General features: G+C 65.1%; 103 protein-coding genes, 1 other RNA gene and 3 pseudogenes (2 of these 107 cut by a window edge). 44 read left to right on the plus strand and 63 right to left on the minus strand.

The window, feature by feature from the left end; translation table 11 throughout:
* Positions 1-724: the final stretch of a penicillin acylase family protein gene (locus NJH59_RS01265; RefSeq protein ID WP_253086250.1), read on the plus strand. The gene continues 1,649 nt to the left of window position 1, outside the view; the window shows 724 of its 2,373 coding nt (coding positions 1,650-2,373); its start codon lies off the left edge, out of view; the stop codon is at positions 722-724.
* A 102-nt stretch (positions 725-826) separates the two neighbouring features.
* On the opposite strand, the gene NJH59_RS01270 is transcribed toward NJH59_RS01265, so the two are convergent.
* The 7 genes from NJH59_RS01270 to NJH59_RS01300 form a co-directional block, all read right to left on the minus strand.
* Complete coding sequence (locus tag NJH59_RS01270; protein ID WP_043863430.1) at positions 827-1,720, minus strand: ABC transporter permease subunit; 894 nt, start codon at positions 1,718-1,720, stop codon at positions 827-829.
* A complete protein-coding gene (locus NJH59_RS01275; protein WP_173925095.1) occupies positions 1,717-2,598 on the minus strand; it encodes an ABC transporter permease subunit in 882 nt (293 codons plus the stop codon). Before NJH59_RS01275 ends, NJH59_RS01270 begins: the two co-directional genes overlap by 4 nt.
* A gap of 35 nt (positions 2,599-2,633) precedes the next feature.
* Positions 2,634-3,776 carry a polyamine ABC transporter ATP-binding protein gene (locus NJH59_RS01280; RefSeq protein ID WP_043863428.1) on the minus strand — a complete coding sequence of 381 codons (1,143 nt, stop codon included), beginning with the start codon at positions 3,774-3,776 and terminating at the stop codon, positions 2,634-2,636.
* Positions 3,777-3,834: 58 nt separating this feature from the next.
* Complete coding sequence (locus NJH59_RS01285) at positions 3,835-4,929, minus strand: polyamine ABC transporter substrate-binding protein (protein WP_054915512.1); 1,095 nt, start codon at positions 4,927-4,929, stop codon at positions 3,835-3,837.
* A 164-nt stretch (positions 4,930-5,093) separates the two neighbouring features.
* On the minus strand, positions 5,094-6,191 hold the full coding sequence (locus NJH59_RS01290; RefSeq protein WP_043863426.1) for a polyamine ABC transporter substrate-binding protein: 1,098 nt from the start codon (positions 6,189-6,191) through the stop codon (positions 5,094-5,096).
* A gap of 169 nt (positions 6,192-6,360) precedes the next feature.
* Positions 6,361-7,719, minus strand: a complete 1,359-nt coding sequence (locus NJH59_RS01295) for an aspartate aminotransferase family protein (protein ID WP_253086251.1) — start codon at positions 7,717-7,719, stop codon at positions 6,361-6,363.
* Between the two features lie 48 nt (positions 7,720-7,767).
* Positions 7,768-9,126: a glutamine synthetase family protein gene (locus tag NJH59_RS01300; protein ID WP_043863424.1), complete on the minus strand. Its 1,359-nt coding sequence runs from the start codon at positions 9,124-9,126 to the stop codon at positions 7,768-7,770.
* Between the two features lie 603 nt (positions 9,127-9,729).
* On the opposite strand from NJH59_RS01300, the gene NJH59_RS01305 reads away from it, so the two are divergent.
* On the plus strand, positions 9,730-11,106 hold the full coding sequence (locus NJH59_RS01305) for a glutamine synthetase family protein (RefSeq protein WP_043863423.1): 1,377 nt from the start codon (positions 9,730-9,732) through the stop codon (positions 11,104-11,106).
* Between the two features lie 75 nt (positions 11,107-11,181).
* Here the strand turns inward: NJH59_RS01305 and argA are convergent, their stop codons facing one another.
* Together argA and argE are read right to left on the minus strand one after the other, a co-directional pair.
* A complete protein-coding gene (gene argA, locus NJH59_RS01310; protein ID WP_043863422.1) occupies positions 11,182-12,480 on the minus strand; it encodes an amino-acid N-acetyltransferase in 1,299 nt (432 codons plus the stop codon).
* Between the two features lie 123 nt (positions 12,481-12,603).
* Positions 12,604-13,761 carry an acetylornithine deacetylase gene (argE, locus tag NJH59_RS01315; RefSeq protein WP_253086252.1) on the minus strand — a complete coding sequence of 386 codons (1,158 nt, stop codon included), beginning with the start codon at positions 13,759-13,761 and terminating at the stop codon, positions 12,604-12,606.
* A gap of 120 nt (positions 13,762-13,881) precedes the next feature.
* On the opposite strand from argE, the gene NJH59_RS01320 reads away from it, so the two are divergent.
* On the plus strand, positions 13,882-15,249 hold the full coding sequence (locus tag NJH59_RS01320; RefSeq protein WP_054915510.1) for a CYTH domain-containing protein: 1,368 nt from the start codon (positions 13,882-13,884) through the stop codon (positions 15,247-15,249).
* Between the two features lie 3 nt (positions 15,250-15,252).
* On the opposite strand, the gene NJH59_RS01325 is transcribed toward NJH59_RS01320, so the two are convergent.
* Positions 15,253-15,717 (minus strand): Lrp/AsnC family transcriptional regulator, encoded by a 465-nt coding sequence (locus NJH59_RS01325; RefSeq protein WP_043863419.1) that lies wholly within the window; start codon positions 15,715-15,717, stop codon positions 15,253-15,255.
* Between the two features lie 126 nt (positions 15,718-15,843).
* Between NJH59_RS01325 and NJH59_RS01330 the strand changes: the two genes are divergently transcribed.
* From NJH59_RS01330 to NJH59_RS01350, 5 genes are all read left to right on the plus strand, one after another.
* Positions 15,844-16,185, plus strand: a complete 342-nt coding sequence (locus NJH59_RS01330; protein ID WP_100634259.1) for a hypothetical protein — start codon at positions 15,844-15,846, stop codon at positions 16,183-16,185.
* Between the two features lie 89 nt (positions 16,186-16,274).
* On the plus strand, positions 16,275-18,017 hold the full coding sequence (locus NJH59_RS01335; protein WP_253086253.1) for a GspE/PulE family protein: 1,743 nt from the start codon (positions 16,275-16,277) through the stop codon (positions 18,015-18,017).
* 83 nt (positions 18,018-18,100) lie between these two features.
* Positions 18,101-19,021 carry an SPFH domain-containing protein gene (locus NJH59_RS01340; RefSeq protein WP_043863416.1) on the plus strand — a complete coding sequence of 307 codons (921 nt, stop codon included), beginning with the start codon at positions 18,101-18,103 and terminating at the stop codon, positions 19,019-19,021.
* A gap of 2 nt (positions 19,022-19,023) precedes the next feature.
* Positions 19,024-19,473 (plus strand): NfeD family protein, encoded by a 450-nt coding sequence (locus tag NJH59_RS01345; RefSeq protein WP_054915507.1) that lies wholly within the window; start codon positions 19,024-19,026, stop codon positions 19,471-19,473.
* Positions 19,474-19,544: 71 nt separating this feature from the next.
* Positions 19,545-19,859, plus strand: coding sequence for a DUF2388 domain-containing protein (locus NJH59_RS01350; RefSeq protein WP_043863414.1), 315 nt, complete (start codon positions 19,545-19,547; stop codon positions 19,857-19,859).
* A 62-nt stretch (positions 19,860-19,921) separates the two neighbouring features.
* On the opposite strand, the gene gcvP is transcribed toward NJH59_RS01350, so the two are convergent.
* The 9 genes from gcvP to NJH59_RS01395 all read right to left on the minus strand — a co-directional run bounded on the left by gcvP (position 19,922) and on the right by NJH59_RS01395 (position 31,731).
* On the minus strand, positions 19,922-22,795 hold the full coding sequence (gene gcvP, locus NJH59_RS01355) for an aminomethyl-transferring glycine dehydrogenase (protein ID WP_253086254.1): 2,874 nt from the start codon (positions 22,793-22,795) through the stop codon (positions 19,922-19,924).
* Positions 22,796-22,878: 83 nt separating this feature from the next.
* A complete protein-coding gene (gcvH, locus tag NJH59_RS01360) occupies positions 22,879-23,262 on the minus strand; it encodes a glycine cleavage system protein GcvH (protein ID WP_058541755.1) in 384 nt (127 codons plus the stop codon).
* A 45-nt stretch (positions 23,263-23,307) separates the two neighbouring features.
* The gene (gene gcvT / locus NJH59_RS01365) at positions 23,308-24,390 is read right to left on the minus strand and encodes a glycine cleavage system aminomethyltransferase GcvT (protein ID WP_058541754.1); all 1,083 of its coding nucleotides are present in this window, start codon (positions 24,388-24,390) and stop codon (positions 23,308-23,310) included.
* Positions 24,391-24,508: 118 nt separating this feature from the next.
* Complete coding sequence (locus NJH59_RS01370) at positions 24,509-26,131, minus strand: iron ABC transporter permease (RefSeq protein ID WP_253086255.1); 1,623 nt, start codon at positions 26,129-26,131, stop codon at positions 24,509-24,511.
* A 130-nt stretch (positions 26,132-26,261) separates the two neighbouring features.
* Positions 26,262-27,263 carry an extracellular solute-binding protein gene (locus NJH59_RS01375; protein WP_253086256.1) on the minus strand — a complete coding sequence of 334 codons (1,002 nt, stop codon included), beginning with the start codon at positions 27,261-27,263 and terminating at the stop codon, positions 26,262-26,264.
* A 105-nt stretch (positions 27,264-27,368) separates the two neighbouring features.
* A complete protein-coding gene (locus NJH59_RS01380) occupies positions 27,369-28,586 on the minus strand; it encodes a 2-octaprenyl-3-methyl-6-methoxy-1,4-benzoquinol hydroxylase (RefSeq protein WP_173925094.1) in 1,218 nt (405 codons plus the stop codon).
* 36 nt (positions 28,587-28,622) lie between these two features.
* Positions 28,623-29,819: a 2-octaprenyl-6-methoxyphenyl hydroxylase gene (gene ubiH, locus NJH59_RS01385; protein ID WP_116052403.1), complete on the minus strand. Its 1,197-nt coding sequence runs from the start codon at positions 29,817-29,819 to the stop codon at positions 28,623-28,625.
* Positions 29,816-31,150: a Xaa-Pro aminopeptidase gene (pepP, locus tag NJH59_RS01390; protein WP_253086272.1), complete on the minus strand. Its 1,335-nt coding sequence runs from the start codon at positions 31,148-31,150 to the stop codon at positions 29,816-29,818. The genes ubiH and pepP overlap by 4 nt, the downstream gene beginning before the upstream one ends.
* 26 nt (positions 31,151-31,176) lie before the next feature.
* Complete coding sequence (locus tag NJH59_RS01395) at positions 31,177-31,731, minus strand: YecA family protein (RefSeq protein WP_043863406.1); 555 nt, start codon at positions 31,729-31,731, stop codon at positions 31,177-31,179.
* Positions 31,732-31,884: 153 nt separating this feature from the next.
* Between NJH59_RS01395 and NJH59_RS01400 the strand changes: the two genes are divergently transcribed.
* The 4 genes from NJH59_RS01400 (at position 31,885) to NJH59_RS01415 (ending at position 33,297) form a co-directional block, all read left to right on the plus strand.
* A complete protein-coding gene (locus NJH59_RS01400; protein WP_043863405.1) occupies positions 31,885-32,094 on the plus strand; it encodes a TIGR02449 family protein in 210 nt (69 codons plus the stop codon).
* Positions 32,091-32,408, plus strand: coding sequence for a cell division protein ZapA (locus NJH59_RS01405; RefSeq protein ID WP_043863404.1), 318 nt, complete (start codon positions 32,091-32,093; stop codon positions 32,406-32,408). Before NJH59_RS01400 ends, NJH59_RS01405 begins: the two co-directional genes overlap by 4 nt.
* Before the next feature lie 19 nt (positions 32,409-32,427).
* Positions 32,428-32,605: non-coding RNA, 6S RNA (gene ssrS, locus NJH59_RS01410), on the plus strand.
* A gap of 86 nt (positions 32,606-32,691) precedes the next feature.
* Positions 32,692-33,297 carry a 5-formyltetrahydrofolate cyclo-ligase gene (locus NJH59_RS01415; protein ID WP_043863403.1) on the plus strand — a complete coding sequence of 202 codons (606 nt, stop codon included), beginning with the start codon at positions 32,692-32,694 and terminating at the stop codon, positions 33,295-33,297.
* Between the two features lie 16 nt (positions 33,298-33,313).
* Here the strand turns inward: NJH59_RS01415 and NJH59_RS25475 are convergent, their stop codons facing one another.
* Complete coding sequence (locus tag NJH59_RS25475; RefSeq protein WP_255001640.1) at positions 33,314-33,436, minus strand: hypothetical protein; 123 nt, start codon at positions 33,434-33,436, stop codon at positions 33,314-33,316.
* 210 nt (positions 33,437-33,646) lie between these two features.
* Here NJH59_RS25475 and NJH59_RS01420 point away from each other — a divergent pair, with 210 nt between their 5' ends.
* From NJH59_RS01420 to NJH59_RS01435, 4 genes are all read left to right on the plus strand, one after another.
* On the plus strand, positions 33,647-34,096 hold the full coding sequence (locus NJH59_RS01420; RefSeq protein WP_104572813.1) for an EVE domain-containing protein: 450 nt from the start codon (positions 33,647-33,649) through the stop codon (positions 34,094-34,096).
* Between the two features lie 101 nt (positions 34,097-34,197).
* A complete protein-coding gene (locus NJH59_RS01425) occupies positions 34,198-35,157 on the plus strand; it encodes an HlyD family efflux transporter periplasmic adaptor subunit (protein WP_080922916.1) in 960 nt (319 codons plus the stop codon).
* Entirely contained in the window at positions 35,154-37,889 is a 2,736-nt protein-coding gene (rbbA, locus tag NJH59_RS01430) for a ribosome-associated ATPase/putative transporter RbbA (RefSeq protein ID WP_253086257.1), read from the plus strand. Before NJH59_RS01425 ends, rbbA begins: the two co-directional genes overlap by 4 nt.
* Complete coding sequence (locus NJH59_RS01435; protein ID WP_043863399.1) at positions 37,889-38,998, plus strand: ABC transporter permease; 1,110 nt, start codon at positions 37,889-37,891, stop codon at positions 38,996-38,998. Before rbbA ends, NJH59_RS01435 begins: the two co-directional genes overlap by 1 nt.
* On the opposite strand, the gene NJH59_RS01440 is transcribed toward NJH59_RS01435, so the two are convergent.
* Positions 38,999-39,409: a flagellar basal body-associated protein FliL gene (locus NJH59_RS01440; RefSeq protein ID WP_054915500.1), complete on the minus strand. Its 411-nt coding sequence runs from the start codon at positions 39,407-39,409 to the stop codon at positions 38,999-39,001.
* 156 nt (positions 39,410-39,565) lie between these two features.
* Here NJH59_RS01440 and NJH59_RS01445 point away from each other — a divergent pair, with 156 nt between their 5' ends.
* Positions 39,566-40,543 (plus strand): NADPH:quinone oxidoreductase family protein, encoded by a 978-nt coding sequence (locus NJH59_RS01445; RefSeq protein ID WP_196932026.1) that lies wholly within the window; start codon positions 39,566-39,568, stop codon positions 40,541-40,543.
* A gap of 61 nt (positions 40,544-40,604) precedes the next feature.
* Here the strand turns inward: NJH59_RS01445 and NJH59_RS01450 are convergent, their stop codons facing one another.
* From NJH59_RS01450 to trxA, 7 genes are all read right to left on the minus strand, one after another.
* On the minus strand, positions 40,605-41,135 hold the full coding sequence (locus tag NJH59_RS01450; protein ID WP_054915498.1) for a CbrC family protein: 531 nt from the start codon (positions 41,133-41,135) through the stop codon (positions 40,605-40,607).
* Positions 41,136-41,146: 11 nt separating this feature from the next.
* On the minus strand, positions 41,147-41,788 hold the full coding sequence (locus NJH59_RS01455) for an energy transducer TonB (protein ID WP_116052406.1): 642 nt from the start codon (positions 41,786-41,788) through the stop codon (positions 41,147-41,149).
* A 51-nt stretch (positions 41,789-41,839) separates the two neighbouring features.
* The gene (locus NJH59_RS01460; protein ID WP_043863394.1) at positions 41,840-42,490 is read right to left on the minus strand and encodes a gamma-glutamylcyclotransferase; all 651 of its coding nucleotides are present in this window, start codon (positions 42,488-42,490) and stop codon (positions 41,840-41,842) included.
* A 276-nt stretch (positions 42,491-42,766) separates the two neighbouring features.
* The gene (locus tag NJH59_RS01465; RefSeq protein WP_043863393.1) at positions 42,767-43,735 is read right to left on the minus strand and encodes a CDP-6-deoxy-delta-3,4-glucoseen reductase; all 969 of its coding nucleotides are present in this window, start codon (positions 43,733-43,735) and stop codon (positions 42,767-42,769) included.
* Positions 43,735-45,201, minus strand: coding sequence for a 4-hydroxy-3-polyprenylbenzoate decarboxylase (gene ubiD / locus NJH59_RS01470; protein WP_054915496.1), 1,467 nt, complete (start codon positions 45,199-45,201; stop codon positions 43,735-43,737). The genes NJH59_RS01465 and ubiD overlap by 1 nt, the downstream gene beginning before the upstream one ends.
* A 125-nt stretch (positions 45,202-45,326) precedes the next feature.
* Positions 45,327-46,586: a transcription termination factor Rho gene (gene rho, locus NJH59_RS01475; RefSeq protein ID WP_043863391.1), complete on the minus strand. Its 1,260-nt coding sequence runs from the start codon at positions 46,584-46,586 to the stop codon at positions 45,327-45,329.
* 230 nt (positions 46,587-46,816) lie between these two features.
* Complete coding sequence (gene trxA / locus NJH59_RS01480) at positions 46,817-47,146, minus strand: thioredoxin TrxA (RefSeq protein WP_043863390.1); 330 nt, start codon at positions 47,144-47,146, stop codon at positions 46,817-46,819.
* A gap of 240 nt (positions 47,147-47,386) precedes the next feature.
* Between trxA and ppx the strand changes: the two genes are divergently transcribed.
* Positions 47,387-48,889, plus strand: a complete 1,503-nt coding sequence (ppx, locus tag NJH59_RS01485; protein ID WP_043863389.1) for an exopolyphosphatase — start codon at positions 47,387-47,389, stop codon at positions 48,887-48,889.
* Here the strand turns inward: ppx and ppk1 are convergent.
* Positions 48,876-51,110, minus strand: coding sequence for a polyphosphate kinase 1 (gene ppk1 / locus NJH59_RS01490; RefSeq protein ID WP_043863388.1), 2,235 nt, complete (start codon positions 51,108-51,110; stop codon positions 48,876-48,878). The genes ppx and ppk1 overlap by 14 nt on opposite strands.
* A gap of 19 nt (positions 51,111-51,129) precedes the next feature.
* Positions 51,130-52,140, minus strand: a complete 1,011-nt coding sequence (gene hemB / locus NJH59_RS01495) for a porphobilinogen synthase (protein ID WP_043863387.1) — start codon at positions 52,138-52,140, stop codon at positions 51,130-51,132.
* Between the two features lie 207 nt (positions 52,141-52,347).
* On the opposite strand from hemB, the gene NJH59_RS01500 reads away from it, so the two are divergent.
* Positions 52,348-52,989: a DedA family protein gene (locus NJH59_RS01500; protein ID WP_043863386.1), complete on the plus strand. Its 642-nt coding sequence runs from the start codon at positions 52,348-52,350 to the stop codon at positions 52,987-52,989.
* 116 nt (positions 52,990-53,105) lie between these two features.
* Positions 53,106-53,774, plus strand: a complete 669-nt coding sequence (gene elbB, locus NJH59_RS01505) for an isoprenoid biosynthesis glyoxalase ElbB (protein WP_043863385.1) — start codon at positions 53,106-53,108, stop codon at positions 53,772-53,774.
* A gap of 4 nt (positions 53,775-53,778) precedes the next feature.
* On the opposite strand, the gene NJH59_RS01510 is transcribed toward elbB, so the two are convergent.
* Both NJH59_RS01510 and NJH59_RS01515 read right to left on the minus strand, forming a co-directional pair.
* On the minus strand, positions 53,779-54,240 hold the full coding sequence (locus tag NJH59_RS01510) for a YaiI/YqxD family protein (protein WP_043863384.1): 462 nt from the start codon (positions 54,238-54,240) through the stop codon (positions 53,779-53,781).
* A 98-nt stretch (positions 54,241-54,338) separates the two neighbouring features.
* Positions 54,339-55,862: pseudogene (locus NJH59_RS01515) on the minus strand (FTR1 family protein); the annotation flags it as partial.
* Positions 55,863-56,291: 429 nt separating this feature from the next.
* Here NJH59_RS01515 and NJH59_RS01520 point away from each other — a divergent pair.
* Genes NJH59_RS01520 through NJH59_RS01535 form a run of 4 tightly spaced genes read left to right on the plus strand, consistent with a single transcriptional unit; the run spans position 56,292 to position 59,433 of the window.
* On the plus strand, positions 56,292-57,683 hold the full coding sequence (locus NJH59_RS01520) for a COG3014 family protein (RefSeq protein WP_054915494.1): 1,392 nt from the start codon (positions 56,292-56,294) through the stop codon (positions 57,681-57,683).
* A gap of 14 nt (positions 57,684-57,697) precedes the next feature.
* Positions 57,698-58,072 carry a YcfL family protein gene (locus NJH59_RS01525; RefSeq protein WP_043863382.1) on the plus strand — a complete coding sequence of 125 codons (375 nt, stop codon included), beginning with the start codon at positions 57,698-57,700 and terminating at the stop codon, positions 58,070-58,072.
* 29 nt (positions 58,073-58,101) lie between these two features.
* Positions 58,102-58,689: a penicillin-binding protein activator LpoB gene (gene lpoB, locus NJH59_RS01530; RefSeq protein WP_043863467.1), complete on the plus strand. Its 588-nt coding sequence runs from the start codon at positions 58,102-58,104 to the stop codon at positions 58,687-58,689.
* Between the two features lie 3 nt (positions 58,690-58,692).
* Positions 58,693-59,433 carry a hypothetical protein gene (locus NJH59_RS01535; protein ID WP_043863381.1) on the plus strand — a complete coding sequence of 247 codons (741 nt, stop codon included), beginning with the start codon at positions 58,693-58,695 and terminating at the stop codon, positions 59,431-59,433.
* 123 nt (positions 59,434-59,556) lie between these two features.
* Here the strand turns inward: NJH59_RS01535 and NJH59_RS01540 are convergent, their stop codons facing one another.
* The 3 genes from NJH59_RS01540 to NJH59_RS01550 form a co-directional block, all read right to left on the minus strand.
* Entirely contained in the window at positions 59,557-60,189 is a 633-nt protein-coding gene (locus NJH59_RS01540; protein WP_043863380.1) for a LysE family transporter, read from the minus strand.
* Between the two features lie 85 nt (positions 60,190-60,274).
* Entirely contained in the window at positions 60,275-60,862 is a 588-nt protein-coding gene (locus NJH59_RS01545) for a mechanosensitive ion channel family protein (RefSeq protein WP_043863379.1), read from the minus strand.
* Positions 60,862-62,772, minus strand: coding sequence for an ATP-binding cassette domain-containing protein (locus NJH59_RS01550; RefSeq protein ID WP_058541744.1), 1,911 nt, complete (start codon positions 62,770-62,772; stop codon positions 60,862-60,864). Before NJH59_RS01550 ends, NJH59_RS01545 begins: the two co-directional genes overlap by 1 nt.
* Positions 62,773-62,822: 50 nt before the next feature.
* On the opposite strand from NJH59_RS01550, the gene NJH59_RS01555 reads away from it, so the two are divergent.
* The gene (locus NJH59_RS01555) at positions 62,823-63,299 is read left to right on the plus strand and encodes a TIGR02444 family protein (protein ID WP_058541743.1); all 477 of its coding nucleotides are present in this window, start codon (positions 62,823-62,825) and stop codon (positions 63,297-63,299) included.
* Here the strand turns inward: NJH59_RS01555 and NJH59_RS01560 are convergent.
* On the minus strand, positions 63,275-64,273 hold the full coding sequence (locus NJH59_RS01560; protein WP_078480670.1) for an AlgP family protein: 999 nt from the start codon (positions 64,271-64,273) through the stop codon (positions 63,275-63,277). The two genes, NJH59_RS01555 and NJH59_RS01560, sit on opposite strands and share 25 nt — an antisense overlap.
* A gap of 227 nt (positions 64,274-64,500) precedes the next feature.
* Between NJH59_RS01560 and NJH59_RS01565 the strand changes: the two genes are divergently transcribed.
* Positions 64,501-65,166, plus strand: a complete 666-nt coding sequence (locus NJH59_RS01565) for an FKBP-type peptidyl-prolyl cis-trans isomerase (RefSeq protein WP_253086258.1) — start codon at positions 64,501-64,503, stop codon at positions 65,164-65,166.
* A 25-nt stretch (positions 65,167-65,191) separates the two neighbouring features.
* Here the strand turns inward: NJH59_RS01565 and NJH59_RS01570 are convergent, their stop codons facing one another.
* The 8 genes and pseudogenes from NJH59_RS01570 to NJH59_RS01605 all read right to left on the minus strand — a co-directional run.
* Complete coding sequence (locus tag NJH59_RS01570; protein ID WP_043863375.1) at positions 65,192-65,662, minus strand: Rsd/AlgQ family anti-sigma factor; 471 nt, start codon at positions 65,660-65,662, stop codon at positions 65,192-65,194.
* Positions 65,663-65,894: 232 nt separating this feature from the next.
* Positions 65,895-66,416, minus strand: a complete 522-nt coding sequence (locus NJH59_RS01575) for a disulfide bond formation protein B (protein ID WP_043863374.1) — start codon at positions 66,414-66,416, stop codon at positions 65,895-65,897.
* A gap of 210 nt (positions 66,417-66,626) precedes the next feature.
* Complete coding sequence (locus NJH59_RS01580) at positions 66,627-67,865, minus strand: heme biosynthesis HemY N-terminal domain-containing protein (protein WP_058541740.1); 1,239 nt, start codon at positions 67,863-67,865, stop codon at positions 66,627-66,629.
* Positions 67,862-68,995, minus strand: coding sequence for a uroporphyrinogen-III C-methyltransferase (locus tag NJH59_RS01585; RefSeq protein ID WP_043863372.1), 1,134 nt, complete (start codon positions 68,993-68,995; stop codon positions 67,862-67,864). The genes NJH59_RS01580 and NJH59_RS01585 overlap by 4 nt, the downstream gene beginning before the upstream one ends.
* Positions 68,996-69,041: 46 nt before the next feature.
* Positions 69,042-69,809, minus strand: a complete 768-nt coding sequence (locus NJH59_RS01590) for a uroporphyrinogen-III synthase (protein WP_253086259.1) — start codon at positions 69,807-69,809, stop codon at positions 69,042-69,044.
* Entirely contained in the window at positions 69,806-70,747 is a 942-nt protein-coding gene (gene hemC, locus NJH59_RS01595; RefSeq protein WP_043863370.1) for a hydroxymethylbilane synthase, read from the minus strand. Before hemC ends, NJH59_RS01590 begins: the two co-directional genes overlap by 4 nt.
* 117 nt (positions 70,748-70,864) lie before the next feature.
* Positions 70,865-71,611, minus strand: coding sequence for a LytTR family DNA-binding domain-containing protein (locus NJH59_RS01600; RefSeq protein ID WP_043863369.1), 747 nt, complete (start codon positions 71,609-71,611; stop codon positions 70,865-70,867).
* A pseudogene (locus NJH59_RS01605) lies at positions 71,608-71,715 on the minus strand (sensor histidine kinase); the annotation flags it as partial. The pseudogene NJH59_RS01605 and the gene NJH59_RS01600, both read right to left, overlap by 4 nt.
* A gap of 218 nt (positions 71,716-71,933) precedes the next feature.
* Between NJH59_RS01605 and argH the strand changes: the two are divergent.
* Positions 71,934-73,328: an argininosuccinate lyase gene (gene argH / locus NJH59_RS01610; protein ID WP_253086260.1), complete on the plus strand. Its 1,395-nt coding sequence runs from the start codon at positions 71,934-71,936 to the stop codon at positions 73,326-73,328.
* A gap of 42 nt (positions 73,329-73,370) precedes the next feature.
* Here the strand turns inward: argH and NJH59_RS01615 are convergent, their stop codons facing one another.
* On the minus strand, positions 73,371-74,033 hold the full coding sequence (locus NJH59_RS01615) for a glutathione S-transferase (RefSeq protein WP_253086261.1): 663 nt from the start codon (positions 74,031-74,033) through the stop codon (positions 73,371-73,373).
* Positions 74,034-74,178: 145 nt separating this feature from the next.
* On the opposite strand from NJH59_RS01615, the gene NJH59_RS01620 reads away from it, so the two are divergent.
* The 3 genes from NJH59_RS01620 to NJH59_RS01630 all read left to right on the plus strand — a co-directional run bounded on the left by NJH59_RS01620 (position 74,179) and on the right by NJH59_RS01630 (position 77,847).
* On the plus strand, positions 74,179-74,463 hold the full coding sequence (locus tag NJH59_RS01620; protein ID WP_253086262.1) for a hypothetical protein: 285 nt from the start codon (positions 74,179-74,181) through the stop codon (positions 74,461-74,463).
* Positions 74,464-74,551: 88 nt separating this feature from the next.
* Complete coding sequence (locus tag NJH59_RS01625; protein WP_253086263.1) at positions 74,552-74,800, plus strand: TIGR02647 family protein; 249 nt, start codon at positions 74,552-74,554, stop codon at positions 74,798-74,800.
* A gap of 197 nt (positions 74,801-74,997) precedes the next feature.
* The gene (locus NJH59_RS01630; RefSeq protein WP_100634246.1) at positions 74,998-77,847 is read left to right on the plus strand and encodes a class I adenylate cyclase; all 2,850 of its coding nucleotides are present in this window, start codon (positions 74,998-75,000) and stop codon (positions 77,845-77,847) included.
* Here NJH59_RS01630 and rnk read toward each other — a convergent pair whose 3' ends face one another.
* The 3 genes from rnk to cyaY all read right to left on the minus strand — a co-directional run bounded on the left by rnk (position 77,848) and on the right by cyaY (position 78,988).
* Positions 77,848-78,267, minus strand: a complete 420-nt coding sequence (gene rnk, locus NJH59_RS01635; protein WP_043863363.1) for a nucleoside diphosphate kinase regulator — start codon at positions 78,265-78,267, stop codon at positions 77,848-77,850.
* Positions 78,268-78,420: 153 nt separating this feature from the next.
* Positions 78,421-78,654: a DUF1289 domain-containing protein gene (locus NJH59_RS01640; protein ID WP_253086264.1), complete on the minus strand. Its 234-nt coding sequence runs from the start codon at positions 78,652-78,654 to the stop codon at positions 78,421-78,423.
* Position 78,655: 1 nt separating this feature from the next.
* Entirely contained in the window at positions 78,656-78,988 is a 333-nt protein-coding gene (gene cyaY / locus NJH59_RS01645; RefSeq protein ID WP_043863361.1) for an iron donor protein CyaY, read from the minus strand.
* 195 nt (positions 78,989-79,183) lie between these two features.
* On the opposite strand from cyaY, the pseudogene NJH59_RS01650 reads away from it, so the two are divergent.
* The 6 genes and pseudogenes from NJH59_RS01650 to NJH59_RS01675 form a co-directional block, all read left to right on the plus strand.
* Positions 79,184-79,315: pseudogene (locus tag NJH59_RS01650) on the plus strand (lipoprotein); the annotation flags it as partial.
* 16 nt (positions 79,316-79,331) lie between these two features.
* Positions 79,332-80,579 carry a diaminopimelate decarboxylase gene (gene lysA, locus NJH59_RS01655; RefSeq protein ID WP_043863359.1) on the plus strand — a complete coding sequence of 416 codons (1,248 nt, stop codon included), beginning with the start codon at positions 79,332-79,334 and terminating at the stop codon, positions 80,577-80,579.
* Positions 80,580-80,583: 4 nt separating this feature from the next.
* The gene (gene dapF, locus NJH59_RS01660) at positions 80,584-81,414 is read left to right on the plus strand and encodes a diaminopimelate epimerase (protein WP_058541735.1); all 831 of its coding nucleotides are present in this window, start codon (positions 80,584-80,586) and stop codon (positions 81,412-81,414) included.
* Between the two features lie 13 nt (positions 81,415-81,427).
* Positions 81,428-82,165, plus strand: coding sequence for a DUF484 family protein (locus NJH59_RS01665; protein WP_088514612.1), 738 nt, complete (start codon positions 81,428-81,430; stop codon positions 82,163-82,165).
* Entirely contained in the window at positions 82,165-83,064 is a 900-nt protein-coding gene (gene xerC / locus NJH59_RS01670; RefSeq protein WP_043863356.1) for a tyrosine recombinase XerC, read from the plus strand. Before NJH59_RS01665 ends, xerC begins: the two co-directional genes overlap by 1 nt.
* Positions 83,061-83,756, plus strand: a complete 696-nt coding sequence (locus NJH59_RS01675; protein WP_043863355.1) for an HAD family hydrolase — start codon at positions 83,061-83,063, stop codon at positions 83,754-83,756. The genes xerC and NJH59_RS01675 overlap by 4 nt, the downstream gene beginning before the upstream one ends.
* Positions 83,757-83,916: 160 nt before the next feature.
* Here the strand turns inward: NJH59_RS01675 and sutA are convergent, their stop codons facing one another.
* The 3 genes from sutA to glnK form a co-directional block, all read right to left on the minus strand.
* Complete coding sequence (sutA, locus tag NJH59_RS01680) at positions 83,917-84,240, minus strand: transcriptional regulator SutA (protein WP_043863351.1); 324 nt, start codon at positions 84,238-84,240, stop codon at positions 83,917-83,919.
* Positions 84,241-84,705: 465 nt separating this feature from the next.
* Positions 84,706-86,031, minus strand: a complete 1,326-nt coding sequence (locus tag NJH59_RS01685; protein ID WP_043863350.1) for an ammonium transporter — start codon at positions 86,029-86,031, stop codon at positions 84,706-84,708.
* 41 nt (positions 86,032-86,072) lie between these two features.
* Complete coding sequence (gene glnK, locus NJH59_RS01690; RefSeq protein ID WP_002555808.1) at positions 86,073-86,411, minus strand: P-II family nitrogen regulator; 339 nt, start codon at positions 86,409-86,411, stop codon at positions 86,073-86,075.
* A 341-nt stretch (positions 86,412-86,752) separates the two neighbouring features.
* Here glnK and NJH59_RS01695 point away from each other — a divergent pair, with 341 nt between their 5' ends.
* The 3 genes from NJH59_RS01695 (at position 86,753) to NJH59_RS01705 (ending at position 90,705) form a co-directional block, all read left to right on the plus strand.
* Complete coding sequence (locus tag NJH59_RS01695) at positions 86,753-87,016, plus strand: accessory factor UbiK family protein (RefSeq protein ID WP_043863349.1); 264 nt, start codon at positions 86,753-86,755, stop codon at positions 87,014-87,016.
* Positions 87,017-87,329: 313 nt separating this feature from the next.
* Positions 87,330-88,820, plus strand: a complete 1,491-nt coding sequence (locus NJH59_RS01700; RefSeq protein WP_253086265.1) for a YifB family Mg chelatase-like AAA ATPase — start codon at positions 87,330-87,332, stop codon at positions 88,818-88,820.
* Between the two features lie 100 nt (positions 88,821-88,920).
* Positions 88,921-90,705: a monovalent cation:proton antiporter-2 (CPA2) family protein gene (locus tag NJH59_RS01705; protein ID WP_043863347.1), complete on the plus strand. Its 1,785-nt coding sequence runs from the start codon at positions 88,921-88,923 to the stop codon at positions 90,703-90,705.
* A 3-nt stretch (positions 90,706-90,708) separates the two neighbouring features.
* Here the strand turns inward: NJH59_RS01705 and NJH59_RS01710 are convergent, their stop codons facing one another.
* From NJH59_RS01710 to NJH59_RS01725, 4 genes are all read right to left on the minus strand, one after another.
* The gene (locus NJH59_RS01710) at positions 90,709-92,523 is read right to left on the minus strand and encodes a M48 family metalloprotease (RefSeq protein WP_253086266.1); all 1,815 of its coding nucleotides are present in this window, start codon (positions 92,521-92,523) and stop codon (positions 90,709-90,711) included.
* Positions 92,524-92,528: 5 nt separating this feature from the next.
* Positions 92,529-94,529, minus strand: coding sequence for a DUF4034 domain-containing protein (locus tag NJH59_RS01715; protein WP_253086267.1), 2,001 nt, complete (start codon positions 94,527-94,529; stop codon positions 92,529-92,531).
* A gap of 245 nt (positions 94,530-94,774) precedes the next feature.
* The gene (locus tag NJH59_RS01720) at positions 94,775-96,061 is read right to left on the minus strand and encodes an FAD-binding oxidoreductase (protein ID WP_043863344.1); all 1,287 of its coding nucleotides are present in this window, start codon (positions 96,059-96,061) and stop codon (positions 94,775-94,777) included.
* Between the two features lie 112 nt (positions 96,062-96,173).
* Positions 96,174-97,664 carry an aldehyde dehydrogenase family protein gene (locus NJH59_RS01725; RefSeq protein WP_043863343.1) on the minus strand — a complete coding sequence of 497 codons (1,491 nt, stop codon included), beginning with the start codon at positions 97,662-97,664 and terminating at the stop codon, positions 96,174-96,176.
* A gap of 139 nt (positions 97,665-97,803) precedes the next feature.
* Here NJH59_RS01725 and NJH59_RS01730 point away from each other — a divergent pair, with 139 nt between their 5' ends.
* On the plus strand, positions 97,804-98,703 hold the full coding sequence (locus NJH59_RS01730) for a LysR family transcriptional regulator (RefSeq protein WP_043863342.1): 900 nt from the start codon (positions 97,804-97,806) through the stop codon (positions 98,701-98,703).
* 95 nt (positions 98,704-98,798) lie between these two features.
* Positions 98,799-100,199, plus strand: coding sequence for a VOC family protein (locus NJH59_RS01735; RefSeq protein WP_088514606.1), 1,401 nt, complete (start codon positions 98,799-98,801; stop codon positions 100,197-100,199).
* 61 nt (positions 100,200-100,260) lie between these two features.
* Here NJH59_RS01735 and NJH59_RS01740 read toward each other — a convergent pair whose 3' ends face one another.
* Together NJH59_RS01740 and NJH59_RS01745 are read right to left on the minus strand one after the other, a co-directional pair.
* A complete protein-coding gene (locus tag NJH59_RS01740; protein ID WP_253086268.1) occupies positions 100,261-102,246 on the minus strand; it encodes a methyl-accepting chemotaxis protein in 1,986 nt (661 codons plus the stop codon).
* Between the two features lie 153 nt (positions 102,247-102,399).
* Positions 102,400-103,344, minus strand: coding sequence for a LysR substrate-binding domain-containing protein (locus NJH59_RS01745; RefSeq protein ID WP_043863339.1), 945 nt, complete (start codon positions 103,342-103,344; stop codon positions 102,400-102,402).
* A 150-nt stretch (positions 103,345-103,494) separates the two neighbouring features.
* Between NJH59_RS01745 and NJH59_RS01750 the strand changes: the two genes are divergently transcribed.
* Complete coding sequence (locus tag NJH59_RS01750; RefSeq protein WP_100634197.1) at positions 103,495-104,880, plus strand: NorM family multidrug efflux MATE transporter; 1,386 nt, start codon at positions 103,495-103,497, stop codon at positions 104,878-104,880.
* A 59-nt stretch (positions 104,881-104,939) separates the two neighbouring features.
* On the opposite strand, the gene NJH59_RS01755 is transcribed toward NJH59_RS01750, so the two are convergent.
* Positions 104,940-106,604, minus strand: a complete 1,665-nt coding sequence (locus NJH59_RS01755; protein WP_058541722.1) for a bifunctional diguanylate cyclase/phosphodiesterase — start codon at positions 106,602-106,604, stop codon at positions 104,940-104,942.
* Between the two features lie 265 nt (positions 106,605-106,869).
* Here NJH59_RS01755 and rep point away from each other — a divergent pair, with 265 nt between their 5' ends.
* Positions 106,870-108,879, plus strand: a complete 2,010-nt coding sequence (rep, locus tag NJH59_RS01760; protein ID WP_253086269.1) for a DNA helicase Rep — start codon at positions 106,870-106,872, stop codon at positions 108,877-108,879.
* A 62-nt stretch (positions 108,880-108,941) separates the two neighbouring features.
* A complete protein-coding gene (locus NJH59_RS01765; protein ID WP_043863335.1) occupies positions 108,942-109,514 on the plus strand; it encodes a xanthine phosphoribosyltransferase in 573 nt (190 codons plus the stop codon).
* An 84-nt stretch (positions 109,515-109,598) separates the two neighbouring features.
* Here NJH59_RS01765 and NJH59_RS01770 read toward each other — a convergent pair whose 3' ends face one another.
* The 5 genes from NJH59_RS01770 to NJH59_RS01790 form a co-directional block, all read right to left on the minus strand.
* Positions 109,599-111,458, minus strand: a complete 1,860-nt coding sequence (locus tag NJH59_RS01770) for an acetyl-CoA hydrolase/transferase C-terminal domain-containing protein (RefSeq protein WP_253086270.1) — start codon at positions 111,456-111,458, stop codon at positions 109,599-109,601.
* Positions 111,459-111,581: 123 nt separating this feature from the next.
* Entirely contained in the window at positions 111,582-111,989 is a 408-nt protein-coding gene (locus tag NJH59_RS01775) for a c-type cytochrome (RefSeq protein ID WP_043863333.1), read from the minus strand.
* Positions 111,990-112,157: 168 nt separating this feature from the next.
* Positions 112,158-112,706, minus strand: coding sequence for a cupin domain-containing protein (locus NJH59_RS01780; protein ID WP_043863332.1), 549 nt, complete (start codon positions 112,704-112,706; stop codon positions 112,158-112,160).
* A gap of 108 nt (positions 112,707-112,814) precedes the next feature.
* The gene (alr, locus tag NJH59_RS01785) at positions 112,815-113,888 is read right to left on the minus strand and encodes an alanine racemase (protein WP_088514602.1); all 1,074 of its coding nucleotides are present in this window, start codon (positions 113,886-113,888) and stop codon (positions 112,815-112,817) included.
* A gap of 40 nt (positions 113,889-113,928) precedes the next feature.
* On the minus strand, positions 113,929-114,004 hold the 3' end of the coding sequence (locus NJH59_RS01790; protein ID WP_043863330.1) for a RidA family protein. 278 nt of this gene lie beyond the right edge of the window; the window shows 76 of its 354 coding nt (coding positions 279-354); its start codon lies off the right edge, out of view; the stop codon is at positions 113,929-113,931.

The following is a 114,004-nucleotide window of genomic DNA, read 5'->3' on the forward strand; positions in this document are numbered from 1 at the left end:
ACCGCTGCTGTCGGTACTGCGCCAGGTGGTCACCGACGTACACGAGCGCGAGCTGGTCGAGCAACTGGCCGCGTGGCGCGGCGACTACCCGGTGGAATCGACCAGCGCCACGCTGTTCAACCAGCTGCTGTACGAATTCGCCCGCGCCGCCACCCATGACGAGCTCGGTGACGAATGGTTCGAGACGCTGCTGTCGACGCGCATGGTGGATACCTTGCTGCCGCGCCTGGCCGCAGACGTGGATTCGCAGTGGTGGGCGCGCAAGGGCAGCAACGCGCACAGTGACCGCGAAACGGTGGTCAAGCTGGCCTGGGACAACACCCTGGCGCACCTGCGCACCACCCTGGGCAAGGACCCGGCGAACTGGCAGTGGGGCAAGGCGCACACGTTGACCCACGGGCACCCGCTAGGTGCGCAGAAGCCGCTGAACCTGCTGTTCAACGTGGGGCCATTCGCGGCGCCGGGCGCGCATGAGGTACCGAACAACCTGTCATCCAGAATCAGCCCGGCACCGTGGCCGGTGACCTACGGGCCATCGACGCGGCGCGTGATCGATTTCGCCGATGCAGGGACGGCGCTGAGCATCAACCCGCTCGGGCAGAGCGGCGTGGTGTTCGACAGGCACTATGCCGATCAGGCGCAGGACTATATCGACGGCAGGTATCAGCGGGCGCTGATGGGGTTGGCGGGGGAGACCGAGGGGACGTTGCGGCTGGTGCCCTAGGGCTGCTGTGCAGCCCATCGCGGGTCACGCCCGCTCCCACAGGGGTCTGCGGTGTTCGCAAAACCTGTGGGAGCGGGCGTGACCCGCGATGGCTTTTTCAGATCAGGCCGAGACCTGCGCAGCAGTGGCGCGGCGCACGTCCGGCTGCTTCCACGAGTCCGCGGCGCTTTCTTCGATGGCTTGCTGGATCGCGCGCTTGCGGCGCTCTTCGGCACGGCGGCTGAAGTACCAAACCATGAAGGTCACCAGCGACACGCTGAGCAGGATCAGGCTGGCCACCGCGTTGATCTCCGGCTTCACGCCCAGGCGCACCGCCGAGAACACTTCCATCGGCAAGGTGGTCGAACCCGGCCCGGACACGAAGCTGGCCAGCACCAGGTCGTCCAGCGACAGTGCGAACGACATCATGCCGCCCGCCGCCAGCGACGGCGCGATCATCGGGATGGTGATCAGGAAGAACACCTTCCACGGCCGCGCGCCCAGGTCCATGGCCGCCTCTTCGATGGACAGGTCCAGCTCGCGCAGGCGGGCCGACACCACCACCGCCACATAGGCGGCGCAGAACGTGGTGTGAGCGATCCAGATGGTGACGATGCCGCGCTCCTGCGGCCAGCCGATCATCTGCGCCATGGCCACGAACAGCAGCAACAGCGACAGACCGGTGATCACCTCAGGCATTACCAGCGGTGCGGTGACCAGGCCACCGAACAGCGTGCGCCCCTTGAAGCGGGTCACACGGGTCAGTACGAACGCCGCCAGGGTACCCAGCGCCACCGCGGCCACCGCGGTGTAGCAGGCGATCTCCAGCGAGCGCATCACCGAGCCCATCAGCTGGGTGTTGTCGAGCAGGCCCACGTACCACTTCACCGACCAGCCCCCCCACACCGTCACCAGCTTGGAGGCGTTGAACGAGTAGATCACCAGGATCAGCATGGGCAGGTAGATGAACAGCAGGCCTACCACCAACATCAGTTTGGAGAAACTGAAACGCTTCATGCCCTGCCCTCCATCTCTTTGGCCTGGCTGCGGTTGAACAGCAGGATGGGCACGATCAGGATTGCCAGCATCACCACCGCCAGGGCGGATGCCACCGGCCAGTCACGGTTGTTGAAGAATTCCTGCCACAGCACCTTGCCGATCATCAGGGTTTCCGGGCCGCCCAGCAGCTCGGGGATCACGAACTCGCCCACCACCGGGATGAACACCAGCATGCAGCCGGCCACGATGCCGTTCTTGGACAGCGGCACGGTGATTTTCCAGAAGCTGTTGAAGGTGCTCGAACCCAGGTCGGACGCCGCTTCCAGCAGGCTCTGGTCGTGTTTGACCAGGTTGGCGTAGAGCGGCAGGATCATGAACGGCAGGTACGAATAGACCACGCCGATATACACCGCCAGGTTGGTGTTGAGGATCTGCAGCGGCTGATCGATCAGCCCCAGCCACATCAGGAAGGCATTGAGCAGCCCGTTGTTGCTGAGGATGCCCATCCACGCATACACGCGGATCAGGATCGCCGTCCAGGTCGGCATCATGATCAGCAGCAGCAACACGGTCTGCATTTCCTTGCGCGCGTTGGCGATGGCGTAGGCCATCGGGTAGCCGATCGCCAGGCACAGGATCGTGCTGATCAGGGCCATCTTCAACGAGCCCAGGTAGGCCGCGATGTACAGCTCGTCCTCGGTCAACAGGCCATAGTTGGCCAGGTTGAGTACCAGCTGCACCTTGTCTTCGAGGTAGGTGAAGATCTCGGTGTACGGCGGGATCGCCACGTCGGCTTCGGCAAAGCTGATCTTCAGCACGATGAAGAACGGCAGCATGAAGAACAGGAACAGCCACAGGAACGGCACCCCGATCACCAGGTGACGCCCTTCGGGTATCAATCGCTGAAACGCTCGCTTGAGCTTGCGCGCTGTCATGACCGCAGGACCACGCCGCTGTCGTCTTCCCACCACACGTAGACCTGGTCATCCCAGGTCGGCCGGGTGCCCTGGCGCTCGGCGTTGGCGACGAACGACTGCACGATCTTGCCGCCTGGCAGCTCCACGTAGAACACCGAATGGCCACCCAGGTAGGCGATGTCGTGCACCTTGCCGTGGGACCAGTTGAACTCGAAGCTCGGCTGCTCGGTGGTCACCAGCAGTTTTTCCGGCCGCAGCGCATAGGTGATGCGCTTGTCTTCGACCGAGGTGGTCACACCGTGGCCCACGTAGATCTTGCGCTCGAGCTCGGGGCTGGCGATCAGCGCGTGGCCCTCGGCGTCCTCGACCACTTCGCCTTCGAACAGGTTGACGTTGCCGATGAACTCGCACACCAGGCGGCTGGTGGGGGTTTCGTAGATATCGATGGGGCTGCCGATCTGGGCAATCCAGCCCAGGTGCATGATCGCGATGCGCTGGGCCATGGTCATGGCCTCTTCCTGGTCGTGGGTCACCATCACGCAGGTCACGCCCACGCGCTCGATGATCTCCACCAGTTCCAGCTGCATCTGCGAACGCAGTTTCTTGTCCAGCGCGCCCATCGGCTCATCGAGCAGCAGCAGCTTGGGCCGCTTGGCCAGCGAACGGGCCAGGGCCACACGCTGACGCTGGCCACCGGAGAGCTGGTGCGGCTTGCGCTTGGCGTACTGGGTCATGTGCACCAGCTTGAGCATCTCGGCCACCCGCGCCTCGATCTCGTCCTTGCTCATGCGGTCCTGCTTGAGGCCGAAGGCGATGTTGTCGGCCACGCTCATGTGCGGGAACAGCGCGTAGGACTGGAACATCATGTTGATCGGCCGCTCGTAGGGCGGCATATCGGTGATGTCCACGCCATCGAGGAAGATCCGCCCTTCGGTCGGACGCTCGAACCCTGCCAGCATGCGCAGCAAGGTGGACTTGCCCGAGCCGGAGCCACCGAGCAGCGCGAAGATCTCGCCCTTCTTGATCTCCAGGGACACATCGTCCACCGCTACGGTTTCGTCGAACTTCTTTGTAACCCGGTCGATCTTGACCAGCACCTGTTTAGGTTGCTGATCGCCTTCTAGGGCTTTCTTATAGGCACCGGAGGCAACTGCCATGTGTGAAACTCCCAACAAGATTTTGGTGCCCGCCCCTGCCGTGACGGGCCCTGGATAGTTACTTGCCCGACTTGATCTTGGTCCAGCTTCGGGTCATCAAACGTTGCACTTTGGGGGGTAACTCTGAGTTGACGTACAACTTGTCCAGCACCTCTTGCGGTGGGTAAACCGCTGCGTCGGTTCGCACGCTCTGGTCCATGAGTTCGCCAGCCTTGGGGTTCGGGTTGGCGTAACCGACGTAATCGCTGACCTGGGCGATGACCTCAGGCTTGAGCAGATAGTTGATGAAGGCGTGGGCCTCTTTGACGTTCTTGGCGTCCTTGGGAATCGCCAGCATGTCGAACCAGAGGTTGCCGCCTTCCTTGGGGATCGCGTAGGCGATTTCCACGCCCTTGCCCGCCTCTTCGGCGCGGGACTTGGCCTGGAACACGTCGCCGGAGAAGCCGGCGGCCACGCAGATGTCGCCGTTGGCCAGGTCCGAGATGTACTTGGACGAGTGGAAGTAGGTCACGTAGGGCCGTATGGCCAGCAGCTTCTTCTCGGCGTCGGCGTAGTCCTTGGGGTTGGTGCTGTTGGGGTCGCGGCCCATGTAGTTGAGCACCGCCGGCAGCATCTCGTCGGCCGAGTCGAGGAACGCCACGCCGCACTTGGAGAGCTTCTTGATGTTTTCCGGCTCGAACAGCACGGCCCATGAATCGATGGTGTCGATTCCCAGCGCGGCCTTGACCTTCTCGACGTTGTAGCCGATGCCATTGGTGCCCCACAGGTAGGGGACCGCGTACTGGTTGCCCGGGTCGTTCTTCTCCAGGCGCTTCATCAGGGCCGGGTCGAGATTGGAATAGTTGGGCAGCAGCGTCTTGTCGAGCTTCTGGAACGCGCCCGCCTTGATCTGCTTGCCGAGGAAATGGTTGGACGGCACCACCACGTCATAGCCGGTGCGACCGGCCAGCAGCTTGCCTTCCAGGGTTTCGTTGGAATCGAAGACGTCCTGCACCGGCTTGATGCCGGTCTCCTTTTCGAAGTCCGCAAGGGTGGTCTGGCCGATGTAGTCCGACCAGTTGTAGATATGCACCGTGGGCGCCGCCTGGACACTGATCGCCAGCGTCAGGCTCGCTGTGGCCAGGACGGCCTTGCGAAAATGTGAAGTAGACAAGTGGGAGGTCCTCTACAAAAGTGCCCGAGTCGTTTGGCAGATACGCCTGCGGTACCGGCAAACCGGCGCGCAACTTACCTTCGATACACCCATCGAGCAAAAAGAATTTGCCCTCGAGCCCCGTTCAGGCACTGTTTTTCAGTGCCTGACGGGAAAAACCGGATTTATTTGCCCGATTTGATCTTGGTCCAGCTGCGGGTGATCAGGCGCAGGGTGCCTGCATCCAGGTCGCTGATCGCGTACAGGTGCTTCTTCACTTCATCCGACGGGTAGATGCTCGGGTCGCCGGAGATGTCCTTGTCCACCAGAGCGGTGGCTGCCTTGTTGCCGTTCGGGAAGCGCACGGCGTTGGTGATCTCGGCCATGACTTCCGGCTGCATCAGGAAGTCCATGAACTTGTAGGCTGCTTCGACATTGGTGGCGTCCTTGGGAATCGCGACCATGTCATAGAAGGTGCCGGCGCCTTCTTTCGGAATGCTGTAGGCCAGCTTGACCTTGTCGCCCGCTTCGTGGGCACGGGCCTTGGACTGCTCCAGGTCACCCGAGTAACCCACGGCCACGCAGATGTTGCCGTTGGCCAGGTCCGAGATGTACTTGGAGGAATGGAAGTACGCCACCGATGGGCGAATGCTCAGGAACAGGTCTTCGGCGGCCTTCAGGTCTGCCTTGTCCTTGCTGTTGGTCGGCTTGCCCAGGTAATGCAGGGCCGCCGGGATCATTTCGGTCGGTGCGTCGAGGAAACTCACGCCGCAGCTCTTGAGCTTGGCGATGTTTTCCGGCTTGAACACCACGTCCCACGAGTCGATCTTGTCGACGCCCAGCGCGGCCTTGACCTTCTCGGGGTTGTAGCCGATGCCGATGCTGCCCCACATGTACGGGAAGGCATGCTTGTTGCCCTGGTCACTGGCATCGCCCACGGCCTTGAGCAGGTCTTCGTCGAGGTTCTTCCAGTTCGGCAGCTTGGACTTGTCCAGCTCCTGGTACACACCGGCCTTGATCTGCTTGGCCAGGAAGTTGTTGGACGGTACCACCACGTCGTAGCCCGACTTGCCGGCCAGCAACTTGGCTTCCAGGGTTTCGTTGCTGTCGAACACGTCGTAGACCACCTTGATGCCCGACTGTTTCTCGAACTTGGCGATGGTGTCCGGCGCAATGTAGTCGGACCAGTTGTAGACGTGCAGCACCTTGTCGTCCGCCTGAACAGCACCGGCCATCAACCCCGCGAGGGTAGCGGCCAACAGCGTCTTGCCCATTTTCTTCATGCGTAATGCTCCAGAATTTTTTATAGAAACCATCTGTTCAGCGACCGACTCGTTCGGCGCAAGCGCTGGGCGACTGAAACAGTCGCTAGTCTGGCAAGATCCACGGCGCGGTTTCAACCAGAGTGCGCCGCAGATCGCCATTCAACCCAAGGCTGAGCCTAGCACCTGCTCACTTCAACGCTTCGAGCGTCAGGTCCAGGCATTTGCGTGCCTTTTCCACCAGCTCGTCGATCTCCTCGCAGGTGATGACCAGCGGCGGCGCGATGATCATGGTGTCGCCCACGGCGCGCATGATCAGCCCGTTGTCGAAGCAGAACTGGCGGCAGATCATGCCCACGCCCTTGCCCTCGTAACGGGTGCGGGTCGCCTTGTCCTTGACCAGCTCGATCGCGCCGAGCATGCCCAGGCCACGGACCTCGCCCACCAGCGGATGATCGTTCAGCTCACGCAGACGTTTCTGCAAATACGGTGCCGTTTCTGCCTGAACGCGCTCGATGATTTTCTCGTCGCGCAGGATCCGCAGGTTTTCCAGGGCCACCGCTGCCGCCACCGGGTGGCCGCTGTAGGTGAAGCCATGGTTGAAGTCGCCGCCCTCGCTGAGCACGGCCGCCACTTCGTCACGCACGATCACGCCGCCCATGGGGATGTAGCCCGAAGTCAGGCCCTTGGCGATGGTCATCAGGTCGGGCTTGAGGCCGTAGTAGTCGGTACCGAACCACTGGCCGGTACGACCGAAACCGCAGATCACCTCATCGGCAATGAACAGGATTTCGTACTTGGCGAGGATTTCCTTGATCTTCGGCCAGTAGGTTTCTGGTGGGATGATCACCCCGCCAGCACCCTGGATCGGCTCGGCGATAAAGGCGGCCACGTTGTCTTCGCCGACTTCGAGGATCTTCTTCTCCAGTTGCTCGGCGGCCCATACGCCGAACGCGTCCGGGGTCATGTCGCCGCCTTCGCCGAACCAGTACGGCTGCGCAATATGCACGATGCCCGGCAGCGTACCGCCCTGCTCGTGCATGCCGCTCATGCCGCCCAGGGCAGCGCCGGCCACGGTGGAGCCGTGATAGCCGTTGACCCGACCGATGATCACCTGCTTCTGCGGCTTGCCCTTGAGCGTCCAGTAATGGCGGACCATGCGCAGGTTGGTGTCGTTGCCTTCGGAGCCGGAGCCGGTGAAGAACACATGGCTCATGCCCGCAGGGGCCACCTCGGTGATCGCCCGGGCCAGCTCCAGCGCCGGCGGGTGGGCGGTCTGGAAGAACAGGTTGTAGTACGGCAGCTCGCGCATCTGGCTGGCTGCCGCCTCGGCCAGTTCTTCACGGCCGTAGCCGACGGCCACGCACCACAGCCCGGCCATGCCGTCGAGGATCTTGTTGCCCTCGCTGTCCCACAGGTGCACGCCCTTGGCCTTGGTGATGATCCGCGGGCCTTTTTCCTTCAGCTGCTTGTAGTCGCTGAACGGCGCCAGGTGATGATCACGACTCAGGTCTTGCCACTCGCGGGTTTGCGGGTTCTTGACGCTCATGTGCTTCTCCGATGACTGACGGCCGCGCTCCTGCGGCCCCGGGGTTTATCAGACCGCGAACAGCAGGAACTCGCGTTCCCAGGAGCTGATCACGCGTTTGAAATTTTCATGCTCGGCGCGTTTGGTGGCGACGTAGCCTGCGATGAATTTCTTGCCCAGGTACGGCTCCAGCGCGCTGCAGTTCTCCATGCGTTCAAGGGCGTCCTCGATGGTCAGCGGCAGGCGCAGGTTGCGCCGCTCGTAACCGCGGCCCTTGACCGGCGCGCTGGGGTTGATGCCTTCGACCATGCCGATGTAGCCGCACAACAGGCTGGCGGCAATCGCCAGGTAAGGGTTGGCGTCGGCGCCGGGCAGGCGGTTTTCCACACGACGGTTCTGCGGGCCGGCATCCGGCACGCGCAGGCCCACGGTGCGGTTCTCCTCGCCCCACTCCACGTTCACCGGCGCCGAGGTGTCGGGCAGGAAGCGGCGGAACGAGTTGACGTTGGGGGCAAACAGCGGCAGCACCGACGGGATGAACTTCTGCAGGCCACCAACGTGGTGCAGGAACAGCTGGCTCATGCTGCCGTCTTCGTTGGAGAAGATGTTCTTGCCGGTGTTCACGTCGATGATGCTCTGGTGCAGGTGCATCGCACTGCCCGGCTCGCCGGTCATGGGCTTGGCCATGAAGGTGGCGGCGACGTTGTGCTTGAGCGCGGCCTCGCGCATGGTGCGCTTGAACACCAGGATCTGGTCGGCCAGCGACAGCGCGTTGCCGTGACGGAAGTTGATTTCCATCTGCGCGGTGCCGTCCTCGTGGATCAGCGTGTCCAGGTCCAGGTGCTGCAGTTCGCACCAGTCGTAGACGTCCTCGAACAGCGGGTCGAATTCGTTGGCGGCCTCGATGGAGAACGACTGGCGACCGGTTTCGGGGCGACCGGAGCGACCGATGGGCGGCTGCAGCGGGAAGTCCGGGTCCTCGCAGCGCTTGGTCAGGTAGAACTCCATCTCCGGCGCCACGATCGGCTGCCAGCCTTTGTCGGCGTAGAGCTTCAAGACCTTCTTGAGCACGTTGCGCGGCGACAGCTCGACCGGGTTGCCCTGCTTGTCGTAGGTGTCGTGGATCACCTGCGCGGTGGGCTCGATGGCCCATGGCACCAGGAATACCGCGTTCTCGTCGGGGCGGCAGATCATGTCGATGTCGGCCGGATCGAGCAGCTCGTAATAGATGTCATCGTCGACGTAGTCGCCGGTCACCGTCTGCAACAGCACACTTTCGGGCAGGCGCATGCCCTTTTCGGCAATGAACTTGTTGGTGGGGGAGATCTTGCCGCGCGTGATACCGGTGAGGTCGCTGATCAGACACTCGACTTCGGTGATCTTGTGCTCTTTCAACCAATCGGTGAGCTGGTCGAGGTTGTTACTCATAAATACCTCAGGAGGTAAATGTCTGGACTGACGTCAGGACGCCCAGGCTGGGCCGTCCTGCTCATTCTGGATGCCGCACGACGCTAAAGCAAAGCACCTGCCACGGGGCGAACGCGCAGGGCAATACCCGCTGGGCCGCCTGGCCGGCTATAGTGGTGGCAGTCGATTACAGAAGAGGGTGCGATACCGGGCATGCAGCCCAGGCCGTCAATTATTGCGGCCAGGTGGCGGTGCACGGCCACGCGGTATCTGCCGTGGGTGCGGCGGGCGTGCAGACCGATCCGCGCGGTGCGGCCGGTGACGCCGATTGTCGGCTGGCGAGACATGTAACCCCCGGTATTATTGCTGTTATGGGTTGCAACCGAGCTTAGCCTTGTTCATTTTTTTACACAACACCCCTGTAAAAAATAGAATACGGCCCGCTCAAAGTCGCTGTCTCGCTACCAAAGCAGGCCTTGTCGACGCCCTCATTTGCAGCAAAAATGCCGCTTCAGCGCCGTTTTAGGGCATGATGGGGCTGGCTTGACTTCAGCAGGGCTTTCGCGTTGACTGAACCTGCAAGCCCCCATTGATTGATATTTTTAACAACAAAGGTGTTGCATCATGTCGGTACCCCCGCGTGCCGTTCAGCTTAACGAAGCGAACGCGTTCCTTAAGGAACATCCTGAGGTTCTCTACGTTGACCTTCTGATTGCAGATATGAATGGTGTGGTGCGTGGCAAGCGCATCGAACGCACGAGCCTGCACAAGGTTTACGAGAAAGGCATCAACCTGCCGGCCTCCCTCTTCGCCCTGGACATCAACGGTTCCACCGTCGAAAGCACCGGCCTGGGCCTGGACATCGGCGATGCCGACCGTATCTGCTATCCCATCCCCGGTACCCTCTCCAACGAGCCCTGGCAGAAGCGCCCCACCGCGCAGTTGCTGATGACCATGCACGAGCTCGAGGGCGAGCCGTTCTTCGCCGACCCGCGTGAAGTGCTGCGCCAGGTGGTGAGCAAGTTCGACGACCTGGGCCTGACCATCTGCGCCGCGTTCGAGCTGGAGTTCTACCTGATCGACCAGGAGAACGTGAACGGCCGTCCACAGCCGCCGCGCTCGCCGATCTCGGGCAAGCGTCCGATCTCCACCCAGGTGTACCTGATCGACGACCTCGACGAGTACGTCGACTGCCTGCAGGACATTCTGGAAGGTGCCAAGGAACAAGGCATCCCGGCTGACGCCATCGTCAAGGAAAGTGCCCCGGCGCAGTTCGAAGTGAACCTGCACCACGTGGCCGACCCGATCAAGGCCTGCGACTACGCGGTATTGCTCAAGCGTCTGATCAAGAACATCGCCTACGACCATGAGATGGACACCACCTTCATGGCCAAGCCGTACCCTGGCCAGGCGGGCAATGGTCTGCACGTGCATATCTCGGTGCTGGACAAGGATGGCAAGAACATCTTTACCAGCGAGGATCCCGAGCAGAACGCCGCATTGCGTCACGCGATCGGCGGTGTGCTCGAGACCCTGCCGGCGTCGATGGCGTTCCTGTGCCCGAACGTCAACTCGTACCGCCGTTTTGGTGCCCAGTTCTACGTGCCCAACTCCCCGACCTGGGGCCTGGACAACCGTACCGTGGCCTTGCGCGTACCGACCGGCACGCCGGACGCCGTGCGCCTGGAGCACCGTGTGGCCGGTGCCGACGCCAACCCGTACCTGCTGATGGCAGCCGTACTGGCGGGCGTGCACCACGGTCTGACCAACAAGGTCGAACCGGGCCCGGCGATGGTGGGCAACTCCTACGAGCAGAACGAGCAGAGCCTGCCGAACAACCTGCGTGATGCACTGCGCGAGCTGGACGACAGCGAGATCATGGCCAAGTACATCGATCCGAAGTACATCGATATCTTCGTGGCCTGCAAGGAAAGCGAGCTGGAGGAGTTCGAACACTCCATCTCCGACCTTGAGTACAACTGGTACCTGCACACCGTGTAAGGTCCATTCGCCGGCAAGGCCGGCTCCTACAGGGTCGATGTGACCGTGTAGGAGCCGGCCTTGCCGGCGAAGCCCTTAAAGCGCCTTCTCGAAGATCTTCGAATTGCGCTGGTAGTTGTACAGCGAAGCCCGCGCCGCAGGCAGCCGCTCCACCTCGCTGGGCACGAAGCCGCGTTCGCGGAACCAGTGCGCCGTGCGCGTCGTCAGCACGAACAAGGTCTTCAAGCCCATCTCCCGCGCCCGTGTCTCGATGCGCTCCAGCAACTCGTCGCCACGCCCGCCATGCCGGTATTCCGGGTTCACCGCCAGGCACGCCAACTCGCCCGCCTCCGAATCGGCGATCGGGTACAGCGCCGCGCAGGCAATGATCATCCCCTCGCGCTCCACCACACTGAACTGCTCGATCTCGCGCTCCAGCACCTCGCGCGAACGCCGCACCAGGATGCCCTGCTCTTCCAGCGGGCTGATCAGGTCCAGCAGGCCGCCGACATCCTCGATGGCCGCCTCGCGCACCTTCTCGAACTGTTCCTGAGCCACCAGCGTGCCGCCACCGTCACGGGTGAACAGCTCGGTGAGCAGCGCACCGTCCTCGGCATAGCTGACGATGTGGCTGCGCGCCACACCGCCACGGCAGGCTTCGGCGGCCGCGTCCAGCAGCTCGCCCTGATAGTCCGAGCCCAGGCGCTGCAGATGCGCCGGCACCTGCTGCGGGCGCAGCTCACGCACCAGCCTGCCGCTCTCATCCATCAGTCCGCGCTCGGCGCCGAACAGCAGCAGCTTGTCGGCCCCCAGCTCGATGGCCGCACGGGTGGCGACGTCTTCGCAGGCCAGGTTGAAGATCTCGCCGGTGGGCGAATAGCCCAGCGGCGACAGCAGCACGATGGAGCGTTCGTCGAGCAGGCGATTGATGCCCTTGCGATCGACCCGGCGCACCTCGCCGGTGTGGTGATAATCGACGCCTTCGAGCACGCCGATGGGGCGCGCCGTGACCAGGTTGCCGGCGGCCACGCGCAGGCGCGAACCCTGCATCGGCGACGCGGCCATGTCCATCGACAGGCGCGCCTCGATGGCGATGCGCAGGTGGCCGACCGCGTCGATCACGCATTCCAGGGTGGCCGCATCGGTGATGCGCAGGCCGTGATGATAGTGCGCGCTCAGGCCGCGGGCGGCCAGGCGGCTTTCGATCTGCGGGCGCGAACCGTGCACCAGCACCAGGCGCACGCCCAGGCTGTGCAGCAGCACCAGGTCGTGGACGATATTGCCGAAGTTGGGGTGCTCGACCCCGTCACCGGGCAGCATGACCACAAAGGTGCAGTCGCGGTGGGCATTGATGTAAGGCGAAGCATGACGCAGCCAATTGACGTATTCGGGCATAACCAGAGCCTGTAGAAACCTGTGGAAAAAGGACAAGAACGGAAAAGCACACAGCGCTCGAAGGGTTATCGTCGCAACAGGTCTGGCGTCACGCGCATTCTCCTTGGGTAAAAACGGTTGAAATCAGCGGGCAATTACCGGGTTGAGGCAATAATGCCCGATCAACTCACGCAATAGACGCACGGTAGGCTCCAGGCGTGACATTTCGAGGTACTCGCCCGGCTGGTGGGCACAGCTGATGTCGCCGGGGCCCAGCACCAGGGTTTCACAGCCCAGACGTTGAAGATAAGGCGCCTCGGTACCAAAGGCCACCGCCTCGGCCGTATGCCCGGTAAGACGCTCGGCCACGCGCACCAGTTCGGCGTCGGCGGCCTGCTCGAACGGCGGCACCTCGGGAAACAGCGGCGCGTAGTCGATCTGCACCTGGTGCTGTTCGGCCAGCGGCGCCAGCTTGCTGCGGATCGCAGCACGCAGCACTTCCGGGTCCATCCCCGGCAGTGGGCGCAGGTCGAATTCCAGGGCGCACTGCCCGCAGATACGGTTGGGGTTGTCGCCGCCGTGGATGCAGCCGAAGTTCATGGTCGGCTGCGGCACGCTGAACTGGGCGTTGCTGTACTGCTGCTGCCATTGCCGGCGCAGGCCCATCAGCTCGCCCATCACCGCATGCATCGCCTCCGAGGCGCTGTGGCCCAGGCTCGGGTCGGACGAATGACCGCTGCGCCCGAGGATATCGATGCGCTCCATCATCACCCCCTTGTGCAGGCGGATCGGGCGCAGCCCGGTCGGCTCGCCGATCACCGCTGCACGGCCCAGCGGGCGGCCGGCGTCGGCCAGTGCGCGGGCGCCAGACATCGAACTTTCCTCGTCGCAGGTGGCCAGGATCAGCAGCGGCTGCCTGAACGGCTGCTCGAGCAGCGGGCGTACCGCCTCGATCACCAGGGCGAAGAAGCCCTTCATGTCGCAACTGCCAAGGCCCACCCAGCGCCCGTCCACCTCGGTCAGCTTGAGCGGATCGGTCTGCCACAGCTGCGGGTCATAGGGCACCGTGTCGCTGTGCCCGGCCAGCACCAGGCCACCGGGGCCGCTGCCGTAGCTGGCCAGCAGGTTGAACTTGCCCGGCGTCACCTCCTGCAGCTCGCAGGCAAAACCCAGGTCACCCAGCCAGGTGGCCAGCAGGTCGATCACCGCGCGGTTGGACTGGTCCAGGCTCGGCTGGGTGCAACTGACCGACGGCGTGGCGATCAGGGCGGCGAACTGGTCTTTGAGCGGCGGCAAAGGCATGCGCATTCTCCTCGGTACGAGGCCCATCATAGGGCTATCGGGCACCTGGAATAAACCGTCAGCGGCCGACTCCTGTACACTGCACGGCCAAGACGCACCCAGTCATCGAGCCTGCCAGCAATGAACAAAGAAACCGAACTCAAACTGCGGGTCAGCCGCGAGACCCTCGCTGCCCTGCGCGAACACCCGTTGCTGAAGAAGCGCAACAAGTCCGGCTGGCAGCAGCGCGAGCTGCTCAATCAATATTTCGATACCCCAGAACGCGACCTGGCCGCGGCCAAGGTGGCCCTGCGCCTGCGCCGTGACGGCGACGTGGTGATCCAGACCCTCAAGGCCCGTGGCCACAGCACCGCCGGGCTGTCGGTACGCAACGAGCACGAATGGCAGCTGCCCAAGGCCAAGCTCGACCTCAAGAAGCTCGACGAGCAGGTATGGCCGGCCGAGCTGGCCGACCTGGACAAGAAAACCATCAAGCCGCTGTTCAGCACCGACTTCACCCGCGAGTACGCCGAAATCGCCTGGGGCCGTGGCAAGGCCAAGGTGGTCATCGAGGCTGCGCTGGACCTGGGCCATGTAGTGGCCGGCAAGCAGAAGGAAGCCATCTGCGAGCTGGAGCTGGAACTGCGTGAAGGCGACCCGGCCGCACTGCTGGAACTGGCCGCCGAGCTGGCCGCCAGCCTGCCGCTGATGCCGTGCGACATCAGCAAGGCCGAACGCGGCTACCGCCTGCTCGACCCCTCGAGCTTCGCCGTGAGCCTGCCGCCTGCTGAACTGAACGCCGAGATGCCGCTGGACGATGCCTTCGCGGCACTGGCCTGGCACCTGCTGGGCAGCAGCCAGCGCCTGGCCGAGCAGTACCTGTTCAACGGACACTGGCGCCTGCTGCAGGACTGGGTCCAGAGCCTGGCCGAACTGCGCGCCCTGCTCGGCAGCCTGGGCCAGGCCGCGCCACGCCCGACCACCAGCGCCCTGCGTGCCAGCCTCGACGCCCTGCTCGAGGACTGGCGCCCGCTGGTGCTGGCCGGCAACGACGACGAAGACGTGCGCCGCGCGGCGCCCGAGCAGTTCGCCGAAGAACTGCTCGACACCCGCTGGGGCCAGTTCTCGCTGGACACCTCGCGCTGGCTGCTGGCCCGTGGCTGGACCGTCGAGCGCAACAAACGTGGCGACCGCCAGGGCGCTGCGCAACTGGGCAACTGGCTCAAGGTGCTGCTGTCGGACGAAGCCAACGCGCTGCAACTGCCGCTGTACCACCGCCAGCCTGAAGACCTGGCCGAACAGCTGCCGCGCATCGAGCGCCTGCTGGCCTGGCTGCACCATGCCCGCCAGGTGCTGGAAAGCCCCGACCTGGACCGCCTGTTCGGCGAGCTGAACAAGCTGCACGAACTGGCCAGCCTGCCAATCAGCGACGACGTGCTCGAAGCCCGTGTGCATCAGGCCATGGCGGTGTTCCAGAGCCGCGGCTGGAAGCACCTGCTGCGCAAGTGACGGCTACACCGGCAAGCTGGTCGTGGACTTGATTTCGGACAAGGCCACGATCGAGTTGACCTCCTGGATCCCCGGCACCATCGACAGCTTTTCGAAGAAGAACCGTTCGTAGGCTTCGATGTCCGGGGTGACGATGCGCAGCAGGAAGTCCACTGCGCCCATCAGCACATAGCATTCCAGCACCTCGGGAAACTCGCGGATCGCCTCGGTGAATTCGGCGAAGTTGGTCCGCCCGTGGGCGTTGAGTTTGACCTCGGCGAAAATCTGCGTGTTCAGGCCGATCTTCTTGCGATCGAGCAGGGTCACCTGCCCGCGAATCACCCCCTCCTCCTTGAGCCGCTGGATCCGCCGCCAGCACGGCGACTGCGACAGGCCGACCCGTTCGGCAATCTGTGCGCTGGACAGCGACGCATCCTCCTGCAGCAGAGCCAGGATACGTCGGTCGTAGGCGTCCAGTTGGCTTTGCATGTTTTATCCCCTCAAGGCGCCATTAATGAATCGAACAATGCGCAGATTACGCAGATCGCTCGATCATAGAGAAAAAATACCCGGTTGAAGATGTAAAAATTCCTCCATCGAAACCGGAGATTTCCCATGAACGCCCACGAACGGCTGGACAGCCCCGTCACCCCGCTGCGCAGCGATGTCTGGGCCGCCAATGCTGTGCACAGCAGCGTGCGCTACAGCCTGCAGGTGGAAGCCGAGCCGGACAGCCTGTGCCGCGTGCTCAACCTGTTTGCCCTGCAGTTCCTCACCCCGCACCAGGTACAGATGCAGCAGCAGGACGACCTGTTGAACCTGGAGATCGGCGTAGCCGGGCTGAGCTGGCACCGCGCCGAACTGATTGCACAGAAAATGCGCAACCTGATCTGTGTCGCCCAGGTCAGCGTCGAACCCCTGGCGGCCTCGCGCATGCCGTTGCAGCACGTACGCTGAACAGAAAAATCCGGCAACCCTTGCGACAGGCCCTGTGGTCCGCTGGCAGCTAGCCTTGGCTGGCCGTCCGACCTTCGCAAGGAAGCCCCATGCCTGCCACGCCGCCCGATCGCTGGCTCGACCTCGACACCCTGCTCGCCGAACTGCTCGCCCAGCAACGCATCAGCCCCGCCTGTGCGCGCCCCTGGCCGCAGGCCGCCAATGAACCCACACATCCGCTGGAGCGCATCGCCCGACGCGGCCTGAACGACCTGCAACGCCCCGGCCATACCCTGGACCTCGATGCCCTGGGCGAATGGCTGGGCCGCCAGGCCGGCCAGCGCCATGTGCGCATCGACCCCCTGGCACTGCAGGCAGCCAGCCTCGGCGGGCTGATGTCGGCCGCATTCGCGCGGCGTCACCAGATTCTGGCCATCGCGGTGGATGCCCACACGGTGACCGTCGCCAGCGCCCAGCCCTACGTACGCAGCTGGGAGCGCGACCTTGGGCAGGTGCTGCAACGCAGGGTGCAGCGGGTGCTGGCCAGCCCGGTGCAGATCCGTGAGCTGAGCCAGGCGGTGTTTCGCCTGGCCCACTCGGTCAGTGGTGCCAGCCAGCAGGCCGTTCCCGGGCCCGACGGCGCCAGCCTCGAGGCACTGCTTGACCTGGGCAACAGCGCAGGCGACGTCGATGCCAACGAGACGCACATCGTCGGCATCGTCGACTGGCTGTTGCAGTACGCCTTCGAGCAGCGCGCCAGCGATATCCACATCGAGCCGCGCCGCGACCAGGGCCACCTGCGCCTGCGCATCGACGGCCTGCTGCACCCGGCCTACCAGTTCCCGCCGGCAGTGACCCTGGCGGTGGTCAGCCGGCTCAAGAGCCTGGGGCGCATGAACGTCGCGGAAAAGCGCCGCCCGCAGGATGGCCGCATCAAGGCCCGCTCGGCCGCCGGCGCCGAGGTCGAGCTGCGCCTGGCCACCCTGCCCACCGCGTTCGGCGAGAAACTGGTACTGCGTATCTTCGACCCGCACCTGCTGCACCAGGGCTTCACCCAGCTGGGCCTGGACGGCGAGGCGCTGCAGCACTGGCAGGCGATGCTGCGCCAGCCCCACGGCATCATCCTGGTGACCGGGCCGACCGGCTCGGGCAAGACCAGCACCCTGTACGCCACCCTCAAGCAACTGGCCACGCCACAGGTCAACCTGTGCACCCTCGAAGACCCGATCGAACAGCTCGAGCCGGCCTTCAACCAGATGCAGGTGCAGCCCGGCATCGACCTGGGCTTTGCCAACGGTGTGCGTGCGCTGCTGCGCCAGGACCCGGACATCATCATGATCGGCGAGATCCGCGATGCCGACACCGCGCAGGTGGCGATCCAGGCCGCGCTCACCGGCCACCTGGTGCTCTCGACCCTGCACACCAACGATGCCTGCGGCGCCGTCGGGCGCCTGCTGGAACTGGGCATCGCGCCGTACCTGATCCGTGCCACGCTGGTCGGCGTGCTGGCCCAGCGTCTGGTGCGCACGCTGTGCCCGGCGTGCAAGGTGGCGCAGCCGCTCGACATGGCGCACTGGCGCGAACTCGACCCGCAGGCGCCGCTGCCCACCGCTACCTGCCAGGCTGAAGGCTGCCGCGATTGCCGGTACACCGGCTACCGGGGCCGCACCGGCCTGTTCGAGCTGCTGCCTGTGAGCCCACGCCTGCGCGAGCAGCTGTCGGGCGACGTCGACCTGGCAAACCTGCGCCGCCAGGCCCGGGCCGAGGGGCTGGGCAGCCTGCGCACCAGCGGCGCGCAAAAAGTCGCCGCAGGGCTGACTACACTGACAGAAGTGATTCGCGTTACTGCATGAAATGAAATGATCCGGCGCTGGCCTGCACAGCTGACCACATGCCAAGCTTGCGCACTTTCAGTCCTGCTGACCAAGGAAACGTCATGCAAATCGGAATGGTAATGCTGTTGTTCGTGGGCCTGGCCCTGGCGCTGGTGTTCATGGGGTTCAAGGTGGTGCCGCAGGGTTTCCAGTGGACCGTGGAACGCTTTGGCCGCTACACCACCACCCTCAAGCCGGGCCTCAACATCATCGTGCCGGTGATGGACCGCATCGGGCGCAAGATCAACATGATGGAAAGCGTGCTGGACATCCCGCCGCAGGAAGTCATCACCGCCGACAACGCCACCGTGCAGATCGATGCGGTGTGCTTCTTCCAGGTGGTCAACACGGCGCAGGCCGCCTACGAGGTCAACAACCTCGAGCACGCCACCCGCAACCTGCTGCAGACCAACATCCGTACCGTGCTCGGCTCCATGGAACTGGACGCCATGCTCAGCCAGCGCGACGCCATCAACGAGCGCCTGCTGCGCACCGTGGATGAAGCCACCGCACCGTGGGGCATCAAGATCACCCGTATCGAGATCAAGGACATCAGCCCGCCGGCCGACCTGATGGCCGCCATGTCCGGGCAGATGAAAGCCGAGCGGGTCAAGCGTGCGCAGATCCTCGAAGCCGAGGGCCTGCGGGCGGCTGCCATCCTCACCGCCGAAGGCAAGAAACAGGCGCAGATCCTCGAGGCCGAGGGTGAGCGTCAGGCGGCCTTCCTGGAATCGGAGGCCCGCGAGCGCCAGGCCGAAGCCGAAGCCCGCGCCACCCAGGTGGTGTCCGAGGCCATCGCCAACGGCAATGTGCAGGCCATCAACTACTTCGTGGCGCAGAAATACGTCGACGCGCTGGGCAAGCTGGCCTCGGCCAACAACAGCAAGGTGGTGCTGATGCCGCTGGAAGCCAGCCAGGTGATCGGCGCCGTCGGCGGCATCGGCGAGATCGTGCGGGCCACCTTCGACGGCAAGAAGGGCTGAGCATGTGGGACTACCTGCAACACCTGTCGTTCTGGGACTGGCTGGCGCTCGGTACGCTGCTGCTGATCCTGGAGGTGTTCGGCGCCGGCGGCTACCTGCTGTGGATCGGGGTGGCGGCGGCGGGCGTGGGCGTGATTACCTTCGTCGTCCCGCAGCTGCCGTGGACCTTGCAGTTCCTGCTGTTCGGCCTGCTGTCGGTATTCACCGCAGTGTTCTGGTGGCACCGTCAGCGCAGCAATGCCAGCCCCAGCGATGCGCCGGGGCTGAACATGCGCGGCCAGGAACTGATCGGCCGGACCTTCGTGGTGCAGGAGGCCATCGTGGGCGGTCGCGGCAAGATCAAGGTCGGCGACGGGGTGTGGATGGTCCGCGGGCCGGACCTGCCGGTGGGCACCCCGGTGCAAGTGCTGTCGCAGGACGGCGCGATACTGCAGGTTGGCCCCGCACCGTAGGCCCTGGGGAACTTGCCTGGGGAAATCACGATCCAACGCACCATAATAGCCCCCACACTGGAGTAAGCCCCATGCGCGTCAAACTTGCGGTTGCCACCCTTGCCTTGTTGTCGCTGCCGGTTGGCTCGGCGATGGCTGATGGCTTCTGGCGTGATGTGATTTCGTCCGGTGCCACCACCGGCTCCACCTACCTGACCTTCAAGGACCACAAGCTGGTGGTGGCGGCGCAGGAAGATGCCAGCAGCTATGTGGCCAGCAACGGCCAGATCAGCGGGCCGTATCTTGAGGCTGCCATGCAGCGTGTGCGTGCCGAGCAGCCAGGGCTGCAGGTCAGCGACATGGAGCTGGCCAATGCGATCCTGGCGCAGAATGCCGTGACCGAGTAATCACCTCGCCGGCAATGCCGGCTCCTACAGGAGCCAGCCTTGTCGGCCACGAGGCCCTGGCCTCAGCGATAATCCTCCACCGGCACACACGCACAGAACAGGTTGCGGTCCCCGTACACGTTGTCCACCCGGTTCACCGCCGGCCAGTACTTGTGCAGCCGCGCATGGTGGCTCGGAGCAACACCCTGTTCGATTGAGTAAGGTCGTTCCCACACCCCCAGCACATCCGCCAAGGTATGCGGCGCCCGCTTGAGCGGGTTGTCCTCGGCTGGCCAGTTGCCGTTCTGCACCTCTGCAATCTCGGCCCGAATCTTCAGCATCGCCTCCACGAAGCGGTCCAGCTCGGCCTTGGACTCGCTCTCGGTCGGCTCCACCATCAAGGTGCCCGGCACCGGGAACGACATGGTCGGCGCATGGAACCCGTAGTCCATCAGGCGCTTGGCCACATCCTCTTCGGTGATGGCGGTCAGCGTCTTCAAGGGCCGCAGGTCGAGGATGCACTCATGCGCCACCCGCCCATTGCGCCCGCGGTACAGCACCGGGAACGCCCCGCCCAACTGCTGGGCCAGATAATTGGCCGACAGGATCGCCACCTCGCTGGCATCGGCCAGTTGCGGCCCCATCATGGCGATGTACATCCAGCTGATCGGCAGGATGCTCGCACTGCCCCAGGGCGCCGCACTGACCGCAGTGTTCTGCGGGTCGGGGCCGGGCACCGGCACCACCGGATGGCTGGCCACGAACGGTGCCAGGTGTGCACGCACGCCGATCGGGCCCATGCCCGGCCCGCCACCGCCATGGGGAATGCAGAAGGTCTTGTGCAGGTTCATGTGCGATACATCGGCACCGATGTCCGCCGGCCGCGCCAACCCGACCTGGGCATTGAGGTTGGCGCCATCCATGTACACCTGGCCACCGTGGCTGTGGATAACTTCGCAGATCTCACTGATGCCTTCCTCGTACACGCCGTGGGTCGACGGGTAGGTGGCCATCAGGCAGGCCAGGCGCTCACCTGCCGCCTGGGCCTTGGCCTTGAGGTCGGCCAGGTCGACGTTGCCCGCCACATCGCATTCCACGATCACCACCTGCATCCCGGCCATCTGCGCAGACGCCGGGTTGGTGCCGTGCGCCGAGGCCGGGATCAGGCAGATATCGCGCTGACCCTGCTGGCGGCTGCGGTGGTACTTGCTGATCGCCAGCAGCCCCGCGTATTCACCCTGGGCACCGGAGTTGGGTTGCATGCAGATGGCATCGAAACCGGTGATCGCGCACAGCCAGCGCTCCAGCTCGTCGATCATCGCGGTATAGCCTTGGGCCTGGGTGAGCGGCGCGAACGGGTGCAGGTTGGCGAAGGCCGGCCAGGTGATGGGGATCATCTCGCTGCTGGCGTTGAGCTTCATGGTGCACGAGCCCAGCGGGATCATCGACTGGTTGAGGGCCAGGTCCTTGTTCTCCAGCTGCTTGAGGTAACGCAGCATCTCGGTTTCGCTGCGGTGCAGGTTGAACACCGGGTGCGTCAGAAACGCCGACTGGCGCTGCAAGGCGTCGGGGATGCCGCTGTGCTGCGCCTGGGCATCCAGCTCGGCCACGCACAACCCATGGTCGGCGCCCAGGAAGATGCCGAACAGGCGCAGCACCGTGGCCTCGTCGCAGGTTTCATCCAGGCTTACGCCCAGGTGCCCGCGGCCCAGGATGCGCAGGTTGATCTGCGCGGCCTCGGCGCTATGGATGATCGCGGTCTGGCTGCCGCCGACGTCCAGGGTCAGGGTGTCGAAGAAGTGCTCGTTCAAGCGCTTGAGCCCCTTGGCTTGCAGGCCGGCAGCCAGGATCACCGTGAGCCGGTGCACCCGCTGGGCGATGCGCCTGAGCCCTTCGGGCCCGTGGTACACGGCATAGAACCCGGCGATGTTGGCCAGCAGCACCTGCGCGGTGCAGATGTTGGAGTTGGCCTTCTCGCGGCGGATGTGCTGTTCGCGGGTCTGCAGGGCCATGCGCAGCGCCAGGTTGCCGCGCGCGTCCTTGGAAACGCCGATGATGCGCCCAGGCATGGCGCGCTTGAAGTCGTCGCGGCAGGCAAAGTAGGCCGCGTGCGGGCCGCCGTAGCCCATGGGCACGCCAAAGCGCTGGGTCGAGCCGAGCACCACGTCGGCGCCCTGCTCGCCCGGCGGGGTCAACAGCACCAGGCTCAGCAGATCGGCGGCGACGCAGGCCAGCGCCTGCTGGGCATGCAGCTGCTCGATGGCCGGGCGCAGGTCGTGCACCCCGCCGTGGGTGTTGGGGTATTGCAGCAGCGCGCCGAACACCCGGTGCTTGTCCAGGTTGTCCAGCCCATCGACGATCAGCTCGAAGCCGAAGCCCTCGGCGCGGGTCTGCAGTACGGACAGGGTCTGCGGGTGGCAATGTTCATCGACGAAGAACGCATTGCTGCGCGACTTGGCCATGCGCCGTGCCAGAGCCATGGCTTCGGCAGCGGCCGTCGCTTCGTCGAGCAGCGAGGCATTGGCCAGGTCCAGCCCGGTCAGGTCGATGACCATCTGCTGGTAATTGAGCAGCGCCTCCAGGCGACCCTGGGCGATCTCCGGCTGATACGGCGTATAGGCGGTGTACCAGCCGGGGTTCTCCAGCACGTTGCGCAGGATCACCGTGGGCGTCAGGGTAGCGTGGTACCCCATGCCGATCAGGCTGGTCCACACCTGGTTCTGCTCGGCGTAACCGCGCAGTTTTGCCAGGGCGGCCTGTTCATCAAGCGCCGGGGGCAGTTCCAGCGGGCGGTTCAGGCGAATGCCCGGCGGGACGGTCTGCTCAATCAGTTCACTGCGACTGCTCAGGCCCAGGGCCTGCAACATTGCCTGCTGCTCGGCCGCATCCGGGCCAAGATGACGACGCAGGAACGGGTTGGGATCGTGCAGTTGGCTCAGGGACGGCGACTGGGACATAGCGGCTCTCTCTTCCAAGACCAAGCCTCGAGGGGTCGAGGCTTATTGAGTCTAGGAAGGGATTGCCGTTCGTGCGGGAAAAACTACTCGCCGATGGCGGCCTTGTAGCCGGCAGCGTCCAGCAACTGCTCCAGCTCTGCCGGGTTGGACGGCTTGAGCTTGAAGATCCAGCTGGCGTAAGGATCGTTGTTCAGGCTCTCAGGGCTGTCGCTGAGGTCTTCGTTGACCGCGATCACTTCGCCGCTGACCGGCGCGTAGATATCCGAAGCGGCTTTCACCGACTCCACCACCCCGGCGGCGTCCTTGGCCGCGAACACCTTGCCGACCTCGGCCAGTTCGACGAATACCACGTCGCCCAGGGCTTCCTGGGCGTGGTCGCTGATGCCCACGGTGACGGTACCGTCGGCTTCCAGCCTGGCCCACTCGTGGCTCTCGGCAAAACGCAGGTCGGCGGGGATATTGCTCATAGTGTCTTTCCTCAACAGGTCAGCGGTCGGCCCGCCGGAATGAATTCAGATCAGGATCTTGCCCTGGCGCACGAAGGTCGGCTTGACCACCCGTACCGGGTACCACTTGCCGCGAATTTCCACCTCGGCGCGGTCGGCGGTAGCCACCGGCACGCGGGCCAGGGCAATCGCCTTGCTCAGCGTAGGAGAGAAACTACCACTGGTGATCTCCCCTTCGCCAATCTGTGCGATTCGCACCACCTGATGCGCACGCAGTACACCGCGTTCCTCGAGCACCAGGCCGACCAGTTTCAGCTGCACGCCTGCGGCCTGTTCGGCCTCCAGCGCACGGCGTCCGATGAAGTCGCGGTCGGCCGGTTCCAGGGCGATGTTGTGGGCCAGGTTGGAGGTCAGTGGCGAGTGTGCCTCGTCGATGTCCTGTCCGTACAGCGTCATGCCCGCTTCCAGGCGCAAGGTATCGCGCGCGCCCAGCCCGCTGGGGGCAATACCGGCGCCGACCAGGTCGTTGAAGAACGCCGGGGCCTGCTCTGCCGGCAGGGTGATCTCCAGGCCGTCTTCGCCGGTGTAGCCGGTACGCGAGATGAACCAGTCGCGACTGCTGCGGCCTTCGAAGGGGGCCAGTTCACGAATCAGCGCCGCACGGTCACTGCTCACCAGTTCGGCCAACTTGTCCCGCGCATGCGGGCCCTGCACAGCGAAGATCGACAGTTCGGGACGCTCGCGCACCTGCACGTCGTAGTCGCCGATATGGGCCTGCAGCCAGGCCAGGTCCTTGTCGCGGGTGGCGGCGTTGGCCACCAGTCGGTAGCCGTCGTCGGTGCGGTAGACCAGCAGGTCGTCGATCACCCCGCCCTGTTCGTTGAGCAGGGTGCTGTACAGGGCCTTGCCGTGGGCATTCGGGCTGGCCACATCGTTGGCCAGCAACCAGCGCAGCCAGGGCGTGGCCTGGGCGCCGTGCACATCGATCACGGTGAGGTGCGAGACATCGAAGACCCCGCAGTCGCGGCGCACCTGGTGGTGCTCCTCGACTTGCGAGCCGTAATGCAGGGGCATGTCCCAACCGCCAAAATCGACCATCTTGGCGCCAAGCGCCAGGTGCAGGTCATAAAGAGGCGTACGCTGTCCCATGGGTTTCTCCTTCCGGGCGTGGCGAGGCTGCGGCTGAGGGCAGCGTTTCAGCTACCCGGTGCTGATCGGCCGCAGCGAATGCCGCGCATTGTAGCCGCAAGGGCGCAGCCTTACACCCTCAGTGACTCTGACCCGGGTGACGCGCCGAACGCCTTATCAAACCGATGACCGGCAGCAGCCCCACCAGCACCAGCGTCAACGCCGGCAGCGAGGCACGCGACCACTCGCCCTCGCTGGTCATCTCGAATACCCGCACCGCCAGGGTGTCCCAACCGAACGGGCGCATCAGCAGGGTGGCGGGCATCTCCTTGAGCACATCGACGAACACCAGCAGCGCCGCGCTCAGCGCACCCGGCACCAGCAGCGGGAGATACACCTTGAAAAACAATCGCGGGCCGCTGACCCCGAGGCTGCGCGAGGCCTCCGGCAGCGAGGGCCGGATGCGCCCCAGGCTGTTTTCCAAGGGGCCGTAGGCCACGGCGATGAAGCGCACCAGATAGGCCAGCAGTAGTGCCGCCAGGCTGCCCATCAGCAGCGGCCGGCCGGCACCGCCAAGCCAGCTCGAAAGCGGCACCACCAGCTGGTTGTCGAGGTAACTGAAGGCCAGCATGATCGACACCGCCAATACCGAGCCGGGCAAGGCGTAGCCCAGGTTGGCCAGGCTGACCCCGGCGCGCACCACACGGGTGGGGGCCTGACGTCGGGCAAACGCCAGCAGCAGTGCCACCGCCACGGTGATCAGCGCAGCCATGGCGCCCAGGTACAGGGTATGCAGGATGAGCGCGCCATAGCGCTCGTCGAGGTCGAAACGCCCGCGCTGCCAGAACCACACCAGCAACTGCAGCACCGGGATAACGAACGCGCAGGCGAACACCAGCAGGCACCAGCTGCTGGCAGCCAGCGCCTTGACCCCGTGCAGGTGGTACAGCGCCGCCACCCGGGGCCGCTCGTTGCTGCTGCGTACCGCACCGCGGGCCCGGCGCTCGCCGTACAGCACCAGCATGACGGCCAGCAGCAACAGGCTGGCGAGCTGGGCGGCGCTGGAGAGGCTGAAGAAGCCGTACCAGGTCTTGTAGATGGCGGTGGTGAAGGTGTCGAAGTTGAACACGGCCACCGCGCCGAAGTCGGCCAGGGTTTCCATCAGCGCCAGCGCCACGCCCGCGCCGATCGCCGGCCGCGCCATGGGCAGGGCCACGCGCCAGAAGGCTTGCAGCGGCGATTGCCCGAGCACCCGCGCCGCTTCCATCAGGCCCTTGCCCTGGGCCAGGAAGGCGGTACGTGCCAGCAGGTAGACATAGGGGTAGAACACCAGCACCAGCACGATGATCACCCCGCCGGTGGAGCGCACGCGCGGCAGGCGCATGGGGCCGAACCATTCGCGCAGCAGGGTTTGCACCGGGCCGGAGAAGTCCAGCAAACCGACGAAGACGAACGCCAGCACATAGGCGGGGATGGCGAAGGGCAGCATCAATGCCCAGTCGAGCCAGCGTCGGCCGGGGAATTCGCACAAGCTGGTGAGCCAGGCCAGGCTCACGCCCAGCACGGTGACGCCGACGCCCACGCCGAGGATCAAGGTCAGGGTGTTGCCCAACAGGCGGCTCATCTGGGTGTCGAGCAGGTGCGACCAGATCTGCAGGTCGATGCTCTGCCACGACAGCACCAGCACGCTCAGCGGCAGCAGCACCAGCGCGCAGACGGTGAAGACCAGGGGGTACCAGCGGCGTTGGGCGGGGTGGGCCAAGGGGGAGATCTCTAGCGAATGTGAGATTCGCCGGCAACGCCGGCTCCTACAGGGGTCGCGCATTACCTGTAGGAGCCGGCATTGCCGGCGAAGGGGCCCTGGAGGGCCCCGCAAGGATAAGGTCTTGCGCTCAGTTCCAGCCAGCCCGATCCATCAGGCGAATCGCTTCAGCCTGACGCTTGCCCGCCACTTCCACCGGCAGGCTGTCGGCCTTGAACTTGCCCCACGCCGCCACTTCTGCCGAAGGTTCCACCTTGGGGTTGGCCGGGAACTCCTGGTTCACATCGGCGAAGATCTTCTGCGCCTGCGGCCCGGTCATCCACTCCACCAGCTTGATCGCGGCCTCCTTGTGCGGCGCGTGCCGGGTCAAGCCGATGCCCGACAGGTTGACGTGCACACCACGGTCGGCCTGGTTGGGCCAGAACAGCTTGATCGGCAGCTGCGGCTGCTCCTTGTGCAGGCGGCCATAGTAGTAGGTATTGACGATGCCCACGTCGCACTGCCCGGCCTCGATGGCCTTGAGCACTGCCACGTCATCCGAGAACACGTCGGTGGACAGGTTGTTCACCCAGCCCTTGAGGATCTCTTCGGTCTTCTCGGCGCCGTGGGTTTCGATCAGGGTCGCGGTCAGCGACTGGTTGTAGACCTTCTTGGCGGTACGCAGGCACAAGCGCCCTTCCCATTCCTTGCCGGCCAGCGCCTCGTAGGTGCTCAGCTCCTCGGGCTTGACCCGGTCGGTGGCGTAGGCAATGGTCCGTGCGCGCAGGCTCAGGCCGGTCCAGTCATGGGACGAAGCGCGATACTGCGGGGGAATGTTGGCGTCGATCACGGCCGACTTGATCGGCTGCAGGATACCCATCTGCTCGGCCTGCCAGAGGTTGCCGGCATCCACGGTCAGCAGCAGGTCGGCGGTGGCGTTGCTGCCCTCGGCCTTGATGCGCTGCATCAACGGCGCTTCCTTGTCGGTGATGAACTTGACCTTGACCCCGGTTTCCTTGGTGTAGGCATCGAATACCGGCTTGATCAGCTCGTCGATGCGCGAGGAATACACCACCACCTCGTCCGCCGCCTGTACGGTACCGCCCAGCAGGGTGAGCGCCAGGGCGGCGAGTAGATGCTTGCGTGGCAACATGAAGGCGGTCCTCGGAATGCGGGAGAGGCGCAAATGGTAGTGAATGCCATTTGCCTTCTCAACCGAACTGCCAAGGGAGGAGTTACCAGATGTTGCGGTGCCGCCTCAGGCCCGTGCCAGCTCCGGCAGGTCGCCGCTCAGCCCCAGCGCCTGGCGCACGAACAGCGCCTTGGCCTCCGGCAGTTGCTCCACCCACTTCAGGCCACTGTTGCGCAGCCAGCGCAGCGGCAGCGGGTCGGCCTGGAACAGGCGCTCGAAGCCCTCCATTGCGGCCATCAAGGCCAGGTTGTGCGGCATGCGCCGTCGTTCGTAGCGGCTCAGCACGCGCACGTCGGCCAGGCGCTCGCCGCGCTCATGGGCATGCTGCAGCACTTCGGCCAGCACCGCCGCATCCAGAAAGCCAAGGTTCACGCCCTGCCCGGCCAGCGGGTGAATGGTGTGGGCCGCATCGCCGATCAACGCCAGGCCCTCGGCCACGTAGCGCTTGGCATGGCGCTGGCGCAGCGGTACGCACAGCCGTGGGTCAACCGCCAGCACCGTGCCCAGGCGGCCCTCGAAGGCCCGCTCCAGCTCGGCGCAGAAGGCTTCGTCCGGCAGGGCCATGAGGCGCTCGGCCTGCGCAGGCGTGGTCGACCACACGATGGAGCACCAGTGCTGCTGGCCGTCGCGCAGCAGTGGCAGAAACGCCAGCGGGCCGTCATCGGTGAAGCGCTGCCAGGCCGTGGCCTGGTGCGGCTCGGCACAGCGTACGCTGGTCACGATGGCGTGGTGCAGGTAGTCCCACTCACGGGTTTGGCAGCCGGTCAGGCGGCGCACCGCCGAGTTGGCGCCGTCAGCCGCAATCACCAGCGGCGCGCGCAGGGTGCGGCCATCGGCCAGGGTCAGCAGCCAGTCGTCGCCACTGCGGCGCATCTGCTCCAGGCGGGCGTTGGCCAGCAGGCCGATCTCGCTGTCGTGCAGGCGCTGCAGCAGACCGTCCTGCACCACGCGGTTCTCGACGATGTGGCCGAGCACCTCGGCGTGCACGCTGGCGGCCGAAAAGTGGATCTGCCCGGTGCCGCTGCCGTCCCACACGTGCATGTCCGAATACGGGCTCAGGCGCCGCTCGCGGATGTGCTGCCAGGCGCCCACGCGCTCGAGGATGCGCTGGCTGGCCATCGACAGCGCGCTGACTCGCGGCTCGAAGGGCGCCTGTGCATCGAACGGCTTGACCGTCAGGGGGCTGCCGTCGAGCAGCAGGATGTCCAGGCCACTGTGCTGCAAGGCCAGGGCCAGGGCGCTACCGACCATTCCGGCACCGACAATCAACAGATCTGCGCGCATTTCCATGCTTTCAAGCCCGATAAAGAGAAGAAGGGGTCATTGGCCAGGCTGGTCCGGGCGTGTACCCAGGCCCATGGCCTGGCGGGCGAACCAGCGCTTGGCCGGGGGCAGCAGGTCCAGGCCCAGCAGGCCCAGGTTGCGCCCGGTGGCGAGCAACGGCTGGCCGCTGCCGAACAGCCGCGTGACCTTGTCGGAGAAGCCCACGGTCAGGTCCTGGTCCAGGCGCTGGCGCTCGCGGTAGGCCTGCAGGGTCGCCAGGTCGCCTGGTACTTCGGGCCCGGCCAGCAGACCGTCGGCCAGCGACTGCACGTCGCGCAGCGACAGGTTGAAACCCTGCCCGGCAATCGGATGCAGGCTGTGCGCGGCGTTGCCCAGCACCACCAGGTGCGAGCGCACCTGCTCCTGGGCCTCTACCAGCGACAGCGGGTAGAGGTGACGCGCGCCCACCTGGCGCAAGGTGCCCAGACGGTAGCCGAACACGCCTTGCAGCTCGGCCAGGAAGGCTCGCTCGTCTATCTCGGCCAGCCGTCTGGCATCCATTCCGGCACGGGTCCAGACCAGCGCGCAGCGGTTTTCCGGCAGCGGCAGCAAGGCCATCGGGCCGTCATCGGTGAAGCGTTCGAACGCCTGCCCGCAATGGGCCTCGCTCGGGGTGATGTTGGCGATCAGCGCACTCTGGTTGTACGGACGCTGGCTGACGTGGATGCCCAACTGCTCGCGCAGCCCGGAACGCCCGCCGTCGGCCAGTACCGCCAGGTCGCAGTCCACCGTGGTGTCGTCATCCAGTGTCAGGCGGTAGCCGTCGGCCAGCGGCTGCATCGCGCTGACCTGCGCCGGGCAGCGCCAAGTCACCACCTCGGCATCCAGCCCCTGCCACAGGCACTGGCCGAGCCAGGCGTTCTCGACCACGTAGCCGAGTGCCGGCACGCCTTCTTCCAGGGCGTCCAGGCGGGTGGCGCCAAAGCGGCCACGGTCGGACACCTGGATCTGGCGGATCGGTTCGGCGCGGCGGCTGATCGGCTGCCACAGGCCCAGACGCTCGTAGATCTGCCGGGTGCCGTAGGAAAGCGCCGAGGACCGTGCGTCGTAACTGGGCTGGAAGCTGTCGCCGGGGGCGAACGGCTCGATCAGCAGGATCTTCCAGCCACGCGCCCTGGCCCCGGCCTGCAGGGCCAGCGCCAGGCTGGCACCGACCAGGCCGCCACCGATGATGGCAAGGTTGACCCGGCTCATGCGGCGTGGCTGCGTGCAGCCGCCATCAATGCTTCGATTTCGGCCACCGTGCGCGGTACGCCGGAGGTCAGGATTTCACAGCCCTGCTTGGTCACCACTACGTCGTCCTCGATTCGTACGCCGATACCGCGCCACTTCTTCGCGACGCTCTGGTTGTCGGCAGCAATGTAGATGCCCGGCTCCACCGTCAGGGCCATGCCCGGCTCCAGCACGCGCCACTGGTCGGCGACCTTGTACTCGCCGACGTCGTGCACATCCAGCCCCAGCCAGTGACCGGCGCGGTGCATGTAGAAGGCGCGATGGGCCTCGGCCTCGATCAGCGCCGGCACGTCGCCCTTGAGCAGCCCCAGCTCCACCAGCCCTTCGGTGATCACCTGCACGGTGGCCTCGTGGGCATGGTTCCAGTGCTTGCCCGGTGCAATCGCGGCAAAGGCTGCAGCCTGGGCCTTGAGCACCAGCTCGTAGATCGCTTTCTGCTCCGGCGAGAAGCGCCCGCCGACCGGGAAGGTGCGGGTGATGTCGCTGGCGTAGCAGTCGATCTCGCACCCGGCGTCGATCAGGACCAGGTCGCCGTCCTTGAGCAGGGCGTCGTTCTGCTGGTAATGCAGGATGCAGGCGTTGCGACCCGATGCCACGATCGAGCCGTAGGCCGGCATCTTCGCCCCGCCCTTGCGGAACTCGTAGTCCAGCTCGGCCTCCAGGCTGTATTCGTGCAACCCGGCGCGGCAGGCCTGCATGGCCCGCACGTGAGCGCGTGCCGAAATCGCCGCGGCCTCGCGCATCACCTTCACTTCCGTGGCCGATTTATACAGGCGCATGTCGTGCAGCAGATGATCCAGCGCAACGAACTCGTTCGGTGGCTGGGCGCCGAGGTTGGCCTTGGAGCGGATCACGTTGATCCACTCCATCAGGTGGCGGTCGAATTCGGGGTGGCTGCCCATGGCCGAGTACACCCGGTCGCGGCCTTCGATCAGGCCCGGCAGGATGTCGTCGATGTCGGTGATGGGGAACGCATCGTCCGCGCCGTATTCGCGTATCGCGCCTTCCTGGCCAGCGCGCAGGCCGTCCCACAGCTCGCGCTCGGGGTTGCGCTCGCGGCAGAACAGCACGTACTCACCGTGCTCGCGGCCGGGGATCAGCGCAATCACCGCCTCGGGCTCCGGGAAGCCGCTGAGGTACTGGAAGTCGCTGTCCTGGCGGTACACATGCTCCACGTCGCGGTTGCGAATGGCCACCGCGGCCGCGGGCAGGATGGCGATGCTGTTGGGTTCCATCTGCGCCATCAGCGCCTTGCGACGACGGGCATACTCCGCTTTGGGGATATGGGCTATTGGCACGAGGAACCCCTGTTCGGCATTTAGTGCAAGGAAGGCTTGGGCGCAGGCGCCTGTGGCTTGGCCAGCTCGGAGAACAGCAGCATCGGTGCGACGCGCAGGTACTCCATCACTTCCATATAGTCGCTTTCGCCGTCTTCGGATTCTTCCAGTGCATCCTGGACCTGGGAAATGGCGTCCAGGTCACCCAGCACTTCCTTGGCTTCGGCACTCAGGCTCAGGCCTGCCGAGTTGAGGCCGAAGCCGTACAGGAAGCCTTTGCACCACTCGCCCAGGGCGATGGCACGCTCGGTCAGCGGGGCATCGTCGGTGGGCAGCAACAGCACGACGGTGACTTCTTCACCGGTGAGTTCGCCCTTGACCATCTCCTGCAGGCCGATCAAAGCGTTACGAACATTGTCTACAGGATCGACTTCCAGCAGGTGGGCCGCATCGGCCAACCAGCCGTCGGCATCGAAGCCGGCGCCGGCGCAGCTGCGCCCGAGCAACAAGCCGTGAAGCTCGGCAGGCGAAACAGGGTGACCGTTGCTGGTGAGCAAGGTGGCAAAAGCGGTGTATGGCGAATTCGTAATGGGCATGGGCAGCTAGGCGCCAGACGGCGCAATGACTAGAATGAAGGCCTTGTATCCTAGCACCGGCAGGCGCGCCAAGACCATCGACGCCGCCAATTCGGGGCATGCCGGAACTTAATGAGCGGGTAAGACCCGTCTGACAAAAGCGAGTGGCACGTCATGCCAGAGAACGACCTGCAAGCGCTGATGGGCCGATTCGAGCTGTTGATCGAACGTGTCGAGCAACTAAAGCGGCAAAATGCACTCCTATTAGCTCAGGAAAAATCCTGGCGCGAGGAGCGCGCCCACCTCATCGAAAAAAACGAGATCGCCCGGCGTAAGGTCGAATCGATGATTTCGCGGCTCAAGGCCCTGGAGCAAGACTCATGAGTTCAAGCAATAGCGTCACCGTTCAGATCCTCGACAAGGAGTATTCGATCATCTGCCCGCCGGAAGAGCGCAGCAACCTGGTCAGCGCAGCGCGCTACCTGGACAGCAAGATGCGCGAGATCCGCAGCAGCGGCAAGGTGATCGGCGCCGACCGTATCGCGGTGATGGCGGCGCTGAACATCACCCACGACCTGCTGCACAATCAGGAGCGCCCGCAGGCGCCCACCGGCGGTGCCACCCGTGAACAGGTGCGCGACCTGCTCGAACGTGTCGATCAGGCATTGGCCGACGACGCGGGTTCAAAACCGGCCTGAGTTTCGGGTATACTCCGACCACTCCCTGGAGTGCTTGCCAGTCGGTCATGTCCCTGAGCCGATACGCACAACCACGGGGGTTGCACGTGGGGCCGGTGTGCATGTCCGCTTGACGGAAAGCCTTAACGCCTCCTGTAATCTCCACCTTGAACTTTCGGGTTCAAGGGCTACACCGACAGCGGTTCGTCGGGGAGCCTGAATTCTCCAGCCTGCGCCCACCCAGCGGCGCACGCACATGCACTGCCACCCCTGCGTGGCAGTCGCCCCAGGGACCGCCCGTGCCATGACCGACACCGCGCCGCTTACCCGCCCCCAACTTCGTCGCCTGCTCCGTGATGCCCGCCGCGCCCTCAGCCCGGCCGAACAGCGCCGTGCCGCGCGCGGCCTGTACCGGCAACTGGCGCAGCACCCGCTGTTTCGTCGTGCCCGGCACATTGCCCTGTACCTGCCCAACGACAGCGAGATCGACCCGCGCCTGCTGCTGCGCGAAGCTCAACGTCGAGGCAAGCATACCTACCTGCCGGTGCTGCACGCCTGGCCCAGAACCCGCATGGCCTTCCAGCGCTTCGAGCACGGTGAAAAACTGCGCCCCAACCGCTTCCGCATCCCCGAACCACGCATCAATCTCACACGCCAGCGACCCACCTGGGCACTGGACCTGATCCTGCTGCCGCTGGTGGGTTTCGACGAGACGGGTGGGCGACTGGGCATGGGCGGCGGGTTCTATGACCGCAGCCTGGCGTATCAGGGGCGGCGCAAGGCCTGGAAGAAACCCCTGCTGCTGGGGCTGGCGCACGAATGCCAGAAAGTGCAACGACTGGCCCAGGCCAGTTGGGACGTGCCGCTGCAGGGCACGGTATCGGACAGGGGGTGGTACCTGGCACCCTGAACGGGCGCCGCAAGGCTCAACGCTTGACGGGGGTCGGGGCGGCCGGCATCTCGTAGGCGGCTGTTTCGAGTTTCTGTTCCCACAGGCTTTGTGCATAGCCGGTGGTGACCACACCCAGGCCAAACAGAAAAACGAGCACCCAGAGCAAATCCGGTTTGCGATTCATCGATTGCCCCCCTCAGGCAAACTCATCACGATGACAGCAACGGTTTTTATTATGCCGTGCAGCAGCGTCAAGCTTAAAATGCGCGCATTCTCCGACAACCTGGTGCCACACGCAAACGTTGACGCCAACCGGCTGTCGGTTTCATGCAACAGGTTATTTCAAACTTTGTCTGGAGCGTCAACGATGGCCTACTGGCTGATGAAATCCGAGCCCGACGAGCTCTCGATCGAAGACCTCGCCCGCCTCGGCCAGGCGCGCTGGGACGGGGTGCGCAACTACCAGGCGCGCAACTTCATGCGCGCCATGGCGGTGGGCGATCTGTTCTTCTTCTACCACTCCAGCTGCCCCGAGCCCGGCATCGCCGGTATTGCCCGCATCACCACCGCCGCCTACCCCGACCCCACCGCACTGGACCCCGAGAGCCACTACTTCGACGCCAAGGCCAGCGCCGAGAAGAACCCGTGGAGCGCAGTGGACGTGGAGCATGTGGAAACCTTGCGCAAGGTGCTGGGCCTTGGCTACCTCAAGCAACAGGCGGCACTGGCCGAACTGCCACTGGTACAGAAGGGCAGCCGCCTGTCGGTGATGCCGGTGACGGACAAACAATGGGCCGCGGTGCTCGCACTACGTTAATTTCGCGTAAGATGCCCACTCGTTTGATACGTATCAACCCGCCACGGTAGGCAAAACGTCAGACTCTGACGTCAAACGCAGCAGGATGCAGGTGCATGTCGATGAGCCAACACACCCCCAAACTCTTTGCCGGCGCGCTGATTGCGCTGCTGGTGGCAGCCGGCGGCCTGGGCTACTGGAAGTCCATGCACGACCGTCTGCCCGAAGGCCTGAGCATGGGCAACGGTCGCCTTGAGGCCACCGAGGTGCAGATCGCCACCAAAGTGCCGGGGCGCCTGGCCGAAGTGCTGGCCGACGAGGGCGACGTGGTGCACAAGGGCCAACTGCTGGCGCGCATCGACACCCGCACCATGGAGGCCCAGCGCAACCAGGCCGAAGCCGAAGTGCTGCGTGCCCGCGAGAACTACGCGGCCGCCCAGGCCACCGTGCAGCTGCGCCAGAGCGAACAGCTGCTGGCCAGCCAGGAACTCAAGCGCGTGCGCGAACTGTTCCAGCGCAAGTACTCCAGCCAGCAATTGCTCGACCAGCAGCAGGCCCGCTACGACACCAGCAATTCAGCCGTGGTGGCAGCGCGAGCGCAACTCGCGGCAATCAAGGCCGCCATCGGTGCCGCCGAGGCCCAGGTGGCCCAGCTCACCAGCGAAATCGACGACAGCAGCCTGCGCGCGCCCATCGATGGCGTGATCCAGCTGCGCCTGGCCGAACCGGGCGAAGTGCTCGGGGCCGGCGGGCGCGTACTGCTGCTGATCGATCCCAGCGACCAGTACATGAACCTCTATCTGCCCGCCTCCACCACCGGCAAACTGACCGTGGGCGACCAGGCGCGCATCGTGCTCGATGCCCTGCCCGACCGCGCGCTGCCGGCCAAGATCAGCTTCGTGGCAGCCAAGGCGCAGTTCACCCCCAAGCAGGTGGAAACCCGTGACGAGCGCCAGAAGCTGGTGTTTCGCGTCAAGCTGCGCCTGACCGAGCCCAGCGCGGTGCCCCAGGCCAAGCCGGGCATGCCCGGCGCCGGCTATGTGCGTAGCGCCCCCGTGGACTGGCCGGCCAACCTGCAATGACGGCCCTGGCGCTGCAGGCGCGTGGCATCAGCCACCGCTACGGCTCCCTCGAGGCCCTGCAGGACATCTGCTTTGAACTGCCGGCAGGCACCCGCTGCGGCCTGATCGGCCCGGACGGTGCGGGCAAGTCGAGCCTGCTGGGGCTGATTGCCGGGGTCAAGAAGCTGCAACAGGGCGAGTTGCAGGTGCTGGACGGCTCGATCCGCCAGCGCCGCCACCGCAACAGCCTGTACCCGCGCATCGCCTTCATGCCCCAGGGCCTGGGCGGCAACCTGTACCCCGAGCTGTCGATCAGCGAGAACATCCGCTTCTTCGCCACGCTGTTCGGCCTGAGCCGTTCCGAGTGCGACACGCGCATGCACGCGCTGCTGCTGGCCACCGACCTGGAACGCTTTGCCGAACGCCCGGCAGGCAAGCTCTCCGGGGGCATGAAGCAGAAACTCGGGCTGTGCTGCGCACTGATCCACGAGCCCGACCTGCTGATTCTCGACGAGCCCACCACCGGCGTCGACCCGCTGTCGCGCCGGCGCTTCTGGGAGCTGGTGGAGCAGGTGCGCGGCGAGCGTCCGCAACTGACCCTGCTGGTGGCCACCGCCTACATGGAAGAGGCCGAACAGTTCGAGCACTGTCTGATGCTCGACCGTGGTCGCCTGATCGCCCAGGGGCTGAGCCGCGAGCTGGCCGGCGCCACCGCCAGCGGCAAGCTGGACGACGCCTTCACCTGCTACCAGAGCCAGCAGCAGGATGACCGCAGCCGCACCCAGGCGCCGCTGGTGATCCCTCCACGCCCGGCCGACGACGGCGACATCGCCATCGAGGCCCATGAACTGACCCTGCGCTTCGGCGACTTCACCGCAGTGAACAAGGTCAGCTTCGCCATCGGCCGTGGCGAGATCTTCGGTTTCCTGGGCTCCAACGGCTGTGGCAAGACCACCACCATGAAGGTGCTCACCGGCCTGATGCCGGCCAGCGAAGGCAGCGCCACCCTGCTCGGCCGCCCGGTCGACGCCAAGGACCTGGCCACGCGCAAGCGCGTCGGCTTCATGTCGCAGAGCTTTTCGCTGTATGGCGAACTGAGCGTGCGTCAGAACCTCGAGCTGCACGCGCGCCTGTTCGACCTGAACAAGGCCGACAGCACCCCGCGCATCGCCGAACTGATCGAGCGCTTCGACCTGGGCGACATTGCCGACCAGCAGTCCGGCGCCCTGCCGCTGGGCCTGCGCCAGCGCCTGTCGCTGGCCGTGGCGGTGCTGCACCGGCCTGAAGTGCTGATCCTCGACGAACCCACCTCCGGCGTCGACCCGGCCGCACGCGACGACTTCTGGCGCCTGCTGATCGAGCTGTCCCGCGAGCAGGGCGTGACCATTTTCCTGTCCACCCACTTCATGAACGAGGCGCTGCGCTGCGATCGCATCTCGCTGATGCACGCCGGCCGTGTGCTGGCCTGCGATACCCCAGCCGCGCTGCAACAGCAGTTCGGTGGCCAGACCCTGGAAGACGCCTTCGTCACCTGCCTGGAACAGGCGCAGAACAGCAGCCCGGCGCCGACCGAGGCCCAACCGGTGAGCACCACCGCCGAGGCCGCCAGCCCGCCACCCCGCAGCGGCTTCAGCTTCGTGCGGCTGTTCGCGGTAGCCACCCGCGAAGGCAAGGAGCTGCTGCGCGACAAGGTGCGCCTGGCCTTCGCCCTGCTCGGTGCGCTGTTCATGATGGTGATCTTCGGCTATGGCATTTCGCTGGACGTGGAGAACCTGGCATTCGCGGTCTACGACCAGGACCAGAGCCCGCAAAGCCGTCTGTACCTGGAAGCGTTTCGCGGCTCGCGCTACTTCGCCGAGCAGGCGCCGATCCGCGACGCCGCGCAACTGCACAAGCGCCTGCAACGCTCGGAAATCAAGCTGGCGCTGGAGATCCCCCCCGGCTTTGGCCGCGACCTGAATGCCGGGCGCCAGCCGGTGGTGGCGGCCTGGCTCGATGGCGGCATGCCGTTTCGCGCCGAAACCAGCCGCAACTATGTGGAGGCCGTGCACCAGGCCAACCTCGAACAGCTCGCCGCGCTGAGCAGCCGCGCACAGCCAGGCCTGGCAGCGGTAAAGCTTGAAACCCGCTTTCGCTACAACCAGGACGTGATCAGCGTGAACGCCATCGGCCCCGGGGTGATGGCGCTGATCCTGGCATTCATTCCCGCGATGCTCACGGCACTGGGCATCGTGCGTGAAAAAGAGCTGGGCTCGATCACCAACTTCTACGCCACGCCGCTCACGCGCCTGGAGTTCCTGCTCGGCAAGCAGGCCCCGTACCTGCTGGTGAGCCTGGTCAACCTGGCGTTGCTGGTGGCGATGAACCGCTGGCTGTTCGGCGTGCCCTTCAAGGGCAGCGCACTGGCCCTGGCCTGCGGCGGGGTGCTGTACCTGCTGGCCACCACCAGCCTGGGGCTGCTGATCTCGGCATTCACCCGCACCCAGATCGCGGCGATCCTGGGCACCATGATCATCACCAGCCTGCCGACCATCCAGTTCTCCGGGCTGATCGTGCCACGCTCTTCTCTCGATGGCGCGGCAGCACTGATGGGTCAGCTGTTCCCGGCCGGCTACTTCCTCGACATTGCCGTCGGCACCTTCACCAAGGCCCTGGACCTGCGCGAACTCTGGCCGCAGTGCCTGGCCCTGTTCGGGTTCTTCGCCGGCTTCACCGGGCTGAGCCTGATCATGCTGAAAAAGCAGGAGGTCTGATGCAGCGCCTGGCCCATATCTACCGCCTCGGTCTCAAGGAGCTGACCAGCCTGCGCCACGACAGCGTGCTGCTGCTGTTTCTGCTGTATGCCTTCAGCGTGGCCATCTACATGCCCGCCGCCGGCTCGGTGATCGGCGTGCACAACGCCAGCGTGGCCATCGTCGACGAAGACCACAGCCTGGTCTCGCGCAAGCTGGGCGAGGCGCTGCAACCGCCGGAGTTCCAGCCGGCGGTGACGCTGCCCTACGACCAGCTCGACCAGGCCATGGACAGCGGCCAGTACACCTTCGTGATCAATATCCCGGTGAACTTCCAGAGCGACCTGCTGGCCGGGCGCACCCCGGAACTGCAGGTGAACGTCGACGCCACCGCCATGAGCCAGGCGTTCATGGGCGCCGGCTACATCGGGCGGATCTTCGAACGCGAGCTGCTCGACTACGCCAAGCAGGCCGTGCAGAGCCCGGCGCTGCTGAGCCCACGGGCGCTGTTCAACCCCAACCTGGAGGGCGGCTGGTTTCTGGCGGTGATTCAGATCGTCAACAACATCACCATCCTGGCCATCGTGCTGACCGGCACTGCGCTGCTGCGCGAACGCGAGCATGGCACCCTCGACCACCTGCTGGTACTGCCACTGACGGCACTGGAAATCATGCTGGCCAAGATCGGCAGCAACGCGCTGGTGGTGGTGCTGTGCACCTGGGTGTCGCTGGAGGTGGTGGTCAAGGGGGCATTGGGAGTGCCGCTGGCCGGCTCCATGGGGTTGTTCCTGGGCGTGACCGCGCTGTACCTGTTCGCCAGCACCGCGCTGGGGATCTTCCTCGCCACACTGGCGCGCTCGACCCCGCAGTTCGGCTTGCTGGCGATCCCGGTGATCATCCCGATGCTGTTGCTGTCGGGCGGCAGCACGCCGCTGGACAGCATGCCGCAATGGCTGCAGTGGGTGATGCAACTGTCACCCTCCACCCACTTCGTCAGCCTGGGTGCCGCGATCCTGTTCCGCGACGCCGACGCATCGGTGGTGTGGCCGGACCTGCTGGCGCTGGCGGCGATCGGCCTGGCGTTCTTTGCGATCGCCCTGGCACGCTTTCGCCGCAGCCTGGCTTCGTGACTACTGCACGATCAGGTTGTTGAACAGCAGGTCGGCCACCACCGGCCGGCCTTCTTCGCCGTTGAGCACCTGCTGCACCTGCTTGAGGGCTTCCTGGCGAAGGTGTTCCTTGGCCTCGACGTTGCTCATGCCGTCCAGGCTCTGCTGGGTGAACAGGGCCACCAGCTGGTTGCGGATCAGCGGTTCGTGGTGCTTGACCGCGGCCGCATCCACATCGTTGTCCACGCGCAACGCCACATCGGCCTTGTACACGCGCAGCTTGGGGCCGCCATCAAGGGCATAGTTGCCCACCAGTGGCGGGGTCAGGGAGATGTACGACACCTTCGGCGCGCCCTCTCCGTCCTTGGCTTCTTCGGCCATGGCCGCCGCTGGCAGCATCAGAGCCAGTACCATCAAGATCCACGCTTTCACCAATTCGCTCCTCAAACAGTTGGCGCCAGCATACCCAGCGCCTTCGCCAAACCCAAGCCCGGGCTTATGCCGGCTTATCAGGCCGGGGCATGCTCGTTGACCCGACACCCTGCCCACCTACACTTATCGGCCACCACCCGCAAAGGAATAGCCCTGATGAAAGCCGTGTTGTGCAAAGCCCATGGTCCGGCCAGCGACCTGGTCCTCGAAGAGGTCGCCAGCCCCGTGCCCAAACGCAATGAAGTGCTGGTGCAGGTGCATGCGGCGGGGGTCAACTTCCCCGACACCCTGATCATCCAGGGCAAGTACCAGTTCCAGCCGCCACTGCCGTTCTCGCCGGGTGGCGAAGCAGCAGGGGTAGTGCTGGAGGTGGGCGAAAAGGCCGGGCCGTTGCAGGTGGGCGACCGGGTGATGGCGCTGACCGGCTGGGGCAGCTTTGCCGAGCAGATCGCGGTGCCAGGCTACAACGTGATGCCGATCCCGGCGCACATGGACTTCGCCACGGCTGCCGCATTCGGCATGACCTACGGCACCTCGATGTACGCGCTCACCCAGCGCGGGCAGCTGCAAGCAGGGGAAACCCTGCTGGTGCTGGGCGCGTCGGGCGGGGTCGGGCTGGCGGCGGTGGAGATCGGCAAGGCCCTGGGCGCGCGGGTGATCGCAGCGGCCAGCAGCGCCGACAAGCTGGCCGTGGCCAAGGCTGCCGGTGCCGACGAGCTGATCAACTACAGCGAAAGCGGCCTCAAGGACGAGATCAAGCGCCTGACCGGTGGCCAGGGCGTGGACGTGGTTTTCGACCCGGTGGGCGGCGAGCTGTTCGAGCAGGCGGTGCGCGGGCTGGCGTGGAACGGACGGATGCTGGTGGTGGGGTTCGCCAGCGGGCAGATCCCGCAGTTGGCGGTGAACCTGACGCTGCTCAAGGGCGCGGCGGTACTGGGGGTATTCTGGGGTGCGTTCGCGCAGCGCCAGCCGGCGGATAACGCCGCGAACTTCAAGCAGCTGTTTGCGTGGCATGCCGAGGGCAAGCTGAAACCGCTGGTGTCGCAGACCTACCCACTGGCCGATGCCGGGGCTGCAATCGAGCAGTTGGCGGGGCGCAAGGCGGTGGGCAAGCTGGTGGTGTCTGTGCGATAGCCAAACCCGCTCCCGCACTGCCCTGTGGGAGCGGACTTGACCCGCGATAGAGGCGTGAACGTCAGCTCATGTCCCAGGCCAGCAGCACCTGCTTGCACCCACGGCACACGAACTTGTAGAACCCGGTATCCCCGCCCGGCGCATACCCCACCGCGGCCCACGACCAGTCCTCCACGGTCATGCCGTTGTACTCGGCCCAGTGCTCCCGGGTCGCCGGCGTGGCCTCACTGATGTCCTCGGCGCTGGCGTCCCCGTGGAACTCGCAGGCGTCACCGCAATGGTGCATCCACTGGCTGTCCTGCCATGTGGGATAGCCCGGCGTGCGATAGGCGATCTCGTCGAGCACCTCAGGCTTTATGCCCGCCTCCCCCATCGCATACACATCATGGAAACTGCCGTCGTAGCGCCTGGCCGCCGAACCATCGGCAATGCACCACGGGCAGATATCGCCCTCGAGTGTCTGCGCGGTGTACAGCGTGCCGTCATACAGGTAACCACGCGCCTGCCCGCAGCACACGCAAGCCTCGCTGCTGGCCACGATGTAATGAACCTTGCCGGGGTAATAGGTAAAGACCGGAAGTGGTGTTGTCATGGCATTCCTTCTCACAGCTGCTTGAGCGCAAGGTCACGCAGTTGCTGCGGCCAGGCGTCGATGAACATCAGGTCGGGCTGCCCGGCGCAGCGCCGCTCGATAGACGGCAGCGCTGCCTCGAACGCCTGCTGCGCCTGCTTGAACTGCAGCAGGGTGGGCGATGCGGGTGACGTCCTGGCCAGCAAGCCGATGGACGTGGCCACGCTGTCCATCTGCCACAGCGGCTGATGCGAGCGGATCTGACGGTAGGTGGCCAGGTAGTAACTGAACAGCTTGCACTGCAGCTGCGGCAACGCGGCCTGGGCATCCAGGGTCATCGCCATGGACTGCTCATCCATGCGAAAGAGCAGGCTCTGCACCACATCGGTTTTCACCGGCTCGCCCGCGGCCACCGTCCAGGGTTCGAACCGCACCTTTGCGATGGCCGCTTCTGCAGACGCACTGAACAACGCATGATCACTGTGCTTGACGGTTACATGGCTGACCGAGCCATCGCGCGAATCGACCTGGTAGCCGATGCGCACAGCGCCCTCCAGGCCCACCAGCCTCATGGCCCTCGGGTAAACCGGGGCCGGGGGCTGTGCGAACGTGGGCACATGCTCGGCCTGCACGGCGCAGCACCAGCACAACAGTATTCCAAGCCAGCGTTTCATCCCTGATTCCCAACACGTCCATTGATAAGGGGCGCGATGGTACCGCAGGCTTCACGCCTTGTCCGCCGAATGACAACGCTTGAAGCGTGCCTCCAGGTTGCGGTCGGGCATGGCATGGGTGCGCAGCGCCGAAAGGGTCTGCTCGACATAGTCGCGGGTGGTGCCGTAGCGGCCCTTGGCGCTGGCCAGGATATGGCTGAGCAAGGTGTCGGGCAGGTTGCCGGCATAGCACGGCAGGTGCCGCTCCAGCACGAAGCCCAGTGCCTGCACCTTGCTGCCGTCCTCGAGGCGGCAGTTGAGCCAGTGCGGACGGTACGCCGGGTACGGCATCTCGCGCTGCCACAGCGCCAGCAATGAATCCTCCAGGCGCTCTTCGGGCAGCCGATAGGCAAAGCCGCTGCACGAGCCACCACGGTCCAGACCGAACACCAGCCCCGGGCACTCCGGAGTGCCGCGGTGCTCGTGGGACCACAGGTACAGGCCGCGATGATAGCCATGCACGCGTGCGCGCCGGCGCTCGGCCGCGCTGCATTCCGGTCGCCAGATCAGCGAGCCATAGGCAAACAGCCAGACCGGGCCGCCCTGATGGCGGGACATGGTGTGATCAACCGATTGTCGAAGTTGCTCGTGGGTCAGTTGCTGACCGAAGTCGAGCACCGGAGGGTACGCCAAACTCGAGGGTGCAGTTTCAATTGCCGACATGATCGCCGCCAGAATTCCTCGTGAACTACTGAAGTGGCCCACTGTAAAGTCATTGCAATAACAATACATCGACCGTACGGCAGATGGCCGCTCGAATACAAGCCCCCGTTGCAAACAAAGCCCCCAGCACCGGGGCTTTCAGGCCTGCTGTTTCAAGTGTAGTAATAGTTTTTGGCGGTGCTTGCAATAATTAACGCGACCAGCACTTATAACCAACGAGGCACAATCGGGTTATTTGAATCGGCGCGTTATTGCAACGCGCCGTTATTACCTAAGTTAGCCGCGCGGGGCATAAGCGAATACATCGGCGCGCATCTGGTGTGCGTCCATGCCAGCGTCCACCAGGGCATCGAGGGTGGCGTAGATCATGGTGGGCGAGCCACTGGCATACACGTGCACGCCCGCAAGGTCGGCAATGTCTTCGCACACGGCCTCGTGCAGCAGTCCGCAGCGCCCCTCCCAGCCGCACAAGTCGCTCACTACCTTGTGCAGGAACAGGTTGGGCAGCGTTGCCCACTCGTCCCAGTGCTCGATCTGATAGAAGTCTTCCGGGCGGCGCACTCCCCAGTACAGGTGCACCGGGTGCTTGAAGCCGCTGGCCCGGCAATGTTCGATCAGGCTGTGCATCTGCGCCATGCCGGTACCGGCAGCAATCAGTACCAGCGGCCCGTCCGGCAGTTCGGCCAGGTGCGTGTCGCCAAACGGCAGCTCCACCCGCGCCATGCGGTTGCGCTGCAACTGTGCGATCAGTTCCAGTGCACTGCTCTCGCGGGCCAGCACGTGCAGCTCCAGGTCACGCCCGCTGTGTGGCGCCGAGGCCAGCGAGAACGCGGCCTTGTCGCCAGCTTCGCGCTCGATCATCAGGTACTGCCCGGCGTGGTAGCGCGGCGGCTTGCCGGCCGGCGCGCGCAGACGCACGCGCCACACGTCGCCGCCCACCTCGACACATTCGCTCAACTGGCAGGCCAGCTTGCGCACCGGCAGCTCGCCCAGGGCCAACACGCCATCCCACAGCAACACGCAATCCTCCAGCGGCTCGGCGATGCAGGTGTACAGCTCGCCATGGTCCTTCACCTCGCCATCCTGGCGCACACGGCCTTCCACCAGCAGTGCCGCGCACACATGGCAATTGCCATTGCGGCAGCTCTGCGGGCAGTCATAGCCCAGACGACGGGCCCCATCCAGTATGCGCTCACCAGGGTTCAGTGCCAGCACCGCCCCGGAGGGCTGCAAGGTAACCTGCATCAGTCTATTCCCAACTGTGTCCACAGCTCATCGATGCGTCGGGTGACGGCCTCGTCCTTGACGATGACACGCCCCCACTCGCGGGTGGTTTCGCCCGGCCACTTGTGGGTGGCATCCAGGCCCATCTTCGAGCCCAGGCCGGAAACCGGCGAGGCGAAGTCCAGGTAGTCGATCGGTGTGTTGTCGATCATCACGGTATCGCGCTTGGGGTCCATGCGCGTGGTGATGGCCCAGATCACGTCGTTCCAGTCCCGCGCGTTGATGTCGTCGTCGGTGACGATCACGAACTTGGTGTACATGAACTGGCGCAGGAACGACCACACCCCCAGCATCACGCGCTTGGCGTGCCCTGGGTACTGTTTTTTCATGGTGACCACCGCCATGCGGTACGAGCAGCCTTCAGGCGGCAGGTAGAAGTCGGTGATCTCGGGGAACTGCTTCTGCAGGATCGGCACGAACACTTCGTTCAGCGCCACGCCCAGAATCGCCGGCTCGTCAGGCGGACGCCCGGTGTAGGTGCTGTGATAGATCGGCTTGGTGCGGTGGGTGATGCGCTCCACGGTGAACACCGGAAAGCTGTCGACCTCGTTGTAGTAGCCGGTGTGATCGCCATACGGGCCTTCGGGCGCCATCTCGCCGGGGTGGATCACGCCTTCGAGGATGATCTCGGCGGTGGCGGGCACCTGCAGGTCATTGCCGCGGCACTTGACCAGCTCGGTACGGTTGCCGCGCAGCAGGCCGGCGAAGGCGTACTCGGACAGGCTGTCGGGCACCGGGGTCACCGCGCCGAGGATGGTCGCCGGGTCGGCGCCCAGTGCCACGGCCACCGGGAACGGCTGGCCAGGGTGCTTCTCGCACCACTCGCGATAGTCCAGCGCGCCGCCACGGTGGCTCAGCCAGCGCATGATGACCTTGTTGCGGGCGATGACCTGCTGGCGATAGATACCCAGGTTCTGGCGGTCCTTGTTCGGACCTCGGGTCACGGTCAGGCCCCAGGTGATCAGCGGCGCCACGTCGCCCGGCCAGCAGTGCTGGATCGGCAGCGCGCCAAGATCGACGTCGTCCCCCTCGATCACCACGTCGTGGCAGGGCGCATCCTTGACCACCTTGGGCGCCATCGAGATGACCTTCTTGAAGATCGGCAGCTTCGACCAGGCGTCCTTCAGCCCCTTGGGCGGCTCGGGCTCCTTGAGGAAGGCCAGCAGCTTGCCGATCTCGCGCAGTTCGCTGACCGACTCGGCGCCCATGCCCATGGCCACGCGCTCCGGGGTGCCGAACAGGTTGCCCAGCACCGGAATGTCGTAACCGGTAGGGTTCTCGAACAGCAACGCCGGGCCCTTGGCACGCAGGGTGCGGTCGCAGACCTCGGTCATTTCCAGGATCGGGGAGATGGGGACCTGAATGCGCTTGAGTTCGCCGCGCTGTTCCAGGCCGCGGATAAAGTCGCGCAAATCGCGATACTGCATGCGGGAGCCTCGTGTTCGCCGTAGCGGTCGGGGTGCAAAGTGTAGCGCCGAACCCCGCCCGCCAGAATAGACAATGTACAGATAGCAAAAAGCCGGGTTTCCCCGGCTCTTGCGTACCGCCCGTGTTACTTGCGCTTCATCGACAGGAAGAACTCGTCGTTGGTCTTGGTCTGCTTGAGCTTGTCGACCAGGAACTCGATGGCAGCGATCTCGTCCATCGGGTGCAGCAGCTTGCGCAGGATCCACATGCGCTGCAGCTCGTCGTCGGCGGTCAGCAGCTCTTCGCGACGGGTACCCGAACGGTTGATGTTGATGGCCGGGAACACGCGCTTCTCGGCAATGCGACGGTCCAGGGGCAGTTCCATGTTGCCGGTACCCTTGAACTCTTCGTAGATCACTTCGTCCATCTTCGAGCCGGTCTCGACCAGCGCGGTGGCGATGATGGTCAGCGAACCGCCTTCCTCGATGTTACGTGCAGCACCGAAGAAACGCTTCGGCTTCTCCAGGGCGTGGGCGTCGACACCACCGGTCAGCACCTTGCCGGAGCTCGGGATCACGGTGTTGTAGGCACGGGCCAGACGAGTGATCGAGTCGAGCAGGATGACCACGTCCTTCTTGTGCTCGACCAGGCGCTTGGCCTTCTCGATGACCATCTCGGCCACTTGCACGTGACGGGTTGGCGGCTCGTCGAAGGTGGAGGCGACCACTTCGCCGCGCACGGTGCGCTGCATCTCGGTCACTTCTTCCGGGCGCTCGTCGATCAGCAGCACGATCAGGTGGCACTCGGGGTTGTTGCGGGTGATGTTGGCCGCGATGTTCTGCAGCATGATGGTCTTGCCCGCTTTCGGCGGGGCGACGATCAGGCCGCGCTGGCCCTTGCCGATCGGCGCGCACAGGTCGATGACGCGACCGGTGAGGTCTTCGGTGGAACCGTTGCCGGCTTCCATCTTCAGGCGCTTGTTCGGGAACAACGGCGTCAGGTTTTCGAAGAGGATCTTGTTCTTCGCGTTTTCCGGACGGTCGTAGTTGATGGTGTCGACCTTGAGCAGCGCGAAGTAGCGCTCGCCTTCTTTGGGCGGGCGGATCTTGCCGACGATGGTGTCACCGGTACGCAGGTTGAAGCGACGAATCTGGCTGGGCGAGACATAGATGTCATCCGGGCCGGCCAGGTACGAAGCGTCAGCCGAACGCAGGAAGCCGAAACCGTCCTGGAGAATCTCCAGCACGCCGTCACCGGAGATTTCCTCGCCGCTTTTCGCGTGCTTTTTCAACAGGGAGAAAATCACGTCCTGCTTGCGCGAACGGGCCATATTTTCTATGCCCATCTGTTCGGCCAATTCGAGCAGATCGGTAATCGGCTTTTGCTTGAGTTCAGTCAGATTCATAAGGGGAATGACGTAATCATGTAAGAAGGGGGAATTAAGCTTCTGGCTTAATGAAGCCGCGCCGCAGAGAAGGCGACAGGATCGCGTACTAATTCGAATTGAGGTGCGTCGGCGACGGCGTGCAGGGGGCACTGAAAGAAACAGTGCGAGGCCGAATGTATCACTTGCATTTTCTGGCGTCTAGTCACCAGACAGAGAAAAGCCCCGACGAATGCGGGGCTTTTTTCGACTCAGATATTGGCGTCGAGGAACGCCTGCAGCTGAGACTTGGACAATGCGCCGACCTTGGTCGCCTCGACATTGCCGTTCTTGAACAGCATCAGCGTCGGGATGCCACGCACGCCGTGCTTGGCTGGGGTTTCCTGGTTTTCGTCGATGTTGAGCTTGGCGACGGTCAGTTTGCCCTCGTAGGTAGCGGCGATGTCGTCCAGAACCGGAGCGATCATTTTGCATGGGCCGCACCATTCAGCCCAGTAGTCGACCAGCACCGGACCTTCAGCCTTGAGCACGTCGGCTTCGAAGGTGGCGTCGGTGACGTGTTTGATAAGATCGCTGCTCATGGAAGTCTCCAAGGTCGTAAGCAAAAAAACGTGGCCCATCATAGCCGCCATCGCCGTAGACAGGAAGCCACGCGCGATTGACTGTAACTATAGTTGTGCGAGACGTTGCATATCGACTGTCACACAAAAGTCATAAAAAAGACTCGCAACTGCGTCAGGTCAAGCCTTGCCACACTGCGCGTTGGCGTCGGCGGCGGATCGTGGCACGATTGCCGGGTTATCGACCGAGAACCCATCACCATGCCGCAAAACCCAGCCAAGAATCTGTCCCTGATAGCCGCCATCGACCTGGGCTCCAACAGTTTCCACATGGTCGTGGCCAAGGCCCACCACAACGACATTCGCATCCTGGAGCGGTTGGGGGAAAAGGTTCAGCTGGCCGCCGGCATCGACGAAGAGCGCCAGCTCAGCGAAGAGTCCATGCAACGCGGGCTCGACTGCCTCAAGCGCTTCGCCCAGCTGATCAACGGCATGCCTGACGGCGCGGTGCGCATCGTCGGCACCAACGCCTTGCGCGAAGCGCGCAACCGCGGCGAATTCATCCGCCGCGCCGAAGCCATTCTCGGACACCCGGTGGAGGTGATTTCCGGCCGTGAAGAAGCACGCCTGATCTACCTGGGCGTCTCCCATACCCTGGCCGACACCCCCGGCAAGCGCCTGGTGGCCGACATCGGCGGCGGCAGTACCGAATTCATCATCGGCCAGCGCTTCGAGCCCCTGCTACGCGAAAGCCTGCAGATGGGCTGCGTGAGCTTCACCCAGCGTTACTTTCGCGACGGCAAGATCACCCCGGCGCGCTATGCCCAGGCCTACACCGCCGCGCGCCTGGAGCTGATGAGCATCGAGAATGCCCTGCACCGCCTGACCTGGGATGAAGCCATCGGCTCCTCGGGCACCATCCGCGCCATCGGCCTGGCCCTGAAGGCCGGCGGCATGGGCAACGGCGAGGTCAACGCCGAAGGTCTGGCCTGGCTCAAACGCAAACTGTTCAAGCTGGGCGATACCGACAAGATCGACTTCGAAGGGGTCAAGCCCGACCGGCGCACCATCTTCCCGGCGGGCCTGGCGATCCTGGAGGCGATCTTCGACGCGCTGGAACTGCAACGCATGGACCACTGCGAAGGTGCCCTGCGCGAAGGCGTGCTGTACGACCTGCTGGGCCGCCACCACCACGAAGACGTGCGCGAGCGCACCCTGACCTCGCTGATGGAGCGCTACCACGTCGACCAGGGCCAGGCGGCACGGGTCGAGCGCAAGGCGCTGCATGCCTTCGACCAGGTGGCCAAGGCGTGGGATCTTGAAGACGGGATCTGGCGCGAACTGCTGGGCTGGGCGGCCAAGGTGCACGAAGTGGGGCTGGACATCGCCCACTATCATTACCACAAGCACGGCGCCTACCTGATCGAGCACTCCGACCTGGCCGGCTTCTCCCGTGAAGACCAGCAGATGCTGGCACTGCTGGTGCGCGGGCACCGGCGCAACATCCCCAAGGACAAGTTCGCCGAATTCGGCGACGACGGCGTGAAGCTGATTCGTCTGTGCGTGCTGCTGCGCTTCGCGATCCTGTTCCACCACATCCGCGGCACCCAGCAGATGCCGACGGTCAAGCTGCATGCCGCCGGCCAGAGCCTGGATGTGGAGTTCCCGGCCGGCTGGCTGGAACAGAACCAGCTGACCCAGGCCGATTTCGGCCTGGAAGCCGAATGGCTGGCCCGGGTCGGCTTTACCCTCAGCGTACGATAAGCACCGGGTTGCTCAGGCGCTCGAGCAGAGTGGCCTGGGCACTGCGCGGGTTCTGGTTGCCGGTCGGCGTGCTGCGCACATAGCGGCCGTCCGACTGCAGCAGCCACGCGTGGGTATTGTCGGTCAGGTACCCCTCCAGCTCCTTCTTCACCCGCAGGATCAGCTTCTTGCCCTCCACCGGGAAGCAGGTCTCGACACGCTTGTCGAGGTTGCGCTCCATCCAGTCGGCACTGGAAAGGAACATCTGCTCTTCCCCGCCATTGAGGAAGTAGAACGCCCGGGTGTGTTCCAGGAAGCGCCCGATGATCGAGCGCACGTGGATGTTGTGCGAAACGCCCGGAATGCCCGGACGCAGGCAGCACATGCCACGCACCACCAGGTCGATGCGCACGCCCGACTGGCTGGCCTTGTACAACGCCTTGATGATCTTGGGGTCGGTCAGCGAGTTGAACTTGGCGATGATGTGCGCCGGCTTGCCTTCCAGGGCGAACTGGGTCTCGCGCGCGATCATGTCGAGCATGCCCTTCTTGAGGGTGAACGGCGCGTGCAGCAGCTTCTTCATGCGCAGGGTCTTGCCCATGCCGATCAACTGGCTGAACAGCTTGCCGACGTCCTCGCACAAGGCGTCGTCGGAGGTCAGCAGGCTGTAGTCGGTGTACAGGCGGGCGTTGCCGGCGTGGTAGTTGCCGGTACCCAGGTGCGCATAACGCACGATCTCGCCGGCCTCGCGCCGCAGAATCAGCATCATCTTGGCGTGGGTCTTGAACCCGACCACGCCATAGATCACCACCGCACCCGCCGCTTGCAGGCGGCTGGCCATCTGCAGGTTGGACTCTTCGTCGAAACGCGCGCGCAATTCGATCACCGCGGTGACTTCCTTGCCGTTACGCGCCGCGTCCACCAGCGCGTCGACGATCTCGGAGTTGGCGCCGCTGCGGTACAGGGTCTGGCGCACGGCCAGCACGTGCGGGTCTTTCGCCGCCTGACGCAGCAGGTCGACCACCGGGGTGAACGACTCGAAGGGGTGCATCAGCAGGATGTCCTGCTTGCTGATGACACTGAAAATGTTCTCGCTGTTCTGCAACAGCTTGGGAATCGCCGGAGTGAACGGCGTGTACTGCAGCTCCGGGTGGCTGTCCAGGCTGGTGATGCTGAACAGGCGCGTGAGGTTGACCGGGCCATTGACCTGATACACCTCGTGCTCGCTCAGGCTGAACTGCTTGAGCAGGTAATCGGACAGGTGCTTGGGACAGGTATCGGCCACTTCCAGGCGCACCGCATCGCCATAGCGACGCGAGAACAGCTCGCCACGCAGGGCACGGGCCAGGTCTTCGACGTCCTCGGAGTCCAGCGCCAGGTCGGCGTTGCGGGTCAGACGGAACTGGTAGCAGCCCTTGACCTTCATGCCCTGGAACAGGTCGTCGGCGTGCGCATGGATCATCGACGACAGGAACACGTAGTTGTCGCCGGGGCCACCGACGTCTTCCGGCACCTTGATCACCCGCGGCAGCAGACGCGGCGCCGGAATGATCGCCAGGCCCGAATCACGGCCGAACGCATCGATGCCTTCGAGCTCGACGATGAAGTTCAGGCTCTTGTTCACCAGCAGCGGGAACGGGTGGGTCGGGTCCAGGCCGATCGGGGTAATGATCGGTGCGATCTCGTCGCGGAAGTAGCGGCGCACCCAGGTCTTGAGCTTGGTGGTCCAGTGACGCCGGCGGATGAAGCGAATCTGGTGCTTTTCCAGCTCCGGCAGCAGCACGTCGTTGAGGATCGCGTACTGGCGGTCCACTTCGCTGTGCACCAGCTCGCTGATGCGCGCCAGCGCCTGGTGCGGCTGCAGGCCGTCGGCGCCGGCCTGCTCGCGAGCGAAGGTGATCTGCTTCTTCAGGCCCGCCACACGAATTTCGAAGAACTCATCCAGGTTGCTGGAAAAGATCAGCAGGAACTTCAGTCGCTCCAGCAGCGGGTAGGACTCGTCCAGCGCCTGCTCCAGCACGCGGATGTTGAACTGCAGCTGGGACAATTCGCGATGGATGTACAGGCTGCTGTCGTCCAGGCCCGGCACGGCAATCGCCGGCACCGCCGGGGCCGGAGCCACCACGGGCGCCTCGGCTTCGACCACCGGCGCGGGCTCGAGGTCCGGCGGGGTTTCGACCAGTTGCTCGGGCACCGGCTGGGCATCCTTCACTTCGACTTCGGTAAGTGCTTCGTTATTCATCTAGCGTTCCTGAAGGGCGTTACTGCCCTCTCATCAATTGTGCGGCGCGAACAGCGAAATAGGTCAGGATGCCGTCGGCGCCCGCCCGTTTGAAAGCGGTGAGGGATTCGAGGATAACCCCTTCCGAGAGCCAGCCGTTCTGGATCGCGGCCATGTGCATCGCGTACTCGCCACTGACCTGGTAGACGAAGGTCGGCACCTTGAACTCGTCCTTGACCCGCGCAAGGATATCCAGATACGGCATGCCTGGCTTGACCATTACCATGTCGGCGCCTTCGGACAGGTCGGCGGCCACTTCATGCAGGGCCTCGTTGGTGTTGGCCGGGTCCATCTGGTACGAGGCCTTGTTGGCCTTGCCCAGGTTCAGCGCCGAGCCGACCGCGTCGCGGAACGGGCCGTAGTAGGCGCTGGCATACTTGGCCGAGTAGGCCATGATGCGCACGTTGACATGACCGGCCAGCTCCAGGGCTTCACGGATCGCCTGGATCCGCCCGTCCATCATGTCCGACGGGGCCACCACCTGGGCGCCGGCCTCGGCATGCGACAGCGCCTGGCGCACCAGGGCGTCGACGGTGATGTCGTTCTGGACGTAGCCTTCCTCGTCGAGGATACCGTCCTGGCCGTGGGTGGTGAACGGGTCCAGTGCCACGTCGGTGATCACCCCCAGCTCCGGGAAGCGGTCGCGCAGGGCGCGGGTGGCGCGCTGGGCAATACCGTCCGGGTTGTAGGCTTCGGCGCCATCCAGCGACTTCCTGTCCAGCGGGGTCACCGGGAACAGGGCCAGGGCCGGAATACCCAGCTTCACCCACTCCTCGGCGGCCTGCAGCAGCAGGTCGATGCTCAGGCGCTCCACGCCGGGCATCGAGGCGACTTCCTCGCGACGGTTTTCGCCGTCCAGCACGAACACCGGCAGGATCAGGTCGTCAACAGTCAGTGTGGTTTCGCGCACCAGGCGACGGGAAAAGTCGTCACGGCGGTTGCGACGCAGGCGAGTGGCAGGAAACAAACGGTTAGCGGGGGTAAAGCTCACGGCAGACTCCTGAGCCCGCGCAGGCGGGCGAGCGCGACAGTTATAAGCAGCCATTATGACGCCCGTATGACGACCTGAGGCAACCCTGCGACTTATGGACGCATTCATTCTCCTTGTAGGAAATGTTCACGTCGAGACACATTTGGACACTTTCCCTAAAGCCTCCCAGGGGGTAGGCTGCGCGTTCATTTCGCCAGCACCCAGAAAATGCTTGAACAATTCCTGCAGGATTTCGGCTATTTTGCCCTTTTTCTAGGCACCTTTTTTGAAGGTGAGACCATACTGGTTCTCGCCGGATTTCTTGCGTTCCGTGGCTACATGGATATCAACATGGTGGTGCTGGTTGCCTTCTTCGGCAGCTATGCCGGCGACCAGCTGTGGTACTTCATGGGGCGTCGTCACGGGCGCAAGCTGCTGGCGCGCAAGCCGCGCTGGCAGATGATGGGGGACCGTGCGCTGGAGCACATCCGCCGCCACCCCGACATCTGGGTGCTGAGTTTCCGTTTCGTCTACGGCCTGCGCACGGTGATGCCCGTGGCCATCGGCCTGTCCGGCTACCCGCCGCGCCGCTACCTGCTGCTCAACGGCATCGGTGCCGCAGTATGGGCACTGGCCCTGGGCGCGGCCGCCTACCACTTCGGCGCCATCCTCGAAGGGCTGCTGGGCAACGTGAAGAAGTACGAGCTGTGGGTACTCGGTGCCCTGGTGGTACTGGGCGCCCTGCTGTGGCTGCGCCGGCGCTTCAAGGCCGCGCGCATTGCCCGCCAGGAAGCCGCCGAGGCCCAGGCCGAACAGGCGCGGGCCCAGGCCCGGGAGCAGCACACTGGCGAAGGTGGCGACCGGCCATAGGCCTGGCTGCTCGCTCTCACGACTGAACACTCCCCCTGCATTGCGATCTATGTAGAGAGCCTGGCGAGAATGGCCAAATCAGGGGACATTTAGCGCCTTGAACGGGAGTAGTGAGCATGACCAAGAAAAAAGTTGCGGTGATCCTTTCCGGTTGCGGTGTGTACGACGGTGCCGAAATTCACGAGAGCGTCATCACCCTGCTGCGCCTTGACCAGCGTGGCGCCCAGGTGCAGTGCTTTGCACCGAACATCGCGCAGATGCATGTGATCAACCACCTTACCGGCGAAGAGATGCCCGAAACGCGCAACGTGCTGGTGGAGTCGGCGCGCATTGCCCGCGGCGAGGTCAAGGACCTGCGTGAAGCGAATGCGGACGACTTCGACGCACTGATCGTGCCCGGTGGCTTCGGCGCTGCGAAAAACCTCTCCAACTTCGCCGTGGAAGGCGACAAATGCTCGGTCAACCCCGATGTGCTCGCACTGGCCGAAGCCTTCGCCGAAGCGGGCAAGCCGGTGGGCCTGATCTGCATTTCGCCGGCCCTGGCGGCCAAGATCTACGGGCCAGGCGTGGTCTGCACCATCGGCAACGATGCCGACACCAGCGCGGCCGTGGTCAAGATGGGCGGCACCCATGAAGAATGCGATGTGCACGACATCGTCGAAGACACTCAGCGCAAGCTGGTCAGCACCCCCGCCTACATGCTGGCGCAGAGCATCGGCGAGGCGGCGGGCGGGATCTACAAGCTGGTCGACCGGGTGCTGGAACTGACCCACGAGGCCGACTGAGGCATCACTGCGGGTAGGCGCGTGCCAACCGCGTGAGAATGCGGTCCAGCGCATTGGCGAAGGCCTGTTTCTCACGCTCGCCGTAGGGCGCCTGCCCACCACCGACCTGGCCCTGCTCGCGCAGGTCGGTGAACAGGTTGCGCACCGCCAGCCGCTCGCCCATGTTGCGCTCGTCGAATTCGCGGCCACGCGGATCGAGCGCGGCCACCCCCTTCTTGACCAGCCGATCGGCCAGCGGCACATCGCTGCAGATCACCAACTCGCCGGGCACGGCGTGTTCCACCAGGTAGTCGTCGGCAGCATCCGGCCCACTGGGCACCACGATGAGCCTGACGCAGGCAAAGGCCGGCTTGATCTGGCCCTGACCGGCGACCAGCACCACCTCGAACTGGCGCTTGAGGGCAAATTTGACCAGTTGGTCCTTGGCCGCCTTGGGGCAGGCATCGGCGTCGATCCAGACACGCATGGTTGGGTTATCCACCGCAAAGAGAACAAGGGGCACAGTATCCCTGCATTGGCGCGGCGTTGCAGCATTCGCCGACAAGCCAGCGCAGGGGCCCTCGATCAGTGCACCGAAACCCGCCGCCCTGCCAGCCAGCTGCGCCCGTACAACACTGCAATGGCCACCAGCGCCAACGCCTGCGCAGCCAGCGAATACGCATCGGCATGAATCCCCAGCCAGTCGAAGTCGAAGAACGGCACTGGCCGCGTACCGAACACCCCCGCCTCCTGCAACGCCTTCACCCCATGCCCGGCGAACACCACCGACAACGCGCACAGCAGCGCCGCGTTGATGCTGAAGAACAACGACAGCGGCAATTTCGCCGACCCGCGCAGAATCACCCACGCCAGCCCCACCAGCAGCACCAGCGCCGTCGCCCCGCCGGCCAGCACCGCATCGTGCGCCGCAGGCCCGGCCTGCAGCCACAGGGTTTCGTAGAAAAGGATCACCTCGAACAGTTCGCGGTAAACCGAAAAGAACGCCAGCACGGCAAAGCCGAAGCGGCCGCCGCCCCCCACCAGGCTGCTTTTGATGTAGTCCTGCCAGGCCGCCGCATGGCGCCGGTCGTGCATCCACACCCCCAGCCACAGCACCATCACGCAGGCGAACAGGGCGGTGCAGCCCTCCAGCAGTTCACGCTGTGCGCCCCCCACGTCGATCACGTAGGCAGCCAGTGCCCAGGTGGCAAAGCCCGCCACCAACGCCAGCGCCCACCCCACGTTGACGCTGCGCACCGCCGACTGCTGCCCGGTATTGCGCAGGAAGGCCAGAATCGCCGCCAGCACCAGGATTGCCTCCAGCCCCTCGCGCAGCAGAATCAGCAGGCCGGAGATGAAGCTCAGCGACCAACTCAGGCCATCGCCACCCAGCAGCTTGGCCGATGCTTCGAGCTTGGCCTTGGCCGCCGCCAGGCGTTGCGTCACCTGCTCCACCGGCAAGCCGTCCTGCAACCCCTGGCGGTAGGCCATCAGGGCCTTTTCGGTGTTCTTGCGCAGGTTGGCATCGACGTTGTCCAAAGCGCTTTCCACCAGCTCGAAGCCCTCCAGGTACGCCGCCACCGACAGGTCGTAGGCCTGCTCGTGGTCGCCGGCACGATAGGCGGCCAGGCTCTGTTCGAGGGTGGTGGCGGTGTAGTCGATCAGTTGGCCAGGGCCGCGTTGCGCAGCTGGCGGCTTGGCGCGCTGGGCGCGAAAGGCGGCCGCCGCCTCGCCACCCTGGGTGTCACGCACCTGCGCCGGGGTGAGCTGCGCCAGCTCGGCCAGGCTGAAGCGCCGGTCGGCCTGCACAGCACCAGGCTCGGCGCTGAAGCCGGCAATGTAGCTGGCCACATCCCAGCGCTGGCGCTCGTCGAGCTGGTCGGCGAACGCCGGCATGTCGCTGCCCTCGATGCCCTGCTCCATCACCCGGTACAGCTCGGCCAGGCTCAGGGTGTCGAGCCGCGCCGCCTGGCGCAGATCGCCCGGCGGTGGTTCCAGCCCCAACCCCGCCGGCCCATCGCCGGCGCCGCCGTCACCGTGGCACACCGAACAGTGCTGGGCGTACAGCGGTGCACCGCGGGCCGGGTCCGGGGTAATCAGCGGCGCTTGCGGCGCGGCACTGCCCAAGGCACTGCCCAGAGCCAGCAGCGGCCCTAGCAGCCAGGCGAACACACGGGGGCGGGGCATCATGGGAGCCAATCTCGAACAGGAATGAGGAGGATTGCATTGTTCACTTCCACTTGCGCCGGCTCAAGCATCACCCGGAAGTTTCATGAAAAATTTTGAAACAAGTTTATCTCCTACCCCGGGAATCGACTTATTCCTACACCACACGGGAAATGTGACTACTGGCACATCCAAGAAAAAATGAAGCACAAGGCCATTAATTAGCCAGTCATTGCGTCTATAATGCCGCGCCTTTCGTTATAGCGAATGGAAATACAGGCTCCTCTGCTAAGAGGATTTGGAACTAGCGTCCAAAGGGATCACCGCCACTCGCCGGCGCCTAACGTCACTTTTTCAGGGAAGAGATTCAAGATGGCCTCCCGTGTCCTCACCGTCGCCACGCTGTGCGCGATCGTCCAACTGACGGGCTGCGCAGCGTTTCGCAGCTACGACAGCGAACTCCAGGAAACCAACCAGCAGCTGGCCAGCGGCAACGTCGACGCGGCCCTGGCCCTGCTGGAAAAGAACAACAAGGGTGAGGACAAGGACCTTCTCTACTACTTCGAGAAAGGCGAACTGCTGCGCTCCAAGGGCGACCTGAGCGGCAGCCAGGATGCCTGGCGCGAAGCCGATAGCGTGGTGTTCAAGTGGGAAGAGTCGGTGAAGCTGGACACCGCCAAGTACCTGAGCCAGTTCGGCAGCTACCTGGTCAACGACAAGGTGCGCCGCTACGAAGGCTACGACTACGAAAAAGTCATGCTGACCACCCAGATGGCCCTGAACCTGCTGGCGCAGAATGATTTCGACGGTGCCCGCACCGAAATCAAGAAAACCCACGAACGTGAGGCCGTGATCGCCGAGCTGCGCGACAAGGAATACCTCAAGCGCGAAGAAGAGGCCGAGAAGGAAGGCGTCAAGACCGAGTACAAGGACCTGCAGGGCTACCCGGTGGCCGCCCTGGACGCGCCTGAAGTGGTCGGTCTGAAGAACAGCTACCAGAGTGCGTTCAGCCACTACCTGTCCGGCTACGTATACGAAGCACTGGGCGAAAAAGGCCTGGCTGCACCGGGCTACCGCAAGGCGGCCGAACTGCGCCCGAACACCGCGCTGCTCGAGCGTGCGCTGCTCGACCTCGACAAGCCTGCCGCCAAGGGCGCCGACAGCGACGTGCTGATCGTGGTGCAGAGCGGCCTGGCGCCGGCCCGCGACTCGGTGCGCATCCCCCTGCCCCTGCCAATCAGCGGCAATCTGGTGATCACCCCGCTGTCGTTCCCGATCATCAAGGAAGACACCTCCACCGCGCACTTCAGCGAGATCTACCTGAACGACAAGACGCTCTCGCTGACCGCGCTCAACAGCACCACCGCCATGTCGCGCCGCGCGCTGCGTGACGACATGCCAGGCATCATCCTGCGCACCAGCGTGCGCGCCATCACCCGTGGCGTGGCGCAAAAGCAGCTCAACGACGTCAACCCGCTGGCTGGTCTGGCCGTGGGCATCGCCTCGGCCGTCACCGAAGGCGCCGATACCCGCACCTGGCGCACCCTGCCGGACGACACCCTGGTTGCCCGCGTGCGCCTGGCCCAGGGCGAGCACCAACTGAGCCTGCCGTCGAACCTGGGCGGCAGCAAGATCGCCGTGAAGATCGATCGCCCCTATCAGGTCGTGGCCCTGCGCGTCGTGGGCAACCGCGTCTACGCCGGTGGCCCGGCCCTGCAAGTCACCCAGCCTGCGCCGGCCGCCGCCGTCGCCAGCCTCAAGTAAGCCAAGGAATCGCCATGCGCCTCAAGCTTCTCGCCGCGCTCGCCACCGCCACCCTGCTGGCCGGCTGCGCCACCCCACCACCGCCCGCACCGGGCAGCGCCGCCAGCAAGGTGGTCGTGATGGGCAAACTGAGCAACATCGATATCGGCCCGATGCGGGTTGCCCGCGAAAACGGCTTCATGACCGTCAAGGTCTCGCTGACCAACACCAGCCGCAGCAACAAGACGATGTTCTATCGCTTTGCCTGGCTGGGCAACGACGGCTTCCCGGTCGCCAGCGAAGAAAGCTGGAAGACCCTGAGCCTGTACGGCTCGCAGTCCACCGTACTGCCAGCGATTGCCCCGGTCCCCCAGGCCACTGACTTCCGCATTGAAGTCCAGGCCCAGTAATTTTCAATTTTCAGGAGATGCTCAACATGATGTTCGCTCGTTTTTCCCTGCTGGCCGTAGTGGTCGCGCTGGCCAGCGGCTGCGCCAACAACTCCCCTGTACTGGGCGGCAAGAACATTGGCTACGGCGACAGCAAGGCCGTTGAACTGGTCACCAACGAGTTCGGTTCCACCGACCTGCAGATGATCGCCGAAAGCATGACCCGCTCGCTGGCCCAGTCCGGCATCCTGCAGGGCCGTCCGGTGGTTCAGGTCTACGACGTGAAGAACAAGACCAGCGAGTACATCGATACCCGCGAGATCACCACCTCGATCAAGACCCAGCTGATGAAGACCGGCACCGCCCGCTTCGCCAGCGACAACAACCAGATGCAGAGCCAGGTCGACCAGCTCAAGCTGCAGAACCAGAGCGGCCTGTACAAGAAGAACACCGTGGCCAAGACCGGCAACATGATCGCTGCCAAATACCGCCTGGAAGGGTCGATCAGCTCGATCGTCAAGCGCAGCAGCGACTACAAGGACGTGTTCTACAAGTTCAGCCTGCAGCTGATCGACGTGGAAAGCGGCCTGGCCGAGTGGATGGACGAAAAAGAAATCCGCAAGACCACGGAGCGCTAAGCAATGCGTGCATGGATGGGCATCATCGGCCTGGCTTGCGCGTTCGGCGTGCAAGCGGCCCCCAAGGTAGCGGTCACCGACCTGGCTTATCAGGAGCGCGTGGAGCAGTACATCCACATGGTCTCGGCGAGCAGCAACTCGAATGCGAGCATGTACCACGCCAACGCGTCGTCCAGCTACAGCGAGTTCGAAAGCAGCCAGAGCTACATCGAGCAGACCGAGCTGCGCAAGTTCAGCGGTGACATCAAGGGCGAGATCCTCAAGTCCGGCATGTTCCAGTTGGTGCAGGGCACGCCGTACACGGCCAAGGCCAAGCAGGACGTGTATGACGTGATCGCGCGGATCAAGGCGGGCAACTACAAGGGCGCCGACTACGTACTGTTCGGCACCCTGTCGGATATCGACTTCCAGCGCGATATCACCTCGATCGACAACACCAACAGCTACTCGGCGATCCTGGGCCTGACCCTGGTGGCCGATTTCAGCCTGATCAACACCCGTACCTATGAGATCACCTCGGCGTTCACCGCCATGGGTGAAGGCCAGGACACCAAGCTGGTGAACAGCCAGGACGTGCGGGTCAGCCTGAACCGTCCGCGGGTGGTGCGTGAAGTGTCCAAGGAACTGGGCATGGATGTGGCCAGACAGCTCAAGGAGCAGCTGGTGGGTGTGATGCCGGATCAGGAACGTGCGCCGATGCGCAACAACCTGCCGCCGGATGAGCCGGCGCAGATCTTGCGCTGAGCATGCAAAAGGCGACCTTCGGGTCGCCTTTTTTATTGGGTGTCTGTGCTGGCCTCTTCGTCGGCAACGCCGGCTCCCACAAGAACAGTGGTGACCCGCGATGGAAGGCGCAGCCTTCCGGTCTTAGACCGGCGCCCGGCGAATGGTCGCCAGCAATGTCGCCGCACCCAGGAACAACCCGGCAAACGTGCGGTTCATGCGCCGCTGCTGCCGGGGTGTGCGCAACAGGCGCAGCACCCGCGCCGCCAACCCGGTATAACCCGCCATCACCAGCAGGTCCACCGCCACCATGGTGCCGGCGATCGTCAGGTACTGCGGCAGCAGCTCGGCATGCGGATTGATGAACTGCGGCAGCACCGCAAGCATGAAGATCAGCGCCTTGGGGTTGCTGACGTTGACCAGAAAACCACGGAACACCAGGCTCAGCGGCTTGCCGATGGGGCGTACCGTCGAGTCGTCGGCCAGGTCTGCCGGCAGCGCTCGCCACTGTTTCACGGCCAGGTAGATCAGGTAGGCAACGCCAAACCATTTGATGACCTGGAACGCAGTAGCCGAGGCAGCGAGTACCGCGCCCACGCCGGCGGCAATGATCGCGATCTGCATCACCAGCCCCAACTGCAGGCCCAGCGCGTTCCAGTAGCCGCGCCAGAAGCCGTACTGCAGACCGCAGGACATGGACGCAATGGCCCCCGCCCCCGGCGAAAGACTGATTACCCAACAGGCAGCAAAAAAAGCCAACCACGTTTCCAGCGACATCACACACCTCGGCCCGGACCCTTGTTCAAGGGTTCCACGCTAATGCGCCGCTGAAAAAATCACCACATTTTTTTGCAGCCGGTGTTCAGGCCCCGGGTTTCGGGCTTTCGCTTACCACGGCCAGGCCGTCCGAACCGCGCCAGCGGCGCACGCTCTTCTGGAAGAACTGGCTGTTGGGCACCTGCACCAGTGCGCCGCCCGCCTCGGGCAGTTCGACCAGGGTGGTGAACAGCAGGTTGATCGCGGTCACGCGGCCCTTGACCCCCGGCTTGTCGAGGGTCTCGACCAGCTCGACCACGTCGCCGATGCGAAACGGCCCCACGGTGAAGATCAGCACCGCGCAGAGCAGGTTGGACAGTACGCTCCACATCGCGAAGAAGGCCACCGCCGCCACCGCGACAAAGCCCGACAGGGCCGTCCACAGCACCGTGGCCGAAACACCCAGGCGCTCCAGCACGAAGATCAGCGCGCTGCCCATGATCAGCCAGCGCAAGCCGCCGCGCAGCGGCACCATCAGCTCCGGCGGCAACGGGTAACGCTCGCTCAGGCGAGTCAGGCAGCGCGCCACCAGGCGTTGCAGCAGGTACGCCGCGACCAGGATCAGCAGTATCTGCAGGCCCATCCAGAAGGGGCCGATCCACTCGACCGGCAGCAATCCCTGCATCGACTCCATCAGGACAACGCCTCCAGCTCGGCCTGCATGCTTTCAAGCACTTCGAGCGCTTGCATCCAGGCTTCTTCCAGCTCGCCTTCGCGCACCTTCAGCTTGGCCTGGCGGGCCAGCAGCTCGCGCAGCTCGTCCTTGCGCGCCGCTTCATACAGCGCGCTGTCGCTCAGGCTGGCATCGACCCCGGCCAGCTCTTCATGCAACTTGGCCAGCTCGGCTTCGAGCTTGTCGGCCTGGCGCTTGTGCGGGGCCAGTTGCTGGCGCAACGCCGCCGCAGCCTGGCGCTGGGCCTTCTTGTCGGTCTTGTCGGGGTTGACCGGTGTGGTGCTGACCGGGGCATTGCGCTGACGATACTCGACCAGCCAGCGGGTGTAGTCGTCGAGGTCGCCATCGAAGGTCTCGACCTTGCCGTCTGCCACCAGCAGGAAGTCGTCGGTGGTGCTCTTGAGCAGGTGACGGTCGTGGGACACCACCAGTACCGCGCCACTGAACTCCTGCAGGGCCATGGTCAGTGCCAGGCGCATCTCCAGGTCCAGGTGGTTGGTCGGTTCGTCGAGCAACAGCAGGTTGGGCCGCTCCCAGGCAATCAGCGCCAGGGCCAGGCGGGCCTTTTCGCCGCCGGAGAAGTTCAGCACCGGTTCGTCGATGCGCGCACCGCGAAAATCGAAACCGCCGAGGAAGTCGCGCAGGGTCTGCTCGCGCTCGGTGGGGGCCAGGCGCTGCAGGTGCAGCAGGGGGCTGGCCTTGCTGTCCAGCGAATCGAGCTGGTGCTGGGCAAAGTAGCCCACCACCAGGTTCTCGCCGCGCACCAGGCGTCCGGCCAGCGGCTCCAGCTCGCCGGCCAGGTTCTTGATCAGGGTCGACTTACCGGCGCCGTTGGGGCCCAGCAGGCCGATGCGCGCACCCGGGGTGAGCTGCAGCTTGACCTTCTCCAGCACGGTCTTGTCGCCATAGCCCAGGCGGGCTTCGGCAAGGTCGAGCAGCGGGCTGGAGATCTTCTCGGACTCGCGGAAGGTGAAGTCGAACGGCGAGTCGACATGCGCCGCCGAAAGCTCCTCCATGCGCTCCAGTGCCTTGATGCGGCTTTGTGCCTGGCGCGCCTTGGTGGCCTGGGCCTTGAACCGGGCGATGTACTTTTCCATGTGGGCGCGTTGCGCCTGCTGCTTCTCGTACGCCTGCTGCTGTTGCGCCAGGCGTTCGGCACGGGCGCGCTCGAAGGCGCTGTAGCCGCCGCGGTAGAGGGTCAGCTTGCACTGTTCCACGTGTGCCACGTGGTCGACCACGGCATCCAGGAAATCGCGGTCGTGGGAAATCAGCAGCAGCGTGCCGGGGTAGCTCTTGAGCCAGTCTTCAAGCCACAGGATCGCATCCAGGTCCAGGTGGTTGGTGGGCTCGTCGAGCAGCAGCAGGTCGCTGGGGCACATCAGTGCCTGGGCCAGGTTCAGGCGCATGCGCCAGCCGCCGGAGAAGTCGCCGACGCGCCGGTCCATCTGTTCGTTGCTGAAGCCCAGGCCGGCCAGTAGCTTGCGGGCGCGGGCATCGGCGGTATAACCGTCGGCGCTGTCGAGCTCCACATGCAGGCGGGCCAATGCATTGTTGTCGTGCGCGGCCTCGGCGGCTGCGAGCGCAGCCTGTACCTCGCGCAGGCGCACGTCGCCATCGAGCACGTAGTCCACCGCCAGGCGATCGAGGGTATCGACCTCCTGGCGCATGTGCGCGATGCGCCAGTCGCCGGGCAGCTGGCATTCGCCCGAATCGGGCGTGAGTTCACCGCGCAGCAAGGCGAACAGGCTGGATTTGCCGGCGCCGTTGGCACCGATCAGGCCGGCTTTCTGGCCGGCGTGCAGGGTCAACTCGGCGCCTTCTAGCAGGCGCTGGGGACCACGCTGTAAAGTGAGGTTCGAAAGTCTGATCATAATGGCCGCGGAGTCTACCAGCTTCGATGGCAACTGGCGCGAGTAGGACCATGCACACCGACCTGTGGAATTTCGCTCTGCACCTGTACGCCCGGCCGGGCGTGGAGGCTGCCTGCCTGGCCTTGCAGGACGAAGGGGCCGATGTGTGCCTTCTGCTGTGCGGGGCGTGGCTTGAAGCCGGCAGGGCCGGGGTGACCCCCGAGCGCGTACAGCACCTGCAACAGCTGGCCGCTGCCTGGCAGCAGCATGTGGTGACACCGCTGCGTCAACTGCGCCGGCAATGGCGTGCAGACGCGCAGCACGACCCGCAGCTGACGCACTTGCGCGAGCAGGTCAAGGCACTGGAACTGGAGGCGGAGCGAACATTGCTGGCGCGCCTGCAACAGGCTAGCGAAGGCTGGATGAATCAGGGTGTGGCAGGTGACTGGCTGGCCGTGCTGGCCCCCCAGGGCACCCGGCACCACGACGCGCTGCAGGTGCTGCGCGTCGTGGCGGTGGCGGATCAGGAAGCAGTCGAGGGCGACTGAGTCACTGGGGTCGTCACGGGTGCAGCGGCAGGCGAAGCAGCCGGTGCGGCCGTGGTGGCCGCAGCAGGTGCCGAAGTCGCCGGTTTGGCAGCAGCGGGTTTGGCGGCCGGCTTGGCGGGTGCGCGGGTAGCGGCGGGCTTGGCGGGGGCCTTGGCAGCAGCAGGCTTGGCAGCTGGCTTGGCCGGAGCCTTGGCAGCGGCGGGTTTGGCAGCTGGCTTGGCGGCTGCAGGTTTGGCAGGCGCCTTGGCCGCAGCAGGTTTGGCAGCTGGCTTGGCCGGAGCCTTGGCCGCAGCAGGTTTGGCAGCTGGCTTGGCGGGCGCCTTGGCAGCGGCAGGTTTGGCAGCTGGCTTGGCGGGGGCCTTGGCGGCTGCGGGTTTGGCAGCAGACCTTGCCGGAGCCTTGGCGGCTGCAGGTTTGGCAGCTGGCTTGGCCGGAGCCTTGGCAGCGGCTGGCTTGGCCGCGGCAGTTTTGGCCGCTGGCTTGGCGGCGGCTTTGGTAGCGGCTGGCTTGGCTGCAGCCTTGCGGGCCGGGGCCTTGGTGGCCGACTTGGCCGCTACCGGAGCAGCCTTGGCCGAACGCGAGGTCAGGGCCTTGGACGCTGCTTCCTGCACCTTGCCGACGCCTTGGGCGAGCTTCAGGCTTTCCTGCGCATCACGCTTGAGCTGCACGATGTACAGGCGGGTTTGCGACTGGCGATCCTTGAGCGAATCGAGCAGGGTTTCCAGTTCGCCTACGGCGCCCTTGGCCTTGTTCTGCGCCTTGTTCTTGCCGGCGACCGCAGCGTCCTGAAGTTTGAGACGCGACTTGTGAAGTTTTTCCTGCGCCTTGCCCCGTTGTTTTTCCAACTTGGCCAACAGTTTTTCAGCATCAGCCAGTGCTTGCGAGCAGGCACTTTCCAGATGCTCGAGCAAACTGCCCGAGAGTTGATGTAGCAGGTGTAATGGCGTACTGACTGGCTTCTTACTGGCCGACATGGCTTACCTCCTGGCTGACGAGAATGCGGCTCATACTAGACCTTCTGCTGCTACCGCCGCTAGGGCATGTTGACAGTAAGTAGGACGCCGCGTTGCATGCCTGGGCAAAGTTGTTATGGCTGCAGCTGCGCACAAGTGTAGATGCTGTTAAAAAGGCTGTCGGAATTTGCTCTATGCAAAGATTCATCCGGCCCTCACCATGCACTCAAACCACCTGGAGTGAGCCTGTGCCACGCTACCTGTTACTGCTCTTGCTGCTCGCCCTGCCCTGCGCATTCGCAGACACCACCGAGCCACCGGCAAGTGCTCACGACCTGTCCTATAGCGTCGGCGCCAGCCTGGGTGAACGGTTGCGCAACGAGATGCCCGAGCTGCAGCTCGATGCCTTGATCCAGGGGTTGCAACAGGCCTACGCGAACAAGCCCCTGGCAATCAGCCAGGCACGGCGCGAAGCGATTCTCAGCCAGCACGAGGCCCAGGCCAGCGAGGCCGCCGAGCAGTCGCAGGTGGAAATGCTGATGGCGGTGGAAACCCGTTTCATGGCCACCGAACGCGCCCGTGCCGGAGTACGAGAACTACCCGAAGGCGTACTGGTGACCGAACTGGTCAAGGGCAATGGTGCCTCACCCAGGGCCGATGGCCGGGTGCAGGTACGCTACGTCGGCAAGCTGCCCGATGGCAGCGTGTTCGACCAGAGCGAACAACCGCAGTGGTTCAGCCTCAAGAGTGTGATCGAGGGCTGGCAGGTGGCGTTGCCACAGATGGCTGTCGGGGCGAAATGGCGTGTGGTGATTCCGTCGGCCAAGTCCTACGGAGCCGATGGCGCAGGCGATCTGATTCCGCCGTTCACGCCACTGATCTTCGAGATCGAACTACTGGGGGTTGCCGACTGAATGTCGGCAACGGAGGAGACAGGGATCAGGCCTGGACGGCCTCTTCTTCCTTGTGCGCGTTGTGCAGCACTTCGATCAGGCAATCCTCAAGCTCGAAGCGCTCGTGGAGCAGGCTGCCCAGCTCGCTGAGCTTCTTGGCGAAGCGCTCCTGGTCGGTACAGTTGCCCTTGTCGCAGTGATCGTTGAAAGCCGACGCGATATCGGTAATGGCACTGATACGAGGGCTGATCTGCTTCGCCAGTTCCAGGCCCTTGTCATCTCCGAACGCCTTGGCTTCAGCCACCAACTGCTCACTGACCTCGAAGTGCCAGGCGGAGACGTAATCGACCAGTATCGCGCAGAAGCCGAGGTTCTTGTCCTTGTCCGCAAAAGCCGGTTTGGCATCGCGCAATGCGCGAAAGGCCGTGACCAGTTCGGCCCGCTCGTCCAGCCAGCGGTCAATCAGCTTGTGAACCCCACCCCAGCGTTCCTGAGCATTCTGACAACTATCTAACATGGCGGTGTCTTCCCTTCTGGGTCATGCCGCTGCGCCCCGTCGTGCGAGGTATGCACAACAAAGGGAGAAAGCAGCAGAACGGCATCGAGCAGCAGTGTTTTGGGTATGCGTGCAAGGGAGATTATTCCCGCGCGCCCTTGCCTTCAAGGTACGCAGGCGACAAGTTTCATACAAGTGTTTAATCGCCGCACCCGCGGCCATCGGTCGATTGCCTGGCCCCCGCCGGCAAGCGTCAGGGTTTCAATGACTTGCCCGTGGCCGCTGGCTGCACGTACAGCAGCCGCGCCAACGCCAGCGCCGCCAGCAGCAGGAAGGCCAGCAGGCTCCACTCCGGCAGGCTCAGGTCCAGAAAGCTCCAGGTGATCGACGCGCAATCGGCCGAACCGAGCAGCATGGCGTGCAGCACGTCGGCAAGGCTGCCTTGCTCGATGAGCGCACCGAGGGGCATCGAGCAGGCCTCACCCGCCGCCACCCCGCTGCCCTGCAACCAGATCTGGCGCACCGCCAGCAAGCCGCCCCCCAGCGCCAGGCCCAACGCCGCAGCCGCATAGCGACGTGCACCCGGCTGACCCGGTGCATGCAGGCGCGCGGCCAGGCAGACACCGGCAAACACAACCAGCAATACACGCTGGCTCTGGCACAGCGGGCAAGGCACCAGCCCTTTGGTGAATTCGAGGTAAAACGCACCGGCGAGAATCAGTAACGACGCGACGAAAGCCAGGGAGAACAATGAGCGCAAACAGGCCAATGGCATGGCAAGTCCAGGTGCGGGAAAGACATGTAACAACGGTAGAGGAAAATCGAGCCTTGTTTCAAGGCACGACAGGCGCGATAAATCGCTGAAACATAAGGGAAGTGTCGAAGAGTTGAGGTGGATATTTCCTCTGTAACTCAGCGAAAAGTTACCCACCCCCGCAACCAGCCAAACAGTACGGGTTTAACCTGGGGCTAAACCCGTACGACGTCAGGCCCGGACGGCTTCAGGCAGAGGCAAGGCCAGCAGGCGCTCATCCAACAGGCCCAGGCCCTCCTGAAACAGCTGGTTGCTGCGCTCGGTGTCGCCCAGGCCGGCCAGCAGACGGGCCAGCTCGGCGCAGGCCTCAGGGTTGCGCTGCCGGCGCAGGCTGTCTTCGAAGTAGTCGCGCGCCTTGCCCCACAGACGATTCTGCAGGCTCAGACGACCCAGGGTCAGCAACAGGCTGGGATCGTCCGGGTGCTGCTTGAGCCAGCCCTCGGCCGTCTGCAACTGACGCGCCGGGTCGCCGCCTCGCACCAGCCCGTACAGCCGGGCCAGGTGGCTTTCGTATTCGCGCTGCAGGGCCGTACGCAGGACCTTCTCGGCGTCGCTTTCGGCGCCCAGCTGGCGCAGTTGCTCGGCATACGCCAGCACCAGTTGCGGCTCCTGGCGTTGTGCCGAGGTCAGTTGCTGCCAGGCACGTTCAAGGGACTGCTGTGCGGTCTGGTCGTCCTGCTCGCGGCGTGCGGCCAGGCTCAGGTTTTCGCCCCAGGCCCGCCGCTCCAGCTCGGCCAGTTCCGCGGCAGACAACACCTTGTCCTTGCGCAGCTCCGGCAGCAGGCGGATCACCGCGCTCCAGTCGCCACGCTGCTGGTACAGACGCTGCAACTGGCGCAGCACCTGCACGTTGTGCGGGTGGCGCTCGTGCATCGCCTGCAGGGTCACCAACGCTGCCTCGGTGTCGCCGCGGTCGACCTGCAACTGCGCGTGGGTCAGGGCGATGGCCAGCTCGGCTTGCGGCTGGCGCTCCAGGGCACGTTCCAGCAGGTTGTCGCTGTCCTCGGTGCGCCCCAGCTCGTTGGCAGCGCGGGCCGCCCCGAGGTAATAGAGCAGCGGCTGGCGTTCGGCCTCGGCAGCGCGATGCAGATGGCGCTGGGCACTGGCCCAGCGGCCCTCGGCCAGGTCCAGTTGCCCCTGCTCGATGGCCAGGCGTGTACGCCGGCTGCGGTTGCGCCGCGACCATGGGTTGACCACCCCGCCCGAGGTGAACACCAGGCCCAGCACGAAGCGCACCATCAGCACCACGAGCACCACGGCCAGCAGCAGGGCCAGGGTCGCCCACAGGCTCGACTCGTAGCGGAAGCTGTCGTAGGCGATCAGCACGTATCCGCTATGCCGGGCCACGGCGATACCCAGCAGGGTCGCGGCGACGATCGCCACCACCACCCACAGGTAGGCACGTTTCATGGGGTGCCCTCCTCATGACCTTGTGCCGCCGGCTGGCGCGTGATCGATTCTTCGGCGGGCAGGTGGCGACGCTCGAGGTAGGCCTGGACCGCACCGAGGCTGTCGGCCAGGTCCGGCGTCACTACCGACACCGGCTCGTTCGCCACCGCGTTGAGCTGTTCGAGCATCGACTGGCTCTGCTCGTTGTCGTGGTTGAAGTTGGCCAGCAGCACGCTGCGCGCTTCATCCAGCGCCTGGGCATAGACCTTCGGCTCGCCGTTGAGCGCGGCCCACTGCGCCTGCTCCAGGGTCAGGCTCAGGGCCAGGCGCACCTGGTTCAGGGCCTGGCCGGCCAGCAACGGCTTGACGTTCTTGTCGGCATTGAAATCGATACGGAAGTAGCGCGACAGCTGCGCCCACCACTGTGACCAGCGGCTGGCACCGTCGCCGTCGGCAGCCAGGCCGAACAGCGGTTCGCCGCCTTCTTCGAATTCGGGGGCCATGGCGGTGAGCTGCACTACCTGCTCGCGCAGCGCGGCCAGCTTGAGGAACAGCCCGGTGCGGTCCGGTTGCTTGACGCTGTTCAGGGTGGCCAGGCTGCGTGCCAGCTGTTCGCGGGCAGCGAACGAGGCCGGGTCGCTCTGCTCGCGCAGGATCTGGTCGGCGCCTTCGACCAGCGCCCGAGCGCTGGTGATGTCCTGCAATGCCGACAGGCGCAGGCTGGCCAGGCGCAGCAGGTGCTCGGCCTCGGCCAGGCGCCAGTCCTTGCGGCTGGCACCGAGCACGGTCTCCAGGCGCTGGCTCAGACGTTGCTGGTCGCCCTGCAATTGCGCCACCAGGCGCCGGCGCTCTTCGAGCTCGGCGGCCGGTGGCAGGTCGGCCAGGCGTGACGACAGTCGCTGCTCGCCCTGCTGCAAGGCCTGGGCCTGGGCATTCAAGGCCTGCAATTGTTCGCTCTGGAGCTGGTTGGCGCCCTGCAGGTGGCGCACCTGCCAGACACCCCAGCCACCGATTGCGACACCTGCCGCACCCAGCAGCAGGGCGAACAGTGCCAGACCGGTGCCGGCCCGCTTGGCAGGGGCGGCGGGCGTTTGCGCGGGCGCTTCTGGCGCCGGCTGCAGATCATCGTTGGGCAAGGCAGTTTCGCTCACGTATCCATCCTTTGCATTGGGGCACCTCGCCAGACAGCTTAGCGCCTTAGGAGGCGGGCGCAGGGGTTTCCTGCAACGCCGCCAGCAAAGCCGTGGCACTGGCACCACGGCAATCCACTACATTCTGTGCGCCAGCGGCGCGGGCCTGCTCGGCAACACGCGGGCTCGGCACGAACAGCGGCCACGCGGCCAGTCGCGACCAGTCGCTGCCAGCCAGCTGGCGCAGGTGTTCAAGACCCTGCCCACTGCTGACCACCACGCCGTTCAGGCGTTCCGCATCGATGCGTCGCATCAGCGTGCCGACCGGGTACTCGGGCAGGCAGCGGCGGTACAGGGGCAGATAATCGACACTAGCACCCTGCGCGGTCAATCGCTCGGCCAACAGCTCGCGACCGTCTTCGCCACGCATGATCAGAAAGCGCGGCTGGGGCTGTGCGAAAACTTCCTGCAGCCGGGTCAGTTGCAGCAGGGCTTCGCTGTCATCCCCCTGTGGCGGGAAGTGCACTTCGCAGCCATGGGCCTGCAGGATCGCGGCGGTAGCCGCCCCCACCGTGAACCACGGCAGGGCCGGCGTGCGGGGCCAGTACTGGTCGAGCAGGGCCAGGCCGAGCCGGGCTGCCGGCTTGCTGACCACGATGACCGCAGCATAGTCGGCCAGGCCGAGCACGGTGCTGCGCTGCGCATCGGTCACCGGCAGCGCTTCGATCTCGAGCAGCGGCAGGCTGCTGCCGAACACCCCGGCCTGGGCCAGGGTCGCGGCCAGTGCCGCGCAGTCGTCGGCCGGCCGGGTCAGCAGCAGGCGCCAGCCGTTCACGGGTGACCGGCCTCGCCATATACCGCCTTGAGAATGTCTTCGGCGCCCTGGTTCAGCAGGTCTTCGGCGACGCGTACACCCAGTGCATCCGCGTCTGCGCGCGGTGCACGTGCCTCGGCGCTGAGCAACAGGCCGCCGGCCGGTTCGCCCACCAGGCCGCGCAACCACAGCTGCTCGCCCTCGAGCACGGCGTAACAGGCGATCGGTACCTGGCAGCCGCCGTTGAGGTGCTTGTTCATGGCTCGTTCGGCCACCACGCGGTCAGCCGTATCGGCGTGGTGCAGCGGCGCGAGCAAGGCATGGATTTCGGCGTCGGTGGTGCGGCACTCGATGCCTACCGCGCCCTGGCCACCGGCTGGCAGGCTGTCGTCGACGCTGATGCTGGCGGTGATGCGGTCTTCGAAACCGAGGCGGATCAAACCGGCAGCCGCCAGGATGATCGCGTCGTACTCGCCGGCATCGAGCTTGGCCAGGCGGGTGTTGACGTTGCCGCGCAGGAAGCGGATCTCGAGGTCGGGGCGGCGGGTCAGCAACTGCGCCTGGCGACGCAGGCTGGAGGTGCCGACAATGGCGCCTGCCGGCAGTGCATCGAGGCTGGCATAGGTGTTGGAGACAAAGGCATCGCGCGGGTCTTCGCGTTCGCAGATGCAGAACAGGCCCAGGCCTTCGGGGAAGTCCATCGGCACGTCTTTCATCGAGTGCACGGCGATGTCGGCTTCCTGCTCCAGCAACGCGGTTTCCAGCTCCTTGACGAACAGGCCCTTGCCGCCGATCTTCGACAGCGGCGAGTCGAGCAGCTTGTCGCCGCGGCTGACCATCGGCACCAGGGTCACCACCAGGCCGGGGTGTGCCTGTTCGAGGCGGGCTTTTACATAGTCGGCCTGCCACAGGGCAAGGGCACTTTTGCGCGTGGCAATGCGGATTTCACGAGTGGACATGGATCGATCCGTACGAGATAGATGCGCGGGATGATAACAGCTCAATCCGGGCTGCTAGCAGATCTATGTCAGTGGAGGGGTCGACCGTCCCTGGTCAAGCAGTGCTCCCGCCCCGCCCTAAAGCTGCTGCATCATCTTGCGTACGCCGGCCACATGGCGGCGGCTGACAATCAGGGCATCGCCATTGAGGCCCTTGAGAAAAAGCTGGAAATGCCCCAGCGGCGTGCGCTGCAGGCGTTCGATACGGTCGCGGGCCACCAGCGCGTTACGGTGGATACGCACGAAGCGCTCGCCGAACTCGTCTTCCAGAGCCTTGAGCGGTTCGTCCAGCAGCACCTCGCCGCCCTCATGACGCAAGGTCACGTACTTGTGATCGGCGATGAAGTAGATCACCTGGTCGATGGGAATCAGCTCGATGCCCTTGCGGGTCCTGGCGCTGATGTGGCTGCGCGGCCCGTTGCCGCTTTCGGCGCCGGGGCGGGTCAGCGCCGCCAGCTGCACGCGGTTCGGGCGCTCGGCCTTGCGCAGCGCGTCGCGCAGGGCATCGGCCTGAACCGGCTTGAGCAGATGGCCCAGGGTGCTGTCCTTGAACGCCTGCACGGTGAATTCGTCATCCCCCGTACAGAACACCACGGCCGGTGGCGCTTCGCGCTCGCACAACCGGGCCGCCACCTGCAGCCCGTCCATGCCGGGCATGCGGATGTCGAGCAGGACCACCTCGGGCTTGAGGCTGTCGATCAATGCCAGGGCCTCTTCGCCATTGGTGGCGCTGGGCTCCAGCACGGTATAGCCCTCCAGCTCGCCGAGCATTCGGCTCAGGCGTTCCCGGGCTTGGGGTTCGTCATCAACGATCAGGACATTCATATAGCGCTGGATTCCTGCGTGAGTCTCGCACAAGGATAGCGTAGACAGGTGAAGTGACGACCGTCACGGCGATCCACGCTCAGACTCGCACGAGGGCTAAAGATTCACTGGGAGGGCGAAACCTGCCAATCCTCTGTCCAACTGTAGACGGTTGCAGGCACGCTGCCGTTCAATCGATAAATATCCTTTTGCATCGCCCCTGTCGTGGCCCCCGGCTGCGACACAAACCCGCAGTTGCGCCGACCGCCGAGCCCCGTGAGCCCCGGCAACCCTGCTATCATCTGCGCCACTTTTTCCGTTCACGCCTTACACGAGTGAATCCATGAGCACCGACAAGACCAACCAGTCCTGGGGCGGCCGTTTCAGCGAGCCGGTCGACGCCTTCGTCGCCCGCTTCACCGCCTCCGTCACCTTCGACCAGCGCCTGTACCGCCACGACATCATGGGTTCGATCGCCCACGCCACCATGCTGGCCAAGGTCGGCGTGCTCACCGATGCCGAGCGCGACAGCATCATCGACGGCCTGACCACCATCCAGGGCGAAATCGAGGCCGGCAACTTCGACTGGCGCATCGACCTCGAAGACGTGCACATGAACATCGAGGCACGCCTGACCGACCGCATCGGCATCACCGGCAAGAAGCTGCACACCGGGCGCAGCCGCAACGACCAGGTGGCCACCGACATCCGCCTGTGGCTGCGCGACGAGATCGACCTGATCCTGGCCGAGATCACCCGCCTGCAAAAAGGCCTGCTGGAGCAGGCCGAGCGCGAAGCCGACACCATCATGCCGGGCTTCACCCACCTGCAGACCGCCCAGCCGGTGACCTTCGGGCATCATCTGCTGGCCTGGTTCGAAATGCTCAGCCGCGACTACGAGCGCCTGGTGGACTGCCGCAAGCGCACCAACCGCATGCCGTTGGGCAGCGCCGCACTGGCCGGTACCACCTACCCGATCGACCGTGAACTGACCTGCTCGCTGCTGGGCTTCGAAGCGGTGGGCGGCAACTCGCTGGACGGCGTGTCCGACCGTGACTTCGCCATCGAATTCTGCGCGGCGGCCAGCATCGCGATGATGCACCTGTCGCGCTTTTCCGAAGAGCTGGTGCTGTGGACCAGCGCGCAGTTCCAGTTCATCGACCTGCCGGACCGCTTCTGCACCGGCAGCTCGATCATGCCGCAGAAAAAGAACCCCGACGTCCCCGAGCTGGTACGCGGCAAGACCGGCCGCGTGTTCGGCGCCCTGACTGGCCTGCTGACCCTGATGAAGGGCCAGCCGCTGGCCTACAACAAGGACAACCAGGAAGACAAGGAACCGCTGTTCGATGCCGCCGATACCCTGCGCGATTCGCTGCGGGCATTTGCCGACATGATCCCGGCGATCAAGCCAAAGCACGCGATCATGCGCGAAGCCGCGCTGCGCGGGTTCTCCACCGCCACCGACCTGGCTGATTACCTGGTACGCCGCGGCCTGCCGTTCCGTGATTGCCACGAGATCGTCGGCCACGCGGTGAAGTACGGCGTGGACACCGGCAAGGACCTGGCCGAGATGAGCCTGGACGAACTGCGCCAGTTCAGCGACCAGATCGAGCAGGACGTGTTTGCCGTGCTGACCCTGGAAGGCTCGGTGAACGTGCGCAACCACATCGGCGGCACCGCACCGGCCCAGGTACGTGCAGCCGTGGCCCGCGGCCAGGCACTGCTGGCCAGCCGCTGAGGCATTCGCCAGGCCCGCCTGGCGGGCCTGGCTGCGCTGAAGTCAGCGCTTGCCGGTACGCACCATTTCGAGGAAGGCCGGCATCTGGGCTTCCTTGTCTGCGGCGTTTCTCTGCACGTTGGGGTTCTGCTTGAAGTGTTCGAGCAGGGCCTTGGCCTGCGGGAAGTCCGCCAGCACATCCATGTCGAACACCTTCTTGCCCACCGCATACGCCAGGTCGACGCTGTAGCAGAACAGGATGTCCGCCAGGGTCATCTGCTCGCCCGCCACATAGGGAGCGAAGGCACCGTTGCGCTTGAGGGCGGCAAGACCCGCCAGCAGCTCGGCCTTGGCCTTTTGCTTGATGGCCGGGTCCACCTGGGCACCGAAGAATGCCTCGGGGTAGCAGGCTCGGGCCGGCAGCTCGATGTACAGCTCGATCTCCTTGGCCAGTTCGCGCACCTTGGCCTGGGCGAACACGCCCTGGGGCAGCAGCGCCTTGCCGGGCTGGGTCTGCTCGATATAGTCAAGGATCAGGTTGGTCTCACTGAGAAAGCCGTGCTCGGTCTCCAGCACCGGCACCTTGCCGCAGGGGCTGATCTTCAGTGATGCGGGGCCGGGGCCGCCGAAAAACAGCACCTCTTCGAAGGGCACGCCCTTTTCCAGCAGCGCCAGTTTGACCATGTTGTAGTAGTTGCTGACTGCAAAACCGTGAAGCTTGAGCATGAAACATGCCTCCAGGCCGAAAGGGGTTGGCCTGGCCTTTATAGACGCTACCGCAGGCACTGACCAGCATCATGCAGTTGCTCGATAGCCAGGCATTGGCGTGCACTGCATGGCAAACTGGATGCCCATTCCGAGGAGAGCGCCCATGAGCGAGCCCACCGATATCGACAATGACGAAGAAGCGTTCGCCGAATCGACCCTGATCCAGGCCATCGAGAACCAGATCGAGAGCGACAACCCGCCAGCGGCCAAGGCCACGTTCAACAAGCTGACGCTGGTGGGCTACGAGCGCGAGGACATCCTCAACCTGATGGCCCACGTGCTGGCCTGCGAGATCGACGCCATGCTCGAGGACGACCGAGCGTTCGATACGCAGTGGTACGAAACCGCCCTGCGTGCGCTGCCTGAGTTGCCACCCGAAAAGGACTGAAGCAATTACCGGCTGGCGTGGCTACACTGCAACTTCATGTACCCCTGCAAGGGTGCTGCCCTCCACTTCAGGAAAGTCCGGAGTATCTATGTCGTTTACCCCCGAGCTGATTGCCGAACTGGAAATACTCGCGCTGTTCAACCTGGACAGCACGCAGGAAGGACTGAAAGTCCATGCCACCGCAGCACCCCAGGCGATTGCCGCCGCCAAGCGCCTGTTCTTCAAGGAACTGATCACCCAGGAAAACGGCGGCTACCTGACCCCGCTGGGCCGCGATGCGGCGCAGAACGTACAGCAGTTGCTGATCATCCTGAACACGGTCGCCGAGCCGGCTTGAGAGCTTCGCTGAAGCCTTCGCCGGCAAGGCCGGCTCCTGCAGATCGGTACAGGAGCCGGCCTTGCCGGCGAAGGCCACACCCGGTCAATACGTCAGGCGCTGACAAAATGGCGCCAGAAATCAAATAGATTTCAGCCCCTCGCCCCGTAGCGGCTAAACTCGCCATTGCTCCCGTGATGGCCAGTTAGAGCCCTGCAATGAACCACCCCCACGAAATTCGACCCGACCTCGACGAAGGCATCGATCGCAAGGTGCTCAGCCAGTTGCGCAAGCGCTTCCTGGCCATCAACCAGGGTCGACTGGCACGCGCCATGGAAGGGTTGTCGAGCCGCCAGCAGCAGGTGCTCAACCTGCTGGCGCTGTTCTTCCACGTCAATCACCCGCTGCTGCCCGGCTACGTATCTGGCACCACTCCGGCGGGCATCTCGTGCTACGAGCCCGACGACGAGGCGCTGGCCGAGGCCCAGCGCCTGACCCGCTCGTTCACCTACCGCAAGCGCCACGGCCAGCCACCGCGCCCGCTGCTGGGGCTGTACCTGATGGGCAGCCTGGGCACCCTGGCCCAGGCCGATGAAAGCGACATGGACGTGTGGCTGTGCCACGCCCCCGGGCTCAGCGAGGCCGAGCTGAGCGAGCTGCGCAGAAAGTGCGTGTTGCTGGAGGTCTGGGCCGCGTCCCAGGGCGCCGAACTGCACCTGTTCCTGATCGAGCCGGAGCGCTTCGTCACCGGCGAGCGCAATACCGCACTGAGTTCCGACGACTGCGGCACCACCCAGCACTACCTGCTGCTGGACGAGTTCTACCGCACCGCGCTGTGGCTGGCCGGGCGCACGCCGCTGTGGTGGCTGGTGCCGGTCTACGAGGAAGGCAGCTACGCGCATTACACCCAGACCCTGCTGTCCAAGCGCTTCATCCGCGCCGACGAGAACCTGGACCTCGGCCACCTGGCCCACATCCCGCCCGGCGAGTTCGTGGGCGCCGGGTTGTGGCAGCTGTTCAAGGGCATCGAGTCACCCTACAAGTCGCTGCTCAAGCTGCTGCTGACCGAGGTGTATGCCAGCGAACATCCGCACGTGCAGTGCCTGAGCCTGCAGTTCAAGCAGGCGGTGTTCGCCAACCGCCTCGACCTCGACGAGCTGGACCCGTACATGATGGTGTACCGGCGTATCGAGCAGTACCTGCAGCACCGCGGCGAGGCCCAGCGCCTGGAGCTGGTGCGACGCAGCCTGTACCTGAAGGTGAACAAGAAGATCAGCCTGCTGGCGCGCCAGCGCAGCGGCGGCTGGCAGCGCGATCTGCTCGAGCGCCTGACCCGCGAGTGGGGCTGGGACGAGCGCCAGCTGATGCTGCTGGACAGCCGCAGCCAGTGGAAGGTGCGCCAGGTGGAAGCCGAACGGCGCATCCTGGTGGCCGAACTCAACCACAGCTACCGTTTTCTCGGCCAGTTCGCACGCAACCCGCAAGCTGCCACGCGCCTCGACCAGCGCGACCTCAACGTGCTGGGCCGACGCCTCTACGCCGCCTTCGAGCGGCGCGCCGGCAAGGTCGAGTTCATCAACCCGGGCATCGCCCCAGACCTGGCCGAAGACACCCTGACCCTGGTCCAGGCACCCAATCGCCAGGAGCCTGGGCAAACCCACTGGAGCCTGTACAGCGGCAACCTGAACGCCCATGAGTGGGAGCAGTTCGTGCCGTTCAAGCGCTGCCGCGAACTGCTCGAACTGCTGGCCTGGGCGCACCGCAACGGGGTGATCGACAGCACCACGCGCCTGGCGCTCAACCCCGGCAGCAGCGACCTGAGCGAGTACGAGCTGTTCAACCTGCTGGGCAGCCTGCAGCAGAGCGTGGCCCTGCCGTTCAAGGAAGTCAGCGAGGCGCGCCTGCTGCAACCGAGCGTGGCGGACGAGATCCTGCTGCTGGTCAACGTCGGCATCGACCCGCTGCAGCATCACCGCGACCTCAACATCCTGATGACCACCGAGCGCACCGACTCGCTGAGCTACGCCGGGGTGCGCGAGAACCTGGTGCTGACCCTGGACCAGGTGACCCTCAACAGCTGGAACGAGGTGCTGGTGCAGCGGTATGACGGCGAGCACGCCCTGATGCGCAACCTGCGCGACTACCTCAACAGCCTGGGCAGCAAGGGCCACCTGCCTACGCTGAACGTGCGCTGCTTCTGCCACAACCGCGCCCAGGCCATCGCCCAGCGGGTCGAAGAGGTGTTCGCCACCGCTCAGGCGCTGCTTGCCGAAGGCCTGGGGCATCGCTACCTGATACAGGTGCAGCATCACACCCATGTACTGGAATTGCACCACGGGGCGGTCAACCTGGTCAGCCTGGACAGTCAGGATGCACTGTTGGCATACCTGGGCGAGGAACGTGCCGAGTACACCCCGCTGCACCTGGACGCCAACGTGCTGGAAGACCACGACCTGGCGCTGGTGCTGCCCCAGGGCCAGCCGCAGTGCCTGCAGGTGTTCTACCGGGTGCAGGAGAACTGGGCCGACGTCTACGTGCTGGATGAATTCAATGCGCTGTGGCAGCAACGCCTGCCCTACCACGACGACAGCAGCCTGTTGCTGCCGCTGCAGCGCTTTCTGCAATCGGTGGTGTTCCGGCACAACGCACGGCTGCCGCTGGAAGAGCTGCCGGCACAGGGCGCGCTGGACATCCTCTACTATCAGCTGTCGCCCCCCGGTATCGGCCGGGCACGCCAGCTGGAGCCGCGCCAGGCACCGCCCACCACGCTGGGCAGCACCGCCTACGAAGTGCAGGCGATCATCCAGGCAGGCGTCGAAGACGCCCTGCAGGTGACGTTGTACTGCAACCAGAAGGAGTTTTCGGAGCTCGAGTATGGCGACCAGCTGTATGCGGTGGTCGCCCGCGAGATCGTCGGCCAGCGCCGTGACGCCCAGCGCTACCGCTGCTACATCACCGACCTGGACCTGTCCGACCTGCTTGCCGAAGGCCAGGGCTCGAGCATCCTGTACCTGCGCTACAAGCAGGAACTGGAGCGGGTGCTGAACCAGGCGCTGGAAGCGGCCTGATCAGAGGTCGAAGTCGCCTGCGGCTTCGGGCTGGTACTCGACTTCGAGCAGCTTGAGCTTGAGGGTCTTGCCGCCGGGCACCGGCCAGTCGATCTGCTCGCCCACCGACAGGCCGAGCAATGCGCTGCCCATCGGCGCCAGGATCGAGACCGTGCCTTCGGCGCCGGCGTCCTTCGGGTACACCAGGGTCAGGTGGTAGTCCTTGCCGCTGACTTCATCGCGGCAATGCACGCGCGAGTTCATGGTCACGACACCGGCCGGAACCTCCTCGTGGCTCACTACCTGCTCGGCGCGGTCCAGCTCGTCCTGCAGGGCGAGCACACCCGGCGAGTCCTGCGTCTTTTCATCGAGGCCATCGATCAGACGCTCGAGACGCTGTACGTCCAATCGGGTGAGGATAAGGGAAGGCTTGGTGCTCATGATCCAGTCAGACTCCTTGTTCATGGGTAAAAGTGCTGGGCGTTATAAAGCAAAACCCCGCCCAAGGGCGGGGTTTGCATGTTTTTCGGCCAGGCCGATCAACCTCGACACTACCACAGCACAATAAATACACAAGAGGCTCGCCGTCGCAGCCTAGCCGGCCGCCTGGCGTCGTGCCTGTGCCTGGGCGCAGATCTCGCGGCGGCGCTGGTCGTCGGCGCTGCGCCACTGGCGAATGTCCTCGACATGGCGAAAGCAGCCCAGGCACACCTTGGCCTCGTCCAGCCGGCAGAGGCTGATGCAGGGCGACGGCACCGCCGGGCTGACATTGCTGTACAGCGGCTTGGCCGGTTTGGCCGGTTTGGCCGGTTTGGCAGCAGTGCTCATCTCAGATCTCGTCGAAGTCGAGCTTTTCGCCGACCCGCTCCCAGACGATGCGCTCGAGCATCTCGCCGAGCAGTTCCTCGGTCTTCTCACAGGTCCATTTGCCGCTGGCTTCGTCATAGTCGAAATGGAAACCACCCGACTTGTCGGCCAGCCACAGCTGGCGCAGCGGCTCCTGGCGGCTGAAGATCAACTGGCTGCCGTTGTCGAACTTGATGGTAAGAACGCCCGCCGAGTTCTCCATGTCCAGGTCCAGGTCGGTTTCATCGAACAGGTCTTCCAGGGCCTGTTGGGTCGCGTCGACCAGGTCGTGAAAACGCGCTTCGCTCAAACTCATTGCAAGAACCTCGAAAATGTCTGCACACACGCAAGCCGGGCAAGATACGAGCGCCGCGCCACGAATGCAAAGGTTAACGCCCGCAGCCGACACCCTGCACGGGCGCCTGTCCGACGGCGCAGCGGCTACATAGGCAAGGCGCCGGGCGCTCGGTATACTCGGGCGCAATACTGCTTAAATTCAAAGGATTTCGCCATGAAGCGCCTGATTTCCTCCCTCGCGGCGCTAGTCGCGATTGCCTGCCTCGTCTCCGCTTGCGGTCAGAAAGGCCCACTGTACCTGCCTGAAGACGGCAAAGACGGCAAAAAGTCGCAATCGCACCAGCACTGATTAAGGGATCCCCATGGACGCTTTCAACTACCGCGACGGCGAGCTGTTCGCGGAAGGCGTGGCGCTGTCGGCGATTGCCGAACGCTTCGGCACGCCTACCTACGTGTACTCGCGGGCGCACATCGAAGCCCAGTACCGTAGCTACGCCGATGCATTGCAGGGTGTTTCGCACCTGGTGTGCTTCGCCGTAAAAGCCAACTCCAACCTCGGCGTGCTGAACGTGCTGGCACGCCTGGGCGCAGGCTTCGACATCGTCTCGGGCGGTGAACTGGAGCGTGTGCTGGCCGCCGGCGGGCGCGCCGACCGTGTGGTGTTCTCCGGCGTGGGCAAGACCCGCGACGACATGCGCCGCGCCCTCGAAGTGGGCGTGCACTGCTTCAACGTCGAGTCCACCGACGAGCTGGAGCGCCTGCAGGTGGTTGCCGCCGAAATGGGCGTACGCGCGCCGATCTCGCTGCGGGTCAACCCGGATGTCGATGCCGGCACCCACCCGTACATTTCCACCGGCCTCAAAGAGAACAAGTTCGGTATCGCCATTGCCGATGCCGAAGAAGTCTACGTGCGCGCCGCGCAGCTGCCGAACCTGGAAATCGTCGGCGTCGACTGCCACATCGGTTCGCAGCTGACGACGCTGGAGCCCTTCCTCGATGCCCTAGACCGCCTGCTGGCGCTGATCGACCGCCTCGGCGAGTGCGGCATCTACCTGCGCCACCTGGACCTGGGCGGCGGCGTGGGCGTGCGCTATCGCGACGAAGAGCCGCCACTGGCCGGCGACTACATCAAGGCCATCCGCGAGCGCGTGGGCGACCGCGACCTGGCGCTGGTATTCGAACCGGGCCGCTACATCGTGGCCAATGCCGGCGTGCTGCTGACCCGCGTCGAGTACCTCAAGCACACCGAGCACAAGGACTTCGCCATCGTCGACGCGGCGATGAACGACCTGATCCGCCCGGCGCTGTACCAGGCCTGGATGGACGTGACCGCCGTGCAGCCGCGTGATGGCGAGCCGCGCAGCTATGACGTGGTCGGCCCGATCTGCGAGACCGGCGACTTCCTGGCCAAGGACCGTGCGCTGAACCTGGCCGAAGGCGACCTGCTGGCCGTGCATTCGGCCGGTGCCTACGGTTTCGTCATGAGTTCGAACTACAACACCCGTGGTCGCTGCGCCGAAGTACTGGTGGATGCCGATCAGGCCTTCGAAGTGCGCCGTCGCGAAACCGTGGCCGAGCTGTTTGCCGGCGAAAGCCTGCTGCCGGAGTGACCCCATGCTGCTGCGTTTTACCAAGATGCACGGCCTGGGCAACGACTTCATGGTCCTCGACCTGGTCAGCCAGCACGCGCACATCCTGCCCAAGCACGCCAAGCAATGGGGTGACCGGCACACCGGCATCGGTTTCGACCAACTGCTGATCGTCGAGGCGCCGAGCAATCCGGACGTGGACTTTCGCTACCGGATCTTCAACGCCGACGGGTCCGAAGTCGAGCAGTGCGGCAACGGTGCGCGCTGCTTCGCGCGCTTCGTGCTGGACAAGCGCCTAACGGCGAAAAAGCGCATCCGCGTCGAGACCAAGAGCGGCATCATCGAACTCGATGTGCGCGGCGACGGGCAGATCAGCGTCGACATGGGCCCACCGCGCCTGGTGCCGTCCGAGATCCCCTTCGACGCCCCTGCCCAGGCCCTGAGCTACCCGCTGGAAGTGGCCGGTCGCACGGTCAACCTGGCTGCCGTGTCGATGGGCAACCCCCATGCGGTGCTGCGCGTCGACGACATCAACAGCGCCCCGGTGCACGACCTCGGCCCGCAGATCGAGAACCACCCGCGCTTCCCGCAGCGGGTCAACGTCGGCTTCCTCCAGGTCATCGACCGCCACCGCGCCCAGTTGCGCGTGTGGGAGCGCGGCGCCGGGGAAACCCAGGCCTGCGGCACCGGTGCCTGCGCCGCGGCGGTGGCTGCCATCAGCCAGGGCTGGATGGATTCGCCGCTGCTGATCGACCTGCCCGGAGGGCGCCTGTCCATCGAGTGGGGCGGCCCGGGCCGGCCTGTAGTGATGACAGGCCCTGCCGTACGCGTGTATGAAGGACAGGTTCGCCTATGAGTGAGTACCAGCCATGACCGACCAGCCCCACACGCCCACCGCAGAGCCCGAAGCCTCCGACGCCCAGGGCTCGACGCCCAGCGTCGGGGCCCAGGACGTGGTGGCTTACCTGCGCGCCAACCCGGCGTTCTTCGCCGAGCATGACGACCTGCTGCTGGAGCTGCAGGTCCCTCACCAGCGCGGCGACAGCGTGTCGCTGGTGGAGCGCCAGCTCAAGCTGCTGCGCGACCGCAACATCGAGATGCGCCACCGCCTCTCGCACCTGATGGACGTGGCCCGCGACAACGACCGGCTGTTCGAGAAGACCCGCCGGCTGATCCTCGACCTGCTCGACGCCGACAGCCTCGAGGCCGTGGTGATGGCCGTCGAGGACAGCCTGCGCCAGGAGTTCAAGGTGCCGTTCGTGAGCCTGATCCTGTTCGGCGATACCGTGGCCCCCGTGGGCCGCTGGGTCAACCCGACCGAAGCGCAACAGGCCATCGGCGGCCTGCTGTGCGCGGGCAAGACGGTCAGCGGCACCCTGCGCGACCACGAGCTGGACTTCCTGTTCGGCGAGGCCCAGCGCCCCGAAGTCGGCTCCAGTGCCGTCGCCGCGCTCGACTATCAAGGCCTGCATGGCGTGCTCGCCATCGCCAGCCACGACCCGCAGCACTACAAGAGCAGCGTCGGCACCCTGTTCCTGAGCTACATCGCCGAAGTGCTCGGCCGCGTGCTACCGCGCTTTACCCAGACCCTGCGCCCGGTACGCTGATGGAGCGCCAGCTGGACGCGTTCATCGCGCACCTGCGCAACGAGCGCCAGGTGTCGGAGCATACCCAGCTGGCCTACCGGCGTGACCTGGCCAACGTGCTGGCCTACTGCGGGAAAACCGGCATCGCCAGCTGGAGCGCCCTGCAGATCCAGCACCTGCGCCAGTTCGTGGCGCGCCAGCACCATGCCGGGCAGTCGTCGCGCAGCCTGGCGCGCATGCTTTCGGCGGTGCGCGGCCTGTACCGCTACCTGAACCGCGAAGGCCTGTGCGACCACGACCCGGCCAACGGCCTGGCCGCGCCCAAGGGCGAGCGCCGGCTGCCCAAGACCCTCGATACCGACCGCGCGCTGCAATTGCTCGAAGGCGCTGTGGACGACGACTTTCTCGCCCGCCGCGACCAGGCCATGCTCGAGCTGTTCTACTCCTCGGGCCTGCGCCTGTCGGAGCTGACCAACCTTGATCTCGATCAACTCGACCTGCCAGCCGGCCTGGTGCAGGTGCATGGCAAGGGCAGCAAGACCCGCGTGCTGCCGGTAGGCCGCAAAGCCAGAGAGGCATTGGAAAAGTGGCTGGCGCTGCGCGGCATCAGCGCCCCGCAGGACAACGCGGTGTTCGTCAGCCAGCAAGGCCGGCGCCTGGGCCCGCGGGCGATCCAGCTGCGGGTCCAGGCGGCGGGCAGCCGCGAGCTGGGGCAGAACCTGCACCCGCACATGCTGCGCCACTCCTTCGCCAGCCACCTGCTCGAATCGTCCCAGGACCTGCGTGCGGTGCAGGAAATGCTCGGGCATGCCGACATCGCCACCACGCAGATCTACACTCACCTGGACTTCCAGCACCTGGCGAGCGTCTATGACAGCGCCCACCCAAGGGCCAAACGCAGCAAGGACAGTGACTCATGAGCATTCAGCTGATCACCTTCGACCTGGACGACACCCTGTGGGACACCGCCCCGGTCATTGTCAGTGCCGAGGCCGTGCTGCGCGACTGGCTGGCGGCGAATGCACCCGACCTGGGCGCGGTGCCGGTGGAGCACCTGTATGCCATTCGCGAGCGCCTGGTGCAGGCCGAGCCGGGCCTGCGGCATCGCATCAGCGCCTTGCGGCGCAAGGTGCTGTTCCATGCCATGAGCGACGTCGGCTACAGCGAAGCCAGGGCCCACGCCCTGGCCAACGAGGGCTTTGAAGTGTTCCTGCATGCGCGCCACCAGGTGGATATCTTCCCCGAGGTGCAGCCAGTGCTGGAGGTGCTGCGCCATCGCTACACCCTGGGCGTGGTCACCAATGGCAATGCCGACGTGAGGCGCCTGGGGCTGGCCGACTATTTCAGGTTCGCCCTGTGCGCCGAGGACCTGGGCATCGGCAAGCCCGACCCGCAACCGTTTCTCGAAGCATTGCGCCAGGGCCAGGCCGAGGCCGGCAATGCCGTGCATATCGGCGACCACCCGGGCGACGACATCGCCGGGGCCCAGCAGGCCGGCCTGCGCGCGATATGGTTCAACCCGCAGGGCAAGGCGTGGACAGCCGAGGGGCAGCCGGATGCCGAGATCCAGCGCCTGTCGCAGTTGCCTGAGCTGTTGCTCAGTTGGCGTTAGCCCCGCTGGCCCCATCGCGGGTCAAGCCCGCTCCCACAAGGGTTGCGGTGACCGTTGTAGGAGCGGGCCTGCCCCGCCATAGCGTCAGCAGCGGCAACCGATAACGCCACCCACAAAAAAGCCCGCAGCGACGGCGGGCTCTTCTGTTCGACGGCACCCCTCAGATAGGACGGCTACCGTACTTGTTGTCTGGCTTCTTGGGCGGATCGGCGACCACGTTGGCCTCCACTTCCTGCACCTTGCCGCCACGCGACAGGAACTCTTCCATCGCCTTGGCGAGCGCGTCGCGCTCCTTCTGCTTGGCTTCCATGCTGGGCATTTCGTCGACCGAGACCGCAGCCTTGGACTTGCCCTTGGCTACCGGTGCGGGGCTGTCGTCACCGCTGTCATCGGCAACGTCGTCGGCAGCCGCTTCCAGGCCTTCATCGGTATCGTCTTCGTCGCCCACTTCGAGGTCGTCGTTTTCCAGATCATCGTCGCTCATGTTCTACCTCATGACTTGCGAAAAGCAGATAAGTTATAGACCAACAGCGCCAGGTGCGGCCACTGCCGGAAAAATCCAGGGCCACGGGTAGCCCGCGGCCAGCGGCGCCCGCCCTACCACCTGGCGAGCACCGTGCGGGCCCGTGCAGGGCCCGACAAAAAGAAAGAGCTGCCGGCATTGCTTCACCAGCTGACCCCGCCGTGAGCGGCCTGTTCAATGCCAAGCCTAGCAAAGGGTATCGAAGTGCGCGGACAGGTCATCCGCACCCTACGGCGCGCATTCTAGCGTGATGTGTGAAAAAGCAAAGTGCCTAAATATCCTTGTTCGCTGTAAGTTTTATGCTTGATGGCCATTACAGCGTCAAGCGCCTGCAAATGCCCCCGTGGAAACCGTTTGCGTGCCCTTGGATGGACAAAATCCAGGCAAAAAAATGCCCGGCAAGCCGGGCATGTTTTTTCGAGCATGTTACAGGTTGTAGCCACGCTCGTTGTGCTGCGCGAGGTCGAGGCCGACCGCTTCTTCCTCTTCGTTGACCCGCAGGCCCATCACCAGGTCCAGCACCTTCAGAATCACGTAGGTGACGATAGCGGTGTAGATCACCGTGAAGCCCACGCCCTTGGCCTGCACCCAGACCTGTGCGCCGATATCTTCGACGGTACCGAAGCCGCCCAGTGCAGGGGCCGCGAACACGCCGGTGAGAATCGCGCCGACGATGCCGCCGATGCCATGCACGCCGAAGGCGTCCAGGGAGTCGTCATAGCCCATCTTGCGCTTGAGGCTGGTGGCGCAGAAGAAGCACACCACACCCGATACCAGGCCGATCACCAGTGCGCCCATCGGGCCTACGGTGCCCGCAGCCGGGGTGATCGCCACCAGGCCTGCCACCACACCGGAGGCGATGCCCAGGGCGCTGGGTTTGCCGTGGGTGATCCACTCGGCGAACATCCAGCCCAGCGCAGCGGCGGCCGTGGCGATCTGGGTCACCAGCATGGCCATGCCGGCGGTGCCGTTGGCAGCGGCTGCGGAGCCGGCGTTGAAGCCGAACCAGCCGATCCACAGCATGGCCGCGCCCATCAGGGTGTAGCCCAGGTTGTGCGGGGCCATCGGGGTGGTCGGGAAACCCTTGCGCTTGCCCAGCACCAGGCACGCCACCAGGCCCGCGATACCCGCATTGATATGCACCACGGTGCCACCGGCAAAGTCCAGTACGCCCCAGTCCCACATCAGGCCGCCGGCACCGGACCAGACCATGTGCGCGATCGGTGCGTAGACCAGGGTGAACCACACGGCCATGAAGATCAGCATGGCCGAGAACTTCATGCGCTCGGCAAAGGCACCGACGATCAGGGCCGGAGTGATGATGGCGAAGGTCATCTGGAAGGTGATGAACACCGCCTCGGGGAACAACGAGGTCAGGCTTGCGGGGGTGACGCCGGCCAGGAAGGCCTTGGAGAACCCGCCGACGAAGGAATTGAAGTTGACCACGCCCTCTTCCATACCCGTGGTATCGAACGCCAGGCTGTAGCCGTAGACCATCCACAGAATGCTGATCAGGCCGGTGATGGCGAAACACTGCATCATCACCGAAAGCACGTTCTTGGAACGCACCATGCCGCCGTAGAACAACGCCAGGCCCGGGATGGTCATGAACAGCACCAGCGCGGTGGCGGTCAACATCCAGGCGGTGTCGCCGGAGTTGAGCACGGGGGCGGCTGCCTCCTCTGCCATGGCCATGCCAGGCATTACGAGGGACAAAAGGGCTCCTAGCCCTGCGAACTGACGCAGAGTCATATTGTTATCTCCTGGGGCGTTGGGGTTTGGGGCGGCGTTACTTAGATCGCGTCGGTATCGGTTTCACCGGTACGGATGCGGATGGCCTGTTCCAGATTGACCACGAAAATCTTGCCGTCACCGATCTTGCCGGTGTTGGCCGCCTTGGTGATCGCCTCGATGACCCGGTCCAGGTCCTTGTCGTCGATGGCAACATCGATCTTCACCTTGGGCAGGAAATCGACTACGTATTCAGCACCGCGATACAGCTCGGTGTGGCCTTTCTGCCGTCCGAAGCCTTTGACTTCCGTGACGGTAATGCCCTGCACGCCGATTTCGGACAGCGACTCGCGCACGTCGTCCAACTTGAATGGCTTGATGATGGCAGTGACTAGCTTCATGAAACTCTCTCCCGAATTGGTGGACTTGCCCCAGGAAAACAAACCCGTCTCAAGTCTAAGCGCAGTGCCTGGCTTTGTAACGCTTCGTCGGCCTCAATCCCAAGGCCCGACACCAGTGCATGAGTCACTTGGCTCTAAGCAGAAACCTTGCCATGTCTGCCAAAGCCACCAATTACAAGGGCTTGCGTGCCTTGCTTGGAATTGGCCAGTCGCCAGCAGGGCAAACACGCACAAAAACGGTGCGCTACCGATCGGGGGAATGCGCGAAAAGCGTGCGGGGCGAGCGGGCGTGGGGTGCGTGTTACACTGGCCGCCTCTTTGCATTTACCGGACGGACCAACATGCTCGCGCCCAAAGCCTTTCTCGATGCCCTGAGCGACCAGGCCTCGCGCCTGTTCAGCGGTGACACCGCGCAGCCGCGCAGCGAACTGGAAAGCCAGTTCAAGGCGCTGCTGCAAAGTGGTTTCAGCAAGCTGGAACTGGTCAGCCGTGAGGAGTTCGACAGCCAGATGGTAGTGCTGGCCCGCACCCGCGCACGCCTGGAGGCGCTGGAGGCCAAGGTCGAAGAGATGGAAGCGCGGCTGAACCCGGCGGCTGCCGAGTAGAGCGCAGCGCAGCCTTCGTCGGCGGGGCCGGCGCCTGCAGGGTCATGCAGGGGCCTGCCTCACCTTCTCATACCGCACATCCCCCTCCTCCAACTGCGCCACCACCTCCCACCCCCAAGCGGCGATAGAAGCCATTGGCACGCACGCCGTCGCGGCCCGAAGGCTGCACCGGGGCGCCGTGATCTTGACCAGCGCCCCTGGCCCCGTCAACCGCTGCAAAACCTCGACTCACTCTCCCCCGCGCACCCTGCGCGCGCACCACTATCCTTGCCCCAGCCGCAGGACGCGGCATTGTCCCGATCATGGAGTGTGCATGTCCCTCGCCCTTGTCCACAGCCGCGCCCAGGTGGGCGTGCTGGCCCCTGCGGTCACCATCGAAGCGCATCTGGCCAACGGCCTGCCCAACCTGACCCTGGTCGGCCTGCCCGAAGCCACGGTAAAGGAAAGCAAGGACCGTGTGCGCAGCGCCATCCTCAACTCCGGCCTGGATTTCCCCGCGCGGCGCATCACCCTCAACCTCGCCCCCGCCGACCTGCCCAAGGATGGCGGACGCTTCGACCTGGCCATAGCCCTGGGCATCCTGGCCGCCAACGGGCAGATGCCGATCGCCTCGCTGCACGCAGTGGAATGCCTGGGCGAGCTGGCGCTGTCGGGGGCGGTGCGCTGCGTGCAGGGCGTGCTGCCTGCCGCCCTTGCCGCCCGCGAAGCCGGGCGCGCGCTGGTGGTGCCACGGGAGAATGCCGAGGAGGCCTGCCTGGCTTCGGGCCTGGTGGTGTACGCCGTAGACCACCTGCTGGAACTGGTCGCGCACCTCAACGGCCAGCAGCCCCTCGAACCCTACAAGGCCAACGGCCTGGTCCTGCACAGCCAGCCCTACCCCGACCTCAACGAGGTACAGGGCCAGCTCGCCGCCAAGCGTGCCCTGCTGGTCGCGGCGGCCGGGGCCCACAACCTGCTGTTCAGCGGGCCACCCGGCACCGGCAAGACCCTGCTCGCCAGCCGCCTGCCCGGTCTGCTGCCACCGCTGAACGAGCGCGAAGCGCTGGAGGTGGCGGCCATCCAGTCGGTCGCCAGCCCGCTGCCGCTCAACAGCTGGCCGCAGCGTCCTTTTCGCCACCCGCATCACTCGGCGTCGGGGGCCGCACTGGTCGGCGGTGGCAGCCGCCCGCAACCCGGCGAGATCACCCTGGCCCACCATGGCGTGCTGTTTCTGGATGAGTTGCCGGAGTTCGAGCGGCGCGTGCTGGAAGTGCTCCGCGAGCCACTGGAATCGGGCGAAATCGTGATCGCCCGGGCCAAGGACAAGATCCGCTTCCCGGCCCGCTTCCAATTGGTGGCGGCGATGAACCCCTGCCCCTGCGGCTACCATGGCGACCCCACCGGTCGCTGTCGATGCAGCAGCGACCAGATCCAGCGCTACCGCAACAAGCTCTCCGGCCCGTTGCTTGATCGCATCGACCTGCACCTGACCGTCGCCCGTGAAGCCACGGCGCTCTCGCACTGCACCGACAACGGCCCCGCCAGTGCCCACATCGCAGGGCAGGTGGCTGCCGCACGCGAACGACAACAACAGCGCCAGGGCTGTGCCAACGCCTTTCTCGAGCTGCCCGGCCTGCGCCAGCACTGCGCGCTGTCCACTGACGATCAGCACTGGCTGGAAACCGCGTGCGAACGACTAACCTTGTCGCTACGGGCCGCGCACCGCCTGCTCAAGGTGGCACGTACGCTGGCCGATCTGGAACAGGCCGCACACATTGCGCGTGTGCACCTGGCCGAGGCCCTGCAGTACCGCCCCGGGCCTTAGGTGCCTTGACGCCCATCGGTTTGTGCAATGCCGGGCGCAGCCTCATCATGCGCCCTCACTGTTCAACGCTGCCGCCGTAGCAGCCCCCTGGAGCCGAGCGATGCCACACGAAGGCAGCCTTTTGCAAACAGCCGTCATCTTCCTGCTTGCCGCGGTCATTGCGGTGCCCCTGGCCAAGCGTTTGCAACTGGGCGCCGTGATCGGCTACCTGCTCGCAGGCGTCGCCATCGGTCCCCAGGTCCTGGGGCTGATCCGCGACACCGAAAGCGTCGCGCACATTTCCGAGCTGGGTGTGGTGCTGTTGCTGTTCATCATCGGCCTGGAGCTTTCGCCGCGCCGCCTGTGGCTGATGCGCAAATCGGTGTTCGGCGTGGGGCTGGCGCAGGTGCTGCTGACGGGCGCCGTGATCGGCGCCATTGCCCTGTTCGGCTTCGGCCAGCCGATGCCCGCCGCCGTGGTCGTCGGCCTGGGCCTGGCGTTATCGTCCACCGCCCTTGGCCTGCAGAGCCTGGCCGAAAGCAAGCAGCTCAACGCCCCCCATGGACGCCTGGCCTTCGCCGTGCTGCTGTTCCAGGATATCGCGGCCATTCCGCTGATCGCCCTGGTGCCCCTGTTGGCCGCCAGCGGCCCGGACACCAGCCACGGCGACAGCCTGGCACATGGCCTGAAGGTGTTCGCCAGCATCGCGGTGGTAATCGTCGGCGGCCGCTATCTGCTGCGCCCGGTGTTTCGCATCGTCGCCCGTACCGGGCTGCCGGAAGTCTCCACCGCCACCGCGCTGCTGGTGGTGATCGGTACCGCCTGGCTGATGGAAGAAGCCGGCATCTCCATGGCACTGGGCGCCTTCCTCGCCGGCCTGCTGCTGGCTGACTCCGAGTACCGCCATGAGCTCGAATCGCAGATCGAGCCCTTCAAGGGCCTGCTGCTCGGGCTGTTCTTCATCAGCGTGGGCATGGGGGCCAACCTGGGCATGCTGCTGCAGAGCCCGGGCCTGCTGTTGGGCCTGACCCTGTTGCTGGTGGCAGTCAAGTTGCCACTGTTGATGCTGGTCGGCCGCATCGGGGGGCTGAACGCGGGCAATGCGTTGCGCCTGGGGGTGGTACTGGCGGCAGGCGGCGAATTTGCCTTCGTGGTATTCAAGCTGGGCAAGGATCAGGGCCTGTTCGACACCTACACCTATGACCTGCTGCTGATGACCATCACCCTGTCGATGGCCGTCACGCCTCTGTTGCTGCTGGCCTGCACGCGCCTGCTCAAGCACCGCCAGGCACCCCGTGAAGTGCCCGAGCAGTACCGGCAGATCCAGACCGACGCGCCGCGCGTGGTAATCGTCGGCATGGGGCGCATGGGCCAGATCGTCTCGCGCATATTGCGTGCCCAGAAGATTCCCTTCGTTGCCCTGGACACCTCGGTGGACGCCATCGAGCTGACCCGCACCTTCGAGCAGGCACCGGTATTCTACGGCGACCCGCTGCGAGCAGAAGTGCTGCATGCCGCCAAGGTGGGCGAGGCCGAGTACTTCGTGATCACCACCGATGACCCCGAAGTAACGACTCGCACGGCTGAACGGGTCAAGCGCCTGTACCCGCACCTCAAGGTGCTCGCCCGTGCGCGTAACCGCCAACATGTTCACAAGCTGACCGATGTGGGCGCGGTGCCGATCCGCGAGACGTTCTACTCAAGCCTGGAAATGACCCGTCGCGCCCTGGTGGGGCTGGGGCTTTCCGAAGCGCAGGCAGCAGACCGTATCCAGCGCTTCACCGAACATGACGAGCAGGTGCTGGAAACCCAGGGCCTGGTGCGCAATGACCGCGCCAAGGTCATGCAGAACGCCAAGGAAGCACGAGCGGAGTTGGCGCGGCTGTTCGAGTCGGATGCAGACTGAGCGCTACAGCAACGCGCTCAAGCGCAGCTGCGACGCCTGCGAGCAGAACACCAGCCGCGCATCCCCGGCCGACATCACCACGGGCACCAGGTCCAGGCGAATGCGCGGCAGCAGGCGGTTGAGCATCTGCTGGCAATCCCGGCGCAGGTAGCTGTCTTCGCCGGTCAGGCGACTGACCAGGCGGAAAGTCAGCGAGTCCCGCGCCAGTACCAGCAAAATGTAGCGCCGTGTGCCGGTCTCGCGCAGCAGCCACACGCCGGTCGCCAGTTTCAGCAGCGGCGTGAGCGTCTCGATCAGCTTGTTGCGCTCCACGGGCACCAGGTCGTGGGGCCCCCACTCGCCGTCTTCACCGTCATCGTCGCTATCGGCACGCTGCAGGGCATCGGCCTCGCGCCGATAGTGCTCGGCCGCGCCGCGGTCATCGCTGCGCAGGGCCAGCACGCTAAGCTTGCGCAGGCTGTACAGCTGCAACGGCCCGCGCTGCTCGGCCACCTGCCGCCACAGTGCTGCGGCGGCGTCCGGGCGCCCGGCCTGGGCATGACACTCGGCCAGCTGATAGCGCACCGCCGCGTCCGGCGCCTGCTGCAGTGCGTCTTCCAGCAAACGCTGCGCCTCATCGCCCGCCTCGCCAAGGGTGCGGTACAGCCAGGCCAGCCGGGCAATCTCGTGGCCCGACAGCGCACGGATACGCCGTTTGCGCTGCAGGTCGTGCTGCTCGGCCACCAATGCCTCGCGCTCGTCACGGGCGCGCTGGCAATGCCGGGCATTGTCATCGGCCTGCTGTTCGTCCAGGCGCTGCGCCAATGGCAGGTGCTGCTCACCCAGCCAGGCCTGCGCCGCGCTGGGCTGGCTGCGCTGCCACACCAGTGCCGCGTCGGGCTGATCGGGTGCCCCCCCCAGCGCCGCCAGGCGGTCGGCCAGCGCCGGGTGGGTATCGCTGTCGTCGGTCTCGTTGCACAGTGCGCCATGCAGCCAGCTGCGGGCCTCGGCAATGTCCTGCGGCATGTCCAGCGCACCGCTGCGGGCCAGGTCGGTCAATGGCGTGGTGCTGCCGGCAAGAAACACCTTGGGCCAGAATGCCTGCTCCAGCGCCCGCCCCTGCAAGGCCAGGCCGACCAGCGCCTCGCGCATCGCCTCGACCCCGCCTACCCGCGCCGCCTCGGCGTCGGCCTGGTACTCGCAGCGCCGCGCAAAATCCATGCTCACGGCCAGAAAACGTGGCACGTACCAGCCCACGAACAGACGCAGCGGCGCGCTCGACAACGAGCGATGGCGCTCCAGCCGCTCGCTCGCCGCCTGCCATTGCAGCCGTGCGAAATACACGCGGCTGGCATAGCGGCCATGACGCTGGGCGATGTGCGCGCACTCATGCGCCAGGATCGCCGCACAGGCCCGTGGCGACAGCGTGTCGAGCAAGGGCAGGCCCAGCCACATCACGTTGCGCGTCCTGCGAAACAGTACGTGGTGCTGGCGGATACTGGCGTTGAAGTCGTCGTTCAGGTACACCGCATCCAGCGCAGGCGCGCCGAGTGCCAGGCGCAACCGCTCGATTTCCGCGAACAGCTGCGGCGCGTCCACTGCCTGCAGGGCGATGCCGTCCTCGCTGGAATCGGCACGCGTCGCAAAGGGCAGCTTGAGCATGCTGTAGCCGAACATGCCCGCTGGCAGGGTCACGAACCCGGCCAGCAGCCCCGCAGCACCGGGCAGCCACATGCACATCGCCAGCGGCAGCGCGCACAGGGCCAGCCCGCCCACCAGCAGAAAGCCGTTGCCCAGCAGCAGCCAGGCACGAAGTCGCAACCGTTGCAGTGCGGCCATGGGCATTACTGCGCCGGCTTGGGCGGCAGGTCGTCGGCGCCGACCTTGCCACGCCCCAGGAACGCACCGAACACGCTGGTGACACTCTTGAGCAGGCTGTGGGAGTTGAGCACCTCGTACTGGACTTCTTGGATGCCTTCGTTGTCGGGCAACTGGGTCACGGCATGCTGCGCCCACTCGATGGCAGCGAAGCGGCTTTGCTGAACGCCCTGCCCGCGCAGGTAGGCCAGTGCGATCTCGGCACTGGTACGCGCCGAGACCCAGTCATCGTCACAGTCGACCAGCGAACGCAGGTACTTCACGCCGGTTTCCTGCTCTTCGGCAGTGCCGAAGTCGCGCAGCAGGATGCCGATGCGGATGCGCGCGCGCTGTTCTGCCCGCGACGATTGGCGGGCGCCTTCGAACAGGCGCAGCACCTCGTCGAGGTTGGCACGCACACGCATGTCCAGCTCGTCGTCGAAGAGCTTTTTCCAGGCCAGGTTGAACATGCTCTGCGGGCAGCCGTCCTGGGCACCGCGTTCCAGCCAGCGCAGGCTTTCGCCCTCGTCCACATAGCGTTGCGGGGCCTCTTCACGGGCACCGGTGTGTACCTCGTGCAGGAAATAGGCCGCGCCCGGCAGGCCACGCTCGCCCCATTGCACCGCCAGGAAGTAACCCTCGTCGTGGCGCCCACCGTCCCACAGGAATGACGGCAGGCTGACGATGTCCAGGCCCGAGTCCCCCAGGTCGTGTTCGCCCAGCACCCGCGCGCGGTCCAGCAAGGCCGGCACACACTGCGGGTCCTTGTCGAAACCCCACAGGCCGAACTGGTGACCGACAGCCTTGATCGCCACCGGCACGCCCAACTCGTTCATCGCGCACATGCGCTCGACCGCCACCTTGAAGGCACCGGTTTCGTCGGCCATGTTGGCCACCATGGTGAGGTAGACGAAGCTGTGGAACGGCCCCTCGACATGGCGGAAGTACTCGCCTTCGGGGAAGGCCTGCACGCTCGCGACCTGCATCGCCATCGCACGTGGCTGGTTGTCCAGCGAATAGCTGCAGAACTGGCCGAAGTAACCCAGCGCATAACCGCGGTAGGCTGGCAGCAGGTCGCGCTGCAGCCAGGCCTCGAAGTGCTCGAGGTACTCGCGTGCAGCGTTGAATTCCTCCTTGGCGGGGTAATCCTCGTGGATGTCGTAGAACGCCAGCCAGCGGATCGCATTGCGCTGCGCCTCGCTCAGCGCGGCGCACAGCGGCCCGCTGGCAAAGCCTTCGATGTCTTCGTAGCTGCCGCCCCAGCGCGGCAACAGGTAGTTGGCATAGTTGAGCAGCGCTTCCAGGCAGTCCGGGCGCCACTCCATCACGCGGTGCAGCCAGTAATCCTGACCCTGGTCCATCTCGTGCGCCTGGCGTTGCGGCAGGCCGGCCGGCAGCGCCGTGGGGGCCTGTTGCAAGGGCGTCAGGCCGTAGTGGGCCAGGTGTTCGACCGCCATCTCCAGCAGTTCGGGGTCCTGGTTGTCGCTGGCCATGCCCTTGGCAGGCTCGCCACCGAACAGCGCGTTCAGCCACGCCGGCTCATGGAAGTGCGCGCACAGCTCCATCAGGGTGACGCCTGCAGCCACCGGCTGCGGCGAACGTTCGAGCGCCGCCAGCAGGTGCACCGCCGACAGTTCACAGGCCAGCGCCGCGCCCAGCCAGCAGTCGTCGGTCACGCTGTTGGCCCAGCCGCTGCCGCGGATATTGCCGGCGCGGCCATAGCAGTAGTTGCCCAGGAACAGGCGCGGATGGAAGGCATCCGGGCAGGCGGCGACCCACGCCTGCAGAAAGCGTGCGATCTCCGGCGCGGGGGTCACACTGAAGTCGAACAGCGTGCCGGTGCGGGCGGTGTCCAGATAATGGTGGGTACCAGGCTCAGCGCTGCTCCACTCGGCCTGCAGGGTATCGAAATAGCTGTTCAGCTCGGCGAAGGACTCGGTACGAACCAGGTCACGCAGGTGGAGGCGAATATGGGGAATGTTGTGCAAGTGGCACCCTTCAAGTCCGTTTTAGCGAGCGCGTTCAGCGCAAAGGCGCTCATGATGGCGGCGAAGGCTAAACGACACTACCGATTGGATCCAGTCCAATTGAAAAAATCGCGGGTGTTAATGATTCTCGACCGGGCGCGAGCGGTACGGGGCGTTGAAAATGCGGGCAGGTGGACGGCATGCGGGCAATGCCGAAGGCCATCGACCAGGGCATCCCTGTCGATGGCCGCGCACTGGAGCGGGGGTTACAGCAGCACGCGCAGGCACTGCCCGGCGTGGTACAGCGAAAAGCCGGTTTCGTAGAAGCCGGTGCGCAGCAACGGGGCCGATACCGGTTTCATCGGGGCGAACGGGATCGGCAGTGCATCCGGATCGTCCTGCAGCAGGTACTGTGCGAAGGCCCTGCCGATCACAGTACCGGTGGTGTTGCCACGGCCGTTGTAGCCGGTGACCGCAACGATGCCCGGGGCCGGTTCGAACAGGCGCATCAGGTGGTCCGGGGTGAAGTCGATACAGCCGGTCCAGTGCATTTCCCAGTCGACCTTGCCCAGTTGCGGGAAGTAGTGCCCCTGGATGCGGTCGGCCCAGCTGCGCACGAACCACGCCGGCTTGTTGTCGACCCGGCCCATGCTGCCCAGCAGCAGGCGGCCCTGGTCGTCGCGACGGATGCTGCTGAGCACCGTGCGCGTGTCCCACGAGCCCTGGCCGTGCTTGAGCACGTTGTCGGCCGCAGCGCCCTGCAGGGGCTTGGAAGCCACCTGGTAGTAGTAGCCGCGAAAGTACTGCTTCTGCAACGCGGTCCAGTCGCCCTCGGTGTAGGCACCGGTGGAGATCACCACCTTGTCGGCGCTGACCGCGCCATGGGCAGTCTTCACCAGCCAGGCGCTGCCTTCGCGGGTGAGCCCGGTGACAGCGGACTGTTCGAACACCTGCCCACCCAGACGGCGTACCGCAGCGGCCAGGCCACGGGTGTAGCCCATGGGGTTGATGGTGCCGGCGCGGCGGTCGAGCAACGCGGCGGAAATCTTGTCGGTACCGCAGTATTCCTGGCACTGCGCACCGGTCAGCAGCTCGACATCGGCACCGCGTCGGCTCCATTGCTGGTGACGCGACTGCAGGTCGGCTACGCCGTTGGCGTTGTGCGCCATGTGCAGGGTGCCTTCGTTGCGTGCCTGGCAGTCGATGCCCAGGCGTTCGATCATGGCGAACACCTCGGCCGGGGCTTCACCCAGTACCTTGTTCAGGCGGCTGCCCTGTTGCTGGCCCAGGGTGGCCTCGACATCGTCGGGGCGGATCCAGGTGCCGGCATTGACCAGCCCGACGTTGCGCCCCGAGCCACCATGGCCGATGACACGGGCTTCGAGCAGCGCGACGGACTTGCCCTGCTCGAGCAGGTTGATGGCCGTGCACAGACCGGTGATACCCCCGCCGATCACGCACACATCGGCCTTGATCTGTGCCGTCAGTGCGGCGGCAGGCGCCGCAGGCGGAGTGACGAACTCCCACAGACATTCTTGACGCAGGTCGGTCATGGCCGCCTCCGTTGGTTGGCCTTGGAACGGGAAGTACCCTTCACCGGCAAGGCCGGCCCCTACACGGTTGCGGTAGGAGCCGGCCTTGCCGGCGAAGGGGCCGACGCGGTTATCAGTCGAACACGATGCCCTGCGCCAGCGGCAGCTCGCGCGAGTAGTTCACGGTGTTGGTCTGACGACGCATGTAGGCCTTCCACGAATCGGAACCCGACTCACGGCCACCGCCGGTCTCTTTCTCGCCACCGAACGCGCCACCGATCTCGGCACCGCTGGTGCCGATGTTGACGTTGGCGATGCCGCAGTCGCTGCCCGCCGCGCTCTGGAAGCGCTCGGCCTCACGCAGGTCGGTGGTGAAGATGCACGAGCTCAGGCCCTGTGGCACTTCGTTGTTCAGGCGCAGCGCTTCGTCGAACTCGTCATAGGCCAGCACGTAGAGAATCGGCGCAAAGGTTTCATGGCGCACCACCTCGCTCTGACCAGGCATCTCGACGATCGCCGGGCTCACGTAGTAGGCATCCGGGTACTGCTGCTGCAACTGGCGCTCGCCGCCGAACACGCTGCCGCCTTCATCACGGGCACGGGCCAGGGAGTCCTGCATGGCGGTGAACGAACCCTTGTCGATCAGCGGGCCGACCAGGTTGTCCTGGCGCGGGTCGCCGATACGTACCTTGGCGTAGGCGGCTTTGACGCGGGCCACCACTTCGTCCTTGATTGAGCGGTGCACGATCAGGCGACGCAGGGTGGTGCAGCGCTGCCCGGCGGTACCCACGGCGCTGAACAGAATGCCGCGCACGGCCAGGTCCAGGTCGGCGCTCGGGGCCAGGATCATTGCGTTGTTGCCACCCAGCTCGAGGATGCTGCGACCGAAGCGTGCCGCCACGCGTGGGCCGACTTCGCGCCCCATGCGGGTGCTGCCGGTGGCGCTTACCAGCGGTACGCGCGGGTCGTCGACCAGTGCCTGGCCGGCGTCGCGGTCGCCGATGATCAGCTGCGCCAGGCCTTGCGGCGCTTCGCCAAAGGCTTTCAGGGCTTTTTCGAACAGCGCCTGGCAGGCCAGTGCGGTCAGCGGGGTCTTTTCCGATGGCTTCCAGATCACGGCGTTGCCGCATACCAGCGCCAGGGTGGTGTTCCACGCCCACACGGCCACCGGGAAGTTGAAGGCGCTGATCACGCCAACCACGCCCAGCGGGTGCCAGGTTTCACGCATGTGGTGGCCCGGGCGCTCGGAGGCGATGGTCAGGCCATACAGCTGGCGCGACAGGCCGACGGCGAAGTCGCAGATGTCGATCATTTCCTGCACTTCGCCCAGGCCTTCCTGGGTGATCTTGCCGGCTTCGATGGATACCAGTTCGCCCAGTTGCGCCTTGTGCTCACGCAGCACTTCACCAAACAGGCGGATCAGCTCACCGCGACGCGGCGCCGGCACGTTGCGCCAGGCCAGGAAGGCCTGTTCGGCCTGTTCGATCTTGCCCAGTACCTGAGCCTTGGACTCCAGGTGCACCGAGGCAATCGCGCTGCCGTCGATCGGGGTGTGAACGGGATGGTTGCCATGGGTGTAGGCAGAGGCCGGTACACCCAGGCGGTCGAGCAATCCATCAACCATTATTCTTCTCCTGCAAGGCGGTGAGTGGTTGTAATTGGTGATGGGATCAGTATTAATCCGATCACTCTGGCGCTACAAACGACCTTTATTCTGCACATCATTCCGCCAGGTAATGATTCGACAGGTGAGTGATACCGCTATGTCCAAACGTCTGGTGCCGTCGATGGCCGCCCTGCAATGCTTCGAGGCGGCCGCCCGACACCTGAGCTTCACCCGCGCTGCGCAAGAGCTGCACCTGACCCAGAGCGCGGTGAGCAAGCAGGTGGCGCAGCTCGAAGACATGCTGCGCCATCACCTGTTCCTGCGGATCCGCCGACGCCTGCAGCTGACCCCGGCGGGCGCGCTGTACCTGGCCGAAGTGAACAAGATCCTCACCCAGGTCGACATGTCCAGCCGCTACATCCTGTCCTACGGTCAGCAGACCGAAGTGCTCAAGGTGGCCACCCAGCCGAGCTTCGGCGTGCGCTGGCTGATCCCGCACCTGAAGGGCTTCGGCAAGCGCTACCCGAATATACACCTGGATATCTGCAACGAGATGGAGCCTTTCGCCCTGCTGCAGAACACCGCCGACGTGGTGTTCTTCTATGGCCAGGGCACCTGGCCGGGGGCCACGTGCATCGAGCTGTTCGGCGACGAGGTGGTGCCGGTGTGCGCCCCGGAACTGCTGCAGGGGCATACCTTGACCGAGGCCGGCGAGCTGGCCGAGCGCGTGTTGCTGCAAAGCACCTCGCGCCCGGAGGCCTGGCACGAGTGGTTTCTGGAACAGGGCCTGCACTCGGCCAACAGCTACCACGGCCCGCGCTTCGATACCTTCTATATGTGCGTGGGCGCCGCGTTGTCGGGCTGCGGCGTGGCGCTGGTGCCGCGCTATCTGGTGGAGCAGGAACTGGCCGAGGGCAAGCTGGTGATACCGTGGCCCTACGCGATGCGCAGCAGCGGCGCGTACTTTGTGGCGTTCGCCGAGCATGCCGCCGAGGTACCGAAGGTGCGCAGCCTGGTGGAATGGATCCGTGAACAGGCGACCGCGCCGAGGTCCTGAATTACAGGAATGATCCCTCGAATTTTTTTCGCTTGTGCCCGGCCTGCATTCCTCGCTTTCATGTAAGGGTGACTTTTACCACCAGGAAGCTTTCGATGCCCGCTCAAGATTTCGTCAGCCCGGACAGCATTCGCGCGCAGTTTTCCGCGGCCATGTCGCTCATGTACAAGCAGGAGGTGCCGCTCTACGGCACCCTGCTGGAACTGGTGAGCGAGATCAATCAACAGGTGATGACCCAGCAGCCCAAGGTGGCCGAGGCGCTACGCTGGACCGGCGAGATCGAACGCCTGGACCAGGAACGCCACGGCGCCATCCGCGTCGGCACCGCCCAGGAACTGGCGACCATCGGCCGCCTGTTCGCGGTGATGGGCATGTACCCGGTGGGCTACTACGACCTCAGCTCGGCCGGCGTACCGGTGCACTCCACCGCGTTTCGCGCGGTGCACGAGCAGTCGCTGCACATCAGCCCGTTCCGCGTGTTCACCTCGCTGCTGCGCCTGGAGCTGATCGACAACCCGGCCCTGCGCGAGCTGGCCGCATCGATCCTGGCCAAGCGGCAGATCTTCACCCCGCGTGCCTTGCAGCTGATTGCCCAGTTCGAAGCCGACGCAGGCCTGAATGCCGCCGACGCCGAGGCGTTCGTCAATGAAGCACTGCACACCTTCCGCTGGCACCACGACGCGACGGTCACGGCCGAGCAGTACCAGCAACTGCACGACCAGCACCGCCTGATCGCCGATGTGGTGGCCTTCAAGGGCCCGCACATCAACCACCTGACGCCGCGCACCCTGGACATCGATGCGATCCAGGTCGGCATGCCGGCCAAGGGCATTCCGCCCAAGGCCGTGATCGAGGGCCCGCCACCGCGTCGTTGCCCGATCCTGTTGCGTCAGACCAGCTTCAAGGCCTTGCAGGAGCGCGTGGCATTCACCGACCAGCAGGGCAGCGAAGGGGGCAGCCATACCGCACGCTTCGGCGAGATCGAGCAACGCGGCGCGGCGCTGACCCCCAAGGGTCGCGTGCTGTATGACCAGTTGCTGGACGCAGCGCGGGCCGACCTGGGCGGCGTGCCGGCCGAGGCCAATGCCGAGCGCTACATGAGCCTGCTGGGCAAGCGTTTCGAAGCCTTCCCGGACGACCTGGCGCAGATGCGCGAGCAGGGGCTGGCGTACTTCCGCTACTTCCCGACCGAAGCCGGCCTGAGTGCCCGCGACCAGGCGCAGCGGCCGACCTCGCTGAGCGCGTTGATCGAAGCCGGGCATGTGCACTTCGAAGCCCTGGTGTACGAGGACTTCCTGCCGGTGAGTGCGGCGGGGATCTTCCAGTCCAACCTGGGCGAAGGCGCGCAGAGCGAGTACGGCAGCAATGCCAACCGCGACGCGTTCGAGCAGGCGCTGGGCAAGTCGGTGCAGGATGAGCTGGCGCTGTATGCCGAGAGCGAGCGGCGCTCGCTGGCAGCGTGTGCGCAGGCGTTGAACCTGCCTGGGCTGATTTAACAGCTTCGCCGGCAAGGTCGGCTCCTACACTGCAGGAGCCGCCTTGCCGGCGAAGGGGCCCTCAATGCCCCACCTCAAACCGCCCCACTTCTGCCCGCAGTTGCCCCGCCAAGCCCTCCAGCTCCCGCGCCGTAGCCGCCAGGTTGGCTGCCACCTCGCGCTGCTCGCTGTTGGCCAGCGCAATACTCTGCAAGTTGCTGCTCAGCAACGTCGCCGTGCTGCTCTGCTCCTGAGTCGCGGTGGTGATCGCGGCAAACTGCTGCCCCGCCGCCCGGCTCTGCTCATCGATGCGCGCCAAGGCCTCGGCGACCTTGGCATTGCGTTGCAAGCCGTCCTCCATCAAGCGGTTGCCCTGCTCCATGGTGCTGATGGCGTTGCCGGTCTCCTGCTGAATGCTGGCGATCATGCCGGAGATCTCGTCGGTGGCTTCGCGGGTGCGCGCCGCCAGGTTGCGCACCTCGTCCGCCACCACGGCGAACCCGCGCCCCTGCTCGCCCGCCCGTGCCGCCTCGATGGCCGCGTTCAGCGCCAGCAGGTTGGTCCGCTCGGCAATCGAGGTGATGGTGCCGACAATGCCGCCAATCTCCTTCGAGCGCACCCCAAGGGTATCGATCACTGTCGCGGTGCTGCCCAGCGCCTGCGCGATCTGCTGCAACGAGGTGGACGCTTCGTCCATCGACGCACGGCCAATGCGCGTCTGCTGCGCGTTGTCCTGGGCCATGCGTTCGGTGCTGCTCATGTTGTCAGCGATGTTCAGGGAGGTGGCGCTGAACTCCTCGACTGCACCGGCCATGCTGGTGATTTCGCCCGACTGCTGCTCCATGCCCTCGCAAGCACCCGACGACAGCCCCGCCAGCGCCTGGGCACGCTGGCTGACCTGCTGCGAGGCATCACGAATGTGCAGCACAGTGCTCGCCAGCGCTTCGCTCATCTGATTGAAACTGCGTGCCAGTTGGCCGATTTCGTCGTGGCTGGCCACCGCCAGGCGGGCACTCAGGTCGCCCGCGCCCAGGGCCTGGGCCTGACGCACCAGGTCGGCCAGCGGCCGCAGCTTGCGGCGCAGCAGCCACAGGGTGGCGCCCACCGCCAGCATCATGGCCAGCAGGCTGCCAATGGCCAACCTTGCGCCCACGCTCCAGGTCACGGCACGAATCTCGGCCTTGGGCATGCTTGCCAGTACTGTCCACGGGCCGTCGGCAAAGGGCATGGCCACGCTATAGAGGGTTTCGACCCCATCGTTCCAGAAGCGCCCTTCCCCTGCATGCGCGGCAAACCCGCCCAGTTGGTGGGCAGCCAGTGCCGTGTCGCTGACACCTGCTGGCGCCACCAACCAGTGTTGCTGTTCGTCCAGCAGCGCCAGCGACCCCGTCTGGCCGATACGGAAGCGCCGGAGGTTGTCGAACTGGGCGTTCTGCGCGTCGGTATAGTCGAAGCCGACGAACAGGACCGCGATGACCCGACCCGACACGTCACGCACCGGTGTGTACTGGGTCATGTACGAGCGCTCGAACAGCACGGCACGCCCCACGTAGGGCTGCCCGGCCATCAGCCGCGCGTAGGCCGGGTGCTGGTGATCGAGCTGAGTGCCGATGGCGCGGCTGCCGTCCTGCTTGGTCAGCGATGTGCTGATACGAATGAAGTCCTCACCGCTGCGCACGAACACGGTGGCAACACCCGCCGTCATCTGGCGAAAGTCGTCAACCTCGCGAAAATCGTTGTTCAGCGCATGGTCCGCCAGGTACAGCGCCGGCGTGGCCACTCCGGCCACGCTGAGTGACTGGTCGGAGGCAAGCCGCAGCCCGCCGGCAAAGCGTTTTTCGAACAGGCCACTGAGGCGCTGGGTACTCTCGCGCAAGGTGCTGTGGAACGTGTCGAGCTGGTCGGCGAGCAGCCGTGCCTCGCTGGCCAGGTGTTCCTGGCGGGTGATCAGGTTGGCGCTGTCGAGCGAGCGCAGGGCAAACAGCGTACTGCCGGTAATGACGACCGCCAGCACGGCGGCCAGGGCAATACCGAGTTGCGAGGCAATTCGGGCACGGGGTTGGGACATGGAAGCTCCTGGCAATGGGGGCCGGATCATCCTGATCACGCTGCACCGTCGGCATGGGGAAGTGGAGCCATTCTGGTTGCGGCTCTCGACCCCACTGATTCGGCGGCGTCATCGATTACTTGAGTGCATCACAGGGATATTCTGCGCAAACGTTCAATCGCCGATGTTGGGCTCATTTGCCCCCAGTATCTGCACCTTGGGCAGGTCCATCGCACGGGCCTCGCCCTGCAGGAAGTCGCTGAGCCGGCGCAGACGCTCGCCACCGGGACGCGTGCGTGGCCACACCAGGTAGTAATTCAGGCCGCTGGCCACCGCCGTCGGCCAGGGCAGGCTCAGGCGCCGCTGGGCGACATCCTCGGCCACCATCAGCAAGTCCCCCATCGACACACCATACCCTCGCGCGGCAGCGATCATGCCCAGCTCGAGGGTATCGAACACCTGGCCGCCCTTGAGCGAGACCTGTTCGGTCAGCCCCATCTGCGCCAGCCAGCTGCGCCAGTCGCGCTTGTCGGGCGTGGGATGCAGCAGTTCGCAGGCCTTCAACTGCTCCACGTCCCAGGGCGTCTGATCAAGCAGCGCGGGCGCACCCACCGGTATCAGCAGTTCAGGGAACAGCGGGCTGACTTCCCAGTCCGGCGGAAAATGCCCGTCGCCCAACAGCACTGCGCAATCGAAGGGTTCATGGTTGAAATCCACATGGTCGACGTCCATCCAGGCACTGGTGAGCTGCACCTCGTTGCCCGGCTGCAAGTGGCGAAAACGGCTCAGGCGCGCCAGCAGCCAGCGCATGGTCAGGGTCGAAGGGGCCTTCATGCGGATCACCCCATCTTCGCTGTGCAGGGTGTTGCAGGCACGCTCAAGTGCGGCGAAACCCTCGCGCACACCGGGCAACAGCAGGCGCGCCGCCTCGCTCAACTGCAGGGTGCGGCCATTGCGCAGAAACAGCCGGCAGGCGAAGTGCTCCTCCAGCGTGCGGATGTGCCGGCTGACCGCGCTCTGGGTTATCGATAACTCATCGGCGGCACGGGTGAACGAACTGTGCCTGGCAGCGGCCTCGAACGCCCGCAAGGCGTAGAGAGGCGGTAAACGGCGTGACATGCGGGCGTGCTCCAGCAATGAAATACGGGTTGGCACGGATCATACTCACATGAGTTTTAATCATGCCAATGATCGTTTTTATCCTTTTGTGCAATGGCCCGCAAAGGCCGAGAATCCACGGCTCACCCTTCCCTTTTCAGGAGCTGCATCATGCAGGCTGCGCCCGTTACCGAACTCAAGGCATTGCTACGGCTGGCCGGGCCGCTGATCGCCTCGCAGTTGGCGCACATGCTGATGCTGCTCACCGACACCCTGATGATGGCCAAAATCAGCCCCGAGGCCCTGGCTGGTGGCGGGCTGGGCGCGGCCAGCTATTCCTTCGTGTCGATCTTCTGCCTGGGAGTGATTGCCGCCGTCGGTACCCTGGTCGCGATTCGCCAGGGTGCGGGCGACAACCCCGGTGCCACGCGCCTGACCCAGGCCGGGCTGTGGCTGGCCTGGGGCATGGCCATCGTCGCCGCGCTGGTGCTTTGGAACCTGTCGCCGGTGCTGCTGATGCTGGGCCAGACACCTGGCAACGTGGCTTTTGCCAGCCAGTTCCTGCTGGTGCTGCCGCTGGCCCTGCCCGGCTACCTGAGCTTCATGGCGTTGCGCGGGTTCACCAGTGCACTGGGGCGTTCGACGCCGGTGATGGTGATCAGCCTGGTCGGCACCGTGGTCAATTTCCTGCTCAACTACGCCTTGATCGAAGGCATGTTCGGCCTGCCGAAGCTGGGCCTGATGGGCATCGGCCTGGTGACCGCGCTGGTGGCCAATGCCATGGCCATCGCACTGGCGCTGTACATCCGCCGCCACCCGGCCTACGCGGACTTCCCGATACGCCAGGGCCTGAGCCGCCCGCACCTGCCGGCGTTGCGCGAGCTGTGGCGCCTGGGCCTGCCGATTGGTGGCACCTACACCGTGGAGGTCGGGCTGTTTGCCTTCGCAGCGCTGTGCATCGGCACCATGGGCACCACCGACCTGGGCGCGCACCAGATCGCCCTGCAGATCGTCTCGACCGCGTTCATGATCCCGGCGGGCCTGTCATACGCGGTGACCATGCGTGTGGGCCTGCATTACGGCGCCGACCGCCTGCTGGCGGCGCGTCAGGCCGGGCGCGTGGGCATCGGTTTTGGCGCGGCGATGATGCTCGGTTTCTCGCTGCTGTTCTGGCTGATGCCCGAGGCGCTGGTGGGGCTGTTTCTGGACCGCCAGGACCCGGCCTTCGCCGATGTGATCCGGGTGGCGGTGAGCCTGTTGATGGTGGCGGCGTGGTTCGAGCTGTTCGACGGTATTCAGACCATCGCGATGGGCTCTATTCGCGGGCTCAAGGACGCCAAGACCACGTTCCTGGTGGGGTTGGCCGGGTACTGGCTGATCGGCGCACCGGCGGCGTGGGTGTTCGCGTTTCCCATGGGCGGCGGCGCGGTAGGCGTGTGGTGGGGGCTGGCGCTGGGGTTGGCGTGTGCGGCAATCGGGCTGACGGTGGCGTTCGAGTGGCGGATGCGGCGGTTGCTGGGCAGTTCGCAGATGGCACAGATTTCTGTACAACCTTGAGGGCCTGTTCGCCGTCAAGGCCGGCTCCTACCCTGTTTCGCGCATGCCGGCGACGGGGCCTACAGCGCCACTGCGCCCTGCCCCGCCCCCTGCACCAGATACTCGACCAGTTGCTCGATCGGCAGCGGCCGGCTGATCAGAAAGCCCTGCACCTGGTCGCAGCCAAAGCTGCGCAGCAACGCCAGCTGTTCCTCGGTCTCCACGCCCTCGGCCACCACCTCCAGGTTCAGGTTGTGCGCCAGGTTGATCATGGCGTGCACCAGCTTGCGGTTCTCTTCGCGCTGCTCCATGCCACCGACAAAGCTGCGGTCGACCTTGAGCAGGGCGATCGGCAGGCTGTTCAGGTGCACGAACGACGAAAAGCCGGTGCCGAAGTCATCCAGCGAAAACCGCACCCCCAAGCGTCCCAGCGCGTCCATGGTCTGCTTGACCAGGTCGTTGCGCCGCATCACTGCGGTCTCGGTCAGCTCGAACTCCAGCCAGCCCGCATCCACCCCGTGCTCGACGATCAGCCGCCCCAGCGTGGCCAGCAGCTGGCTGTCCTGAAACTGGCGAAATGACAGGTTGACCGCCATGTGCAATGGCGCCAGCCCCTGCTCGCGCAGTGCCTGCATGTCGCGCAGGGCACGCGAGATCACCCAGTACCCCAGCGGCACGATCAGCCCGCTCTGCTCGGCCAGCGGCACGAATTCGCTCGGTGGCAGCAGGCCACGCTCGCTGTGGCGCCAGCGCACCAGTGCCTCCAGGCCGACGATGCGCCCGTCGCTCAGGTCCAGGCGTGGCTGGTAGTGCAGTTCCAGTTCGTCGCGGCGCAGGCCTCGGCGCAGCTCGCTTTCCAGGTCGGCCAGGCTGCGTGCGTTGCGGTTGATGCGCTCGTTGAAGATGTGAAAGGTGCAGCCCTGGGTGCTCTTGGCCTGCTGCATGGCGATGTGCGCGTGCCACATCAGCGGGTCGGCACCAGCCTGCGCACGGGCATGCGCCACGCCCAGGCTGCACCCCAGCAGCAGGCTTTCGCCGTCGATCCAGTAGGGTTCGGCCAGGGCCTCGGTGATGCGCTCGGCCATCCACTCGGCACGCTGCGGCTCGCGCCGGGTGTCGATCAGCAGGGCGAATTCGTCGCTGCCCAGGCGCGCCACCTGATCGCCTGCCTCGAGCTGGCGCTTGAGCCGGCTGACCACCTGCAGGATCAGGCGGTCACCGGCCTGGTGGCCGAGGGCATCGTTGGCGTGGCGGAAGTTGTCCAGGTCCAGGTGCCCGAGGGCCACACCGCGCCCGTCGTTTTCGGCCAGGCGCGCGGCCAGCAGGGTCTGGAAGCCCTGGCGGTTGGCAATGCCGGTCAGCGGGTCCTGCTCGGCCAGGCGCTGCAGGGTGGCTTCGAGCACACCTCGCTCGCGCACATGGCGCAGGCAGCGGCGCAGCATGTCGCCGCTCAGCTGCTCGAACACCAGCCAGTCGCTCACACCCGGCGGCGCCTCGGGCGGCTCCTGCTCCAGCAGCAGCACCATGGGCAGGTCGCAACGCCCGGGCGCCGGCTGCAAGCCCGGGGTGGCCAGCACCAGCGCGTTGCGGTCGCGGGCGAACAGGCTGTCGACCGCGTCCCAGCCGGGTGCGGTCACCAGCACCGCGCCACCGCCCAGCGGCAGCAGGCATTCACCAAGGGCAACGGCCCAGTGCGGCCCGTCCGCCAGCAGAAGCAGACGCAACGGTTCGACAAGCGTAGACAAGCTGGCTCCTTAGCACGAGAACGCGGTCAATGACGATGTGGGCGGGATGCTCGATCCTGAACCATCAAATGTAAATGGTTTTCACTTTAACTCACGACATTCCTTCGTCCTGATCCCGCGGTATTTCGCCACGCATCCTGCGGGAAAGTATCAAAAGCGGCAAATTAAGATCGCGTGGTACGTCACACTGTCAGACGGTCGCGGCACAATTGCTCTGCGCCTGCTAAAATGCCCGGCTATTTTTCAGCGACCCCCGGTTAACGTCATGTCCCGACTCAACCCCCGGCAACAGGAAGCCGTGAGCTACGTCGGCGGCCCTCTTTTGGTGCTCGCCGGTGCTGGCTCCGGCAAGACCAGCGTGATCACGCGCAAGATCGCCCACCTGATCCAGAACTGCGGCATCCGTGCCCAGTACATCGTGGCCATGACCTTCACCAACAAGGCGGCGCGCGAGATGAAGGAGCGCGTGGGCACCCTGCTGCGCGGCGGCGAGGGGCGCGGCCTGACGGTATCGACCTTCCACAACCTTGGCCTGAACATCATTCGCAAGGAGCATGAACGGCTGGGCTTCAAGCCGGGTTTCTCGATTTTCGACGAAACCGACGTCAAGGCCCTGATGACCGACATCATGCAGAAGGAATACTCCGGGGACGATGGCGTCGACGAGATCAAGAACATGATCGGCGCCTGGAAGAACGACCTGATCCTGCCGCCCGAGGCCCTGGAGAACGCGCGCAACCCCAAGGAGCAGACCGCCGCCATCGTGTATGCGCACTATCAGCGCACGCTCAAGGCGTTCAACGCGGTGGACTTCGACGACTTGATCCTGCTGCCGGTCAAGCTGTTCCAGGACCACCCCGACATTCTGCAGAAGTGGCAGAACAAGGTGCGCTACCTGTTGGTGGACGAATACCAGGACACCAACGCCAGCCAATACCTGCTGGTGAAGATGCTGATCGGTACGCGCAACCAGTTCACCGTGGTGGGCGACGACGACCAGTCGATCTATGCCTGGCGCGGCGCGCGCCCTGAAAACCTGATGCTGCTCAAGGACGACTACCCGTCCCTGAAGGTGGTGATGCTCGAGCAGAACTACCGCTCCACCAGCCGCATCCTGCGCTGCGCCAACGTGCTGATCTCCAACAACCCCCACGCCTTCGAGAAGCAGCTGTGGAGCGAGATGGGCCACGGCGACGAGATCCGCGTGATCCGCTGCAAGAACGAGGAAGCCGAGGCCGAGCGCGTGGCGATGGAGATCCTCAGCCTGCACCTGCGTACCGACCGCCCGTACAGCGACTTCGCCATCCTCTACCGCGGCAACTACCAGGCCAAGCTGATCGAGCTGAAGCTGCAGCACCACCAGATCCCCTACCGCCTGTCGGGCGGCAACAGTTTCTTCGGGCGCCAGGAAGTAAAAGACCTGATGGCCTACTTCCGCCTGCTGGTGAACCCGGACGACGACAACGCCTACCTGCGCGTGATCAACGTGCCGCGCCGCGAAATCGGCTCCACCACCCTGGAAAAACTCGGCAACTACGCCACCGAGCGCAAGGTGTCGATGTATGCCGCCAGCGAGGAGCTGGGCCTGGGCGAGCACCTGGACAGCCGCTTCACCGATCGCCTGCAGCGCTTCAAACGCTGGATGGACAAGGTGCGCGAGCAGGTCGCGCTGGAAGACCCGATCGCCGCGCTGCGCAGCATGGTGACCGACATCGACTACGAGAACTGGATCCGTACCAACAGTTCCAGTGACAAGGCCGCGGACTTTCGCATGGGCAACGTCTGGTTCCTGATCGAGGCGTTGAAAAACACCCTCGAGAAGGACGAGGAAGGCGGCATGAGCATCGAGGAAGCCATCGGCAAGCTGGTGTTGCGCGACATGCTCGAACGCCAGCAGGAAGAGGAAGAAGGCGCCGAGGGCGTGCAGATGATGACGCTGCATGCCTCCAAGGGCCTGGAGTTTCCCTACGTGTTCATCATGGGCATGGAAGAGGAAATCCTCCCGCACCGCTCCAGCATCGAGGCCGACACCATCGAGGAGGAGCGGCGCCTGGCCTACGTGGGCATCACCCGCGCACGCCAGACCCTGGCCTTCACCTTTGCCGCCAAGCGCAAGCAGTACGGCGAGATCATCGATTGCGCGCCAAGCCGCTTCCTCGATGAATTGCCCGATGACGACCTGGCCTGGGAAGGCCTGGACGATACACCCACGGAAGTCAAAGCCGTGCGTGGCAATACGGCCCTGGCCGATATCCGCGCCATGCTCAAACGATAGATAATCCACCTTTGCCCTGGCTTGTTGCCGGGGCCTTTTGGCTACATCGAGGAATTACACCAGTGGAAGCACTGCACCAGAAGATTCGCGAAGAAGGCATCGTGCTTTCCGATCAGGTTCTCAAAGTCGATGCGTTTCTCAACCATCAGATCGACCCTGCGCTGATGCAACTGATTGGCGACGAGTTCGCCCGTCTGTTCGCCGATGCGGGCGTGACCAAGATCGTCACCATCGAGGCCTCGGGGATTGCCCCGGCGGTGATGACCGGTTTGAAGCTGGGCGTGCCGGTGATCTTCGCCCGCAAGCACCAGTCGCTGACCCTGACCGAGAACCTGCTGGTGGCTTCGGTGTACTCGTTCACCAAGCAGACCGAGAACACCGTGGCGATTTCGCCGCGTCACCTCAACAGCAGCGACCGCGTGCTGGTGATCGACGACTTCCTGGCCAACGGCAAGGCGTCGCAGGCGCTGATCTCGATCATCAAGCAGGCCGGCGCAACCGTGGCCGGGCTGGGCATCGTGATCGAGAAGTCGTTCCAGGGCGGGCGTGCCGAGCTGGACAGCCAGGGCTATCGCGTCGAGTCGCTGGCCCGGGTGAAGTCGCTGGACGGTGGTGTGGTCAGCTTTATCGAGTAAGGCTTACCGACCGCTTCGCCAGCAAGGCTGGCTCCTACAGGTGCTCCACCGCCTGCAGGAGCCGGCCTTGCCGGCGAAAGCGTTCTACGCGGTAGTTTGCAAAGCCGCCAGCAGCAACCGCTGGTACAGGTCCTCCTTCAGCCCGTCCGGCTCGCTCAGGCCCATGCGCCGCAGATGCTCGGGATACCGCTCCGGCCCCGGCGCATCCAGTGCCGCCTTGCCCAGCTCCAGCGCCTCGCTCAACTTGAACTTGCTCTTGAGCCAGTTCAGCGCGCGCAGCAGGTCCTTCTCTTCAGCGGTGAAATCGCTGCCCAGCGGATACTCGGCAAACAACCGCGCATGCCGCCCACGCAATGCCTCAAGCCGCTGCGGCGTGTTCTGCGTGAAGCGCGCATCCAGCTCGAAATCCTGCGCCAGCTTGCCGGCCTTTTTCGCCTGCTCCATCAGCCCGGGCTGGAACCGCGAATCGCTGATCGCCAGCAACCGCGCAATCACCTCGGCGTCGGTCTGCCCGCGCAGGTCGGCAATGCCGTACTCGGTCACCACGATATCGCGCAGATGCCGCGGGATGGTGCAGTGCCCGTAGGTCCACAGCAGGTTGGAACTGACCTCCCCGCCGGCTTCGCGCCAGCTGCGCAGCAGCAGGATGGAACGCCCGCCTTCCAGCGCATGGGCCTGGGCGACGAAGTTGTACTGCCCGCCCACGCCGCTCAGTACGCGACCGTCCTCGAGCTGGTCGGCCACCCCCGCCCCCATCAGGGTCATGGTGAACACCGTGTTGATGAAGCGTGCATCGCGGCGCTGTTCGCGCTTGAGGGCCTCGTCGCCGTACAGCTCGTTGATGAAGCTGATCGCGTGCATGGCAAAGGATTTGCGCTGCGCCAGCGGCATCTCGCGCAGGCGCTGGTAGAACGCCTGCGGCCCGAGGAAGAAACCGCCATGCACCAGCACCCCGTCGGCCACCGGCCGGCGCACCACGCCCGCCTCCGCCAGCGCGAGCAATCCGTTCACGAACATTTCGCTGCAGCCATACAGGCCCTGGGCAAACGGCGCAGTGCCGCCTTCACGCTCGATCAGCACCTGCCAGGGCGCCAGGTCGAGGTCGGCGAGCAGCGCCTGGTACTCCGGCGCGCCCCCCTGGCGCGCCAGCAACGCGGCGGCCAGCGCATCGCCCATGGCGCCGATGCCGATCTGCAGGGTGCCGCCGTCGCGCACCAGGGTGCTGGCGTGCACGCCGATGAAGTGGTCCTGGGTGGTGACGGGCATGTTCGGCGTGGAGAACAGCCGAGTGGTTTCCGGGGCGTCGATCAACAGGTCGAAATCGTCCTGCGCCAGTTCGCTGTCGCCCGGCATGTAGGGCAGCTCGTCGTGCACGTGCCCCAGCATCAGGATGGTTTCGCCGGCTGCACGCCGGCGCGCGATCATTGGCAGCAGGTCGAGGGTGATGTCGGGGTTGCAGCTCAGGCTCAGGTGCCCGGGGCGCTCGGGGTGGGCGGCAACGATCTGCGCCACCAGGTTCAGGCCCTTGGCATTGATGTCGCGGGCCGCATGACTGTAGTTGCTGCTGACGTAGTCCTGCTGGGCCATGTGGCTGTGCAGCATGCTGCCCGGCTGCATGAAGAACTGCTCGACGCGGATGTTGGCCGGCAACCGGTCGCGGCGCAGGTCCTGCAGGTAGTCGAGTTCGGGGTAGTCGGCGAACACGCGCTCCACGAAGGGTTCGAGAAAGCGCCGCTGCAGGCCGTCACCCAGGTCCGGGCGGCCCAGGGTCAGTGCGGTGTAGATGGTCAGTTGCCGCTCGGGCAGCTCACGCACCCGTGCATACAGCGCATTGACGAAGCGGTTGGGCTTGCCCAGGCCCAGTGGCAGGCCCATGTGGATGTGCGCCGGCAAACGCGCCAGCACTTCGTCCACGGCGATCTCGATCGAACAGCGGTGCGCCATCTCGGCCTCCTAGGCATCCGTGATTCCAGGGTTGGACCGAGCATGCCCCGCGTTTGCTGCAATGGCCAGCGTCAGAAACGACAAAGCCCGCACGTGGCGGGCCTTGTAGCTGCAGCGTCGGGCTTACTTGAGGCCGGACATCTTCTCGATGGCGGCCTTGAGGTCGTCATCCGAGCAGTCGGCACAGGTGCCTTTTGGCGGCATGGCGTTGATGCCGGTGATGGCCTTGGCCAGGATGCCGTCCAGGCCGCCCTGGTGGTCGGCGCGCTCTTTCCAGGCGGCGGTATCGCCGATCTTCGGTGCGCCCAGCAGACCGCTGCCATGGCACGCGTTGCAGTGCTTGGCGATGACTTCATCCGGGGTCTTGGCACCGCCACCGCCGGCAGTGGCGGCCACTTCCATGCCCTTGCATTCCTGCCCTTGTACACACACCTGACCGACCGGCTCCAGCCGCTTGGCGATGTCGTCATTGGTCACAGCCTGGGCGTTGACGGCCCATAGGGCTACTACGGCTGCTGGTACGGCCAGCATTGTCTTGATTAGATTCACGCGTACACCCTCATGGTGGCTAGTCACGCCCGCGGCCACGGTTTCGCAGGCCGCGCAAGTATAGCGGGAACCCCGCCTCACCGAAACAACCCTAAAGACCAAAGGGGTTTAGCCGCGACAATCCGCCGCGCATTGGCGACGCGCGTGGGCTCAGAAGTTGGCCGGGGTGGCGGCACTGATCAGCCGGGCCGGCTCATCGTAGGGATTGCGGAATCGATGCGGCTTGGTGCTCTCGAAATAGTAGCTGTCGCCCGCCTCGAGGATGAAGGTTTCAAGCCCCACCACCAGCTCCAGGCGCCCTTCGAGCAGGATGCCGGTCTCTTCGCCGTCGTGGGTGAGCATCTCTTCGCCGGTGTCGGCACCGGGCGGGTAGATCTCGTTTAGAAAGGCAATGGCGCGGCTGGCGTGGGCCTTGCCGACCAGCTTCATGGTGACTGCGCCGTCGGATATATCGATCAGTTCGTTGGCCTTGTACACGATCTGGGTCGGGTTCTCGGGCTGCAGCTCTTCGGAAAAGAACTCCACCATCGACATCGGAATACCGCCCAGCACCTTGCGCAGCGAGCTGATCGAAGGGCTCACGCTGTTCTTCTCGATCATCGAGATGGTGCTGTTGGTCACGCCCGCCCGCTTGGCCAGCTCGCGTTGAGACAGGCCTTTGAGCTTGCGAATGGCTTGCAGTCGTTCACCGACGTCCAAGGCCTGGGCCCTCCTAAACGAACACGTGGGGTCGAAATTGAACGGTATCATCGCAACAGCGTTCAGTATTTACAACACTTCGACCCGCAGCCCGTCCGCTTTGGCGCCTCAATTGCCGCTGTACACCATCGGCACCCGACGCAGGTTGCAGAAGATCTGATACGGGATGGTGCCCGCCTGGATCGCCACGTCGCTGGCCAGCACGTGCTTGCCCCACAACTCCACCGGGCTGCCCAGCCCGGCCTCGGGCACATCGGTGAGGTCGATGCACAGCATGTCCATCGACACGCGGCCAATCAGCTGGCTGCGCTTGCCGGCCACCAGCACCGGGGTACCGGTGGGTGCCAGGCGCGGGTAGCCGTCGGCGTAGCCCATGGCGACCACGCCCACGCGGGTGGGGCGCGGGCTGATGAATTTCGCGCCGTAGCCCACCGGTTCTCCGGCCGGCAGTTCGCGCACGCAGATCACTTTGGATTCCAGGGTCATCACCGGCTGCAGGCGCTGAGCCTGGGCCTGCGGCACCTCGAAGGGCGTGGCGCCATACAGCATGATGCCCGGACGCACCCAGTCGCTGGGCACCTGCGGCCAACCCAGCACCGCCGGCGAGTTGCGCAGGCTGACCTCGGCACTCAGGCCCTGGCGCGCGGCTTCGAACACCGCCACCTGCTCGCTGCTGGCCGTGCTGTCGAGTTCGTCGGCACGGGCGAAGTGGCTCATCAGCACGATGCGCGCCACCTTGCCGCTGGCCAGCAGACGCTGGTAGGCGCCGTGGTAGTCCTTGGGGTGCAGGCCGACGCGGTGCATGCCGGTGTCGAGCTTGAGCCACACGGTGATCGGGCGGGTCAGGCCGGCCTGTTCGATGGCTTCGAGCTGCCACAGCGAATGCACCACGCACCACAGGTCCTGCTCGGCAATCAGGGGCAGCTCGCTGGCTTCGAAAATGCCCTCGAGCAGCAGCACCGGGGCCTTGATGCCGGCAGCACGCAGCTCCAGCGCCTCTTCGATGCAAGCCACGGCGAACCCGTCGGCCTCGCCCTCCAGCGCCTGGGCGCAGCGCACCGCGCCGTGCCCGTAGGCGTCGGCCTTGATCACGGCCAGCGCCTTGGCGCCGGTCAGTTCGCGGGCGAGTTGATAGTTGTGGCGCAGCGCTTGGAGATCGATCAGGGCACGGGCGGGACGCATGACGGCAGCCTTCTGGCAGTCGGGTGAGTTGGGAAACGGATTACGGCAGGGCGGCGACGATCGAGATCTCGACCAGCATCTGCGGATTGCACAGCCGGGCCTGGACGGTGGCGCGG

Source organism: Pseudomonas sp. VE 267-6A (assembly GCF_024126555.1).
Taxonomy (GTDB): domain Bacteria; phylum Pseudomonadota; class Gammaproteobacteria; order Pseudomonadales; family Pseudomonadaceae; genus Aquipseudomonas; species Aquipseudomonas palmensis.

Coding starts and splice junctions, on each gene's coding strand:
- NJH59_RS01270 (WP_043863430.1), bottom strand. CDS start 1,720: ATGAAGCGTTTCAGTTTCTCCAAACTGATGTTGGTGGTAGGCCTGCTG.
- NJH59_RS01280 (WP_043863428.1), bottom strand. CDS start 3,776: ATGGCAGTTGCCTCCGGTGCCTATAAGAAAGCCCTAGAAGGCGATCAG.
- NJH59_RS01290 (WP_043863426.1), bottom strand. CDS start 6,191: ATGAAGAAAATGGGCAAGACGCTGTTGGCCGCTACCCTCGCGGGGTTG.
- NJH59_RS01295 (WP_253086251.1), bottom strand. CDS start 7,719: ATGAGCGTCAAGAACCCGCAAACCCGCGAGTGGCAAGACCTGAGTCGT.
- NJH59_RS01300 (WP_043863424.1), bottom strand. CDS start 9,126: ATGAGTAACAACCTCGACCAGCTCACCGATTGGTTGAAAGAGCACAAG.
- NJH59_RS01305 (WP_043863423.1), top strand. CDS start 9,730: ATGTCGGTACCCCCGCGTGCCGTTCAGCTTAACGAAGCGAACGCGTTC.
- argA (WP_043863422.1), bottom strand. CDS start 12,480: ATGCCCGAATACGTCAATTGGCTGCGTCATGCTTCGCCTTACATCAAT.
- argE (WP_253086252.1), bottom strand. CDS start 13,761: ATGCCTTTGCCGCCGCTCAAAGACCAGTTCGCCGCCCTGATCGCCACG.
- NJH59_RS01320 (WP_054915510.1), top strand. CDS start 13,882: ATGAACAAAGAAACCGAACTCAAACTGCGGGTCAGCCGCGAGACCCTC.
- NJH59_RS01325 (WP_043863419.1), bottom strand. CDS start 15,717: ATGCAAAGCCAACTGGACGCCTACGACCGACGTATCCTGGCTCTGCTG.
- NJH59_RS01330 (WP_100634259.1), top strand. CDS start 15,844: ATGAACGCCCACGAACGGCTGGACAGCCCCGTCACCCCGCTGCGCAGC.
- NJH59_RS01335 (WP_253086253.1), top strand. CDS start 16,275: ATGCCTGCCACGCCGCCCGATCGCTGGCTCGACCTCGACACCCTGCTC.
- NJH59_RS01340 (WP_043863416.1), top strand. CDS start 18,101: ATGCAAATCGGAATGGTAATGCTGTTGTTCGTGGGCCTGGCCCTGGCG.
- NJH59_RS01345 (WP_054915507.1), top strand. CDS start 19,024: ATGTGGGACTACCTGCAACACCTGTCGTTCTGGGACTGGCTGGCGCTC.
- NJH59_RS01350 (WP_043863414.1), top strand. CDS start 19,545: ATGCGCGTCAAACTTGCGGTTGCCACCCTTGCCTTGTTGTCGCTGCCG.
- gcvP (WP_253086254.1), bottom strand. CDS start 22,795: ATGTCCCAGTCGCCGTCCCTGAGCCAACTGCACGATCCCAACCCGTTC.
- gcvH (WP_058541755.1), bottom strand. CDS start 23,262: ATGAGCAATATCCCCGCCGACCTGCGTTTTGCCGAGAGCCACGAGTGG.
- gcvT (WP_058541754.1), bottom strand. CDS start 24,390: ATGGGACAGCGTACGCCTCTTTATGACCTGCACCTGGCGCTTGGCGCC.
- NJH59_RS01375 (WP_253086256.1), bottom strand. CDS start 27,263: ATGTTGCCACGCAAGCATCTACTCGCCGCCCTGGCGCTCACCCTGCTG.
- NJH59_RS01380 (WP_173925094.1), bottom strand. CDS start 28,586: ATGCGCGCAGATCTGTTGATTGTCGGTGCCGGAATGGTCGGTAGCGCC.
- ubiH (WP_116052403.1), bottom strand. CDS start 29,819: ATGAGCCGGGTCAACCTTGCCATCATCGGTGGCGGCCTGGTCGGTGCC.
- NJH59_RS01395 (WP_043863406.1), bottom strand. CDS start 31,731: ATGCCCATTACGAATTCGCCATACACCGCTTTTGCCACCTTGCTCACC.
- NJH59_RS01400 (WP_043863405.1), top strand. CDS start 31,885: ATGCCAGAGAACGACCTGCAAGCGCTGATGGGCCGATTCGAGCTGTTG.
- NJH59_RS01405 (WP_043863404.1), top strand. CDS start 32,091: ATGAGTTCAAGCAATAGCGTCACCGTTCAGATCCTCGACAAGGAGTAT.
- NJH59_RS01415 (WP_043863403.1), top strand. CDS start 32,692: ATGACCGACACCGCGCCGCTTACCCGCCCCCAACTTCGTCGCCTGCTC.
- NJH59_RS01420 (WP_104572813.1), top strand. CDS start 33,647: ATGGCCTACTGGCTGATGAAATCCGAGCCCGACGAGCTCTCGATCGAA.
- NJH59_RS01425 (WP_080922916.1), top strand. CDS start 34,198: ATGAGCCAACACACCCCCAAACTCTTTGCCGGCGCGCTGATTGCGCTG.
- rbbA (WP_253086257.1), top strand. CDS start 35,154: ATGACGGCCCTGGCGCTGCAGGCGCGTGGCATCAGCCACCGCTACGGC.
- NJH59_RS01435 (WP_043863399.1), top strand. CDS start 37,889: ATGCAGCGCCTGGCCCATATCTACCGCCTCGGTCTCAAGGAGCTGACC.
- NJH59_RS01445 (WP_196932026.1), top strand. CDS start 39,566: ATGAAAGCCGTGTTGTGCAAAGCCCATGGTCCGGCCAGCGACCTGGTC.
- NJH59_RS01450 (WP_054915498.1), bottom strand. CDS start 41,135: ATGACAACACCACTTCCGGTCTTTACCTATTACCCCGGCAAGGTTCAT.
- NJH59_RS01455 (WP_116052406.1), bottom strand. CDS start 41,788: ATGAAACGCTGGCTTGGAATACTGTTGTGCTGGTGCTGCGCCGTGCAG.
- NJH59_RS01460 (WP_043863394.1), bottom strand. CDS start 42,490: ATGTCGGCAATTGAAACTGCACCCTCGAGTTTGGCGTACCCTCCGGTG.
- NJH59_RS01465 (WP_043863393.1), bottom strand. CDS start 43,735: ATGCAGGTTACCTTGCAGCCCTCCGGGGCGGTGCTGGCACTGAACCCT.
- ubiD (WP_054915496.1), bottom strand. CDS start 45,201: ATGCAGTATCGCGATTTGCGCGACTTTATCCGCGGCCTGGAACAGCGC.
- rho (WP_043863391.1), bottom strand. CDS start 46,586: ATGAATCTGACTGAACTCAAGCAAAAGCCGATTACCGATCTGCTCGAA.
- trxA (WP_043863390.1), bottom strand. CDS start 47,146: ATGAGCAGCGATCTTATCAAACACGTCACCGACGCCACCTTCGAAGCC.
- ppx (WP_043863389.1), top strand. CDS start 47,387: ATGCCGCAAAACCCAGCCAAGAATCTGTCCCTGATAGCCGCCATCGAC.
- ppk1 (WP_043863388.1), bottom strand. CDS start 51,110: ATGAATAACGAAGCACTTACCGAAGTCGAAGTGAAGGATGCCCAGCCG.
- NJH59_RS01500 (WP_043863386.1), top strand. CDS start 52,348: ATGCTTGAACAATTCCTGCAGGATTTCGGCTATTTTGCCCTTTTTCTA.
- elbB (WP_043863385.1), top strand. CDS start 53,106: ATGACCAAGAAAAAAGTTGCGGTGATCCTTTCCGGTTGCGGTGTGTAC.
- NJH59_RS01510 (WP_043863384.1), bottom strand. CDS start 54,240: ATGCGTGTCTGGATCGACGCCGATGCCTGCCCCAAGGCGGCCAAGGAC.
- NJH59_RS01520 (WP_054915494.1), top strand. CDS start 56,292: ATGGCCTCCCGTGTCCTCACCGTCGCCACGCTGTGCGCGATCGTCCAA.
- NJH59_RS01525 (WP_043863382.1), top strand. CDS start 57,698: ATGCGCCTCAAGCTTCTCGCCGCGCTCGCCACCGCCACCCTGCTGGCC.
- lpoB (WP_043863467.1), top strand. CDS start 58,102: ATGTTCGCTCGTTTTTCCCTGCTGGCCGTAGTGGTCGCGCTGGCCAGC.
- NJH59_RS01535 (WP_043863381.1), top strand. CDS start 58,693: ATGCGTGCATGGATGGGCATCATCGGCCTGGCTTGCGCGTTCGGCGTG.
- NJH59_RS01540 (WP_043863380.1), bottom strand. CDS start 60,189: ATGTCGCTGGAAACGTGGTTGGCTTTTTTTGCTGCCTGTTGGGTAATC.
- NJH59_RS01545 (WP_043863379.1), bottom strand. CDS start 60,862: ATGGAGTCGATGCAGGGATTGCTGCCGGTCGAGTGGATCGGCCCCTTC.
- NJH59_RS01550 (WP_058541744.1), bottom strand. CDS start 62,772: ATGATCAGACTTTCGAACCTCACTTTACAGCGTGGTCCCCAGCGCCTG.
- NJH59_RS01555 (WP_058541743.1), top strand. CDS start 62,823: ATGCACACCGACCTGTGGAATTTCGCTCTGCACCTGTACGCCCGGCCG.
- NJH59_RS01560 (WP_078480670.1), bottom strand. CDS start 64,273: ATGTCGGCCAGTAAGAAGCCAGTCAGTACGCCATTACACCTGCTACAT.
- NJH59_RS01570 (WP_043863375.1), bottom strand. CDS start 65,662: ATGTTAGATAGTTGTCAGAATGCTCAGGAACGCTGGGGTGGGGTTCAC.
- NJH59_RS01575 (WP_043863374.1), bottom strand. CDS start 66,416: ATGCCATTGGCCTGTTTGCGCTCATTGTTCTCCCTGGCTTTCGTCGCG.
- NJH59_RS01580 (WP_058541740.1), bottom strand. CDS start 67,865: ATGAAACGTGCCTACCTGTGGGTGGTGGTGGCGATCGTCGCCGCGACC.
- hemC (WP_043863370.1), bottom strand. CDS start 70,747: ATGTCCACTCGTGAAATCCGCATTGCCACGCGCAAAAGTGCCCTTGCC.
- NJH59_RS01600 (WP_043863369.1), bottom strand. CDS start 71,611: ATGAATGTCCTGATCGTTGATGACGAACCCCAAGCCCGGGAACGCCTG.
- argH (WP_253086260.1), top strand. CDS start 71,934: ATGAGCACCGACAAGACCAACCAGTCCTGGGGCGGCCGTTTCAGCGAG.
- NJH59_RS01615 (WP_253086261.1), bottom strand. CDS start 74,033: ATGCTCAAGCTTCACGGTTTTGCAGTCAGCAACTACTACAACATGGTC.
- NJH59_RS01620 (WP_253086262.1), top strand. CDS start 74,179: ATGAGCGAGCCCACCGATATCGACAATGACGAAGAAGCGTTCGCCGAA.
- NJH59_RS01625 (WP_253086263.1), top strand. CDS start 74,552: ATGTCGTTTACCCCCGAGCTGATTGCCGAACTGGAAATACTCGCGCTG.
- NJH59_RS01630 (WP_100634246.1), top strand. CDS start 74,998: ATGAACCACCCCCACGAAATTCGACCCGACCTCGACGAAGGCATCGAT.
- rnk (WP_043863363.1), bottom strand. CDS start 78,267: ATGAGCACCAAGCCTTCCCTTATCCTCACCCGATTGGACGTACAGCGT.
- NJH59_RS01640 (WP_253086264.1), bottom strand. CDS start 78,654: ATGAGCACTGCTGCCAAACCGGCCAAACCGGCCAAACCGGCCAAGCCG.
- cyaY (WP_043863361.1), bottom strand. CDS start 78,988: ATGAGTTTGAGCGAAGCGCGTTTTCACGACCTGGTCGACGCGACCCAA.
- lysA (WP_043863359.1), top strand. CDS start 79,332: ATGGACGCTTTCAACTACCGCGACGGCGAGCTGTTCGCGGAAGGCGTG.
- dapF (WP_058541735.1), top strand. CDS start 80,584: ATGCTGCTGCGTTTTACCAAGATGCACGGCCTGGGCAACGACTTCATG.
- NJH59_RS01665 (WP_088514612.1), top strand. CDS start 81,428: ATGACCGACCAGCCCCACACGCCCACCGCAGAGCCCGAAGCCTCCGAC.
- xerC (WP_043863356.1), top strand. CDS start 82,165: ATGGAGCGCCAGCTGGACGCGTTCATCGCGCACCTGCGCAACGAGCGC.
- NJH59_RS01675 (WP_043863355.1), top strand. CDS start 83,061: ATGAGCATTCAGCTGATCACCTTCGACCTGGACGACACCCTGTGGGAC.
- sutA (WP_043863351.1), bottom strand. CDS start 84,240: ATGAGCGACGATGATCTGGAAAACGACGACCTCGAAGTGGGCGACGAA.
- NJH59_RS01685 (WP_043863350.1), bottom strand. CDS start 86,031: ATGACTCTGCGTCAGTTCGCAGGGCTAGGAGCCCTTTTGTCCCTCGTA.
- glnK (WP_002555808.1), bottom strand. CDS start 86,411: ATGAAGCTAGTCACTGCCATCATCAAGCCATTCAAGTTGGACGACGTG.
- NJH59_RS01695 (WP_043863349.1), top strand. CDS start 86,753: ATGCTCGCGCCCAAAGCCTTTCTCGATGCCCTGAGCGACCAGGCCTCG.
- NJH59_RS01700 (WP_253086265.1), top strand. CDS start 87,330: ATGTCCCTCGCCCTTGTCCACAGCCGCGCCCAGGTGGGCGTGCTGGCC.
- NJH59_RS01705 (WP_043863347.1), top strand. CDS start 88,921: ATGCCACACGAAGGCAGCCTTTTGCAAACAGCCGTCATCTTCCTGCTT.
- NJH59_RS01710 (WP_253086266.1), bottom strand. CDS start 92,523: ATGGCCGCACTGCAACGGTTGCGACTTCGTGCCTGGCTGCTGCTGGGC.
- NJH59_RS01720 (WP_043863344.1), bottom strand. CDS start 96,061: ATGACCGACCTGCGTCAAGAATGTCTGTGGGAGTTCGTCACTCCGCCT.
- NJH59_RS01725 (WP_043863343.1), bottom strand. CDS start 97,664: ATGGTTGATGGATTGCTCGACCGCCTGGGTGTACCGGCCTCTGCCTAC.
- NJH59_RS01730 (WP_043863342.1), top strand. CDS start 97,804: ATGTCCAAACGTCTGGTGCCGTCGATGGCCGCCCTGCAATGCTTCGAG.
- NJH59_RS01735 (WP_088514606.1), top strand. CDS start 98,799: ATGCCCGCTCAAGATTTCGTCAGCCCGGACAGCATTCGCGCGCAGTTT.
- NJH59_RS01740 (WP_253086268.1), bottom strand. CDS start 102,246: ATGTCCCAACCCCGTGCCCGAATTGCCTCGCAACTCGGTATTGCCCTG.
- NJH59_RS01745 (WP_043863339.1), bottom strand. CDS start 103,344: ATGTCACGCCGTTTACCGCCTCTCTACGCCTTGCGGGCGTTCGAGGCC.
- NJH59_RS01750 (WP_100634197.1), top strand. CDS start 103,495: ATGCAGGCTGCGCCCGTTACCGAACTCAAGGCATTGCTACGGCTGGCC.
- rep (WP_253086269.1), top strand. CDS start 106,870: ATGTCCCGACTCAACCCCCGGCAACAGGAAGCCGTGAGCTACGTCGGC.
- NJH59_RS01770 (WP_253086270.1), bottom strand. CDS start 111,458: ATGGCGCACCGCTGTTCGATCGAGATCGCCGTGGACGAAGTGCTGGCG.
- NJH59_RS01775 (WP_043863333.1), bottom strand. CDS start 111,989: ATGCTGGCCGTACCAGCAGCCGTAGTAGCCCTATGGGCCGTCAACGCC.
- alr (WP_088514602.1), bottom strand. CDS start 113,888: ATGCGTCCCGCCCGTGCCCTGATCGATCTCCAAGCGCTGCGCCACAAC.